Source organism: Rhizobium sp. M10 (assembly GCF_002531955.1).
Classification (GTDB): domain Bacteria; phylum Pseudomonadota; class Alphaproteobacteria; order Rhizobiales; family Rhizobiaceae; genus Rhizobium; species Rhizobium etli_C.
The window spans coordinates 230687-344771 of record NZ_NWTA01000001.1 but is presented as its reverse complement, the minus strand read 5'-3'; the positions used below and the strand labels follow the sequence as shown (position 1 = coordinate 344771).

The 114085-nt window shown below is 62.2% G+C and carries 110 protein-coding genes, 1 tRNA gene, 1 other RNA gene, 1 pseudogene and 1 riboswitch (2 of these 114 cut by a window edge); of the genes and pseudogenes, 60 read left to right on the top strand and 53 right to left on the bottom strand.

Annotated elements, in window-relative coordinates; translation table 11 throughout:
• The 5 genes from CO671_RS01630 to CO671_RS01610 all read right to left on the bottom strand — a co-directional run.
• On the bottom strand, positions 1 to 995 hold the 5' portion of the coding sequence (locus CO671_RS01630) for a tripartite tricarboxylate transporter permease (RefSeq protein WP_097604054.1). Its footprint begins 511 nt before the window's first position; the window shows 995 of its 1506 coding nt (coding positions 1-995); it begins with the start codon at positions 993 to 995; the stop codon falls past the left edge of the window.
• A gap of 9 nt (positions 996 to 1004) precedes the next feature.
• The gene (locus tag CO671_RS01625) at positions 1005 to 1466 is read right to left on the bottom strand and encodes a tripartite tricarboxylate transporter TctB family protein (RefSeq protein ID WP_097604053.1); all 462 of its coding nucleotides are present in this window, start codon (positions 1464 to 1466) and stop codon (positions 1005 to 1007) included.
• A gap of 218 nt (positions 1467 to 1684) precedes the next feature.
• A complete protein-coding gene (locus CO671_RS01620; protein ID WP_097604052.1) occupies positions 1685 to 2668 on the bottom strand; it encodes a tripartite tricarboxylate transporter substrate-binding protein in 984 nt (327 codons plus the stop codon).
• Between the two features lie 205 nt (positions 2669 to 2873).
• A complete protein-coding gene (locus tag CO671_RS01615) occupies positions 2874 to 4208 on the bottom strand; it encodes a sigma-54 dependent transcriptional regulator (RefSeq protein WP_097604051.1) in 1335 nt (444 codons plus the stop codon).
• Entirely contained in the window at positions 4205 to 6079 is a 1875-nt protein-coding gene (locus CO671_RS01610) for a sensor histidine kinase (protein WP_280953293.1), read from the bottom strand. Before CO671_RS01610 ends, CO671_RS01615 begins: the two co-directional genes overlap by 4 nt.
• A gap of 111 nt (positions 6080 to 6190) precedes the next feature.
• Between CO671_RS01610 and CO671_RS01605 the strand changes: the two genes are divergently transcribed.
• Positions 6191 to 6853 carry a sulfite oxidase-like oxidoreductase gene (locus tag CO671_RS01605; RefSeq protein WP_097604050.1) on the top strand — a complete coding sequence of 221 codons (663 nt, stop codon included), beginning with the start codon at positions 6191 to 6193 and terminating at the stop codon, positions 6851 to 6853.
• On the opposite strand, the gene CO671_RS01600 is transcribed toward CO671_RS01605, so the two are convergent.
• Genes CO671_RS01600 through CO671_RS01590 form a run of 3 tightly spaced genes read right to left on the bottom strand, consistent with a single transcriptional unit; the run spans position 6838 to position 8418 of the window.
• Positions 6838 to 7464 (bottom strand): hypothetical protein, encoded by a 627-nt coding sequence (locus CO671_RS01600; protein ID WP_097604049.1) that lies wholly within the window; start codon positions 7462 to 7464, stop codon positions 6838 to 6840. The two genes, CO671_RS01605 and CO671_RS01600, sit on opposite strands and share 16 nt — an antisense overlap.
• Positions 7461 to 8195, bottom strand: a complete 735-nt coding sequence (locus CO671_RS01595) for a CbtA family protein (RefSeq protein WP_097604048.1) — start codon at positions 8193 to 8195, stop codon at positions 7461 to 7463. Before CO671_RS01595 ends, CO671_RS01600 begins: the two co-directional genes overlap by 4 nt.
• Before the next feature lie 13 nt (positions 8196 to 8208).
• Positions 8209 to 8418 carry a CbtB domain-containing protein gene (locus CO671_RS01590; protein WP_097604047.1) on the bottom strand — a complete coding sequence of 70 codons (210 nt, stop codon included), beginning with the start codon at positions 8416 to 8418 and terminating at the stop codon, positions 8209 to 8211.
• A 50-nt stretch (positions 8419 to 8468) separates the two neighbouring features.
• Positions 8469 to 8544: riboswitch (cobalamin riboswitch) on the bottom strand.
• A 131-nt stretch (positions 8545 to 8675) separates the two neighbouring features.
• On the opposite strand from CO671_RS01590, the gene CO671_RS01585 reads away from it, so the two are divergent.
• The 4 genes from CO671_RS01585 (at position 8676) to CO671_RS01570 (ending at position 15169) form a co-directional block, all read left to right on the top strand.
• Positions 8676 to 9230 carry a histidine phosphatase family protein gene (locus CO671_RS01585; RefSeq protein ID WP_097604046.1) on the top strand — a complete coding sequence of 185 codons (555 nt, stop codon included), beginning with the start codon at positions 8676 to 8678 and terminating at the stop codon, positions 9228 to 9230.
• A 484-nt stretch (positions 9231 to 9714) separates the two neighbouring features.
• Positions 9715 to 11286 carry a bifunctional diguanylate cyclase/phosphodiesterase gene (locus CO671_RS01580; RefSeq protein ID WP_097604045.1) on the top strand — a complete coding sequence of 524 codons (1572 nt, stop codon included), beginning with the start codon at positions 9715 to 9717 and terminating at the stop codon, positions 11284 to 11286.
• 245 nt (positions 11287 to 11531) lie between these two features.
• A complete protein-coding gene (locus CO671_RS01575; protein WP_097604044.1) occupies positions 11532 to 12710 on the top strand; it encodes an acetate/propionate family kinase in 1179 nt (392 codons plus the stop codon).
• Positions 12711 to 12781: 71 nt separating this feature from the next.
• A complete protein-coding gene (locus CO671_RS01570) occupies positions 12782 to 15169 on the top strand; it encodes a phosphoketolase family protein (protein ID WP_097604043.1) in 2388 nt (795 codons plus the stop codon).
• A 50-nt stretch (positions 15170 to 15219) separates the two neighbouring features.
• Here the strand turns inward: CO671_RS01570 and CO671_RS01565 are convergent, their stop codons facing one another.
• Positions 15220 to 16110, bottom strand: coding sequence for a helix-turn-helix domain-containing protein (locus CO671_RS01565; RefSeq protein ID WP_097604042.1), 891 nt, complete (start codon positions 16108 to 16110; stop codon positions 15220 to 15222).
• Positions 16111 to 16228: 118 nt separating this feature from the next.
• Here CO671_RS01565 and pobA point away from each other — a divergent pair, with 118 nt between their 5' ends.
• From pobA to CO671_RS01530, 7 genes are all read left to right on the top strand, one after another.
• Complete coding sequence (gene pobA / locus CO671_RS01560) at positions 16229 to 17401, top strand: 4-hydroxybenzoate 3-monooxygenase (RefSeq protein ID WP_097604041.1); 1173 nt, start codon at positions 16229 to 16231, stop codon at positions 17399 to 17401.
• 176 nt (positions 17402 to 17577) lie between these two features.
• Positions 17578 to 18750, top strand: a complete 1173-nt coding sequence (locus CO671_RS01555) for an ABC transporter substrate-binding protein (protein WP_097604085.1) — start codon at positions 17578 to 17580, stop codon at positions 18748 to 18750.
• 66 nt (positions 18751 to 18816) lie between these two features.
• On the top strand, positions 18817 to 19680 hold the full coding sequence (locus CO671_RS01550) for a branched-chain amino acid ABC transporter permease (RefSeq protein ID WP_097604040.1): 864 nt from the start codon (positions 18817 to 18819) through the stop codon (positions 19678 to 19680).
• 1 nt (position 19681) lies between these two features.
• A complete protein-coding gene (locus CO671_RS01545; RefSeq protein ID WP_097604039.1) occupies positions 19682 to 20686 on the top strand; it encodes a branched-chain amino acid ABC transporter permease in 1005 nt (334 codons plus the stop codon).
• Positions 20683 to 21447 carry an ABC transporter ATP-binding protein gene (locus CO671_RS01540; RefSeq protein WP_077990433.1) on the top strand — a complete coding sequence of 255 codons (765 nt, stop codon included), beginning with the start codon at positions 20683 to 20685 and terminating at the stop codon, positions 21445 to 21447. Before CO671_RS01545 ends, CO671_RS01540 begins: the two co-directional genes overlap by 4 nt.
• Entirely contained in the window at positions 21428 to 22144 is a 717-nt protein-coding gene (locus CO671_RS01535) for an ABC transporter ATP-binding protein (protein ID WP_097604038.1), read from the top strand. Before CO671_RS01540 ends, CO671_RS01535 begins: the two co-directional genes overlap by 20 nt.
• Before the next feature lie 333 nt (positions 22145 to 22477).
• The gene (locus CO671_RS01530) at positions 22478 to 23302 is read left to right on the top strand and encodes a VCBS domain-containing protein (RefSeq protein WP_097604037.1); all 825 of its coding nucleotides are present in this window, start codon (positions 22478 to 22480) and stop codon (positions 23300 to 23302) included.
• Between the two features lie 423 nt (positions 23303 to 23725).
• On the opposite strand, the gene CO671_RS01525 is transcribed toward CO671_RS01530, so the two are convergent.
• Together CO671_RS01525 and mnmA are read right to left on the bottom strand one after the other, a co-directional pair.
• Positions 23726 to 23802 (bottom strand) — tRNA-Met (locus tag CO671_RS01525).
• 139 nt (positions 23803 to 23941) lie between these two features.
• Positions 23942 to 25138 (bottom strand): annotated as a pseudogene (gene mnmA, locus CO671_RS01520) (tRNA 2-thiouridine(34) synthase MnmA); the annotation flags it as partial.
• A gap of 497 nt (positions 25139 to 25635) precedes the next feature.
• Here mnmA and CO671_RS01515 point away from each other — a divergent pair.
• Complete coding sequence (locus tag CO671_RS01515; protein WP_010035567.1) at positions 25636 to 25902, top strand: hypothetical protein; 267 nt, start codon at positions 25636 to 25638, stop codon at positions 25900 to 25902.
• Between the two features lie 80 nt (positions 25903 to 25982).
• Here CO671_RS01515 and serA read toward each other — a convergent pair whose 3' ends face one another.
• The 14 genes from serA to ybgC form a co-directional block, all read right to left on the bottom strand.
• On the bottom strand, positions 25983 to 27578 hold the full coding sequence (serA, locus tag CO671_RS01510; RefSeq protein WP_010035565.1) for a phosphoglycerate dehydrogenase: 1596 nt from the start codon (positions 27576 to 27578) through the stop codon (positions 25983 to 25985).
• A 77-nt stretch (positions 27579 to 27655) separates the two neighbouring features.
• Positions 27656 to 28834: a phosphoserine transaminase gene (locus tag CO671_RS01505; RefSeq protein ID WP_097604035.1), complete on the bottom strand. Its 1179-nt coding sequence runs from the start codon at positions 28832 to 28834 to the stop codon at positions 27656 to 27658.
• Positions 28835 to 29020: 186 nt separating this feature from the next.
• Entirely contained in the window at positions 29021 to 29857 is an 837-nt protein-coding gene (locus tag CO671_RS01500) for an outer membrane protein (protein WP_097604034.1), read from the bottom strand.
• Positions 29858 to 30533: 676 nt separating this feature from the next.
• Positions 30534 to 31886, bottom strand: coding sequence for a phosphoglucosamine mutase (glmM, locus tag CO671_RS01490; protein WP_064683357.1), 1353 nt, complete (start codon positions 31884 to 31886; stop codon positions 30534 to 30536).
• A 242-nt stretch (positions 31887 to 32128) separates the two neighbouring features.
• Positions 32129 to 34060 (bottom strand): ATP-dependent zinc metalloprotease FtsH, encoded by a 1932-nt coding sequence (gene ftsH, locus CO671_RS01485; RefSeq protein ID WP_038691074.1) that lies wholly within the window; start codon positions 34058 to 34060, stop codon positions 32129 to 32131.
• A 96-nt stretch (positions 34061 to 34156) separates the two neighbouring features.
• Positions 34157 to 35638 carry a tRNA lysidine(34) synthetase TilS gene (tilS, locus tag CO671_RS01480; protein ID WP_097604032.1) on the bottom strand — a complete coding sequence of 494 codons (1482 nt, stop codon included), beginning with the start codon at positions 35636 to 35638 and terminating at the stop codon, positions 34157 to 34159.
• An 11-nt stretch (positions 35639 to 35649) separates the two neighbouring features.
• Complete coding sequence (gene ybgF, locus CO671_RS01475) at positions 35650 to 36639, bottom strand: tol-pal system protein YbgF (protein WP_097604031.1); 990 nt, start codon at positions 36637 to 36639, stop codon at positions 35650 to 35652.
• A 159-nt stretch (positions 36640 to 36798) separates the two neighbouring features.
• Positions 36799 to 37332, bottom strand: a complete 534-nt coding sequence (gene pal / locus CO671_RS01470; protein WP_097583794.1) for a peptidoglycan-associated lipoprotein Pal — start codon at positions 37330 to 37332, stop codon at positions 36799 to 36801.
• Between the two features lie 152 nt (positions 37333 to 37484).
• Complete coding sequence (tolB, locus tag CO671_RS01465) at positions 37485 to 38792, bottom strand: Tol-Pal system beta propeller repeat protein TolB (protein ID WP_097604030.1); 1308 nt, start codon at positions 38790 to 38792, stop codon at positions 37485 to 37487.
• A gap of 22 nt (positions 38793 to 38814) precedes the next feature.
• A complete protein-coding gene (locus CO671_RS01460; protein WP_097604029.1) occupies positions 38815 to 39261 on the bottom strand; it encodes a cell envelope integrity protein TolA in 447 nt (148 codons plus the stop codon).
• Positions 39262 to 40407 (bottom strand): hypothetical protein, encoded by a 1146-nt coding sequence (locus CO671_RS01455; RefSeq protein WP_097604028.1) that lies wholly within the window; start codon positions 40405 to 40407, stop codon positions 39262 to 39264.
• A gap of 8 nt (positions 40408 to 40415) precedes the next feature.
• On the bottom strand, positions 40416 to 40871 hold the full coding sequence (tolR, locus tag CO671_RS01450) for a protein TolR (RefSeq protein ID WP_003566333.1): 456 nt from the start codon (positions 40869 to 40871) through the stop codon (positions 40416 to 40418).
• An 18-nt stretch (positions 40872 to 40889) separates the two neighbouring features.
• Positions 40890 to 41609, bottom strand: coding sequence for a protein TolQ (gene tolQ, locus CO671_RS01445; RefSeq protein ID WP_004671617.1), 720 nt, complete (start codon positions 41607 to 41609; stop codon positions 40890 to 40892).
• Positions 41610 to 41983: 374 nt separating this feature from the next.
• Positions 41984 to 42439 (bottom strand): tol-pal system-associated acyl-CoA thioesterase, encoded by a 456-nt coding sequence (gene ybgC / locus CO671_RS01440; protein ID WP_097604027.1) that lies wholly within the window; start codon positions 42437 to 42439, stop codon positions 41984 to 41986.
• Between the two features lie 163 nt (positions 42440 to 42602).
• Between ybgC and CO671_RS01435 the strand changes: the two genes are divergently transcribed.
• From CO671_RS01435 to CO671_RS01410, 6 genes are all read left to right on the top strand, one after another.
• Positions 42603 to 43823, top strand: a complete 1221-nt coding sequence (locus tag CO671_RS01435) for an NAD-dependent epimerase/dehydratase family protein (RefSeq protein WP_097604026.1) — start codon at positions 42603 to 42605, stop codon at positions 43821 to 43823.
• 184 nt (positions 43824 to 44007) lie between these two features.
• Complete coding sequence (locus CO671_RS01430) at positions 44008 to 44832, top strand: glycosyltransferase (protein WP_097604025.1); 825 nt, start codon at positions 44008 to 44010, stop codon at positions 44830 to 44832.
• Positions 44829 to 45746: an NAD(P)-dependent oxidoreductase gene (locus CO671_RS01425; protein ID WP_097604024.1), complete on the top strand. Its 918-nt coding sequence runs from the start codon at positions 44829 to 44831 to the stop codon at positions 45744 to 45746. Before CO671_RS01430 ends, CO671_RS01425 begins: the two co-directional genes overlap by 4 nt.
• Positions 45747 to 45853: 107 nt before the next feature.
• Positions 45854 to 46441 carry a 5-formyltetrahydrofolate cyclo-ligase gene (locus CO671_RS01420; protein ID WP_010028170.1) on the top strand — a complete coding sequence of 196 codons (588 nt, stop codon included), beginning with the start codon at positions 45854 to 45856 and terminating at the stop codon, positions 46439 to 46441.
• Positions 46442 to 46444: 3 nt separating this feature from the next.
• The gene (locus CO671_RS01415; protein ID WP_097604023.1) at positions 46445 to 47269 is read left to right on the top strand and encodes a TIGR00282 family metallophosphoesterase; all 825 of its coding nucleotides are present in this window, start codon (positions 46445 to 46447) and stop codon (positions 47267 to 47269) included.
• Positions 47270 to 47370: 101 nt separating this feature from the next.
• Positions 47371 to 48219 carry an MBL fold metallo-hydrolase gene (locus tag CO671_RS01410; protein ID WP_097604022.1) on the top strand — a complete coding sequence of 283 codons (849 nt, stop codon included), beginning with the start codon at positions 47371 to 47373 and terminating at the stop codon, positions 48217 to 48219.
• A 33-nt stretch (positions 48220 to 48252) separates the two neighbouring features.
• Here CO671_RS01410 and CO671_RS01405 read toward each other — a convergent pair whose 3' ends face one another.
• Entirely contained in the window at positions 48253 to 48756 is a 504-nt protein-coding gene (locus tag CO671_RS01405) for a pyridoxamine 5'-phosphate oxidase family protein (protein ID WP_097604021.1), read from the bottom strand.
• A 141-nt stretch (positions 48757 to 48897) separates the two neighbouring features.
• On the opposite strand from CO671_RS01405, the gene CO671_RS01400 reads away from it, so the two are divergent.
• Entirely contained in the window at positions 48898 to 49644 is a 747-nt protein-coding gene (locus tag CO671_RS01400) for a YebC/PmpR family DNA-binding transcriptional regulator (RefSeq protein WP_097604020.1), read from the top strand.
• A gap of 224 nt (positions 49645 to 49868) precedes the next feature.
• On the opposite strand, the gene CO671_RS01390 is transcribed toward CO671_RS01400, so the two are convergent.
• Positions 49869 to 50870 carry an LLM class flavin-dependent oxidoreductase gene (locus CO671_RS01390; protein ID WP_097604019.1) on the bottom strand — a complete coding sequence of 334 codons (1002 nt, stop codon included), beginning with the start codon at positions 50868 to 50870 and terminating at the stop codon, positions 49869 to 49871.
• Between the two features lie 125 nt (positions 50871 to 50995).
• A complete protein-coding gene (locus CO671_RS01385; RefSeq protein ID WP_097604018.1) occupies positions 50996 to 53311 on the bottom strand; it encodes a methyl-accepting chemotaxis protein in 2316 nt (771 codons plus the stop codon).
• 240 nt (positions 53312 to 53551) lie between these two features.
• Here CO671_RS01385 and ruvC point away from each other — a divergent pair, with 240 nt between their 5' ends.
• The 10 genes from ruvC to CO671_RS01335 are packed head-to-tail and all read left to right on the top strand — an operon-like array spanning position 53552 to position 59197.
• The gene (gene ruvC, locus CO671_RS01380) at positions 53552 to 54061 is read left to right on the top strand and encodes a crossover junction endodeoxyribonuclease RuvC (RefSeq protein ID WP_097604017.1); all 510 of its coding nucleotides are present in this window, start codon (positions 53552 to 53554) and stop codon (positions 54059 to 54061) included.
• A 57-nt stretch (positions 54062 to 54118) separates the two neighbouring features.
• Entirely contained in the window at positions 54119 to 54370 is a 252-nt protein-coding gene (locus CO671_RS01375) for an AbrB/MazE/SpoVT family DNA-binding domain-containing protein (RefSeq protein ID WP_097604016.1), read from the top strand.
• Positions 54370 to 54783: a type II toxin-antitoxin system VapC family toxin gene (locus CO671_RS01370; protein ID WP_097604015.1), complete on the top strand. Its 414-nt coding sequence runs from the start codon at positions 54370 to 54372 to the stop codon at positions 54781 to 54783. Before CO671_RS01375 ends, CO671_RS01370 begins: the two co-directional genes overlap by 1 nt.
• Positions 54784 to 54796: 13 nt before the next feature.
• Positions 54797 to 55414: a Holliday junction branch migration protein RuvA gene (ruvA, locus tag CO671_RS01365; protein WP_097604014.1), complete on the top strand. Its 618-nt coding sequence runs from the start codon at positions 54797 to 54799 to the stop codon at positions 55412 to 55414.
• Between the two features lie 54 nt (positions 55415 to 55468).
• The gene (locus CO671_RS01360) at positions 55469 to 55729 is read left to right on the top strand and encodes a type II toxin-antitoxin system PrlF family antitoxin (protein WP_097604013.1); all 261 of its coding nucleotides are present in this window, start codon (positions 55469 to 55471) and stop codon (positions 55727 to 55729) included.
• Positions 55726 to 56124 carry a type II toxin-antitoxin system VapC family toxin gene (locus tag CO671_RS01355; RefSeq protein ID WP_097604012.1) on the top strand — a complete coding sequence of 133 codons (399 nt, stop codon included), beginning with the start codon at positions 55726 to 55728 and terminating at the stop codon, positions 56122 to 56124. Before CO671_RS01360 ends, CO671_RS01355 begins: the two co-directional genes overlap by 4 nt.
• A complete protein-coding gene (gene ruvB, locus CO671_RS01350) occupies positions 56121 to 57161 on the top strand; it encodes a Holliday junction branch migration DNA helicase RuvB (RefSeq protein ID WP_064683337.1) in 1041 nt (346 codons plus the stop codon). Before CO671_RS01355 ends, ruvB begins: the two co-directional genes overlap by 4 nt.
• The gene (locus CO671_RS01345) at positions 57162 to 58064 is read left to right on the top strand and encodes a metallophosphoesterase (protein WP_097604011.1); all 903 of its coding nucleotides are present in this window, start codon (positions 57162 to 57164) and stop codon (positions 58062 to 58064) included.
• A gap of 7 nt (positions 58065 to 58071) precedes the next feature.
• Entirely contained in the window at positions 58072 to 58584 is a 513-nt protein-coding gene (locus CO671_RS01340) for an NUDIX hydrolase (protein ID WP_097604010.1), read from the top strand.
• A gap of 49 nt (positions 58585 to 58633) precedes the next feature.
• A complete protein-coding gene (locus tag CO671_RS01335; protein ID WP_097583753.1) occupies positions 58634 to 59197 on the top strand; it encodes a DinB family protein in 564 nt (187 codons plus the stop codon).
• Here the strand turns inward: CO671_RS01335 and CO671_RS01330 are convergent.
• Together CO671_RS01330 and mprF are read right to left on the bottom strand one after the other, a co-directional pair.
• A complete protein-coding gene (locus CO671_RS01330; RefSeq protein ID WP_097604009.1) occupies positions 59194 to 60576 on the bottom strand; it encodes an AcvB/VirJ family lysyl-phosphatidylglycerol hydrolase in 1383 nt (460 codons plus the stop codon). The genes CO671_RS01335 and CO671_RS01330 overlap by 4 nt on opposite strands.
• Positions 60573 to 63176 carry a bifunctional lysylphosphatidylglycerol flippase/synthetase MprF gene (gene mprF / locus CO671_RS01325; protein WP_097604008.1) on the bottom strand — a complete coding sequence of 868 codons (2604 nt, stop codon included), beginning with the start codon at positions 63174 to 63176 and terminating at the stop codon, positions 60573 to 60575. The genes CO671_RS01330 and mprF overlap by 4 nt, the downstream gene beginning before the upstream one ends.
• Before the next feature lie 238 nt (positions 63177 to 63414).
• Between mprF and CO671_RS01320 the strand changes: the two genes are divergently transcribed.
• The gene (locus CO671_RS01320) at positions 63415 to 63792 is read left to right on the top strand and encodes a DoxX family membrane protein (RefSeq protein WP_097604007.1); all 378 of its coding nucleotides are present in this window, start codon (positions 63415 to 63417) and stop codon (positions 63790 to 63792) included.
• 4 nt (positions 63793 to 63796) lie between these two features.
• Here the strand turns inward: CO671_RS01320 and CO671_RS01315 are convergent, their stop codons facing one another.
• The 3 genes from CO671_RS01315 to CO671_RS01305 form a co-directional block, all read right to left on the bottom strand.
• Positions 63797 to 65905, bottom strand: a complete 2109-nt coding sequence (locus tag CO671_RS01315) for a mechanosensitive ion channel family protein (protein ID WP_097604006.1) — start codon at positions 65903 to 65905, stop codon at positions 63797 to 63799.
• A gap of 206 nt (positions 65906 to 66111) precedes the next feature.
• Positions 66112 to 67143: a phosphogluconate dehydrogenase (NAD(+)-dependent, decarboxylating) gene (gene gnd, locus CO671_RS01310; protein WP_097604005.1), complete on the bottom strand. Its 1032-nt coding sequence runs from the start codon at positions 67141 to 67143 to the stop codon at positions 66112 to 66114.
• Positions 67144 to 67296: 153 nt separating this feature from the next.
• The gene (locus CO671_RS01305) at positions 67297 to 67779 is read right to left on the bottom strand and encodes an SRPBCC domain-containing protein (protein WP_097604004.1); all 483 of its coding nucleotides are present in this window, start codon (positions 67777 to 67779) and stop codon (positions 67297 to 67299) included.
• 55 nt (positions 67780 to 67834) lie between these two features.
• On the opposite strand from CO671_RS01305, the gene CO671_RS01300 reads away from it, so the two are divergent.
• The 3 genes from CO671_RS01300 to CO671_RS01290 all read left to right on the top strand — a co-directional run bounded on the left by CO671_RS01300 (position 67835) and on the right by CO671_RS01290 (position 69857).
• A complete protein-coding gene (locus CO671_RS01300) occupies positions 67835 to 68170 on the top strand; it encodes a metalloregulator ArsR/SmtB family transcription factor (RefSeq protein ID WP_097604003.1) in 336 nt (111 codons plus the stop codon).
• A gap of 69 nt (positions 68171 to 68239) precedes the next feature.
• Complete coding sequence (locus tag CO671_RS01295) at positions 68240 to 68806, top strand: helix-turn-helix transcriptional regulator (protein WP_097604084.1); 567 nt, start codon at positions 68240 to 68242, stop codon at positions 68804 to 68806.
• A gap of 67 nt (positions 68807 to 68873) precedes the next feature.
• Complete coding sequence (locus tag CO671_RS01290; RefSeq protein ID WP_097604002.1) at positions 68874 to 69857, top strand: NAD(P)-dependent oxidoreductase; 984 nt, start codon at positions 68874 to 68876, stop codon at positions 69855 to 69857.
• Between the two features lie 201 nt (positions 69858 to 70058).
• On the opposite strand, the gene ssrS is transcribed toward CO671_RS01290, so the two are convergent.
• The 3 genes from ssrS to CO671_RS01275 form a co-directional block, all read right to left on the bottom strand.
• Positions 70059 to 70217: non-coding RNA, 6S RNA (gene ssrS, locus CO671_RS01285), on the bottom strand.
• A 69-nt stretch (positions 70218 to 70286) separates the two neighbouring features.
• Positions 70287 to 70664, bottom strand: a complete 378-nt coding sequence (locus CO671_RS01280; RefSeq protein ID WP_004673378.1) for a cell division protein ZapA — start codon at positions 70662 to 70664, stop codon at positions 70287 to 70289.
• A 16-nt stretch (positions 70665 to 70680) separates the two neighbouring features.
• Positions 70681 to 70956 (bottom strand): DUF4164 domain-containing protein, encoded by a 276-nt coding sequence (locus tag CO671_RS01275; protein ID WP_009994078.1) that lies wholly within the window; start codon positions 70954 to 70956, stop codon positions 70681 to 70683.
• A 334-nt stretch (positions 70957 to 71290) separates the two neighbouring features.
• On the opposite strand from CO671_RS01275, the gene tkt reads away from it, so the two are divergent.
• From tkt to CO671_RS01235, 8 genes are all read left to right on the top strand, one after another.
• The gene (tkt, locus tag CO671_RS01270; RefSeq protein WP_097604001.1) at positions 71291 to 73264 is read left to right on the top strand and encodes a transketolase; all 1974 of its coding nucleotides are present in this window, start codon (positions 71291 to 71293) and stop codon (positions 73262 to 73264) included.
• 81 nt (positions 73265 to 73345) lie between these two features.
• On the top strand, positions 73346 to 74356 hold the full coding sequence (gene gap / locus CO671_RS01265) for a type I glyceraldehyde-3-phosphate dehydrogenase (RefSeq protein WP_097604000.1): 1011 nt from the start codon (positions 73346 to 73348) through the stop codon (positions 74354 to 74356).
• 142 nt (positions 74357 to 74498) lie between these two features.
• Positions 74499 to 74813 carry a hypothetical protein gene (locus CO671_RS01260; RefSeq protein ID WP_097603999.1) on the top strand — a complete coding sequence of 105 codons (315 nt, stop codon included), beginning with the start codon at positions 74499 to 74501 and terminating at the stop codon, positions 74811 to 74813.
• A gap of 134 nt (positions 74814 to 74947) precedes the next feature.
• Positions 74948 to 75127 carry a hypothetical protein gene (locus CO671_RS01255; protein WP_097603998.1) on the top strand — a complete coding sequence of 60 codons (180 nt, stop codon included), beginning with the start codon at positions 74948 to 74950 and terminating at the stop codon, positions 75125 to 75127.
• A 354-nt stretch (positions 75128 to 75481) separates the two neighbouring features.
• On the top strand, positions 75482 to 77356 hold the full coding sequence (locus CO671_RS01250; RefSeq protein WP_097603997.1) for a potassium/proton antiporter: 1875 nt from the start codon (positions 75482 to 75484) through the stop codon (positions 77354 to 77356).
• 70 nt (positions 77357 to 77426) lie between these two features.
• Positions 77427 to 78629, top strand: coding sequence for a phosphoglycerate kinase (locus CO671_RS01245; protein ID WP_170964908.1), 1203 nt, complete (start codon positions 77427 to 77429; stop codon positions 78627 to 78629).
• Between the two features lie 285 nt (positions 78630 to 78914).
• Complete coding sequence (locus tag CO671_RS01240) at positions 78915 to 79940, top strand: class I fructose-bisphosphate aldolase (RefSeq protein WP_097603995.1); 1026 nt, start codon at positions 78915 to 78917, stop codon at positions 79938 to 79940.
• Positions 79941 to 80320: 380 nt separating this feature from the next.
• Positions 80321 to 81244, top strand: a complete 924-nt coding sequence (locus CO671_RS01235) for a PhzF family phenazine biosynthesis protein (protein WP_097603994.1) — start codon at positions 80321 to 80323, stop codon at positions 81242 to 81244.
• 22 nt (positions 81245 to 81266) lie between these two features.
• Here the strand turns inward: CO671_RS01235 and CO671_RS33625 are convergent, their stop codons facing one another.
• A complete protein-coding gene (locus CO671_RS33625) occupies positions 81267 to 81431 on the bottom strand; it encodes a hypothetical protein (RefSeq protein WP_097603993.1) in 165 nt (54 codons plus the stop codon).
• A gap of 173 nt (positions 81432 to 81604) precedes the next feature.
• Here CO671_RS33625 and CO671_RS01225 point away from each other — a divergent pair, with 173 nt between their 5' ends.
• From CO671_RS01225 to CO671_RS01215, 3 genes are all read left to right on the top strand, one after another.
• Positions 81605 to 82885 carry an MFS transporter gene (locus CO671_RS01225; RefSeq protein ID WP_097580336.1) on the top strand — a complete coding sequence of 427 codons (1281 nt, stop codon included), beginning with the start codon at positions 81605 to 81607 and terminating at the stop codon, positions 82883 to 82885.
• A gap of 155 nt (positions 82886 to 83040) precedes the next feature.
• Positions 83041 to 83232, top strand: a complete 192-nt coding sequence (locus CO671_RS01220) for a DUF1192 domain-containing protein (protein WP_010031580.1) — start codon at positions 83041 to 83043, stop codon at positions 83230 to 83232.
• Between the two features lie 389 nt (positions 83233 to 83621).
• Positions 83622 to 84137 (top strand): DUF1465 family protein, encoded by a 516-nt coding sequence (locus CO671_RS01215; RefSeq protein ID WP_004679442.1) that lies wholly within the window; start codon positions 83622 to 83624, stop codon positions 84135 to 84137.
• A 138-nt stretch (positions 84138 to 84275) separates the two neighbouring features.
• Here CO671_RS01215 and rpmE read toward each other — a convergent pair whose 3' ends face one another.
• Positions 84276 to 84497, bottom strand: coding sequence for a 50S ribosomal protein L31 (gene rpmE / locus CO671_RS01210; protein WP_003566413.1), 222 nt, complete (start codon positions 84495 to 84497; stop codon positions 84276 to 84278).
• A gap of 192 nt (positions 84498 to 84689) precedes the next feature.
• Here rpmE and CO671_RS01205 point away from each other — a divergent pair, with 192 nt between their 5' ends.
• From CO671_RS01205 to CO671_RS01185, 5 genes are all read left to right on the top strand, one after another.
• Positions 84690 to 86492: an ABC transporter transmembrane domain-containing protein gene (locus tag CO671_RS01205; protein WP_097603992.1), complete on the top strand. Its 1803-nt coding sequence runs from the start codon at positions 84690 to 84692 to the stop codon at positions 86490 to 86492.
• 141 nt (positions 86493 to 86633) lie between these two features.
• Complete coding sequence (locus tag CO671_RS01200; protein ID WP_097603991.1) at positions 86634 to 87626, top strand: tripartite tricarboxylate transporter substrate binding protein; 993 nt, start codon at positions 86634 to 86636, stop codon at positions 87624 to 87626.
• A gap of 207 nt (positions 87627 to 87833) precedes the next feature.
• Positions 87834 to 88022 (top strand): YegP family protein, encoded by a 189-nt coding sequence (locus CO671_RS01195; protein ID WP_097603990.1) that lies wholly within the window; start codon positions 87834 to 87836, stop codon positions 88020 to 88022.
• Between the two features lie 250 nt (positions 88023 to 88272).
• Positions 88273 to 88611 carry a YciI family protein gene (locus tag CO671_RS01190; RefSeq protein WP_097603989.1) on the top strand — a complete coding sequence of 113 codons (339 nt, stop codon included), beginning with the start codon at positions 88273 to 88275 and terminating at the stop codon, positions 88609 to 88611.
• A 7-nt stretch (positions 88612 to 88618) separates the two neighbouring features.
• Complete coding sequence (locus tag CO671_RS01185; RefSeq protein ID WP_097603988.1) at positions 88619 to 89869, top strand: DUF6596 domain-containing protein; 1251 nt, start codon at positions 88619 to 88621, stop codon at positions 89867 to 89869.
• Here CO671_RS01185 and CO671_RS01180 read toward each other — a convergent pair whose 3' ends face one another.
• From CO671_RS01180 to CO671_RS01120, 12 genes are all read right to left on the bottom strand, one after another.
• On the bottom strand, positions 89870 to 90901 hold the full coding sequence (locus CO671_RS01180; protein WP_097603987.1) for a peptidoglycan -binding protein: 1032 nt from the start codon (positions 90899 to 90901) through the stop codon (positions 89870 to 89872).
• A 3-nt stretch (positions 90902 to 90904) separates the two neighbouring features.
• On the bottom strand, positions 90905 to 92008 hold the full coding sequence (locus CO671_RS01175) for a MotA/TolQ/ExbB proton channel family protein (RefSeq protein ID WP_097603986.1): 1104 nt from the start codon (positions 92006 to 92008) through the stop codon (positions 90905 to 90907).
• A gap of 112 nt (positions 92009 to 92120) precedes the next feature.
• Positions 92121 to 92921, bottom strand: coding sequence for an inositol monophosphatase family protein (locus CO671_RS01170; protein ID WP_097603985.1), 801 nt, complete (start codon positions 92919 to 92921; stop codon positions 92121 to 92123).
• Positions 92922 to 93122: 201 nt separating this feature from the next.
• Entirely contained in the window at positions 93123 to 94220 is a 1098-nt protein-coding gene (locus CO671_RS01160; RefSeq protein WP_097603984.1) for a chemotaxis response regulator protein-glutamate methylesterase, read from the bottom strand.
• A 116-nt stretch (positions 94221 to 94336) separates the two neighbouring features.
• Positions 94337 to 95194, bottom strand: coding sequence for a CheR family methyltransferase (locus CO671_RS01155; protein ID WP_097603983.1), 858 nt, complete (start codon positions 95192 to 95194; stop codon positions 94337 to 94339).
• Positions 95195 to 95223: 29 nt separating this feature from the next.
• Positions 95224 to 95700, bottom strand: coding sequence for a chemotaxis protein CheW (locus CO671_RS01150; RefSeq protein WP_003590275.1), 477 nt, complete (start codon positions 95698 to 95700; stop codon positions 95224 to 95226).
• Positions 95701 to 95702: 2 nt separating this feature from the next.
• Positions 95703 to 97499, bottom strand: coding sequence for a methyl-accepting chemotaxis protein (locus tag CO671_RS01145; protein ID WP_097603982.1), 1797 nt, complete (start codon positions 97497 to 97499; stop codon positions 95703 to 95705).
• A gap of 422 nt (positions 97500 to 97921) precedes the next feature.
• Positions 97922 to 99631, bottom strand: a complete 1710-nt coding sequence (locus tag CO671_RS01140; protein WP_097603981.1) for a methyl-accepting chemotaxis protein — start codon at positions 99629 to 99631, stop codon at positions 97922 to 97924.
• A 31-nt stretch (positions 99632 to 99662) separates the two neighbouring features.
• Complete coding sequence (locus tag CO671_RS01135) at positions 99663 to 100175, bottom strand: chemotaxis protein CheW (RefSeq protein WP_097603980.1); 513 nt, start codon at positions 100173 to 100175, stop codon at positions 99663 to 99665.
• Positions 100172 to 102220, bottom strand: a complete 2049-nt coding sequence (locus tag CO671_RS01130; RefSeq protein WP_097603979.1) for a chemotaxis protein CheA — start codon at positions 102218 to 102220, stop codon at positions 100172 to 100174. Before CO671_RS01130 ends, CO671_RS01135 begins: the two co-directional genes overlap by 4 nt.
• On the bottom strand, positions 102217 to 102585 hold the full coding sequence (locus tag CO671_RS01125) for a response regulator (RefSeq protein ID WP_097603978.1): 369 nt from the start codon (positions 102583 to 102585) through the stop codon (positions 102217 to 102219). Before CO671_RS01125 ends, CO671_RS01130 begins: the two co-directional genes overlap by 4 nt.
• Positions 102582 to 102911 (bottom strand): STAS domain-containing protein, encoded by a 330-nt coding sequence (locus CO671_RS01120; RefSeq protein ID WP_097603977.1) that lies wholly within the window; start codon positions 102909 to 102911, stop codon positions 102582 to 102584. The genes CO671_RS01125 and CO671_RS01120 overlap by 4 nt, the downstream gene beginning before the upstream one ends.
• Positions 102912 to 103254: 343 nt before the next feature.
• On the opposite strand from CO671_RS01120, the gene CO671_RS01115 reads away from it, so the two are divergent.
• A complete protein-coding gene (locus tag CO671_RS01115; protein WP_170964910.1) occupies positions 103255 to 105003 on the top strand; it encodes a chemotaxis protein in 1749 nt (582 codons plus the stop codon).
• 33 nt (positions 105004 to 105036) lie between these two features.
• Here the strand turns inward: CO671_RS01115 and CO671_RS01110 are convergent, their stop codons facing one another.
• Together CO671_RS01110 and CO671_RS01105 are read right to left on the bottom strand one after the other, a co-directional pair.
• Complete coding sequence (locus CO671_RS01110; protein WP_097603975.1) at positions 105037 to 106119, bottom strand: tetratricopeptide repeat protein; 1083 nt, start codon at positions 106117 to 106119, stop codon at positions 105037 to 105039.
• Positions 106120 to 106129: 10 nt separating this feature from the next.
• On the bottom strand, positions 106130 to 106783 hold the full coding sequence (locus CO671_RS01105; protein WP_097603974.1) for a thiamine phosphate synthase: 654 nt from the start codon (positions 106781 to 106783) through the stop codon (positions 106130 to 106132).
• A gap of 108 nt (positions 106784 to 106891) precedes the next feature.
• Here CO671_RS01105 and CO671_RS01100 point away from each other — a divergent pair, with 108 nt between their 5' ends.
• Entirely contained in the window at positions 106892 to 107656 is a 765-nt protein-coding gene (locus tag CO671_RS01100; RefSeq protein WP_097603973.1) for a sulfite exporter TauE/SafE family protein, read from the top strand.
• A 72-nt stretch (positions 107657 to 107728) separates the two neighbouring features.
• Positions 107729 to 107989 (top strand): metalloregulator ArsR/SmtB family transcription factor, encoded by a 261-nt coding sequence (locus CO671_RS01095; RefSeq protein ID WP_003552646.1) that lies wholly within the window; start codon positions 107729 to 107731, stop codon positions 107987 to 107989.
• Positions 107990 to 108187: 198 nt separating this feature from the next.
• Here the strand turns inward: CO671_RS01095 and CO671_RS01090 are convergent, their stop codons facing one another.
• Positions 108188 to 108361, bottom strand: coding sequence for a DUF465 domain-containing protein (locus CO671_RS01090; protein WP_009996782.1), 174 nt, complete (start codon positions 108359 to 108361; stop codon positions 108188 to 108190).
• 228 nt (positions 108362 to 108589) lie between these two features.
• Between CO671_RS01090 and CO671_RS01085 the strand changes: the two genes are divergently transcribed.
• The 7 genes from CO671_RS01085 to ggt all read left to right on the top strand — a co-directional run.
• Positions 108590 to 108793, top strand: a complete 204-nt coding sequence (locus CO671_RS01085) for a DUF465 domain-containing protein (RefSeq protein ID WP_010028538.1) — start codon at positions 108590 to 108592, stop codon at positions 108791 to 108793.
• A 43-nt stretch (positions 108794 to 108836) separates the two neighbouring features.
• Positions 108837 to 109331 carry a 5-(carboxyamino)imidazole ribonucleotide mutase gene (gene purE, locus CO671_RS01080; protein ID WP_004679370.1) on the top strand — a complete coding sequence of 165 codons (495 nt, stop codon included), beginning with the start codon at positions 108837 to 108839 and terminating at the stop codon, positions 109329 to 109331.
• The gene (locus tag CO671_RS01075; protein WP_097603972.1) at positions 109328 to 110404 is read left to right on the top strand and encodes a 5-(carboxyamino)imidazole ribonucleotide synthase; all 1077 of its coding nucleotides are present in this window, start codon (positions 109328 to 109330) and stop codon (positions 110402 to 110404) included. The genes purE and CO671_RS01075 overlap by 4 nt, the downstream gene beginning before the upstream one ends.
• A 165-nt stretch (positions 110405 to 110569) precedes the next feature.
• Complete coding sequence (gene ykgO, locus CO671_RS01070) at positions 110570 to 110695, top strand: type B 50S ribosomal protein L36 (protein WP_003582204.1); 126 nt, start codon at positions 110570 to 110572, stop codon at positions 110693 to 110695.
• A 108-nt stretch (positions 110696 to 110803) separates the two neighbouring features.
• A complete protein-coding gene (locus CO671_RS01065) occupies positions 110804 to 111418 on the top strand; it encodes a hypothetical protein (protein ID WP_010029493.1) in 615 nt (204 codons plus the stop codon).
• A gap of 120 nt (positions 111419 to 111538) precedes the next feature.
• Positions 111539 to 112624: an alpha/beta hydrolase gene (locus tag CO671_RS01060; protein ID WP_097603971.1), complete on the top strand. Its 1086-nt coding sequence runs from the start codon at positions 111539 to 111541 to the stop codon at positions 112622 to 112624.
• Positions 112625 to 112699: 75 nt separating this feature from the next.
• Positions 112700 to 114085, top strand: the 5' portion of a protein-coding gene (gene ggt / locus CO671_RS01055) for a gamma-glutamyltransferase (RefSeq protein WP_097603970.1). Its footprint extends 351 nt past the window's final position; the window shows 1386 of its 1737 coding nt (coding positions 1-1386); it begins with the start codon at positions 112700 to 112702; its stop codon lies beyond the right edge, outside the window.

Here is a 114085-nt window from a genome sequence, read left to right as displayed (position 1 = left end):
ATCAGCGCCATGACGGGATTGGCCGGAATGCCGAGCGTCAGCAGCGGAATGAACGAAGTCTGCGCCCCGGCATTGTTGGCCGATTCCGGACCCGCCACACCGGCGACCGCGCCCTTGCCGAATTCCTGCGGCGTCTTCGACAGGCGTTTTTCCACCGTATAGGAGGCGAAGGAGGCAAGGATCGCGCCGCCACCCGGCAGGATGCCGAGCGCCGAGCCGATCGCCGTGCCGCGAATGACCGGCGCGATCATTTCCTTGAATTCCTGGCGCGAGGTCAAGAGACCCGAAACCTTGGCCACCAGCACCGTGCGGGTCGACTCGCCTTCGAGATTGCGCAGGATTTCCGCCACGCCGAAGACGCCGACTGCAAGCGCCACGAAGTTCAGCCCGTCGGCATATTCGCGGATGCCGAGCGTGAAGCGCGGCGTGCCAGTATAGATATCGGTTCCGACGAGGCCGAGCAGCAGCCCGAGCGCGACCATCGCCAGCGCCTTGACGACCGAGCCGTGCGCCAGCGCGATCGAGGAGACGAGGCCGACGATCATCAGCGAGAAATATTCCGCCGCACCGAATTGCAGCGCGATGTCGGTCAGCGGCGGTGCGAAGATCGCAACGAGAAAGGTCGAGACCGTGCCGGCGAAGAACGAGCCGAGCGCGGCGATCGCCAACGCCGCCCCCGCTCTGCCCTTGCGGGCCATCTGGTAGCCGTCGATCGCGGTGACGGCGGAAGAGGATTCGCCCGGCATATTGATGAGGATCGCCGTCGTCGAGCCGCCATATTGCGCGCCGTAATAGATGCCGGCGAGCATGATGAGCGAAGAGACCGGCTCGAGCTGAAACGTGATCGGCAGAAGCATGGCGATCGTCGCCGTGGCGCCGATGCCGGGCAGTACGCCGATCAACGTGCCGAGCAGCACGCCGATCAGGCAGAAGAGAAGATTGTCGAGGGTTGCCGCGGTGGCAAAGCCAAGTGCGAGATTGCTGAAGAGATCCACCGTCGCCTCCTAGAACCGGACCCAGGGGCCGAAACGCTCGAACGGCAGCCCGAGCCCATAACTGAAGACGGCGACCGAAAAGATCGTCAGCAGCAGCGACAGAATGATCGCAGACACCACGTTCATCTTGCGCGACGCGAAGCAAGCGATGAAGGCGGTCAAAAACAGCGCCGGCGCAAAACCAAGCCCGCGCACGGTCAGCCCGAAGAAGACGGGAGCCGGCAGGATGAACAGCATGCCGCGCCAGGCGAAGACGTCGACCGGCTCACCTTCGACACGCAGCGCCTGAATGAAGATGATCGCGCCGAGCAGCACGAGCACGGTGGCCAGCACCAGCGGAAAATAACCCGGCCCCATGCGCAATGCCGTGCCGAGGTCGAGCGAAAGCGACTGGAAGGCGAAGAAGGCGCCGGTGGCGACGAAAAGCGCGCCGCAGATCGCATTGGTGGTATCGAAACTGATGGATTTCATGGTGTCTCCTGAAGTTGGAGATGGTTGACGTGATGCCGTCACAAAGGAGCTAGCTCCTCATCCGCCTGCTGACACCTTCTCCCCGTAAACAGGCAGAAGGGAACACACCGCAACCTCTCCGTTCCCGCCACGTCTCGCATGGCATGTCCCCTCTCCCCGCAAGCGGGGAGAGGGTTAGGGTGAGGGGCTCGCGCAGCATGTCTGGACGAGGATAATCCTCAGTCGGCATATTCGCCAGCAGCTTCGATCACCGGCTTCCAGCGGGCTATCTCGCTTTCGAGCTTGGCCTTCAGCGCAGCCGGCGTCGCATCGGCATCGGAAGACGGCGTCGTGCCCAGTTCGGCGAAGCGGGCGCCGACATTCGGATCCTTCAGCGCGACCTGCAGCGACTTCGACAGCCGTTCGTTGATCTCGGCCGGTGTGCCCTTCGGGGTATAGATGCCGTGCCAGATGCCGACTTCGAAGCCCGACAGGCCGGCTTCGACCGCCGTCGGAATGTCCTTCATCACGTCGAGGCGCTTCGGCGAGGTCACGGCATAGGCCTTGATTGTGCCGCCCGTTATTTGCTTCGTCGTGTTGGTCGTCTGGTCGCACATGATATCCACCTGGCCGCCGAGAAGATCGGTCATCGCAGGACCGGTGCCCTTGTAGGGAACGGTCGTCAGCTGGGTCTGGATGGCGCTCATGAACATCATGCCGCAGAGATGCGAAGCGGCGCCGATGCCGGCATTGGCGACCGTCACCTTGTCCTTGTTGGCCTTGACGTAGTCGATCAAGCCCTTGAGGTCGGCCGGCTCGAAGTCCTTGCGGGCGACGATCGTCATCGGCACCTCGGTGACGAGACCGACATAGTCGAAGGCGCCGAGCGTGTCATAGGCGAGCTTGCGGTAGAGCGTGGCGCTGGTCGCCATGCCGATATGGTGCAGGAGGATGGTGTATCCATCGGGATCGGCGTTCGCCACCCGGCCGGCGCCGAGCGTGCCGCCGGCGCCGCCGACGTTCTCCACGACGATCTGCTGGCCGAGATCCTTCGACATGGATTCGGCGACGAGGCGTGCGACAGTATCGGTCGGGCCACCGGCCGCGAAGGGGACGACCATGGTGATGGTGCGCTCGGGATAGGTCTGCGCCGAAGCGGCGCCGGCGAGAAGAGAGACCGCGGCAGCCGCGGTCAGGCCGAGCATGGCCTTCAGGATTTTCATCGTTTCCTCCCTGATGAAACAAGCAAAGCCGCTGGCACATCCTCCGTGCCGGCGATGTCCTATTTGCCGCCCGGAAAAATCGAGCCGCAATCACCGCCACCGCCTCGACAAGATGATTCTATGACAGTGCGGCGCAGCATGGGTCGATTCGGAAACAAACGGCTGTTGCGATGGGTGGAAATCCACCCATCGCCATGCTGCAGGATCAGCCGTCGGTAAACAGCATCCGCTTGTCGAGGCCGTATTTCTGCATCTTTTCGTAGAGGGTCTTGCGGGAAATGCCGAGCGATTCATAGACCGGCCGGAGGCTGCCGCCATGCGCGACCAATGCGCTGGCGATGACGCCCCGCTCGAATTCGGCGACGCGTTCTGCAAGGCCCGTCGCCTCCTCGGCTTGCCGCCCGCCATTGTCGAGACCAAGGATCAGACGGTCGGCGGCGTTTCTCAATTCGCGGACATTGCCGGGCCAGTCGCGCTGGGCAATGTCGGAGATCACCTCCGGCGGCACGGTGAGCTCGTCGCGGCCGTAGCGGGCGGCGGCCTCCCGCACGAGCTGCAGGAAAAGCAGCGGAACGTCCGCCCGCCGCTGCGACAGCGACGGCACGTGCAGCGTCGCGACGTTCAGTCGGTAGAGCAGATCGGCGCGAAAGCGGCCGGCTGCCACCTCCGCCTCCAGATCGACCTTGCTCGTCGCGATGAAGCGGACGTCGAGCGGCACGATCTCGTTCGATCCGAGCCTGGAAATCACCCGTTCCTGCAGCACCCGCAGGAACTTCGCCTGCAGGTCGAAGGGCATGGAGCCGATCTCGTCGAGCAGGATGGTGCCGCCGCGCCCGTGCTCGAATTTTCCGTAACGCGGCCTGACCGCTCCCGGAAAGGCGCCGGGCTCGTGACCGAAAAGCTCGCTCTCAATGAGGTTTGCCGGCAGCGCGGCGCAATTGATCGCAATGAACGGCCGACTTGCCCGGGCGCTGATGTCGTGAAGCGCGCGAGCCACCACTTCCTTGCCGGCCCCGGTCTCGCCGACAATAAGCGTATCGGCATCGCTCGCCCCGATCGCACGGATGCGGTAGCGCAGATCCACCATCACCTGCGTGCGTCCCGGTAGCCGCGCCTCGATATCGTCGCGTTTGCCGGCGACCGCCTTCAGCAGCCGGTTTTCGAGTACGAGGCCGCGCCGCTCCATCGCCCGGCGAATGACGCCGGCAAGCATCTCCGCCGTGAACGGCTTCTCGATGAAATCATAGGCGCCTTCGCGCATCGCCTTCACAGCGAGCTGCACATCGCCATGGCCGGTGACGAGAATGACCGGCACCTCCGGATCGACCTCGCGGATCTTCTGCATCAGCGTCATACCGTCGATACCGGGCATGCGGATATCGCTGACGACGACGCCGGGAAAGCTGTAGCCGATCAGCTCGAGCACATGATCGCCATTCGAAAAGGTCTCGACGCTGAAGCCGGAGAGCTCCAGCGCCTGCGCCGTCGAGCGGCGCAGCTCCTCCTCGTCGTCAACAAGCAGGATCTTCGCTTCGTTCATTCCGCCGCCTCCGGCATCAGCCCTGCCGCCGACTGCAGCTCGATGCGGAACACCGCGCCCCCTTCGGGATGATTGGCGGCGGCCAGGCTGCCGCCGAAATCCTTGACGATGTTGTAGGAGATCGAAAGCCCCAGTCCGAGCCCCTTGCCGACGCCCTTCGTCGTGAAGAACGGATCGAAGATGCGCTCGGCGATCGCCGCCGGCACACCCGGCCCATGGTCGCGCACCGTCAGCACCACCTTGCCGGCCTCCTCGAAAGCCGAAACCTCGATGCGCCTGTCATCCAGCCCTTCCACCGCGTCGGCGGCATTGGAGATCACATTCACCAGCACCTGCTGCAGACGCACCGAACCGGCACGCACGACCGGCGGCCGTGTCCCGAGGTCGAGCCGAAGCTCGGCGTCCGCCGCTTTCAGCCGCCATGCGACGATTTCCAGCGTATCCCGCATCGCTTCGTCGAGAGGGACCGGCCCGAGCTTCTCGTTCGGCTTGCGGGCGAAGTTGCGCAGGTGCCGGCTGATCGAGGCCATGCGGTCGATCAGCCCGCCGATGCGTCTTATATTGTCGCGCGCCTCCTCCATTCGCCCGCGGTCGATCAGCACCGTGGCGCTGTCCGTATAGGTCTTGGCGGCGGCCAGCGGCTGGTTGAACTCATGCGAAAGAGCCGCCGACATTTGCCCCAGCCCGGCAAGCTTGCCGGCTTGAATCAGATCGGCCTGGGTCTGACGTAGCTGCTGTTCGGTCAGCCGCCGCTCCGAGATCTCCTCCTCGATGCGGCTGTTGACGCGGGCAAGATCGGCGGTGCGCTCCTCTACCCGCCGCTCCAGCTCGCCGCGCGCCTCGGCCTGCATCTGCATGCGCTCGGCAAGCCGCGCCCGCCGCTGGCGAAGCACGGCGACAGCAAGCGCGGCGATGCAGAGGATGAGGAAGACGGCGACCAGTGCGGTGCGCGCTTGAGCCCGGATGGAGCTCGTTTCCATCAGCACGTTTACGGTCCAGTCCTCGGCCGGCATGTAATGCGACAGCACCAGATATTCGCTCGCACCCCGGTCGCTTGCCAGCGTCATCAACTCGTGCTGTTCGAAGCGGTGACGCGTCACCGGCAGCGCTGTCAGCCTGGCATTGGCATAACGCCGGGAGGCTTCCGTGCGGGCAATGCGGTCGGCCGTCAGCGGCAGGATCGCCCCGTAGAGCCATTCCGGGCTGCCCGACATGAAGATGATACCCTCCGGATCGGAGACGAAAATCTTGTACTCGCCGCCGCTCCAGGAGGATTCGATCATGTCGATATCGACCTTGAAGACGATGACGCCGCGAATGTCCGCCTCGACCCTGATCGGCGCCGAGAAATAATAGCCGCGTTTCAGCGAGGTCGTGCCGAGCGCATAAAACCGCGCCTGCCGGCCTTCGATCGCCTCCTGGAAATAGGGCCGATAGTTGAAATTCTGCCCGATGAAGCTTCCCGGTCCATCATAATTGCTGGCGGCGATCGTCTCCCCGTCCGGCTTCACCACATAAATGTCGGAGGATTTCAACAGCCCGTTGATCTCCTTGAGGTAGAGGTTGGCAGCATCACGCAGCGCCGTGTCGTCAGGCGCGCTGACCAGTTCCTTGATGTCGTCATGATCGGCAATCAGCGCCGGCAGCGCCTCGTAGCGGTTGAGATGGCCGCTGAGCGCCGAAACCGCGAGACGCAGCGTCGTTCCCGCCTGCGCCGAGGCTTCTTCCATATAGGCGCGAGTCGCAATCGCGCTTCCATAGGTGAAGAAGGCGAAAATGACGATCGGCACCGTGAGCAGCGCCGCTATCGCACGATATCTCGAAGACAGATCCGGCTCCTCCCTTTCTGCCTCCACTCCCCAGCAAGGCACGCCCGACGGGCTCCAAGTCTAATGATACGGACGGGGATTTCCAAGGGTCTGCCGAAACTTGACACCCCGTCGGCCGAATGTCCTATTGCCGCAACGCAAGGAGACCGCTTCATGAGCGACGACCAGACGCCCGCCGACAGCAAGCTGACCAGTTCCAAGCGCCGCTGGGCGGCGGAGGGCAAATTCCTGACCGGTCGCGTCAGCCGTCCGCAAGCCGAGCGCCTGCCGCCCGGCCAGCACCTCGTCAAGAACTGGCCGGTGCTCGATCTCGGCCAGCAGCCGGTCATCTCTACCGACAGCTGGCGGTTCGAGGTCCGCGGCCTGGCCGAAACGCCACTCACCCTCAACTGGGCCGCCTTCCAGGCGATCGAGCAGAGCACCAGGATCAGCGATATCCACTGCGTCACCACCTGGTCGCGTTACGACAACAACTGGAAGGGCGTTTCGACGCGGGATCTGCTCGATCTCGCCATGCCGAAGCCGGAAGCGGCCTACGTCCTGCTGACGAGTTATGACGGCTACACCACCAACCTGCCGCTTGCCGATTTCGCCGCCGAGGACGCGATCCTGGCGACTTCATGGGAGGGTCTGCCGTTGACGCCGGATCATGGCGGCCCGATGCGCCTCGTCGTGCCGCATCTCTATTTCTGGAAAAGCGCCAAATGGCTGCGCCGGGTCGAGCTGATGCCCACCGACGAGGCCGGGTTCTGGGAAAAGAACGGCTACCACATGTATGGCGATCCGTGGCGCGAACAGCGCTATTCCGACGACTGAGCCTTCGGCCGCAAGACGGCTCTAAGCGCAAGGACAGCAAGACCGAACAGGGCAGCCAGTCCCGTCAACGATGCCATGCTGGCAGGATGAAGCGGCACCCTGCTCCAATTTGGCTTGACGATCTGGGCGGTGTTGAAAGCCTCGCCGCTGAACTGGCAGGTGATGAGCGCAAGCCCGCGCCGCGCCATATCTGCGTCGATAGCCGAGATGATTTCACCCGCCGCGGCCGCCTCCCGCGGCATCTCCCGCATCGACAGCAGCACGGCTTTCGTTGCCGCGAGATAGGCATGAGCGCATTCGTTGAAAGGGCTCTCCTCATCCGTGACGCTGCCCGGCATTCGGCCCCAGACGCAATAGGAATACTGGATTTCGGCGTAGTTCAGGACGCGGCGGAACGGTTCGTTCGTATCGACCGCCCGCGACGCCAGCGCGAGAATCCCGCTGCGGTAATCGGCAATGACCGCCATCTCGCCGTGCGAAATGGCCGGGATCTCGAGGCCGGCATGGCTGCCGCCGGCGCTGCGCTCATGGGCAGACGTGTTTCCCGCAAGCAATGGGAACAGGCTTGCGATCAGAGCGAGAGCCGCAAGCCTGCCGATGCGCCGAATCACCGGAAGACGGGCCGCAGCCCGCCCTTGAGGGCAAGCCGTCTTTCCGCCAGCGCTCCGAAGGCAAGGCCGAGCGTTGCCCAGAGAATCGCGTGCATGCCGAGTGAGGTCGTGCGGAACCGCCAGAGCACCATCGCCGAGAAATTCTCCGGTACTTCGTTGATCGGCGGCAGCAGATAAAGCACGACGCCGATAAAGACGAGATAGGCGAGAGCGGCGACGATCGCGCCGTTCCAAAGCCCGAAACGCTCGGAAAGGCGGCGCGACAGCGCCACGGCGGCAATCAGCGCCCCGACCGAAACAACGATCATCAGGAAGAACAGCTCGGTCCTGACGCCGATCGTGTCGGGATTGCCGACCGCCGGCGGGTTGGCCGGATATTTGATGCCGGGGACGAGAACGATGGCCACGAAGGCGGCAATGGCGATGGCGGCCGAGGTGCCACGCGCCGAAAGAGCGCTGAAGCGGCCATGCACGAAAGCAAAAGCGAGGGCAAAAAGCCCGCCGACGGCAACGCTGTAGGCCATAACGCCGGTGAAGAGACCGAGACCGGCCTGCGTGGCGCGGCTGACGACTTCAGGTTCGGCCGCTTGCCCGGCCGCCTGCGCGCTCGCCTCTTCGAAAGCGATCGCCGCATCGACCAGCGGTTCGCCGAAGATATGGGCGAAAGCGAATACGAGAATGCCAGCAATCACGCCCGCGAACATGCCGCGAAGCAAAAGGTTTCCAACCATGTCGGGAACTCCCTTAGTGGCAGGGAAAGCCGAGGAGATGACGGCCGTCATGCACGAATTCATGCACATACATGCCGTTGAACAGCGCCATCGCGCCTTCCTCGGTGCCGACGAAATAGATGGTGATGAGCATCAGCAGGCCGCCGAAGATCGCCCAGGGAAGAATTTCGCCGACGGGGATCGGCGCCGGTGCCGCGACGGGCGTGAAAGTGGTGTCAGACATGTATTCCTCCGGAATGACGCGTTCAGTCGAAAGAGTGCTTGTGCGGCAGGGTCTGACTTCCAGCGCGAAGAGCTTTCGACACGCTGGTCACAGTGGCGCGACCGCGCCGGATTTCCACCGGCTTCCAAACCCGCAACAGCCCGGTTATAGCTGCACGCTGAAGAGACTGTCAACGAAACTTCGCAAGCCGGCAAAGCGTCCTTTGGCGCCGGAACAGACGCGCGGCGCTGCAGTCGTATCGAGAGGTCAGAACGATCGTGAATACGCGCCTCACCTGGATCTGCCACGGCGCGACGGCGGCGAGCCGCAGGGCTCTTTTCCCGCTCGACGAACCGCTTGAGGCCAAGGCGGAAGAGGAAGCCGGCAAGATCGCCGCCCTGCCCCGCGCGGATCGTATCGTCACGAGCCCCGCCTTGCGCGCCCGCCAGACCGCCGAGGCGCTACGCCTCGAAGCCCTGGCGGATCCGGCGCTTCGTGATTGCGACCACGGCCGCTGGGCCGGCAGGCCGATCGCGACGGTCGAGGCGGAAGAACCGGAAAGCCTCATGGCCTGGATGACCGAGCCGGCGGCAGCACCGCACGGCGGCGAGAGCCTTGTTGATCTGCGAAAGCGCGTCGCCGGCTGGATGGACACCCAATCGGCCCTCGGCGGTCACGTCATCGCCGTCAGCCATGCGGCCGTCATCCGGGCGGCGGTCGCGCATGTGCTTCAAGCGCCGCCCTCCTCCTTCTGGCTGAGCGACGTCGAGCCGCTCGCCATCCTTCGCATGACCAGCAACGGCAGCCGCTGGTCTCTGCGCTTCCAGCATTAGAGATTCCTCATTTTATCCAGCCTTACACAAGCAAATTGCGTCATCCCTGTTGAACCCGATTTTGCGGGGACTACTTCCTTGTCCCAAGGAGATGGAAGAATGACATATGATTGGAGTGGAGAACGGACGCGGCGCCTGCGTTTCATGCGCCTCGCAACGTTCACGCTTCTGGCCGGTCTCATCGTCAGCGTTCCGTTGCTGATCGTCACCGCCTGAAGCACGAGAAAGGGCGAGCATGCGACAGCACGCTCGCCTTCGTTCTTCTTCCTGATCGTTGCAGTGCCAACCACCCGCAGCAATTATTCTCCTTCTGGTCGAAATCAGTAAAACAGCCGCGATGCCAATCCTGGTTGCATCGCAAGCGTCATCCAGGCTCCCGACGGCGCAGCAGCGTACTTCCCCCTCTGATAATTCGCCTTCTGGTTTCAACGAACATTTCAGACTTTTGTGATATCTCGACGCGGGTGGAGATGGAGAAGGCATAATGCCGGTGTTTTTCCAGAGCAGAGCCGGAAGGCAATGCATGTCGATCGTCGGTTTGGGGATAACCCTCTGGCTCCTCGGTACGCTGCTCCGGTTCGACGACAGCCTCGCTTCATTCATGACCGATTTCGGCGCATACGGTGCCGACAAGCTCGTTCTCGGGCTCGGCATCGCCGGCGCCATGAGCTTCGTCTATTCGGTGCTGCGCATTGCCGATCTGCGCAAGGAAATGGAATTGCGCGTCGCCGCTCAGGCGAAGGCCGACTGGACGGCAACTCATGATCACCTGACCAAGCTGCCGAACCGTTACGCCTTCGAGCGCAAGGCTCTCGCACGGCCGATCAAGAACGACGAGGCCGAAATCGAGGAATGGGACGACAACGTCACCATCTTTTCCGTCGATCTCGACGGCTTCAAGAAAGTCAACGATCTCGTCGGCCACAAGGGCGGTGACGTGTTGTTGATCGAAGTCGCCAGGCGCATCTGCGCGCTCGGCAATGCCGATTGCGTCTACCGCTTCGGCGGCGACGAATTCATCATCGTCGCCTTTGCCCTGACGGCGCAGCGGGAGGAGCGTTTCGCCAAGCTGCTGATCCAGGCCGTGACCCGGCCGATCCATATCGATGGCTTTGCCGTCGAAGTCGGCGCCAGCGTCGGCTACGATCGCTGGGCTGAAGGAGCCGAACCGCTGGAAGATGCCGCCCACCGTGCAGACCTCGCCATGTACGAGGCCAAGTCACGCGGCCCCAACCATTTTCTCGTCTTCGAAACCTCGATGCAGGACAAGGTAACCGAGCGCGCCGCCTTGGAAACCAGGCTGCGCGCCGCCATCGCCAATAAGGACATCAAGCCCTACTATCAGCCGCTGATCGACCTGAAGACCGGCCAGCTCTGCGGTTTCGAAGCGCTCGCGCGCTGGACGGGCGAGGATGGCATAGGCATTCCGCCGCCGGTCTTTATCGACATTGCCGAGGAAACCGGCATGATCACCGCCTTGTTCGAGGATCTCCTCGCCCAGGCCTGCAGCGACGCGCTCACCTGGCCGGCGCATGTCATGTTGTCCTTCAACGTCTCGCCGGTGCAGATGGAAGACAAGCTCTTGACATCCCGCATCCTCAAGGTGCTGTCGGCAACCCGGCTGCCGCCGCAACGCCTGGAGGTGGAGATAACCGAGAACGCGCTGATTCAGGATCCCGCTATCGCCGCCGTCATTCTCGAAGAACTGCATGCTGCCGGCATCCAGATCGCCCTCGATGATTTCGGCACAGGCTATTCGAGCCTCGCCCAGCTTGCCCGCTACCGCTTCGACAAAATCAAGATCGACAAAAGCTTCATCGCCACCTATCGCGACGACGAACGCCAGGAAAAGATCGTCCGCGCCATGCTTGGCCTCGGCAGAAGCCTCAATATCAAGACGACTGCGGAAGGCGTCGAGGAGCATGGCCAGCTGGCCTTCCTGCTGCAGCTCGGCTGCGACATCGGCCAGGGCTATCTTTTCGGCAAGGCGATGCCCGCCGCCGAGGCGGGCATCTTCATCAGCGATCGCAATGCCAGTCTGGCCTCAACGGCCTGACGCTATGCCTTAAAAGACTTGGGCCGCAGTACCAGGACGAGCCCGAACAGCGGCAAGAACCACCTGCCGGCCGAATTCGAGCTGTGGCGCGGGTGGGAAGATGAAGATGCCGCGTCACAATCGCACTCGAAGAAGATGATAGGCTCACCGGGGCAAAATAACCACGGACGAATGGATGCCTTTCCGCCGGCTGCGCCGGCGCTAAGTTCGACCCATCATCACGACCGCATGGAGTCGGCAAAGACATGCCCTCGAACGACCTGCTTCTGACCTTCAATGCCGGCTCCTCGACGGTCAAGATCGGCATCTTTGCCATGGAAGGCGCCAAGGCGCGGCGCATCGGCAAGGGCGTGATCGATTTCCGCGCCGAACCGCTTTCACTCGGACTGAGCCGGGGGCCGCAGACATTCGACATGCCGTTGAAGGCCGGGGTGACGGAAGACCTGCACGATGTCATCGACGAGACCTTCGCGCGTCTCGCCGATCATTTCGACATGGCCGCCAGCCGCGCCGCCGGCCACCGCGTCGTCCATGGCGGCGACCGCTTTACGAAAGCGATCGCCCTCGACGCCGCGGCAATCGGCGCCATCGATGCGCTGACGCCGCTTGCGCCCCTGCATCAGCCGCAGGCGCTGCGTTTCATCCGCGCGCTGGCGCATCTGAAGCCGCATCTTGTCCAGACGGCCTCCTTCGACACCGCCTTCCATGCCACGCAGGACGATCTCGTCCGCCGTCTCGCCATACCGCGCTCGCTGCATGACGAGGGCATCAAGCGTTACGGCTTCCATGGGCTTTCCTATAAGTTCATCGCCGGTGAACTTACCCGCAAGGCGCCGCAGGCGGCCAAGGCTGTGGTCGCCCATCTCGGCAGCGGCGCCAGCCTCTGTGCGCTGGAAGGCGGCATCAGCCGCGATTGCAGCATGGGCTTTTCGACCCTCGACGGCATCCCGATGGCGACGCGCCCAGGCTGGCTCGATCCCGGCGTCATCCTGTATCTGGCCGGAGAGCGAAAACAATCCCTGGAAGAAATCGAGGATCTGCTCTATCGCCGCTCAGGCCTGCTCGGCGTTTCCGGCATCAGCGCCGACACACGCGATCTGTTGAAAGACGGCCGGCCGGAGGCGCGCCAGGCGATCGACCTCTTGACGCTGCGCATTGCCGGCGAGATCGGCCGCATGGCGGCAACGCTCGGCGGCCTCGATGCCGTCGTCTTCACTGCCGGCATCGGCGAAAATCAGCCGGAGATCCGCGCCGGCGTGGCCAGACACCTCGCCTGGCTCGGCCTTTCGATCGACACAAAGGCCAATACCGCCAATGATTTCACGATCAGCACCGGGCAAAGCCGCATGACCGCCCATGTCATTGCCACGGACGAGGAACAGGTGATCGCCGACGAGGCGCTGTCCCTGCTTGCCGCCCGCTGATCCAGATCAATGGCGGGCCGGCGCCGGCGGCTAGAATTGACGTTGAACGCGTTTTCGAACGGGAGAAGCCCATGGAAAAGCATGTCTCGACCGCCGCCGCCTTGACCGACGCAGAACTCACCCAGATCGACCGCTATTGGCGGGCCGCCAACTATCTCTCGGTCGGCCAGATCTACCTGCTTGCCAATCCGCTGCTGCGCGAGCCGCTGAAACCGGAACACATCAAACCCCGCCTGCTCGGCCACTGGGGCACGACGCCCGGCCTCAACTTCATCTATGCCCATCTCAACCGCCTGATCCGCGCCCGCGATCTCGACATCATCTATATATGCGGCCCCGGCCACGGCGGGCCGGGCATGGTTGCCAATACGTATCTCGAAGGCACCTACAGCGAGATCTATCCCAATATTTCCGAGGATGCCGAAGGCATGCGCAAGCTCTTCCGGCAATTCTCCTTCCCTGGCGGCATCCCGAGCCATGCGGCGCCTGAAACGCCAGGATCGATCCACGAGGGCGGCGAACTCGGTTACGCCCTCGTCCATGCCTATGGCGCCGCCTTCGACAATCCCGACCTGATCGTCGCCTGCGTCGTCGGCGACGGCGAGGCCGAGACCGGGCCGTTGGCGGCGAGCTGGCATTCCAACAAGTTCCTCAATCCCGCCCGCGACGGCGCCGTGCTGCCGATCCTGCATCTCAACGGCTACAAGATCGCCAACCCGACCGTTCTCGGCCGTGCCGGAGACGATGATCTCCGTCGCCTCTTCGAAGGCTACGGTTACGAACCCTTCTTCGTCGACGGCCATGAGCCGCGCGACATGCACCAGCAGATGGCCGCGACGCTGGACCGGATCTTCGACCGCATTCGTGAGATCCAGAGCCAGGCCCGTGACGGCAAGGCTCCGGACGGCTGCCCGCGCTGGCCGATGATCGTGCTGCGCAGCCCCAAGGGCTGGACCGGCCCGAAAGAAGTCGACGGCAAGAAAGTCGAAGGCTTCTGGCGTGCCCATCAGGTGCCGGTTTCCAACTGCCGCGAGAATGACGGCCATCGCAAAATTCTCGAGGACTGGATGCGCAGCTACGGGCCGGAGGACCTGTTCGGCGCCGATGGCCGACTGAAACCCGAGCTGCGGGCGCTGGCGCCTGCCGGCAAACGCCGCATGGGCGCCAATCCGCATGCCAATGGCGGTTTGCTGCGCCGGGAACTCGATACCCCCGATATAAGCGGCTATGCAGTCGAGATCGGCAAGCGCGGCAGCGTCGCGGCCCAGTCGACGGAAATTCTCGGCCATTACTTGCGCGACACGATGAAGCGCAACGCGACGGCGGCGAATTTCCGGATCTTCGGCCCCGACGAGACGGAATCGAACCGCCTCGGCAGCGTCTTCGAGGTCACCGACCGCGTCTGGATGGAGGATATCGAGCCCTATGATATCCATCTCTCCCGCGATGGACGCGTCATGGAGGTGCTCTCCGAACATCTCTGCCAGGGCTGGCTGGAAGGCTACCTGCTGACCGGCCGCCACGGCCTCTTCTCCTGCTACGAGGCCTTCATCCACATCATCGATTCGATGTTCAACCAGCACGCCAAATGGCTGAAAGTGACGCGCGAGCTTGAATGGCGAGAACCGATCTCGTCGCTGAACTACCTGCTGACCTCGCATGTCTGGCGCCAGGACCATAACGGCTTCAGCCACCAGGATCCCGGTTTCGTCGATCTCGTCGCCAACAAGAAGGCCGATATCGTCCGCATCTATCTGCCGCCGGATGCCAATACCCTGCTCTGGGTCGGCGACCATTGCCTGCGCACCTATGACCGCATCAACGTCATCGTCGCCGGCAAACAGCCGGAGCCGCAATGGCTGTCGATGGATGAGGCGACGAAACATTGCGAGGCCGGCATCGGCGTCTGGCACTGGGCAAGCAACGAGAAAGACGCCGTCGCGCCCGACCTCGTCATGGCCTGTGCCGGCGACGTGCCGACGATGGAGACGCTTGCCGCCGTCGACCTGTTGCGCAAGGCCGTCCCGGCGCTGAAGATCCGCACCGTCAACGTCGTCGATCTCTTGGCGCTGCAATCCAGGGACCAGCATCCACACGGCCTGACCGACGAGGCCTTCGACGCCATCTTCACGCCGGACAAGCCGGTGATTTTCGCCTATCACGGCTATCCCTATCTCATTCATCGCCTGACCTATAAGCGCACCAACCACGAGAACATCCACGTCCGCGGCTTCATCGAAGAGGGCACGACGACGACGCCCTTCGACATGACCGTCCTCAATGAGCTCGATCGCTACCACCTCGCGATCGAAGCGATCGAGCGCGTACCGGGCCTGAAGGAAAAGGCGACGGACGCGCTTGCCGCCTTCCGCGACAAGCTTGCCGAGCATCACGATTATGTCAGGGAACACGGCGAGGACTTGCCGGAGGTGCGGAACTGGACATGGCCGGCGGCGTGAGACATCGGTGACGTGCGCCCGCGAATGCGGCGTCGCCGGATGCCAAAACCTTATGCTCGGTCGAGTCGGGCCTTTTCCGTCAGGCGCCAGACCCGCGGCGTTTCGCCGGCATATTTCAGGAAGAAGCGCGAGAAATAGGCGGGGTCGGCAAAGCCGAGGCGGAATCCGATCTCCTGAACGCTGCCGAGCGTAAAGACAAGCTGACGCTTCGCCTCCTCGACGAGTTTGGCGGCGATCAGCTCGTGCGGCGTGCTGCCGGTCATCGACCGGACGATCCGGGTGAGGTGCGTCGGCGAGACCCCGAGTTCCCTGGCGTAGAAGGATGCCGGCTTGTGGGATCGAAAATGCTGCTGAATGAGCTCGCCCAGCATGTCCATCCGTCGCTCGTTTTCGTTTGACGCAAGCTCCCCCGAATTCCCCTCATGAGAGATCCGAGCCGTCAGCCGCAGCGCCAAACCGACGTAGGCTGCCAAGACCTCGTTGCGGCCACTGCGGCGATTTTCGAATTCGTCGCCCAGCCGCCGCAAAGTCTGCATCACATGGGCAGCCTCGGCATTATCAGGATCGAGCGGCGTCAGATGCGGCGTCGCCAGCCATTCGCCGAGATGGCTCCGCTCACCGGGTGGATGGCTGAGATGGGATCGCAATATGGTGATGACAAGACCGTCGATGTCGCGTGAAAAACGAAAGCCGTGATTGAACCCCGGGGGAACCGTAATGACCGCCGGCGGCCGGATGGCATGGCTCCTGTCGCCGAAGATCGCATCGCCCGAACCGGCTTCGATGTACAATATCTGAAAGAAGCTTTCGTGGCGGTGCAGTCGGATTTCCCATTGATGCAGGCTGCTCCGGGAGCGAATTGTTTCGCAATGCAACCAAAATTCCGGCGATCGTCCGACGTTTTCGCCGTAGAGCTCGTAGGTCGGTATATGTCTGCTCATCGGCTCCCTCCCATGCCAATGTTCGATTAGTGCAATTTTTAGGGTGGAATGTCCATTGTGGCGATCCGGTCGGCGCGGCAGAATCTGACAAAACGCAAAAATGGGAGGGAGGAAGCATTTGCGAACTCAGGTCGCCATCATCGGTTCGGGACCATCCGGCTTGCTGCTCGGTCAGCTTCTGACCGAAGCCGGCATCGACAATGTCATTCTCGATCGCGTCAACAAGGACTACATCCTCGGCCGGGTGCGCGCCGGCGTTTTGGAGGATGGCACCGTCGGTCTGCTGGACCAGGCCAAAGCCGGCGCCAGGCTGCACGCCGAAGGCCTGCCGCATGACGGCTTCTCGCTCGCCTTCGACGGACGCGACCACCGCATCGATCTGCATGAACTCACCGGCGGCAGGCGCGTCACCGTCTACGGCCAGACCGAGGTGACGCGCGACCTGATGGAGCGGCGCGAAGCAAGCGGCGCCCTGTCGATCTACGATGCCGCCGATGTCGCACCGCATGATTTCGACGGCCGCTCTCCTTTCGTTACCTATACAAAGGACGGCGCTGCCAGGCGCATCGATTGCGATTTTATCGCCGGTTGCGACGGCTTTCATGGCGCAAGCCGCAAGGCCGTCCCCGAAGGGGCGATCAAAAGTTTCGAGAAGGTCTATCCGTTCGGCTGGCTGGGCCTGCTTGCCGAGGTGGCGCCGGTCAGCCACGAACTGATCTACGCCAACCATCCGAGGGGCTTTGCACTCTGTTCGATGCGTTCGGCGACGCGCAGCCGCTATTACCTCCAATGTCCGCTCGACGAGAAGGTCGAGGACTGGAGCGACGATCGCTTCTGGGACGAGCTGAGGCGGCGTCTGCCGGCGCACCACGCCGAGGCGTTGAAAACCGCGCCGTCCTTCGAGAAATCGATCGCACCTTTACGCTCCTTCGTCGCCGAGCCGATGCGTTTCGGCCGGCTTTTCCTTGTCGGCGACGCCGCCCATATCGTGCCGCCGACCGGCGCCAAGGGGCTGAATCTTGCGGCCAGCGACGTCCATTACCTATTCTCCGGGCTGATCGAGCATTACCGCGAAGGCTCGGATCATGGCATCGACGCCTATTCGCAGGTTGCACTTGCCCGTGTGTGGAAATCCGTGCGGTTTTCCTGGTGGATGACGACGATGATGCATCGTTTCCCCGATACCGGTGATTTCGATCAGAGGATTCAGGAGGCCGAACTCGACTATCTCACGCATTCCCGCGCCGCCTCGACGGTCCTTGCCGAAAATTATGTGGGGTTGCCGTTCTGAAGGATTGCGGATGAAGGCTGCGCGCAGCGGTGAACACCGGGCGTTCGGGACGCAGAACACATAACCAACAGATCATGTGTTTGGGGTTTTATTTCATTTTACATCACCATTTCGCATGAGAAGCTAACATGAAGTTCAATACGGCGCCGGAGTACGCCGAAAAGGGAGAGAGAAGAATGAGGAAGCTGTTTCTGGCCGCCGCTGCGGCCATCGTCATGGGCACGAGCGCCTATGCCGACACGATCAAGGTCGGCGTCATCGGCCCGTTCTCCGGTCCGTTCGCGCTTCAGGGCAAGAACTTCAAGGCCGGCATCGACGCCTATATGGCGGCCAATGGCAGCAAGGTCGGCAACGACACCGTCGAGATCGTCTATCGCGACGTGCCGCAGGCCGATCCTGCCCAATCCAAGGCGCTTGCCCAGGAACTGATCGTCAAGGAAAAGGTCCAGTATCTTGCCGGCTTCTATTTCACCCCAGATGCCATGGCGGTGACGCCGATCCTGAAGCAGGGCAATGTGCCGATGGTCGTTATGAACGCCGCGACCTCGACGATCGTCACCAAGAGCCCGCTCGTTGTGCGCACCTCGTTCACGACTTGGCAGACCTCGACGCCGATCGCAAAAGTCGCCTTCGACGCCGGCGTCAAGAAGGTAATCTCGGTCGTCAGCGATTACGGCCCGGGCGTCGATGCCGAGAATGCCTTCAAGACCGGCTTCGAAAAGGCCGGCGGCCAGGTGGTCGAGGCGATCCGCATGCCGCTAGCGACCAACGATTTCAGCCCGATCATGCAGCGCATCAAGGATTCCGGCGCTGAGGGCGTCTTCGCCTTCCTGCCATCGGGACCGACGACGCTCGGCTTCGTCAAGGCTTACAACGAAAACGGTCTGAAGGCCGCCGGCATCAAGTTCTTCGCACCGGGCGACCTGACGCAGGAATCCGACCTGCCGGCGCTGGGTGACGCCGCGCTCGGCATCCAGACGACCTTCCACTATGCCGTGTCGCACGATTCTCCCGAGAACAAGGCTTTCGTCGAGGCGGCCACCAAGGCGATCGGCAACAAGGCCGAACTCTCCTTCCCGGCAGTCAGCGCCTATGACGGCATGTATGTCATCTACAAGATGATCGAGGCGACGGGCGGCAAGCAGGATGCTGAAAAGGCTGTCGATGCGGTGAAGGGCCTTGCCTGGGTGAGCCCGCGCGGCCCGGTTTCGATCGATCCGGAAAGCCGCCACATCACGCAGAACATCTATCTGCGCGAAGTCGCCAAGGCCGACGACGGGACCTACATCAACAAGGAGGTCCAGACCTTCGAGAAGCAGGGCGATCCGGGCCTGGCAGCGACCAAGTAACATCGGGCGTCAGAACATGCGGCGGACTTGGAATCCCAGGTCCGTCGCATTCAAGCAGGTAGTTCCATGCAGACAGTCTTCAGCATAGCCGTCGACGCGCTAGCCTATGGCATGGTGCTCTTCGTGATCTCGATCGGCCTTTCCGTCACCATGGGGCTGATGCGCGTCGTCAACCTCGCGCACGGCGCCTTCGCCATGATCGGCGGCTACATCGCCTCCTATGCCGCACGTGACCTCGGCCTCGGTTATGCCATGGCGATCATCGCTGCCGTGGTCGCCACGATCATCATTGCAATCCCTCTCGAGCGCTTCCTCTATCGCCGGATCTACGGCGCGCCGGAACTGACCCAGGTGCTGATGACGATCGGCATCACTTTCTGCATCATCGGCATCGCCAATTACCTGATGGGACCAACGCTGAAGACCATACCGCTTGCCGCGGCGCTGCAGGGTTCGGCCGATCTCGGCTTTCGCACCATCCCCGTTCACCGGCTTTTCGCCATCCTGTGCGGCCTCGCCGTGGCGCTGGCGCTCTGGTTCGCGATCGAAAGGACCAGCTTCGGCGTCAAGCTGCGCGCCTCCGTGGATGACGCGGCGATGGCCGCAGCACTCGGCGTGCGCACCGAGATCATCTATGCGGTGAGCTTTGCCATCGCCGTCGGGCTTGCCGCCTTCGGCGGCGTGGTCGGCGCCGAACTCTTGCCGGTCGAGCCCTATTATGCGCTGCGCTACATGGTGACCTTCCTGGTCGTCGTCTCCGTCGGCGGCGCCGGCTCCATTCCCGGCGCGCTGATCGCCTGCCTGCTGCTCGGCGCGATCGATACGACGGGCCGCTATCTGATGCCGGAGTTCGGGGAATTCTTCTTCTATCTTGCCGTGATCGCGATCATCTGCGTCTTCCCGCGCGGCCTTGCCGGGAGGGCGAAGTGAGATGGCGCTTGTGTTGAACAACGAAAACGGACGTCTCCAGCAACGGCGCGGTTATGTCAGCCGCGATCTCGCCGGCATCATGGTGATCATCGCCGTTGCCGCCATCGGCTATTTCGCCTTCCCTGATAATCTCGCGCTTCTGACGCGGATGATCACCATCGCGCTGCTCGTGCTCTCGCTTGATCTCGTGACCGGTTATTGCGGCGTTGCGACGCTCGGCCATGCCGCCCTGTTCGGCTCCGGCGCCTATGCCGCCGGCATCCTGTCGGCGCATTACGGCATCAATGATCCGCTGCTGATGCTGCTTGCCGGCATTGCCGGCGGCGTAGCTTCCGGGCTGCTCAGCGGCGCGATCATTCTGCGCGCGCATGGCCTACCGCAGCTCGTGCTGTCGATTGCCCTCATCCATCTCTTCCACGAATTCGCCAACAAGGCCTCCTCATGGACAGGAGGCAGTGATGGACTTTCCGGCATCGCGCCCGACCCGGTCCTCGGCCTTTTTGAATTCGATCTTTATGGCCGCACCGCCTTCTTTTTCGGAATGACGCTGCTGCTTGTTGTCTTCGTGCTGCTGAGACTGCTGGTGCGTTCACCCTTCGGCATGCTCTGCCGCGCCATCAAGCAGGACCCGTTGCGTATCCGCGCCATGGGTGGTTCGCCGAAGGGCGCGCTCATCAGGATGTACGCGATCTCGGGCGCGGTTGCCGGGGTCGGCGGCGCCTTGAACGCGATCTCGACGCAGGTCGTCGGTCTGGACAGCCTGTCTTTCACGCAGTCGGCGGAGGCGCTCGTCATGCTCGTGCTCGGCGGCACCGGCTCTCTCTTCGGGGCGCTCTCCGGCACGATCATCTTCATGCTCTTCGAGGACTATGTCTCGGCCGCCAATCCCTTCCACTGGCTGACCATGGTCGGTGCGCTCTTGATCGCCGTCGTGCTCTTCGCGCCGAAAGGGCTTTACGGAACGGCCGCAAATTTCATTGATCGCCGCAGGGAGCAGCGCTCATGAGCCATGTCTTCGAAGTCGCCAATCTCCGGAAAGCCTTCGGCGGCCTTGCCGTCACCAACGATGTTTCGCTGGCGATGGCACCCGGCGACCGCGTCGCGCTGATCGGCCCGAACGGCGCCGGCAAGACCACCTTCGTCAACCTCGTCACCGGCAACCTCCCCCCCGATTCCGGCGAGGTCCGCCTTGGCGGCGAAACGGTGACGGCGGTCAATGCGATCGGCAGGGTCAAACGCGGCCTCGTCCGCTCCTTTCAGGTGACACGGCTTTTCCAGGACATGACGCCCGCCGAACATGTCGGGCTCGCTGTCCTGCAGCGGGACGGAAAGACCTGGAACATGTTCGGTAATTTCCTCTCGATGCCCGACGTCATGGCCGAGATCGACGACCTCCTGGGAAAGCTCGGACTGACGCCGCTGATGCATCGCAAGGTCAGCGAGATTGCCTATGGACAGCAGCGGCTTCTCGAACTTGCCGTCGCGCTGGCGCTGAAGCCGAAGGTGCTGCTGCTCGACGAGCCGGCCGCCGGAGTGCCGCAAAGCGATACCGGCCGCATCGAGCAAGCGCTTGCTGATCTGCCCGCCGATCTCGCCGTGCTGATGATCGAGCACGACATGGATCTTGTTTTTCGTTTTGCCAAACGTGTCATCGTGCTGGCCGCCGGCGCGATCATTTTCGACGGCCGGCCTGAAGATGTCACGAGGGATGCGCGTGTGCGCGAGGCCTATCTCGGGAGTTATGCCAATGCCAGCCCTGTCGCTTGAGGTCGAAAATCTGTCGGCCGGATACGGGCCGACGCGGGTGTTGGAAGGCATTTCCTTCGCAGTGCCGGCAGGCGCAAGGCTTGCCGTGCTCGGCCGCAACGGCATGGGCAAGACGACGCTGCTGGCAACGCTCGCAGGCCAGACCAGACGCTACGAGGGCCGCATCACCCTTGGCGATGCGGACGTCACAACAGCACCAAGCGCAACACGCGCGCACAAGGGTCTCGGTTATGTGCCGCAGACACGTTGCGTCTTCCCGACGCTGACCGTCGAAGAGAACCTTTTCGTCGGTTTGAAGGCGCGGCCGAAGACGGCGCTGGAGGAAGCCTATGCGCTGTTCCCGCGCCTGAAGGAGCGCCGCCGCAACCTCGGCAACCAACTCTCCGGCGGCGAACAGCAGATGCTTTCGACGGCCCGCACCATTCTCGGCCGCCCGTCGGTGCTGCTGCTCGACGAACCGCTCGAGGGTCTCGCCCCCGTTATCTGCGAGGAACTGATGGCAGCCTTCGCCGGACTCGCCAAGTCAGGCGACATGACCATCCTTCTTGTCGAGCAGCGGATCCAGAGCGCGCTCGATTTCGCCGATCAGGTCGTCATTCTCGAACGAGGGCGGCTGGCCTGGGCGGGAACGCCGGCAGACCTATCCAAGGACCACGAAGCCGTCGAAAGCTTGCTCGGAGTGGGCGGCCTGCATTGAAGCAATCAATGCCGTATATCGTCATGATGACGTCATCATGAGCTTGGCATTATTACGCTGCCGGAAATATTTCTGCTGGCCTAAATTGATCGAAAGCTGGAACAGGCAGAAAATACCGCATTCTCCAAAGCCGCATCAGCGTAAGACAGCGCATAAATCTTCATTTCCAAGGGAATAGACGCCGGCGTCAGTCCCTTTACTGGATCTTGAGCTGCAGACAAATTGCGCCTGTTGGATTTGACAGGCTGAATTGATCTGATGCTGGTCAAAATCTCGTTGCCAAGCACCCGATAGGGTTGCATGTTTAAACAGAACTTCAGACGGGAGGTAGAAATGGCAAACCACAAGCCGGTCGCAGCGGACGTATACCAGCCCATTTTCGACATCGACAAGCCGGTTGACGGCAACATCCTGGACGGTTCCAGGGATGCCGACGGAGATCTTCTGCGTCTCAACTTCGTGAACGGGCAGCGAATTCCGCAACCGGCCAATTCGGATGGACGGACCACGACGACGATCGAGGGAAAATACGGCACGCTGACCGTCTATTCCGACGGCTACTACACCTATGAACTCGATCACTCCAATCCCGTGGTATTGGCGCTCGGCCCGGGAGATCAACTCCTCGATCAGTTCAATTTCAAGATCTCGGACGGCAAAGGCGCCACCGACTTCGGCTTGCTCAATATCACTGTCGATCTGCCGGAGCGTGGCGACATCTTCGTCAATTTCGAGGATGTCGGCAAATATGATTTCCCCACAGGCTACAAGGGCTTCGATTGGGGCGCTTGGCACGATGGTGACGATGCAGTGATACAAAAGGAAGCCGACGGCAACCATTATCTGTCAGGCGGCGTCTTCTGGACACCCATCCAGGCCGCCGACGGCGGCACCTTCCAGATCGAGCAATTCAGCGTGGCAAATGGCACATCCGATTATGACAACGTTCTGACGATCGAAGGTAGGCTGAACGGCGATACCGTGTACTTGGTTACGGTCAACGTGACCGCCGACAGCATTCATGACCCGCAAGTGATTGATCTCAGCGCCTATGGCCAGATCGACTATCTCGTGCTCGACACCGAGCCCGTCATCACCGAAACGAGCGGCCCCGACTATTATGGTGCGCAATACGACAACTTCCACTTTGTCGTTTGAGAGAGAGAAAACGGGCGCCGCATCGCTAAACATTGCATCTTTCCGAGCGCGCGCTGCAGCGACGATCCAGTAGCGATTTCTTGCGATAGCTGATCGACCTGCGCCCTGCTAGCAATAGATCGTCCGAGGAGGGACGATTATCTGGGATGGAGGAACTGATGCAGTCAATGGGAATCAGGTTAGCCGCGGTCATGTTCTCGCTGGCCTTATGGGCAATTATTATCGCTGCTGCATCCCATCTCTGGGCGATGAAAATGCCAATCTTGCATTTTATGCTCTACAGATAGTGCTGGCCTCGGCGTCAGCGAAATCCCGAGGTTATTGTCCTGTCGCCGCGCCTTTTGGCGGAGGGACACCCTACCGCGGCCGTCGGAACCAGCTCAAAATCGAGCTGCCAGAATCGCAAATTCTGCAATGAAGAGATGGTAGCGGAGGAGGGATTTGAACCCCCGACACAAGGATTATGATTCCTCTGCTCTGACCTACTGAGCTACTCCGCCACTGGTCAAACGATACCTGCTCGCGAAGCGCTGCGGGCTCGTGGGATGAGCGGCTTATAAGGTGCGCTTCGGCTTTGTGTCAAGCGCATGATGGAGAAAAACGCCCGCCTTTGTTGGCGGTCGTTTCCTGAGGGTTTAAAGCGGCGACGGGGCTGGCGAGCAGCGCCTTGAGCGAAGCCTCGGCCGAGGGTTCGCGCTCGGAGCGCTCGATGAAGCCGCCGCCGAAGACGCGGGCGTCGTCGCCGGGCGCGGAATAGAGCGCGCAGGCCTGGCCGGGTGCGATACCAGCCTCGCCGACCGTCAGATCGACATAGGTGCCGGTGGAATCGACATGCAGCACGGCGGGTGCCGGCGCCCTGGTCGAGCGGACCTTGGCGTAACAGGCAAAGCCTTCGCCGGACGCTGCTTCCGCAAGCGTCTCGTCGCCCAGCCAGTTGACGTCGCGCAGATAGACGCGGTGGGTTTCCAGCGCCTCCTTCGGCCCGACGATGACGCGGCGCGAGCGGGCATCGAGATAGACGACGTAAAGCGGTTCGCCGGTGGCGATGCCGATGCCGCGGCGCTGGCCGATGGTGAAATGCAGGATGCCTTCATGGCTTCCCAATACGCGGCCGTCGAGATGGACGATCTCGCCGGCGAGCGCCGCATTCGGCTTCAGCTTGGTGATGATATCGGAATATTTGCCCTGCGGCACGAAGCAGATGTCCTGGCTGTCGGCCTTCTTGGCGACGACGAGGCCCATCTCTTCGGCCAGCCGGCGGGTCTCGGCCTTCGGCAGGCCGCCGAGCGGAAAGCGCAGATAGTCGATCTGCTCCTGCGTCGTGGCGAACAGGAAATAGCTCTGGTCGCGGTCGGCGTCGGCCGGACGGAACAGCGCGCGGCGGCCGGGATGTTCGAGCGAAGGGTTCGGCCGCGAACGGATATAGTGGCCGGTCGCCAGCGCATCGGCGCCGAGTTCCTTGGCGGTCGCCAGCAGATCGGCGAACTTGACGGTCTGGTTGCAGGAGACGCAGGGGATCGGCGTTTCGCCGGCCACATAGCTTTCGGCGAAGGGATTGATCACCGTCTCGCGAAAGCGCTTTTCGTAATCGAGCACATAATGCGGAATGCCGAGCGTCTCGCAGACGCGGCGGGCATCGTCGATATCCTGGCCGGCGCAGCAGGACCCGGCGCGATGAACGGCGGCGCCATGATCGTAAAGCTGCAGTGTAATGCCGAGCACGTCGTAACCCTGCTGTTTGAGAAGGCCGGCCACGACGGAGGAATCGACGCCGCCCGACATGGCGACGACGACGCGGGTCTCTTCCGGCTTCTTATCAAAATCCAGTGTGTTCAACGGTGGTGCCAAATTCTGTGCGCTCATCATCCGCCCTTGCGCTGCAATTGCGGCGGATTGCTGTATCAGGCGGGATCGGCCGCCTTTCGATAAGCGATCGATATAGAAAGGATTGTATCGGGACGCAAGGGGCGGCGTTCGGACGGCCGATCGTTTCGCCAGTGAGAAAGGAAGGCGCGGCCGAAGCCACGCCTTGAAAGCGGGGGTGCGGCTCAGGTGCCGATCAGCTTGTTGCAGGCGAATGCGATGCCTGGATTGGCGATCACGGCGGTCATGAGCGCCAGTCCGATTATCGAGAATGAATAGCGTTTCATATGCATCCTCCTTCCAGCCGATGCGAATTATGCCGCTCCGGCCGCCGTTCTCAAAATAACGAATGCTTGAGCAGCCGGCTCAACCGGAAATCGTTGAGCAAATAATTATCGCCCTATGGAACTATTCTTTCGATCATGCGTTCCGGGTGATCAATGTCGCAATCGAATGCTGCGGAGGGTATAATGGCCAGGTTCGGCACGACGGCGGATTACAACAGGATCAGACACTGGATCGAAGAGCGAGGCGGCCATCCCGCCCGCATCAAGGACGCGAGCGACAGCGAAACCGTCCGCGTCGATTTTTCCTCGGAAACGCAGGAGGAGATTTCCTGGGACGAATTCTTCCAGGGTCTCGACGGCAGCAGGCGCGCCTTCCTTCATCGCACCAAGGCTGAGGACGATAGAGCCCGTTTTGGCAAGATCGTCCGCCGCAAGCGCTTGCCTCACTGAAATATACCCATTGCGGGACGCAGAAAACCCGGCGCCGTTTCCGGCGCCGGGTTTTCCCTGTTTCCTTGGGAGGAGGAAACTCAGTCTATGTTGAATGTCAGCAGCTTTGCCTGGCGGATTGCCTGGTGCGCCGTCAGCCGTTCGAGCACGCCGTCCTCCACCTCGCCGTCGACATAGAGCAGCGCGATGGCGTCGCCGCCCTGCTTGTCGCGGCCGAGCTGGAAGTTGGCGATGTTGACGCCGGCAGTACCGAGCGTCGTGCCGATGAAGCCGATCATGCCAGGGACGTCGGTATTGGTGATGTAGATCATGTGCGAGCCGACATCGGCATCGAGATTGATGCCCTTGATCTGGATGAAACGCGGCTTGCCATCCGAAAACACCGTGCCGGCGATCGAACGCGTCATGCTCTCGGTCGTCACCGTCAGCTTGATATAGCCGTCGAAGACGCCCGTCTTGTCGCGCTTGACCTCGGAAAGCACGATGCCCTTTTCCTTGATCATGATCGGCGCCGAAACCATGTTGACGTCGGCGACCTGCGGGCGGATGAGACCGGCGAGAACCGCGCTCGTCAGCGCCCGCGTGTTCATGTTGGCGGTGACGCCGTCATAAAGGATCTCGATTTCCTTGATCGGCTCCTCGGTGACCTGGCCGACGAAGGCGCCGAGAACGTCGGCAAGTCGGATGAAAGGCTTGAGGATCGGCGCTTCTTCCGCGGTGATCGACGGCATGTTGATGGCGTTGGAGACCGCACCCTTGACGAGATAGTCCGACATCTGTTCGGCCACCTGCAGAGCGACGTTTTCCTGCGCCTCGGTCGTCGAAGCGCCGAGATGCGGCGTGCAGACGACATTCGGCAGGCCGAAGAGCGGGCTTTCCTTGGCGGGTTCGACCTCGAACACGTCGAAGGCAGCACCGGCGACATGGCCGGACTTGATGGCTTCGGCCAAGGCTGCCTCATCGACCAGGCCGCCGCGGGCGCAGTTGATGATGCGCACGCCGGGCTTGGTCTTCGCCAGCGCTTCCTTGTTGAGGATGCCGCGCGTCCTGTCGGTCATCGGCACGTGCAGCGTGATGAAATCAGCCCGGGCGAAAAGCTCGTCCAGCTCGACCTTGGTGACGCCCATTTCCTCGGCGCGCTCCTTGGAGAGGAACGGGTCATAGGCGACGACATGCATCTTGAGGCCGATGGCGCGGGCGCAGACGATCGAGCCGATATTGCCGGCGCCGATGACGCCGAGCGTCTTGCCGGTGATCTCGACACCCATGAATTTCGACTTTTCCCACTTGCCGGCCTGCGTCGAGGTATCGGCTGCCGGAAGCTGGCGGGCGACGGCGAACATCAGCGCGATCGCGTGTTCGGCGGTGGTGATCGAGTTGCCGAACGGCGTGTTCATGACGATGATGCCGCGGCGCGAGGCGGCCGGAATATCGACATTGTCGACGCCGATGCCGGCGCGGCCGACGACCTTGAGGTTCTTCGCCCCTTCGATGATCTTTTCGGTCACCTTGGTGGCGGAACGGATGGCCAGGCCATCATATTTGCCGATGACTTCGAGCAGACGGTCCTTGTCCTTGCCGAGCTGCGGTTCGAAATCGACTTCGACGCCGCGATCGCGGAAGATCTGGACGGCGGTTTCCGACAATTCGTCGGATACGAGAACGCGAGGTGCCATGAGGGACTCCTTCAAAAATGTTCAGCGATGGATGAAATCAAGGGCTCCGCCCTGTGGCGGAGCCGGATGCGATCACATCAGGCAGCAGCCTGAGAGAGCTGCGCCTTCTGCGTTTCGAAGGCCCAGGAAAGCCAGGGCATCAGCTTCTGCATGTCGGATGCCTCGATCGTAGCACCCGCCCAGATGCGCAGACCCGACGGTGCGTCGCGGTAATGGCCGATGTCATAGGCGACACCTTCCTTTTCCAGCAGGCCGACCAGACCCTTGGCGAAATTCGCCTGGCCATCGTCGTCGAGCGCCGCGATGTCCTTGTCGATGATCTTCAGGCAGACGGAGGTGTTGGAGGCCGTTTCCGCCTTGACGGCGAGATTGGCGATCCAGTCGTTCGCCGCGACGAAATCGTGGATGACCTTGGCATTGGCATCGGCGCGCGCGATCAGCGCCTTGAGACCGCCGAGATCTTTGGCCCAGAGCAGTGCATCGATATAGTCCTCGACGCAGAGCATCGACGGCGTATTGATCGTCTCGCCCTGGAAGATGCCTTCCGTCAGCTTGCCGCCCGAGGTCATGCGGAAGATCTTCGGCAGCGGCCAAGCCGGCGTGTAGGTGGTGAGGCGCTCGACGGCACGCGGCGAAAGAATGATGACGCCGTGTGCGCCCTCGCCGCCCAGAACCTTCTGCCAGGAGAAGGTGACGACATCGAGCTTGGCGAAATCGAGTTGCTGGGCGAAAGCGGCCGAGGTGGCGTCGCAGATCGTCAGGCCCTTGCGGTCGGCGGGGATGAAATCACCGTTCGGCACGCGCACGCCCGAGGTCGTGCCGTTCCAGGTGAAGACGACGTCGCGATCGAAATCGACGGCCGAGAGATCGGGAAGCTCGCCGTAACCGGCTTCGAGCCTGCGCACATCCTTGAGCTTCAGCTGCTTGACGACATCGGTGACCCAGCCGGCGCCGAAGCTTTCCCAGGCGAGCATGTCGACGCCGCGCTCGCCGAGCAGCGACCAGAGCGCCATTTCGACGGCGCCGGTGTCGGAGGCCGGAACGATGCCGATGCGGTAATCCGCCGGCACTTCGAGAATTTCACGGGTAAGGTCGATGGCCTGCTTGAGCTTGGCCTTGCCGACCTTCGCGCGGTGCGAACGGCCAAGGGCCGCGTCGGAAAGGGCTTCGAGCGACCAACCGGGGCGCTTCGAGCAGGGGCCAGAAGAAAAATGGGTATTGTGCGGACGGATGTCCGGCTTTGCGGTCTTCGCCATGATGCTATCCTCTCAGATAGAAAGCCCTTCGTTGGGGAAGGGTGTCCCGCCGCCGTGTCTATGGATCGGCGGCGTCATAGTCAAGACCGAAGCGTCGCAGAGGGAAGATATTTTGACGCAGGCGGAGTGGCGGAACTGAAAAAAGCCGCCCTGCTGGGGCGGCTTTCTGATGCAAGCGGATTGAATTTACTTGTAGACCGGCTGCTGCAACGGGATTTCCGGCGGCGGTTCGTAGCTCGCCTGGGCGCATCCGCCGAAGAGGTAGCGGCCACCGACGCGGACTTCATGGGCGCTCAGGCCCTTGTCGCGGCCCGGACCGCCGTTTTCGGCATAGCCGAACATATTGCCGCCATCGATATGCAGGTAGCGGTAGCCGACATCGGCCTTGAAGTTGCAGGTCACGTCGACCGAGGCGCCGGCCATGAGGGCATAGGTGAAGCGCCAGTTGCCCTTGCCGCCATGGGTGACCTCGTCGTCGCAGAAGCTGCCGTCATCGGCGCAGGCGACGTTGCGCAGGTTTTTCCACTTGACGTAGGATCCGCCGATACCGGCGCCGACATAAGGCGTGACGTAGCCGTAGGTGCCGAGATCGACATAGGCGTTGGCGAGCAGCGTGTAGGCGGTGAGCGAAGAGCGGTCGGTCGAGGTGCAATCCACCAGCGGGAAGCCGCACTGCCCGACCGTCGAGCCGCGGAAGTCGGCCTGGGTGAGATAATCGAAGGTCAGATCGGTGCGCAGGTAGCTGTTGATCTGGTAACCGACACCGCCGCCGATCGTCCATGCGTCGTCGAGGTCAGCGTCGTCGAAATCGACTTCAGTGGCATTGCTGCCCTGGAAATAGCGGGCGCCGCGCAGATCGGTAAAGGCGTAACCGACATCGCCGCGCAGGTACCAGCCCGTCGCTTCACTGACCGTCACTTCGGGCGGCTGCTCCGGGATGGGCTCGGCCGGAGCGAAGTCCGCGGAATAGGCATTTGTCGCGATCAACAATGCCGCGAAGATGCCGGACAAGCTTCTTTTCATGGATCCCACTCCAAAATCCGTTGCATCGGCAGGCTCAAGTCGCCGCCAATCTGATACGCTTCGTATGGATAATGAACCGGAAACGTTAAAAGCTGCTTAACCACGATTATTTACTGTAGATCTTGAAGCTTCCGGCAAAGGAAACATGGATTGCTGCGGTAGAAGTCTTGGAAACGACGACCTGACGAGACCATTTGGCTGGATAGCGCACCGGCTCTTCCCGTAATCTTCGCCCAGCCATGGCACTGCATATGAGCCCCGGCGAGTGATAAATTGGCGAGGACGTTTCCCCACCCGCCCTCATTCCTGTGCTCGTCACAGGAATGAGGGCGGGTGGGTTGATGCTTGCGCTAGATTTTCCACCCTAGATGTTTAGTCCCGGCATTTGCTGGAGCGTAGCGTCGAATAAATCTTCACGAGCAAGCACGCCCATCAGCCGCACGGCACGTCGGTTAGCCCTCATCCTGAGGTACCCCGAAGGGGCCTCGAAGGACGGGGGCGGGTGGCTGCGCACGTACAGCCATCCGAATTGTTGGATCGCGCCCCGGTGGCCGGCCTCGTCCTTCGAGGCCCCTGCGGGGCGCCTCAGGATGAGGGCGGAGAGAGGGCCTCGTTCATTCTCCAAGCATCGGCCCAAACGGCCAACCATGCCGCCGAGCCTGATCTGCCCTAAAATTCAGGCAGCGGTCCGGACGTTTGAAATCGTGCCGATCAGCTCGTTGACGATGCGCTCGATCTGGGCGCGATCGTCGCCCTCGGCCATGACGCGGATCAGCGGCTCGGTGCCGGAGGGGCGGATGACCAGCCGGCCGGTCTTGGCAAGCTCGGCTTCGGCATCGGCGATCGCCTTCTGCACCTGAATATCCTCCAGCGGCTTGCCGCCGCTGATGCGGACATTGCGCAGCAGCTGCGGCACCGGCTCGAAGCGGCGGCAGACCTCGCTGACGGTCCTGCCGGTGCGTTTGACGGCGGCAAGGATCTGCAGTGCGGCAACCAGGCCGTCGCCCGTCGTGCCGTAATCCGACAGCACGATATGGCCCGACTGCTCGCCGCCGACATTGTAGTTGTGCTGGCGCATATGCTCGACGACATAACGGTCGCCGACCTTGGTGCGGGCGAGCGCCATGCCGCGCTCGTCGAGAAAGCGCTCGAGGCCGAGGTTGGACATGACAGTGGCGACGATGCCATTGCCACGCAGCTGCTGGCTCTCGGCCCAGCTCTCAGCAATGACGGCCATCAGCTGGTCGCCGTCGACGATCGATCCATTCTCATCGATGATAATGACGCGGTCTGCATCGCCATCGAGCGCGATGCCGATATCGGCCCGCACCTCGTCGACCTTCTTCTGCAGCGCGACCGGGCTGGTGGAGCCGCAATTGAGATTGATATTGGTGCCGTTCGGCTCGTTGCCGATGGTGACGACGTCGGCGCCGAGCTCCCAGAGCACGGCAGGCGCCACCTTATAGGCGGCGCCGTTGGCGCAGTCGATGGCGATCCGCAGGCCCTGCAGGGTCACGTCGCGCGGCAGCGTGCGCTTGGCGTGTTCGATGTAACGATCATGCACGCCGTCGACGCGCTTGGCGCGGCCGATGTCATCGGACTTGGCGAGCTGCGTGCTCAGATCCTTTTCGAGCAAATCCTCGATCTCGGCCTCGATGTCGTCGGACAGCTTATAGCCGTCGGGGCCGAACAGCTTGATGCCGTTATCCTCATAGGGATTGTGCGAAGCCGAGATCATCACGCCGATATCGCAGCGCAGCGAACGGGTCAGCATGGCGACGGCAGGCGTCGGGATCGGGCCGAGAATGAAGGCATCGAGACCGGCGGCGGTGAAGCCTGCGACCATGGCGTTTTCGAGCATATAGCCGGAAAGGCGCGTATCCTTGCCGATGACGACGCGATGGCGATGGTTGCCGCGGCGGAAGATCGTGCCGGCGGCGATGCCGACCCGCATGGCGAGATCCGGTGTCATCGGGAAGACATTGGATTGGCCGCGAATGCCGTCGGTCCCGAAATAGCGTCTTTTCATCTACACTCCTGCACTTTCCGCGCGCCATCCAAGGCAGCGCACCGTTCCAAGCGAATCTGGCTTCAATGGAATGTCGTCAATCCAGGAGCGTGATTCATGCTTGCCTCAATTCAGCGGAATGCCACAAAATGCGGCGATCGGCACGTAAATTAGCAAGAAAAATGATTATATCCCGTTACCAATAGAAAAGGCCGGATCTCCCGCTTGGGAAATCCGGCCTTGTTGAAGATGGCGCTGGCGGCTCAATGCGGCTGCGGTTCGAGGCCGGCTTCGGGCTCGTCGCCCTTGGTCGCAGGCCGCGCGCCGGCCTTCGGCACCGCCGAACCACGGCTCGGCGGTGAGTCGTCGCCGAGATCGCGAGACGGCTTCTCGCCGCGAATCAGCGCCTTGATCTCTTCGCCGGTCAGCGTCTCGTATTCCAGCAGGCCTTCGGCGAGAGCGACGAATTCATCGTGCTTTTCCGTCAGGATCGTACGGGCCTGGGTATAGGCTTCGTCGATCAGACGGCGGACTTCATTGTCGATCTTCTGCGCGGTCGCTTCCGAAACATTCTTCGACTGCGAAACCGAGTGGCCGAGGAAGACCTCCTGCTGGTTCTCGCCATAGGCGACCTGACCGAGCTGATCGGAGAAGCCCCACTGGGTGACCATGGCGCGGGCAAGCTTGGTCGCCTGCTCGATGTCGGAGGAGGCACCCGAGGTGATGTTCTCCTTGCCGAAGGTGAGTTCTTCGGCGACACGGCCGCCCATCATGATGCAGAGGCGCGACACCATCCACTTGTAGCTCATCGAGTAGCGGTCGCCCTCGGGAAGCTGCATGACCATGCCGAGCGCACGGCCGCGCGGAATGATCGTCGCCTTGTGCAGCGGATCGGCGACGGCGACATTGAGCGCGGTGATGGCGTGGCCGGCTTCGTGATAGGCGGTGAGCTTCTTCTCCGCCTCGGTCATCGCCGAGGAGCGGCGCTCGGCGCCCATCATGATCTTGTCCTTGGCGTCCTCGAATTCCTGCATGGTGACGACACGCTTGTTGCGGCGGGCGGCCATCAGGGCGGCTTCGTTGACGAGGTTCATCAGGTCGGCGCCGGAGAAACCGGGCGTGCCGCGGGCGAGAACCTTGAGATCGACATTCGGCGCCAGCGGCACATTGCGGGCATGCACCTTGAGAATGCGCTCGCGCCCGACGATGTCCGGGTTTGGCACGACGACCTGACGGTCGAAACGGCCGGGACGCAGCAGCGCCGGGTCGAGAACGTCGGGACGGTTGGTGGCGGCGATCAGGATCACGCCTTCATTCGCCTCGAAGCCATCCATTTCGACCAGCAGCTGGTTCAGCGTCTGCTCGCGCTCGTCGTTGCCGCCGCCGAGACCGGCGCCACGATGGCGGCCGACCGCATCGATTTCGTCGATGAAGATGATGCAGGGCGCATTCTTCTTCGCCTGTTCGAACATGTCGCGGACGCGGCTTGCGCCGACGCCGACGAACATTTCGACGAAGTCGGAACCGGAAATCGTGAAGAACGGCACATTGGCCTCACCGGCGACCGAGCGGGCGAGCAGCGTCTTACCGGTGCCCGGAGGGCCGACGAGCAGCACGCCGCGCGGGATCTTGCCGCCGAGACGCTGGAATTTCTGCGGATCACGCAGGAATTCAACAATTTCTTCGAGATCCTGCTTGGCCTCGTCAACGCCGGCGACATCATCGAAGGTCACGCGGCCATGCGCTTCGGTCAGAAGCTTGGCCTTGGACTTGCCGAAGCCCATCGCGCCGCGCGAGCCACCCTGCATCTGCCGCATGAAGAACAGCCAGACGCCGAGAATGAGAAGCATCGGCAGGAGCGTGCCGAGATAGCTCAAAAACCCCGAGGAACCGTCCGTTTCCGGACGGGCGGAAACCAGGACATTCTTCTGCTGCAGGCGATCGAGCAGGCTGTCGTCGATTACAGGGGAGTAGGTCTGAAAGGTGGTGCCGTTTTCAACATAGCTTCCGGAAACACGGTTGCCCGTGACCACGACATCCTTCACCCGGCCCGCATCGACCTCACGCAGAAACTGCGAATAAGGGATTTCGCGGGAGCCCGTCTGCGCCGGCGCCGTCTGAAACATACTGAACAGGGCGATCAGCAGAAGCGCGATGATCGCCCACAAGGCAAAATTACGTAAGTTAGGGTTCATTGAACTCCCCAGCACTGGAACAGCCGCCTCATGGCGACCGTCTTATTCATTCTAACATAGGGTTGCGCCGTGCTGTTGCCAAGGCAATCCCCCAGGTCAGATGGTTTTTCCGTCAATACTTCTTAAAGGCGGTCCCGCATAGGGCGCCATCGCGAAAACCGCCGAAAGCCTATCGGCAAAGATGAAATCAAATCGTGTCAAAAAGCGGTCGAAGGGTGCGAAATAGGGCGCCAGACGGATCGAGCCGACAGATTCCAGAGATAGAGGGTGTCCATCGACGGAAAAAGCCGGCGCTGAGGCGACGGCACGCTTCCATGCCGCCTTGGGCAGGCCCCTGCTCCACTCCCCCTCATTCCTGTGCTCGTCACAGGAATCTTCCGCGCCTAAGTCGTTGGGCGCGGAAGACTCGTCCTGTTTTGTAGAGTCATTCACCGCGCCGACGCGCGGTGGCTGGATTCCTGTGACATCCCTCAGGCGAAGCCCTGAGGACACAGGAATGAGGGAGGAGCAGGCGGCCTGCGCTTCTATCCTTACGGTCGCTCCGGAGCCGTTTGCGGCTTCAAACCTCCCGTCCCAAACCCCCGCCTTCCCAGGGCGCAGCGTCAAAGGCAATATCCCCCGGCTCTCGCGCGAGAGATAAAGCCCATCACGCCTCAGATCGAACACCACTCGACCGACAGTCATCCGCCCCGGTTCCCCGCCGGTGACAAATGAGAGAAGGCGCTCCATATGCGCCCTCCCCGGCACGAATGGCTGTCCGCCGAAGACGGCTGTCAGACGGCCGAGCGCATAATCCAGAACTGCGCGATCCTGCCGCAAGGCATCAACAGATACCTGCCCAAGCAGGCCGCCGTGAAGCCTGAAGTGGCGGTCAAGCCATTCGGCTGCTGCGGACGACACAGCCAGCCGCGCTTCCCAGGCCGCGTGAATATCCATCTCCGTCGCTCGATCGGCGGATAGCTGCCGGCGCACCCGCACGCGCTCGTATTTCACATCCTCATTGCTGGGGTCGTCGATCCACGCCGCGTCCCGCTCTCTCAGAAAAGCCCGGATATCGGCCCGGCTGGAAAAGAGAAGCGGCCGCAAGATCCAGAACCGCCGGTCGAAGAGCACCGCATCGGCGATTCCCGATGAAAGCTGCTCCGTCCGCATGCCGCGCATCAGCAATGTTTCGCGCTGATCGTCGAGCGTATGGGCGGTGACGATGAGATTGGCGCCGAGCCTCTCTGCCGATTCCGCCAAGAGGTCGTAGCGAGCCTCGCGGGCCGCGGCCATGATGCCGGTTTTCGGCTTTTCGCCCCGCCAGGCAGCGATGATATGGGGAATGCCGAGCGATGCGCAGAGCGCTGCAACCTGTTGCGCTTCGTCCTCGGAGCCGGCGCGCAGCCCGTGATCGACGGTGGCAGCACAGAGGGAAATCTTGAGATGAGGCGCGGCCTTCATGGCTTCGTCGAGGAGGAGAAGCAGGCCGGTGGAATCGCTGCCGCCCGATATCGCGACGAGAATGCGCGCAGGACTTTGGAGCGATTCGAGAAACTGGAGGATCGCCGTATGAGGCGATGCGGCTTCCGGAGACATTCCGGAAGACCTCAGCAGGCGAGGCGTTTCTGTTCGCTCGCAACCTTGCCTATGACGGCGCGTGAAGCTTTCGGATAGCGCTTCGAGACCTCGCGCAGCGTCGCGCAGGCCGTTTCCTTATTATCAAGGGCAGCAAGCGACATGCCGAGTTTTAGCAGCATTTCCGGCGCCTTTTCCGAGCTGCCGTATTTCTGATGCGCGTTGAGGAAGGTCTTGGCCGCCTCGTTATATTTACCCTGCGAGTAGAGCGCTTCGCCGAGCCAGAAATTGGCGTCGGCGGCCCGCGCGCTGCTCGGGTAACGGGCGATGTATTGGTTGAATTCCTGCTCTGCCGTGCCGTAATCGCCTGAAAGCACGTGGCCGTACGCTGCCTTGTACTGATCCGCCTCACTGCCGAGTGAGGCCGTCTGCTGCGGCGTGCGGCCATTGGCATCGGGAATCGGGCCGGAGCCGATGCTGGCATTTTCGTCGACGGTTCCGCCAACCGGGTTGCCGTTCTGATCGAACTCGATCGAGCCAAGCTGCTTCGGCGGCTGGCCGAGGCCGGTATTATCGGGCACATCGGTGGAGGGAGCCGTTTCGGCTCCCTGCGGTGCTTGGATCACCCTGGCGACATCGTCGCCACCGGACGCTGCCGGAGCGGCATCAGTCTCGCTCTTCTTGACGGGAGCCTTGGCGCCACCGCCGCCGGCACCGGTCTTTTCGAGCTGCTGGAAGCGGAATTCATTGTCTTCCTGCTGCTTGCGGATCGTCTCCTGCATCTGCAGCAGCTGGAAGCTCATCTCCTCGATTCGGCCGTTCAGCTGCCGCAGCTGCTCTTCGAGCTGCTGCACGCGAACCTCGGCGTCGCCGCTCTGCACCTTGACAACGGGCGCTGACGCCTGGTTCTCCGCGGATCGGCCGCCGAGATGCAGCCCGAGGAACGAGGCCGAATAGGCCGCCCGTTCGCTCCCGGTCACAGCCGCGAGGCACAGCATGCCTGCCACGACAAGTTTCTTCATATGTATCGTCCTGTCCCAGTGATTCTTCGCGCCTTGAGGCACGAACAGGAGATTTTTCCAATTGCTGTCAAAAAGCAACGGAGTCTGGCCAAAGTGTGGTCAAAAAGAAAAGGCGGCCCCTGATGGGACCGCCTTTAGAAAACGAATTATATCGGCATATTACATGCCGGCGCCACCGAGCACGGTCACCGCGCGGCGGTTCTGCGACCAGCAGGAAATATCGTCGCAGACGGCGACCGGACGTTCCTTGCCGTAGGAGATCGTCTTCATGCGCTGCGCCGGAACGCCGCGCGAAGCGAGGTAATCCTTGGCAGCAGCGGCACGGCGGGCGCCGAGCGCGAGGTTGTACTCGCGCGTGCCGCGTTCGTCGGCATGACCTTCGACAGTGATCTGGTAGTTCGGGTAACGGCCGAGCCACTGCGCCTGACGGTCGAGCGTCTGCGAGGCATCGGCGCGGATCGACGAGGAGTCGGTATCGAAGAAGATGCGGTCGCCGACATTGACCGTGAAGTCCTGGGCCGAACCCGGCGTTGCGGCACCACCCGCGCCGGCGCCGAGGCCGAGCTCACCGGCGCTGTTCGGCGGCTTCTTGGCGCAGCTTGCAAGCGCGAGACCGGCCAGAAGCGCGATCATGACGGGGTTGCGGGCGAAATTCTGCATGCGGCTCATTGCCGGGGTGTGAATTCGGCTCATGGCCGGGTCTCCTTGCGATTTCAGGGTTTCCGGACAGTAACCGCACTCGGTTAACCGCCCCTCAAAGATTATGGTTAACAATTTACTGATTTGTCCCGTAGTCGCCCGGTTTCCATGATTCTTGGGGCGACATGAAGGCATTGCCGCGCCTCTTACTCCAGAAGCGGCGACCAAGCCGGGTCGGAACCGTAGGTTGGTGTCTTGACGAGTTGTTCGTTGTAGCCGGTCAGATCGATCGAATAGAGCTGCGGACCGCCGGAGCCCGCCGCCTGGCGGAAGAACATCAGCACGCGGCCGTTCGGTGCCCAGGTCGGGCCCTCATTGTGGAAGCCCGTCGTCAGGATGCGTTCGCCCGAACCGTCCGGCTTCATTACGCCGATCGAGAACTTGCCGCCGGCCTGCTTGGTGAAGGCGATGAGATCGCCGCGCGGCGACCAGACCGGCGTCGAATAGGAACCGTCGCCGAAGGAAATACGGGTCTGGCCGGAACCGTCGGCATTCATCACATAGATCTGCGGCTTGCCGCCGCGGTCGCTTTCGAAGCTGACGCGGGCACCATCGGGCGAATAGGAGGGCGAAGTGTCGATCGCCGCCGTCGAGGTCAGCCGCGTCGTCGTGCGCGAGCGCAGATCCATCGTATAGATGTTGGAATTGCCTTCCTGCTGCAGGCTCATGATCACCTTCTGCCCATCCGGCGAAAAGCGCGGCGAGAAGGTCATGCCGGGGAAATTGCCGACGACTTCACGCTGCCCGGTTTCGAGCTGTAGCAGATAGACCCGCGGCTGCTGGTTGGCAAAGGACATGTAGGTGACTTCTTGCCGGCTCGGCGAGAAGCGCGGCGTCAGCACGAGATCGCTGCCATCCGTCAGCATGCGCACGTTGAAGCCGTCCTGATCCATGATCGCCAGCTGGCGCTTGCGCTGCTGCTTGGTGCCGGATTCGGAGACGAAGACGACGCGGGTGTCGAAATAACCCTCTTCACCGGTGATCTGCTTGTAGATCGCATCGGCGATGATGTGCGCCACACGGCGCCAGTTTTCCGGCTGCGTATAGAACTGCTGACCGGTCATCTGCTGTCCGGCGAACGGGTCCCAGAGTCGGAATTCGGCGCGAAGTCGGCCATCCGCTTCCTTGGTAACCCGGCCGGTGACCAGCGCCTGTGCATTGATGACCTTCCAGTCCTCGAAACGCGGCGATGCATCCGGATTGGAGATCTTTTCGATAAAGGCTGACTTGTTGATCGGTGCGAAGAGACCGGACCGCTGCAAGTCGGCGGCGATGACTTGCGAGACCTGCGCGCCCATGTCGCCCTGGAAGTCGGTCACCGCAATCGGCATCGGCTGGACATTGCCTTTTCGAAGATCGAGGGTGACCAACGCGTTCGCCGGCGTCGTAAAGGCTGCGACCCCAATCAGGCCTGCAATGACCATCAGAGCGCGGATGAGGGAACACTTGACCATATCAAACAAGCCTTTCAGCATCTTATTGGGTAAGAGCGCTGGTGTCGAAATTGAAAACAACTTCCTTCCAAGCATCGTATTTATCTTTCGGAAGCATCGTAAAAGGAGCTGCGCGACGAACGGCGCGAAGGCCGGAATCGGTAAGACTTTTCTGCGCACGCTCACCGCCACCGGTAACCTGCACATCAGGGTTGCCTACGATCTGCCCGTCTCTGGCTAGCTTTATGTGGATCGTCAAACGCACGCTGCCGATGTCTTTCAACCGACTGTCGACGATGAATTGACGTTCGATCGCGTTTCGCAACGCCTGAGCTTCAGCCACGCTGATACGCGGCGAATTTGCATTGCTGTTTCGGCGATCAGCCGTCTCCGCATTTGCATCGAAGGGAAATGCGAGGCCAAGGATTAACCCTGCGAGCATCGCGCATATGCCGAAAGATTTCGCGAAATGGATCGAATCCCTCGGCATTTAAATCCCCATATCGCTGGGATGAAAGTTAAGAACGACCTCGTTCCACACGTCATACTTGTCCATCGGAAGATTCGTGCGGAACGACGGAGCAGATTTCATCACGGCACGGTAAGCGCCACTTTCCAGCGCACGACGCGTTGAATCGGTGCTGCTCCCACCGGAAGACTCGATTTCAGGCTGGCCGATAATGTTTCCATCTTTGTCGAGTTTGAAATGCACGGTGATGACCATGCCGGAAAGGCCTTCCATTCCCGGAGTGATAAGCCAGTTACCCTCGATCAAACCCTTTAGCGCATCTTCTTCGCTTTGGCTGAGCTTGGAGCCGCCATTGCTCTTCTTCGCCCCCAGCGACGCCTCCTGCGTCGAGCGCTTGGCGCCGCCGGCCGAAGGATCCGTCTTGTTCAGCAAAGCGTTAATCTCGTCAGCATTGAAGTCGCTCTTCATTGACGAGGCGGATTTCGCCACTTCCTGTTTCTTATCGGCCTTCTTTTTGTCTGTCGGCTTTTCCGCAGCCTTCGGCTGGTCTGGAGTCTTTTCCGGCGGCTTTTCGGCGGGCTTCTGCGGCTCCGGCGGCTTTACCTGCGGCTTGACGACCGGCGTCGGCACCTTGTCCGGCAATGCTTCCGCATCCGGCTTCGGCGGCTCCTCAGGCTTGGCCTGTTCTTCAGGCGGCTTTTCCTCGGGCTTCGGCGGCGTCGCTTCAACCGGCTTCGGCGGCGGAATGGAAGCAACTTCCTTCGGCTGCTCGACCTCGGTCTCTTCCTTGTTGACTTCCTTGACGTCGTTCGGCTTGGGATCGACCTGCGGCTGCGGCTTTTCGCTGGAATTGGCGGCAGCCGCCTCGCTGTTGCTCGGCTTGGCGTTCGGCACCGGCGGCGTCTTCAGGTCGACATTGTTGTCGCCGGCGTTCTCGGCCGGCTGCGCGATCGGCGGACGTGTCGTCGGCACCGGCGCTGAAGTCTCCTTCTTCGGAGCCTTCTTGTCGCCCTGCTGCATCTGGGTGATGGATTCCACCGGTACGAGATCGACCGGCATGGCCTCGAAATCCTCCACCTTGAAGGATTCCGGCGCGCCGAGCGATACCATCGCCCAGGTCAGCACCAGGCAGTGCAGAACAGCAGATGTGACGACGCTGGTCTTCATCTTGAACGCTACTGGTCCTTCTTCTGCTGCGTCACCAGGCCGATATTCTTGAAGCCGGCGCCCTGGATGCGCGCCATGACGTCGGCGATGACGCCGTAGGGCGCTGTTGCATCACCGCGCACGAAGATACGTTCGTTATAGCCGGTGGTGGCGATCGCCTCGAGCTTGGCGGCGATCTCGGCCGCCGGGATCGGCGTTTCCTGCAGGAACACCTCGCCGTCGTTCTTGACGGAGATGGTGATCGGCTGCGTCTCGGAATTCAGCGCCTTGGCCTGCGTTTCCGGCAGGTCGATCGGCACGCCGACCGTCATCATCGGTGCGGCGACCATGAAGATGATCAGAAGCACGAGCATGACGTCGACGAGCGGCGTCACGTTGATTTCGGAGATGACGGCCTTGTTCCGACCGCCGCGACGGCGGCGTCCGCCGCCCCCGCCGCCATTGCCTCCAACAGCCATACCCATGTCAGTATTCTCCGTTGGTTACTGAGCGGCAGCGCGCGGCTGCAGCTTCTCGTCGATCTGGCGCGAAAGTATGGCGGAGAATTCATCCGCGAAACCTTCCATGCGCGCCGAGAGCTTGCCGGCGTCGGCGGAGAACTTGTTGTAGGCGATAACCGCCGGAATAGCGGCGACAAGGCCGATCGCGGTGGCGAGCAGCGCTTCGGCGATACCGGGGGCGACGACCGCGAGATTGGTCGACTTCGAGCCGGCGATCGCCTGGAACGAGGTCATGATGCCGACGACGGTGCCGAACAGGCCGATGAACGGGCCGGCCGAACCGATGGTCGCAAGCGACCCGAGACGGGCGCCGAGATATTCGGTTTCACGGGCGAGCGTCACGTCCATCGCACGGTCGATACGCATCTGCAGGCCGATCGGCGAGCGGGCGCCGCGTTCGAAGGATTTCTTCCACTCGCGCATGGCCGCGACGAAGATCGACGCCAGGCCGGTATTGTTGCGCTCCGACAGGGAGCGATAGAGTTCTTCCAGCGACTGGCCCGACCAGAACACCTGTTCGAACTTATCGAACTGGCGCCGTGCGCGGCCATAGGCCAGGTATTTGTCGATGACGATCGCCCAGGTCCACACAGAGGCTGCGATGAGCCCGAGCATGACGAGCTTGACGACGATGCCGGCCTGCATGAAAAGCGACCAGAGGCTGACGTCCGTCGTGGCTGCTGCCAATCCTACTTGTTCCATTGATCCAAAATCCCCGAATCCAAACGCCCGGTGCTGGACCGGGCGGCACAAAGTGATCTCGCAAGAAGTGTCCGGCGGCCGCCGCCCAAAGCCCTGGTCAAGCTTCCAAGCTCATCTTCCGCCTTCTTGCCGTCAAATTTGGTCAAAGGAAGGCGTGCACCGCACAAACTCCGACTTTCCCAGTAAGACACTATTATGGTTAATAGATCGTTAGTGCCGGACTGTGACAGCAAGCCTGTATTCGCAAGATTTTATTCCTGGATTACTTGACCGGAGCAAGCTCCGGCTGCCGAAAGAGCGCTCATCCTGCGGCGCGGAAATTCCTTCACATAAAGCTCAAGTTTTTACAAGGCCGAATTTCGAGCGATTCGGCGCTATAGCGGCGTGCTGCCTTCCAGGAATTTCGCCGCCAGCGTTTCCGGCAGCCGTCGCGGCCGCCCCTTGGCGTTGATGACGGCGATGATCACCTTGGCTGAAATCAGCAGCGTCTCGCCGCAGCGGATCTGCTGGTTGAGCACCATCTTGGCGCCACCGGCCTTCTCCGTATGCGTCAGGATCGTCAGCACGTCGTCCATGCGTGCCGGGCTCTTGAAATCGATCTCCATGCGGTGGACGACGAAGACAAGCCCCTCCTCGTCGGCGCTGACGAGTTCGCGCTGCTCGACCCCGAGGCAGCGCAGATAATCGGTGCGGCCGCGCTCCAGAAAATGCAGGTAGCGGGCGTGATAGACCAGCCCGGAGAAATCCGTGTCCTCATAATAAACCCGCTGGACGAGGCGATGTCCGGCCTCCGTCAGCTCTCCCGAAATGGAAAAAGGGCGTTCCGTCATAATTTTCTCCAAACTGAGGTGCCCTCTTTGGCGCAACGCCTCTCGACAGGCAAGCATTGAATGCCCGGCAGGCAGGTGTTGAACGCGCCGCCGCCAGGCATTGAATGATTGTCACAATTCCTAACTATTCCCGATAATGAGCGACCGATCAGGAGACGATACGATGAAGATTGCGGTTATGGGCGGAGACGGTTTCATTGGTTGGCCAACGTCGCTGCATCTCTCCGACGCCGGTCACGACGTCCATATCCTCGACAATCTCTCGCGCCGCTGGATCGACACCGAACTTGGCGTTCAATCGCTGACGCCGATGGATTCGATCCAGGAGCGCACCCGCATCTGGCATGCAGAAACGGGACGCCGCATCCACTTCAATCTGATCGATCTCGCCAGGGACTACGAACTGCTGAAGAAATGGCTTTCCGAGAATCGCCCCGATGCCATCATCCATTTCGCGGAACAGCGCGCGGCGCCCTATTCGATGAAGAGCGACCGCCATAAGAACTACACGGTCAACAACAATGTCAGCGCCACGCACAACCTTTTGAACGCCCTGACCGAGCTCAACCTCGACGCCCATCTCATTCATCTCGGCACCATGGGCGTCTACGGCTATTCGACGGTCGGCGCGGCGATCCCGGAAGGCTATCTGCCGGTCGGCATTGAAACGGCTGGCGGCGAGACGGTCAGCCAGGAAATCCTCTATCCTTCCAATCCCGGCTCGATCTACCACATGACCAAGTGCCTGGATCAGCTTCTCTTCCAGTTCTACGCCAAGAACGACGGCTTGCGGATCACCGACCTGCACCAGGGCATCGTCTGGGGCACGCATACCGAACAGACGCGCCGCCACGCGCAGCTCATCAACCGTTTCGACTATGACGGCGATTACGGCACGGTGCTGAACCGCTTCCTCATCCAGGCGGCGATCGGTTATCCGCTGACCGTTCACGGCACCGGCGGCCAGACCCGCGCCTTCATCCATATCCAGGATTCGGTGCGTTGCATCGAGCTGGCGCTGCAGAATCCTCCCGCCCGCGGCGCCCGCGTCGAAATCTTCAACCAGATGACGGAAACCCACCGGGTGCGCGACCTTGCCGAGATGATCGCCAGGATCAGCGGCGCCACGATTGCCTGGCTGCCCAATCCACGCAAGGAAGCCGCCGAAAACGAGCTGATCGTCCGCAACGAAAAGTTCCTCGATCTCGGCCTCGAACCGATCACGCTGGAAACAGGGCTGCTCGGCGAGATCGTCGACGTCGCGAAGAAATTCGCCTACCGCGTCGACCGTGCCCGCGTGCCGGCCGTCTCCGCCTGGACCAGGGATATTGCCGCGACGATCAACCACGATCCGGAAGGCAAGCGGCTGAAATCGGTGTCATGAGCAATGGTTTGTTATTAGAACGCCGTCAGTCCGACGAACTCCCCCTCATTCCTGTGCTTGTCACAGGAATCCAGCGCGCCCAAGTCTTTGGGCGCAGAAGAGTCATTCACGGCGCGGACGCGCCGTGGCTGGATTCCTGTGACAGGCACAGGAATGAGGGCACGCGTGGAGGCGGCAGAGACCGATGACGTCTACCTCGAGCCTCGCCTACGTCACCCTCGTCACCAACACCGACTACGCCATGGGCGCGACCGCGCTTGCCCGCTCCCTCCGCCGAACCGGCACCAGCGCCGAAATCGTCGTCCTCCATACCGGCGGCGTCGATGCAGCCGCCCTCGCCCCGCTCGCGACCCTCGGCTGCCGCCTGATCGAAGTCGAGCACCTGCCGCTCTCCGACGCCTTCAACGAACGCCACGCCCGCGGCCAACTCCATTCTGCAGCGCCTTTCACCAAGGGCCGCAAGCCGGCGTTCCATTCGCCGCTCGACAATTTCTGCAAGCTCAGGCTCTGGCAGCTCGTCGAATACGAGCGCTGCGTCTTCATCGACGCCGATGCCCTGGTGCTGAAAAACGTCGACAGGCTCTTCCTTTATCCGGAATTTTCCGCCGCCCCCAATGTCTACGAAAGCCTCGCCGACTTCCGCCGCATGAATTCCGGTGTCTTCGTCGCCACGCCGTCGCATGACACGTTCCGGCACATGCTCGAAAGGCTCGACACGCCGGAAGTCTTCTGGCGCCGCACCGATCAGACCTTTCTTGAGACCTTCTTCCCGGATTGGCACGGCCTGCCGGTCTATTTCAACATGCTGCAATATGTATGGTTCACCATGCCGGCGCTTTGGGACTGGAAGAGCGTCTCGATCCTGCACTACCAGTATGAAAAACCGTGGGAAAAAGATCATCCCAAGGCAGCGCAGCTACAACCTTTGATCGATTTATGGCATTGTTTCCACGATGGCGGCGATGTGCCCGAGATCGCGGCGCTGGACAATCCGGAAGGGGCAGCATGAAGGTATTGGTATCCGGCGGAACGGGTCTCGTCGGCCGCTATGTCGTCGAGGAGCTTCTGACCACCGGCTATCAGGTGATCGTCGGCGGCCGCCGGGCGCCGCATCCCCGCCTCTTCTCCCGCCCGGTCGAGTTCGCAGCGCTCTCCCTCGATCCCGACCAGGATCAGATCGACGTTTTCGACGACGCCTATTTCTTCGTCCACGCCGCCTTCAGCCATGTTCCCGGCAAATATCGCGGCGGCGAAGGCGACGATCCGAAGACCTTCCACAGGTTGAACCTCGACGGCACCGTCCGGCTTTTCGAAGCGGCCAAACGCGCCGGCACGCGCCGCTGCGTTTTCCTGTCCAGCCGCGCTGCCTACGGCGAACATCCGCCCGGAACCGAGCTCACAGAAACGATGCTGCCGAAGCCGGAGACGCTCTACGGCCAGATCAAACTCGACGCCGAAGGCGCGCTGAGCCACCTCTCGACGCCGGGTTTTGCCGGCGTCAGTCTGAGGGCGACCGGCATCTATGGCGATCTTTCGTCGAACAAATGGGACGGCCTCATCGCCGATTATCGCGCCGGCCGGCCGGTCGCTCCCCGCGCGGCAACGGAGGTTCACGGCCGTGACCTCGGGCGCGCGGTGCGGCTGATGTTGGAGACGGAAAGCCCCCGCATCTCCGGCGAGATCTTCAACGTGTCGGACATCGTCGTCGACACCCGCGACATCCTTGCCCCCATCCGCCGTGAGACGGAATGTCGTCATGCGCTGCCGGCTCCGGCCGACAGCACAGCGCTCAATCCGATGAGCACGGCAAAAATCCGCGCGCTCGGCTGGATGCCGGGCGGAACCCCTCTGTTCGAGGAAACAATGCGGCGGCTGGCCGTCGCGCTGCCGGCGTCGCCACACGAATCGACGCAGCAGCGATAGGCATGCTCCACACGGCGTGAAACCGCTGCGCTCCTGTCGCACCCTGCATTTGCATCGGACCTCCAGCCGTCTATGCTCGGCCGAACCTCTCACATCTGGCAGATCGAATGACCGCACGAGAACTGAAAGCGCAGTTGCGCAATGAACGGCTGGCCGCCCGCGACGCCATCGCTCCTGAGGAGCGTATCTCCAAAAGCCTTGCAATGGCAGAACATGCCGGCGAGGCGGTCGCCTTTGCGCCCGGCACGATCGTCTCCGGTTTCCTGCCGATCCGGTCCGAGGCCGATCTGCGGCCGCTGATGGCCCGGTTTGCAGCGCGCGGCGCACGGCTGTGCGTGCCGGCGATCCTCGACAAGCAGACCATCGCCTTTCGGGAACTGACGCAAGACGTGCCTCTCATCGAGACCGGCTTCGGCACGGTGGCCCCCGGCACGGAGGCCGACATTCTCGATCCCGAAATCATGCTGGTGCCGCTTTCGGCCTTCGATATCCGCGGCCATCGCATCGGCTACGGCGCCGGCTATTACGACCGCGCCATCAGCCGGCTAAGAGAGAAACGCCTGCATCCGAAGCTGATCGGCATTGCATTCGACTGCCAGGAAGTGGCACATGTGCCCGACGAGCCGCATGACATAAGCCTGGATGCCATCCTGACAGAAAGCGGCCTGCGCTTTTTTGCCTCTTGGATTGGATAGGGAATGCGGCTGCTTTTTTTGGGTGACATGGTCGGCAAGACGGGACGCACGGCGGTCTGGGACCGCCTCCCCGGCCTGATCTCCGACCTCCGGCTCGATTTCGTCATCGTCAACGGCGAGAACGCCGCCGGCGGCTTCGGCATCACCGAGGACATTTTTCTGGAAACGATCAATGCCGGCGCAGATGTCGTAACGACCGGCAATCACGTCTGGGACCAGAAGGAAGCGGTCGCCTTTGCCGGGCGCCACGATCAGTTTCTGCGGCCGGCCAACTATCCCCAAGGCACGCCCGGCCGCGGCTCCGGCCTTTTCTATGCCAGGAACGGCGCGCGTGTGCTCGTCGCCAATGTCATGGGCCGGGTCTTCATGCATCCGGAACTCGACGATCCCTTCAAATCGGCGGAGGTGATCCTCGACGCCTGCCCGCTGAAGGAGCAGGCCGATGCGATCATCTTCGATTTCCATGCGGAAGCGACCAGCGAGAAACAGTGTTTCGGCCATTTCGTCGACGGCCGCGCCAGCTTCGTCGTCGGCACCCATACGCATGTGCCGACCGCCGACGCGCAGATCCTGAACGGCGGCACGGCCTATATGTCGGATGCCGGCATGTGCGGCGATTACGATTCCTCGCTCGGCATGGACAAGGAGGAGCCGCTCAACCGCTTCATCTCCAAGATGCCGAAGGGCCGCATGGAAGCGGCGAGCGGCCCGGCGACGATCTGCGGCGTCGGCGTCGAAATTTCCGACGCGACAGGACTGGCCGAAAAGATCGCGCCGCTCCGGCTCGGGCCGCGCCTGGCCGAGACCGTGCCGGAGTTCTGGCGGTAACCCACCGCGACCAACACGCAAATGTGAGCAGCCCCGGTCTGGACCCCTGCGACCTCTTGCCGCATTCTCCGGCCTTCACGTGAAAGCGCCGGAGGGGTGGCATGAGGCCGCAACATCTTGTCCTCGCGATCGCATGCCTTGCCGCCTTCATCGTGTCGGGTCGCGCAGCAACGGCGCAGGAACAGCGCGCGCCCGTCAGCCAGTGCCAGGCGATCGCGCAGACCCTCCCCAAGGCGACCTTCGCCAGCTTTTCCGGCGCCCAGCCGGTCACACCTGCCGTCTCCGAGGGCGAGGACGTCAAATTCACCTTCCTCGGCCACTCCACTTTCGAGATCGATACGCCCGCCGGCATCATCATCGCGACCGACTATAACGGCTGGTACCGGCCGGCGGCGCTGCCAGACGTCGTAACGATGAACAAGGCTCATACGACCCACTTCACCTTGACGCCTGAGCCGGGGATCAAGCATGTGCTGCATGGCTGGAGCGATGTTCCCGGCGAGGCAGCGAAGATCGATCTTGTGGTCGGCGACGCCCATATCCGCAACATCGCCACGGATATCCGCTTCAGCTATGGCCTCGGCGGCTCGCAGCAGAATGGAAACTCGATTTTCGTCTTCGAAATTGCCGGCCTTTGCATCGGCCATCTCGGCCATCTGCATTACGAGCTGACGGATACCCATTATACCGAGATCGGCCGCCTCGACGTCGTCATGGTGCCGGTCGACGGCGGCCTGACCATGGGCGCCGACAGCATGAGCCGTGTCATCAAGCGGCTGCGCTCGTCGCTGATCCTGCCGATGCACCGCCGCGGCCCGCCGGTCAATGCCTTCGTCGCCATGTTCGGCAAGGACTTCGATGTCGCTTATGCGCCCGATGACAGCATCACCGTCTCCATGCGCACGCTGCCGAAGAAGCCGCTGATCTACGTCATGAAAGGCGTGCAGTAAGAAGGTCCGGCGGGTTCCTTCAAGTCTTGCGTATCAGGCAAACTGCAGGTGGCGTTTCACGCCGACGTCGGGCATCTTGTCGTCGTCGAGATTGGCCTTGGCGATCTCCCACCCGAATTTCAGGGTGTTGCCGGTGGAAACCCAGATCTCGGCATCATCGACATGCAGGGAAAGCATGGTGAGTTTCGGGTCTTTCTTGCCGCCGTCATACCAGGCCGCCACGATCGAACTCCAATATTCCTCGATCTTGGAAGGGTCGGGGTGTACCTCGATCACGCCGGAAAGGCAGGCGTGATAATCGTGATCCTTGCCGATGACGCAAAAATGCGCGCGGCTGCCCGGCTTGATGGCGCGGACGATATCGGCGTCGGTCTTGGTGAAGAACCAGATGGTGTTGGTGGTGGGATCGGCATGCGGCGCCATCGGCTGCATGTGCATATCAAGCCCGGAAATTCCAAGCATGCCGGCATGAACGCCGTTGACCTGATCCCAAAGCTGACGTGCCGGTTGCTCCCGCGCCTCGCTGAGACTTGCCATGACCGTTCCTTTCCGTTGGATGGAGTTCGATTGAAACGTCATCCTTTCGCCTTTGTTCCGAACTGCTTTTCCCTTGAACAGGTGCGGTTTCGCTCTTATAAGGCGCCCCATTCCGAACAATGAGACGTGAACAGGGGTGCCATGGCTGGCCATTCACAGTTTAAAAACATCATGCACCGCAAAGGCCGTCAGGATGCCGTGCGGTCGAAAATGTTCTCCAAGCTTGCGCGCGAAATCACCGTTGCCGCCAAGGCCGGCCTGCCCGACCCGACGATGAATGCCCGTCTTCGCCTGGCGATCCAGAACGCCAAGGCCCAATCCATGCCGAAGGACAACATCGACCGCGCCATCAAGAAGGCAGCCGGCGCCGACGGCGAAAACTACGACGAAGTCCGCTACGAGGGCTACGGCCCGGGCGGCACGGCGATCATCGTCGAGGCCCTGACCGACAATCGCAACCGCACGGCCTCCAACGTCCGCTCGATCTTCACCAAGGCCGGCGGCGCCCTCGGCGAAACCGGCTCCGTGTCCTTCTCCTTCGACCATGTCGGCGAAATCATCTACAAGCTTTCCGTCGGCGACGCCGACAAGGTGATGGAAGCGGCGATCGAAGCCGGCGCCGACGACGTCGAGACCGATGAAGAGGGCCACTACATCACCTGCGCCTTCGAAGCCCTCGGCGAAGTATCGAAAGCGCTGGAATCCGGCCTCGGCGAAGCCGAAACCGTCAAGGCCGTCTGGCGCGCCCAGAACAATGTGCCGGTGGATGAGGAAAAGGCCCAGTCGCTGATGAAGCTCATCGACAGCCTGGAAGACGATGACGACGTGCAGAACGTCTATTCCAACTTCGAGGTCTCGGAAGAAGTGCTGGCCAAGCTCTCGGCCTGAGTTTTTCGGACGCCCCGATAGAAAACCCGGCTGCAGCGCCGGGTTTAGTTTGTTGACAAACCTTGCTCTTTACTCGTCGTCATCCTCGGCCTTGTGCCGAGGATCTGCTGCAGCCACGGCAGATGCTCGGGACAAGCCCGAGCATGACGAAAGAGTGGTTGGCCGCCTTTGAACCCGGCTGCGACGCCGGGCTTCTTCTGACGGGTAGTCCTCGCCTCGAACCCCTACGCGGCCACCCGCATGAAGTTTCCCAGGCCCGCGAATAGTTCCACCGATCTCAGCCGCGCCTCGACATCATGGATCGGCATGGAGATGATCACCTCGTCGGCCTGTGTTTCCTTGAGAAACGCTGTCAGTTTCGCCTCCGCCGTCTCCGGCGAGCCGACCACGGCATAACGCAGCGTGTGTTCGACGTTCATCTTCTCCATCGGCGACCAGAACGCCTCCATATCCGCCACCGGACGCGGGAACGGACCGCGGACATTGCGGCGCAGGTTGACGAACTGCTGCTCGGCGGAGGTGAAATGATAGCGCGCCTCCTCGTCCGTCGCCGCCACTGCGCCCATGACGCCGACCATCACATAGGGCTTGTCGAGCGTTGCCGAGGGCTGGAAGCGGTCGCGGTAGATCGCGATCGCATCGAGCAGCATGTCGGGCGCAAAATGCGAGGCGAAGGCATAGGGAAGCCCGAGCATGGCGGCGAGCTGGGCGCTGTAGAGGCTGGAGCCGAGCAGCCAGATCGGAATATGCGAACCGTTGCCGGGGACGGCGAGGATTGCCTGGTTCTCGACCGGCGTGCCGAGCAGCTGCTGCAGTTCGACCACGTCGTTCGGAAAGCTGTTGGCGCCGGCCTCGAGATTGCGCCGCAGCGCCTGCGCCGTGCGCATGTCCGTCCCCGGCGCGCGCCCGAGACCGAGATCGACGCGGCCGGGAAAGAGCGCTTCCAGCGTGCCGAACTGCTCGGCGATGACGAGCGGCGAATGGTTGGGCAGCATGATGCCGCCGGAACCGATGCGGATGCGCTTGGTCGCCGCCCCGACATGACCGATGACGACGGCGGTGGCCGCGCTGGCGATCCCCGGCATGCCGTGATGTTCGGCGAGCCAGAAGCGCTTGTAACCGAATTCCTCGGCCTTGCGGGCCATCCGCGCCGAACTCTCGAGCGACTGGCTGACGGTGCTGCCTTCGGCAACGGGAGAAAGGTCGAGGATGGAGAAGGGAACCATGAAAAACCTGCCGGCCAGTTGAAGGATGCAGCCTATGTAGGTTCGCCCCCGCACCATTCCAAACCATGCAGGCAAACAAAAGGGCCGCGCGGACGCGACCCCTTATTCGGGTTGAAAGCGACGGCTTAGCGGTGACGGCGCAGCACATGCACCTCGGCGCTCGGCCTGTGATCGCCGTGCGGCAGCGTGAAATTGCCGAGCTGGCGATCCATTTCCAGGGCTTCCGTCGCCAGCCGGTGGATCGCTTCCGTCGTCTCCTCGACCATCGAGGCATTCTGCTGCGTCATTGCGTCGAGCTCGGCGACGGCGCTGTTGATCTCCCGTAGCGTATTGGCCTCCTCGCGGGTCGCACCCATGATCTCGTTGATCTGCCCGTTGATCGCCTCGACATGCGCGCCGATGCCGGTCAGCGCGACCCCTGCCCTTTCCACAAGCGACACGCCGCTTTCGACCTCATGCGTCGATTTCTGCAGCAGGCTGGAGATCTCCTTGGCCGCGCTCGACGAACGCTGGGCGAGCTCGCGCACTTCCATGGCGACGACCGCAAAACCCTTGCCGGATTCGCCGGCGCGCGCCGCCTCGACACCGGCATTGAGCGCCAGAAGATTGGTCTGGAAGGCGATGTCATCGATGACGGAGATGATCGTGTTGATCTGACGTGAGGAGGTCTGGATCGCCTCCATCGCTGCGATCGTCTCGCGCATGATCTGGCCGGAGCCGGTCGTCTCCTTCTTGGCGTCGCGGGCGATGCGCTCGGCCTGTTCGGCCCGCTCGATCTGCCGGCGGACGGACTGGGTGATGGCGCTGATCGCATTCGCCGTCTCGGTGATCGAGCCGGCCTGGCGCTCGGTGCGCCCGGCAAGCTCGTCGGCGCCGGCGCGCATCTCCTCGGAGCCGGCGCGCACCGCCATCGAGTTTCCGCCGATGGCCGTCATGGTCTCGCTCAGCGTCGCGAGCGCCTCGTTGAAATTGATGCGCAGGCTTTCGAGCTCGTTCGGGAAGCGTGTGTCGATCTGATAGGCGAGATCCCCGCTCGCCAGATGATGCAGGCCCTCATCGATCGCCTCGACCACCTGCTGCAGCGACTTCGCCTCGGCCTCGCGCTCGGCAAGGTTCTGCTGGCGGTCTTGCTCGGCCTGAAGGCGCGTCTCTTCGCTGGCGGCTTCCAGTTCGCGGCTTTCGATCAGCGACTGCCGGAAGCGGGCGAGCGCATTCGCCATCGTACCGATCTCATCCTTGCGGTTCAGGCTGCCGATCTCGCTGTCGAGCTTGCCATCGGCGACATCGCGGGTGACGCCGGCAAGCCGCGCGAGCGGCGAGAACAGAAGATTGGTGACGAGCCCGGTGGCGATCGCCATGACGACGAGCACGCCGATGCCGATCATCGTCAGCAAAGTGGCGATCTCGATCGAGCCGGCATTGAGCTCGCTGAGCAGCACGCTTTCGACCACGAGGAAGCGGTCGCCGCGATAGTCGATGCCGCGGACATAGGCGCGCGCGGAGCCGTCCGTCCGGTCGAAATCGGCCACCGTCATCGCCGAACTGGCAAGCGCGTCCTTGATGAAGGTGAAGGGGGTGGCATCGAGCGTCGCAAGCTTGCCGCCGGCATCGAGACCGATCGCGGAACCATCGGCGGAGACGATCGCCGCCCGCGCGGTGCTGCCCTGAACAATGCCCTTTGCAAGGATGCTGGTGACGATGTCGTCACGCACCTTGAACAGGATGATGCCCTTGGCGGCGCCGAGCTTGACGATCGGCACGGCATAGAAGATCGCCGACCTGCCGCTGGCGGCATCGACGCGGAGCCCGGAAAAGCCTGTCGGCGCGGCATCTTCGGTCGCCTTGGCGGTATTCTCGAGCGCCTTGGCGAAAGCGATGCCGGCGCCGGTCGTCTTCCAGGCGTCCGTCTTCAGATTCTCGGCGAAGTCGTCCAGCTTCTTGTAGGAATAGAGGACGGAACCGTCGAGATCGGCGATCAGCAGATCGCTGAAAGCGGTATCCGCGAGGTCGCGGGCGACCTCGCTCTGCGTCTTCTCATGATTCGAATAATAAAAACCGCTCGGCCCTTCCGGCTTCATCAGCTTCTCGCGCTGATCGGCCGGGTTGGGATTGGCCGTGATAAAAACTTTTTTCAGCTCGGCGCGGGCATCGCCGGAGGTTTTCTCGATGGTCTTCCAGCCGCTCTTCAGACTGGTGATCGACATCTGCAGCGCCTCGATGCGGGCGATGGAATTGGCCTGGTTCTCGAGCTGCGCCAGTTGGTCCTGCAGCATGTCGCCGCGGAAGATCAGCACGCTCTCCTTGGCCTTCAGCGCCTGCTCGTCGGAGATGCGGCTGCTGGCGAAATAGGCGAGCACGTCGATCACCGCGATCGACAGCACGGTCATCAGAATGAATGTGGCAATGACCTTGAAGGACAGGGATTGAAATCTCCGAGCCATGTACGACGAACCCCTTCTGAACGCGCCTGCCGGCGCGGGCAGGCAACGCATGCCTGATCGACCGGTCTTCAAACAGAACATCGGGGGCTTATCTCTTTGCGACACGAGACCCCTTCGTATTCGACACTAGAATTCAAGCATCTGTTTTAATTCGCGGTAAATGGAGCGGCTTATTCGAGAAGGTTTTTGTTTTGTTCACATATCGATGGCAGTTATTTTGCAGTCGCTATAGGTTAAACCATGCAAAATACGATTCGCATCGTCGGCATCGATCCCGGACTTCGCCGCACCGGCTGGGGAATCATCGACACATTGGGCAATTCCCTGCGGTTTGTGGCCTCGGGAACCGTGACCTCCGATGGAGACATGGACCTCGCCTCCCGCCTCTGCCAGCTGCATGACGGCCTGGCGGAGGTTGTGCACGCTTACAAGCCGGATGAGGCGGCCGTCGAACAGACCTTCGTCAACAAGGATGCGGTTGCAACCCTGAAGCTCGGCCAGGCCCGCGGCATCGCCATGCTGGTGCCGGCGCGCGCCGGGCTGCAAGTCTCCGAATATGCCCCGAACGCGGTAAAGAAGGCCGTCATCGGCGTCGGCCACGGCGAAAAACATCAGATTCACATGATGTTGAAGATCCTGATGCCGAAAGTCGAATTCAAAGGCGACGATGCCGCCGACGCCCTGGCGATCGCCATCTGCCATGCGCACAATCGCGGCAGCAACCGGATGCGGCAAGCATTAGTTGGCTGATTTGTTCTTGACTTGTTCCGATGGTAAGGATAATTCTTACTTTGAAGGAGCAATAAGATGCGCGTCACGTCCAAAGGCCAGGTCACCATCCCTCGCGACCTCCGGGAGCTTGCCGGCATCGAGACCAACAGCGAGGTCATCTTCTCGATCGAGGGCGGCAAGCTCGTTCTCTCGCCGAAGAATGGCAAGCAGGAGATCGAGGATCGAGGTCGGCTCGACCGTTTCCTGCAGGCGATCCGTCGTCTCGAAGGAACCGGTGATCAGGACATCGATGCCGAAGACCTCATGTCGCTGACCCGTGATCGCTGATGGCGACGCTTGTCGATACAAACATCCTTGTCGACCTGGCCGTGGTCAGCTCGGACTGGCATGGCTGGTCGCGTCAGAAGATGCTCGATGTCTTCAAAGCGGGGCCAGTGCTCATAAACCCGATCATCTATTCCGAATTTTCCGTCCGCTACGGCGATGTGGATGAAGTCGAGCACCTGCTTCCCCAGGATGAATTCCGCCGCGAGAATCTGCCTTGGCCGGCGGCTTTTGCCGCGGCTCAAGCCTTTCGGCTGTACCGTCGCGACGGTGGCGGACGCGAACGGCTACCGCCCGATTTCCTCATCGGCGCCCATGCGGCGATCCGGGGCTATAGAATTTTGACCCGGGATCCCAGCGGATACAGGTCTTATTTCCCCTCCGTGGAACTTATCACGCCCGAAACGCATCCTTGAGAGACCACGACCCATGATCGGCAAGCTGAAAGGCACCATAGACGAGATCGGCGAAGATTATGTGCTCGTCGATGTGCACGGCGTCTGCTACGTCGCTTACTGCTCCGCCCGCACCCTGTCCAAGCTCGGCTCGGCCGGCGAGGCCTGCGTGCTGTTCATCGAGACCTATGTGCGTGAGGACCAGTTGAAGCTCTTCGGCTTCATGACCGCATTGGAGCGGGAATGGTTCAACCTGCTCCAAAGCGTCCAGGGGGTCGGCGCCAAGGTGGCGCTTGCCGTGCTCTCGACCTTGACGCCGGGCGAACTCGCCAATGCGATTGCCCTGCAGGACCGCGCCGCCGTTTCCCGCGCACCGGGCGTCGGCCCGAAAGTGGCGATGCGCCTCGTCACCGAGCTCAAGAACCGGGCTCCCGCCTTTGCCGGGGAAGCGATCAATATCGCCCTCAAGCAGGAACTCGGCGAAGGCGTCGCCGCCGCACCCGTGGCCGACGCGGTTTCCGCGCTGACCAACCTCGGCTACAGCAGAGACCAGGCGGCAAATGCCGTTGCTGCGGCGATGAAGACGGCCGGCGAAGGCGCAGACAGCGCTAAGCTGATCAGGTTGGGATTGAAGGAACTGGGGACGCGGTGACCTCCTTGAATATATCGCAACTCCTTACTAAGCTTGAATGGTAAGGAGATCCGGATGAATATCTACTACGGTACAATGACATCGAAGGGCCAGACAACAATTCCGGCGGAAGTTCGTGAATTGCTGAATCTGAAGTCCGGTGACAGGATCCGCTACATCAATCGCGATGGCGAAATCATCATGAAGGCCAAGAACAAGCGCGCCATTGACCTTGCAGGCAAGTTTCACGATCCAAATCGGCGGACGATCACTTTAAAGGAAATGGACGAGGCTATCGGAGAAGCCATCGCCGCTCATGTGAATATAGCAGGATGATCGGCCTCGACACCAATATCCTGCTGCGCTTCCTCCTGAAGGATGATGCCGCCCAGACAGAGAAAGTCATAGCGCTGTTCGAGAACCTCTCCGATACGGCACCTGGCTATATTAGCTGCATCACGCTGATGGAATGCACGTGGTTCCTGCGGCAACGGATCAAGCTGAAGAGAGAACAGATCGTGGAGGCGATTTCGGATTTGTTGGACTCAGCGGATCTGATCCTTGAAGATGAAAGAGTGGTCGAGGAGGCGCTCGGAATCATGGTGCGGACGAATGCCGAATTTGCCGATGTCTTCATCGCTCTTCGCAACCGTGACGCCGGTTGCGTGACAACCAAGACATTTGACGCCCAAGCTGCAAAAACCATACCTGGAACGGAACTTCTTTCATGAGCGAACCCGCCCGCCTGATATCGCCGGAAAAGCGGGGCGAAGACCTTGACGTCACGCTGCGCCCGCAATCGCTGGACGAGTTCACCGGCCAGGCGGAGGCGCGCGCTAATCTCAAGATCTTCATCGAAGCGGCGAAGAACCGCGGCGAGGCGCTGGACCACGTGCTCTTCGTCGGCCCGCCCGGCCTCGGCAAGACGACGCTGGCGCAGATCATGGCGAAGGAGCTCGGCGTCAATTTCCGCTCGACGTCGGGGCCTGTCATTGCCAAGGCCGGCGACCTCGCCGCCCTCCTCACCAACCTCGAAGAACGCGACGTGCTCTTTATCGACGAAATCCATCGTCTCAATCCGGCCGTCGAAGAAATCCTTTATCCGGCCATGGAGGATTTCCAGCTCGACCTCATCATCGGCGAAGGCCCTGCCGCCCGCTCGGTGAAGATCGACTTGTCGAAATTCACGCTGGTGGCGGCGACCACCCGCCTCGGCCTGTTGACGACGCCGCTGCGCGATCGCTTCGGCATCCCGGTGCGCCTGAGCTTCTATACCGTCGAGGAGCTGGAACTGATCGTGCGCCGCGGCGCGCGGCTGATGAACCTGCCGATCACCGAAGAAGGCGCCCGCGAGATCGCCAGACGCGCCCGCGGCACGCCACGCATCGCCGGCCGGCTGCTGCGGCGCGTGCGCGACTTCGCCGAGGTGGCAAGGGCGGAAGCCGTCACCCGCGAGATTGCCGACGAGGCGCTGACCCGCCTGCTCGTCGACAATGTCGGCTTCGATCAGCTCGACAAACGTTACCTCAACATGATCGCCGTCAATTTTGGCGGCGGCCCGGTCGGCATCGAAACCATTGCCGCCGGCCTTTCCGAGCCGCGCGATGCAATCGAGGATATCATTGAGCCTTACATGATCCAGCAAGGTTTCATTCAGCGCACGCCGCGCGGCCGTGTTCTGACCGCAATCGCGTGGAAACATCTCGGAATGCAACCGCCCAAGGACATGGAGGCTGCGCAGTTCCGGCTGTTCCAGGAGGATAACTGAGTGATCTCCCGCCGCGGATTTTTCAAGGTTCTCGGCGGTGGTATCGCGGGCATCATGTCGCTTGGTGGTTACGCCTTCGCCTATGAACCGCTGGTGCGGCTCGGCATCGCCCGTCACCGGCTGACGCCACCGGGATGGACACCGGGGCTGAAGCTCCGCGTCGTCGCGCTCGCCGATATCCACGCCTGCGAGCCCTGGATGTCGGAAAGCCGCATTACCGCGATCTGCCACAGGGCCAACGAGCTCGAAGGCGATGTGACCGTGCTGCTCGGCGATTATGCCTCGGGCATGAACATGGTGACGCAGTACGTGCATTCGAGCCGATGGTCGAAGGCGCTGGCCACCCTGCGGGCCCCTCTCGGCGTCCATGCGATCATGGGCAATCATGACTGGTGGGAGGACAGAACCGCCCAGAAGAACGGCGGGATGGAAACATTCGGGCACCGAGCGCTTGCCGACGTCGGCATCCCGGTCTACGGCAACCGCGCCGTTCGGCTCGAAAAGGATGGCCGCGGCTTCTGGCTCGCGGGCCTCGAAGACCAGCTGGCACTGCTGCCCGGCAGGAAATGGGGCCGCACGCGCATGCTCGGCCTCGACGACCTCGATGGAACGATGGCGCAGGTGACCGACGATGCGCCCGTCATCCTGCTCGCCCATGAGCCCGATATCTTTCCGCGGGTGCCCGAGCGCGTCTCGCTGACGCTGTCCGGTCACACCCATGGCGGGCAGATCCGTTTCCTCGGCCGTTCGCCGATCGTCCCCTCGCGTTACGGCAATCGCTACGCCTATGGCCACATCGTCGAGGACGGGCGCAATATCATCGTGTCCGGCGGCCTCGGCTGCTCCATCGCGCCGGTCCGCTTCGGCGTACCGCCGGAAATCGTCGTCATCGATCTCGGATAAGAATGTCATGAGCAAGCGTACCCTCATCCGCCTGACCGCGGGGGCCGAGCGTTTCAACTATCGCATCGCCGGCCTTGGTTTTCGCGATGGCCATGTGCTCGTCCATCGCGCCGTGCACGAGCCCTTCTGGACTTTTCCCGGCGGCAGGGCGGAAATCGGCGAGACGTCGGAGGAGACGCTGAAACGGGAGATGGTGGAGGAACTCGGCGTCGAGGTCACCGTCGACCGCCTGCTCTGGGTCGTCGAGAATTTTTTCCACTATGAGCAGCGCGACTGGCATGAACTCGGCCTCTATTATCTGATGGAGATCCCGCCCGAATTCCCCTTTCAGCCGCACGAAATCATCCATCGGGTCGAGGACGGCGACAACCATCTCGAGTTCAAATGGGTGCGGGCGACGCGCGAGGCCCTGACCGCGCTCGACATCCCGCCCTATTTCATCGCTGATGACATCGAGAACCTGCCGGCAGCACCCCGTCACCTCGTCTGGCGCGACGGCAATCTCGACGAAAAGAACTGACGTCGTAACGTCATGCGTATGGCCGCAACGCAGAAGAGGAGATGTCTCGATGCCGACCTTCGATCCCGTTCGGGCGTTTCGCAAACTTGCCTATAACAACGCCCTTGCCAACCGCCGCCTGCTTCACGCCTGCGCGGCCTTGAAGCCCGGCGAATTCGAAGCGCCGCGCACGAGCTTCTTCCCGTCGATCAAGGAAACCTTGAACCACATCATCACCGTCGACTGGTTCTATGTCGATGGCTTGGAAGGTGGCACGCTTGGCTACCAAGCCTTCGAGGTCGAAGAGCCCTTCGATGACATAGCATCGCTCGGCGCTGCGCAAGCGGCGGTCGATCAGCGCCTGACGGCGCTCTGCGAGGCTCTGACCCCGGAGAAACTCGTCTCCATCGTCAAACTCCATCGCGGCGACCGCATCCAGGAGGAGCGCATGGAGGACGTGCTGGCTCACCTCTTCCAGCACCAGACCCACCATCGCGGCCAGGTGCATGCCATGCTTGCCGGCACCAGCGTCGCCCCGCCGCAGCTCGACGAATTCATCGTCGCCGATGATGCACGGTTTCGCGGCAAGGAACTCGGCGAACTCGGCTGGAGCGAGGAAAAACTGATACGTTAGTTCCGCAGCCGCCTCTTCAGCCCGTCGATGATCGTCTTGGTGAGAAGGTCGTAATTCTCATCGAAGTGATGATCGCCGGGCAACTCGATGACCTCGGCGCCGCTGTCCTTTAGCGCCGGACAGGCGACGTCGTCGTCATCGTCCTTGCCGTAGACGCATTGCACGAGTTTGGGATCGACGTTCTTCAAATCGGCGACCGGATCGCCTCCCGCCCCTTCCGTCTTCTGGCCGAGCCAGCCGAGAACGGAGATGACGTAGTCGACTTCGTGCGAGAGCGACAGCAGCGACAATTGCGCCACCGCAGACTTCTCGGCCGGCTTCAACAACTGGTAGGTCGCAGGCACGACGTCGGCGCCGAAGGAATAACCGACGAGCAGCACATGCTTCACCTTCCACTGTTTGCGGTAGAAATCGATAATCTTCGAAAGGTCGCTGGCGGTCTCCTCCGGCTTGCGCTCCGACCAGAAATAATGAAGCGAATCGACGCCGACAACGGGAATGCCTTCCTTCTGCAGGGTGCCGCCCACCTCCTTGTCGATGTCTCGCCAGCCGCCGTCGCCGGAATAGATCACCGCCATCGTATCGAGGGTGGGGGTGGCCTCGAGGATCGCCAGCGGCAGGCCGAGCGGATTGCCGAAGGCGCCGGAGGCGGTGACGAGATCATCGAGCGTATCGGCAAAGACCGTCTGCGCGTCGTCGGTGGAATCGCGGATCTCGATCGCGGAATGGACTTTCTTCAGCGCTTCGGCATGCGCCCGGCCGTCCTTGTCGGCGTCGGGCGTAAACACTGTTATAACGGGATCCGGCAGAGCGCCGTCGCTCAGCCCGTAGACCATGCGTTCGCCGACGGCCTGCTTGGACGCCGGCGTGCAAAGCTCCTTGGTCAGCGGAATGCCGGCTTTCGGGTCGACGGCGAGCGTCTGACCGATCGTCGCGTCCGGCGTCTGCGCCGCGATCGCCAGCGCCAGGGCCCCGCCCTCGCCGATGCCGGCGACGATCGGCAGATGATAGGCGTTGTTGCCGGTCGCGCGCTGCACCTGCTGGCTCAGCGATTCGATATCCGAGACCATGTAGAGGCAGCCGTCATTGAGGCTGACATCGTAGCGGCTGAGCGCCTGGACATAGGAAGGAAAGTCGACGCCGATGACGACGGCGCCTTCGGCGACCAGCCTGTCGGCCTCGCCCTTCTCGTAATCGCCCCAGCCGGCAGCATCCGAGATCAGCATCACCGTGCCCTTCACCTCCCCTTCCGGCAGGAAGATGTGTGGCGAGGGGATCAGCCCGCTTTCGAAGCTCTGCGTGGTTTCCTCGGCGGCATTAGCCGGTGCGGCCGCGAGCATGCAGGCGCATGCCGTGGCAAGAAGGATTGTCCTGATCATTTTCTCACTACCCCTTTCAACCCGCCCCCGATCAGAAACGTCGCGTCCATCAACGCGATCATCGGATTGCCCCCTCCGGAGACCGCAAGATAGCGCGGTTGCCAGTGCGGATGAAACTTGGATTTGAATGCCCGAAGGCCTTTGAAGTTATAGAAGCGCTCACCGTGCTCGAAGACGGTGCTGCCGATGCGGTCCCAGACGGGTGCCGCCTCGCGTTTCGACATGCCGGAGAGAGGCGCCATGCCGAGATTGAAGTGGGTGAAACCCTGACCGCGCAGATATTCCATGATCTGCACGAAGAGAAAGTCCATCGAGCCCTTCGGCGCATCCGGCGAGAAACGCATGAGATCGATTGTGCCCTCCTCCCGGGATTCGGTGACGAGGATATTGGCAAAGGCAACGATCTTGCCGTCCTTCTTCAGAATGCCGACCGGTTGAGAGGAGACATAATCGGGATCGAAGGCGCCGAGCGAGAAGCCCTTTTCCTTGGCGTTGTGGTGCTCGAGCCAGGCCGAGGAAACCGCGGCGAGATCATCGATGACCACGGGCACATCCTGCGGTTCGATAACGGCAAACTCCAGCCCGTCGCGCTGCGCCCGGCTCGCAGTCTGCCGGAGATTTGCCCATTTACCGCCCTTCATCTCGAAGGTCCTGAGATCGGCCACCGCCAGTTCGCCGAGCTTGAAGGCACGCAGGCCGGCATCGGCGCAATGGGAAAGCAAGGCCGGCGAGATCTGGTAAAAAACGGCGCGGCAGCCCGCCGCCCGCGCCGCCTCGACGAAGCGCCAGACGAGTTCCTGCACGGCACGATGATCGCCAACCGGATCGAAGAGCGCGATCCATGAGCGGCCCTGCCGGCCGTACATGATGAAGGCGTCGCTTTTCTCCGAAAACATGATGCTCTTGTCGCCCATCCGCACCAGATTGGCGTCGGCATTGCCCTGCTTCCTGACGATGTCGACGGCACGCGCCAGCGCCTCCTCCGTCGCCGGCTCCGGCCGGAAGGCCGCCGGCCGCAGCAGGCTGAAAATGGCAATGGCCGACGAGATGATGGTGATGCCAAGCAGGGCGCGCAGTCCCCGCGGCGCCTCGGCGGTGAATTCGAACTGCCACCAGAGCTGGTTGCTGTATTCGACATCGCGATAGACGAAGAGCAGGATGACCACGGCGCCGACGACGATGACGGCGATCGCCATCAGCCAGGATGCCGTCATTGCCTGGTTGAGCAGCGACGCATGGCGGGTAAAGAGCCGGCGGCTGACGAAGAGCCCGAAGATGAGGAAGGCGAGAAAAGCGGCTTCGACCAGCGCAATCGCCTTCAAGAGCGACAAGGTCAATGCCGCAACGGCCGAGAACACCGCCACCCACCAGGCGCCGTCGAGCCTCTGACCAAGGCCGCGCGCGGCGACCACCAGCGCCAGCCCGAGAAGGCTGGAGAGGAAGTGCGCGCCTTCGACCATCGGCAGCGGCAGATAGTTGGACAGAAATTCCAGATTCTGATCCGGCGTCGGTGTGACGCTCGAAAACACCAGCATGACACCGAGCAGCAGAGCCAAGGTCGACAGCAGCTGCGGCATCAGCCGTCCGCCGATGCGCCGGACGCTGGAGGCGGCCGGGTGATCGACAAAACGGCGCAGCTCCGTCGCGGAGACCGCGAGCACGGCAATCAACAGCGGCAATACATGATAGATCAGCCGATAGAGCACCAGCGATCCCAGCACCGCGTCGATATTCACCGCGCTGCCGAGCGAGGCGATGATCACGGTCTCGAACACGCCGAGCCCGGCCGGAACGTGGCTGAGCACGCCGAGACCGACGGCGATCGCATAGACGGCCAGGAAGGCCGGCCAGCCGATCGCCGTCTGCGGCAAGAGCACATAGAGCACCGACGCCGAGGCGGCGATATCGAAGGCCGTCACCAGGAATTGGCGCGACCAGGTGCGTGAATCCGGCAAGCGGATCGCCACCGCACCGAGGTCGAGCACGCGGCCTTCGCGGCCGATGATCATGACAGCCCCGAGAATGGCGATGATCGAGCCGGCAATCAGCCGGAGAAGGAACGCGCTGACACCGATCAGCGGCCCGATCTCGCTGGCGATGATAATGAGGGCGATCGACGCGACAGCCGCGAGCCCGAGACCGAAGGAAAGCGTGACGAAGGCGATGATGCGGCCGATATCTTCCGGCGAGAGGCCGAGGCGCGTATAGGCGCGATAGCGGATCGCACCGCCCGAAAGCGCCCCGAAACCGGCTGTATTACCGACTGCATAGGCGCTGAAAGCCGTCAGCGCCACATGCGGAAAGGGCAGCCTCTTGCCGATATATTCGATGGCATTGAGGTCATAGAAGACCAGCGAGAGGAAACTGAGGGCCGTGAAGAGCAGCGCGAGCAGGATCGCGCTCGGCCTGGTCGCCGCCAGCGCACCGACGACATCATCATAGCGAACCTCGTTGGTCAGCTGCATGATCGCATAACCGACGAGGCAGAAGACAACGAGTGTCGCGGCTGCCGTCAGTGGCGTCCTGTACCGTCTGAAAAGCGCGCGAAAAGAAAACCCGTCCGTCGCTTCCATCTCTTCCAAATTGCCGTGACCCGACATCTCGTACCTGCGCAATTTTCAAATTCGGCGGGAATCATTTTTCGAAGACGTAACATGACAGGCATGGAAGCTCTATGAAGCCATGCCGCCGCTGCCCCAGCCCCGCCGCCTGCGCCTCAATCATCCTCAAATGGGGCGAAAGTGGGCAGGCAAACTGTATTGCTACATTGCTTTTTCGTAAGCTTGCGAAGAGCTTGCGGTCATGACGAAGATTTGAGACGCGAGAGAAGGATTAGACATGCAGGATGACCTGGCCTTCATGATCCTTGTCCTCGGCAGATTGCTGCTCGGCGGCGTTTTCGTTGCCGGTGGCATCCATCATTTTTTTGTCATCGTGCCGATAACCGACGCCATCGAAGCCCGCGGCATACCTTTTGCGAAATGGGTGCTGCTGTCCGGCAGCGCCTTTCAAATTGCTGCCGGCCTCCTGCTGATGCTGGGTCTCTTCGTCGCCGCGGCAGCGTTCGGCCTCATCATCTTCACGCTTGCCGCCTCCGTGATGCTGCTGAATTTCTGGGACATGGAAGGGACAGCCCGCGACAGCGCCGTCAGCAGTTGGAAAAGCAACATGGCCATTATCGGCGGTCTGCTCACCGCAGCCGCTGCGGCGATGTGAGACGTCAGGTGGCCGGCTCACCGCCGGCCCGCGCATGCGCAGCATAGCGCGCCGCGGCGGCATCCACGTCCACTGCACGATCGCTGGCCACCTGCACCGTCGGCACGGCGAATTCGATGCCGTTTTCCTTGAAGGCATTGCGGATCATCGCCAGTGCATTGCGGCGGATAACGAACTGTTCGCCAGGCTTCGTCATCATCGACAGGCGGATCTCGATCGCGAATTCGCCGAACTGCTCGACGCCCTTCATCTTCAGCGTCTCGATGATGTGCGGGCCGAATTCGGGGTTTTCGAGCAACGTCTGACCGATCTGCTTGATCACCTTCTTCGCTTTGACGAGATCGGTGTCGTATGTGACGTTGAGGCTGATCTTGTCGATCGTCCAATCGCGATTGAGGTTCTTCACCGCGCCAAGTTCGCCGAACGGCACGGTCGTCAGCGGACCGCGATGATGCCGGAGTTTCACCGAGCGCAGGCTGAAGGCCTCGACGACGCCCTTGTGACTGCCGCTTTCGATATATTCGCCGACGCGGAAGGCATCGTCCCAGAGATAGAACATGCCGCTGATGACGTCCTTGACGATCGTCTGGGCGCCGAAACCGACAGCAACGCCGACGACGCCGGCGCCGGCAATCAATGGCCCGATCTCGATGCCGAGGCCCGAGAGCACCATGAGAACCGCAATGACGGCGATGACCACGGCAAGGATATTGCGGAAAATCGGCAGCAGCGTCTGAAACCGTGCATGTTTGGCCTTCTCCTCGTCCGTCGCGCCGCCGTCCAAGGGCGAGCCGAGCAGCTTGCCGTCGATATAGGCTTTGACGACGTGCCAGAGCAGATCGGCAGCAAGCAGGATAACGATTCCCCCGATGACGCCGCGGGCGATCTTATCGACAATTTTGTCGCCGGCCGCCATCGTGTCGGCGCCGACGCCGAGCAGTTGGCCGAGCCAGATGGCCGCGAATCCGATAATCAGCGCCCGCACGCCGCGATCGAGCAATACGGCGGCAATGCGGCGCGTGGCAAGGAAGCTTGCCTCGGTCTGCTGCAACGATTTCACCGCAATCGTCGAGACGGCGAGCACCCGCGGCAGCATCAGCACATAGATGCCGAGCCAGAGCAGCCAGTTGAACCCGGTGACCCACAGCCCCCAGAGCAACAGGAAATAAACGCTGAGCGCCCAGGACATCCCATGACCGCGCTTCTCGTCCTTCTGCGGCCGCGACCAGACAGCTTCGATCGCGATCAGCAGCAGCCCGATGCCGAGGATATAGCCGACGAAGAGCCGGGCGCTCGGGGAAAAGCCGAGCGGCTCCATCGACTGGATGGCCGCCCAGCCAAGCATGAAATAGATGACGAAGATCGCAGAGCGGCGATACCAGAAGAGCGCGACGGCGCGCGACGGCATGGTCGGCACGGTCACGCCTTGCCGCTCTTCCTCGGCCCGCGCCAGCCCGATGAGATCGACCAAGACGCCGCCCAGGCAAATCGTGAAACGCTGGACGATGAGCGCGACGGCGCAGAGGATCGCCACGCTCTGGCTGAGCGGCGGCCAACTGAGACTGAAAAGCGCGAGCATGGTTGCCGCGGCGAAAATGAGAGCCGGCACGACGCGCGGCGTCAGATGCATGCCCGCCATCTGAGCCAGACGCCGGCGGCGACGGCGAAAGGCATAGCGGGCCATGCTTTCGACGATGGCCCCGAGCAGGAAGATCGCCAGGAATTGCGCGATCATTCGACTCCAGCCGGTGGCGGCGACTTCGCCGAAAAACAGCGAGGACGCATTGCCGATCTGCGAGGGCAAGATCATCGCCGCGTCGGACACCATCGAGACATGCCGGCGGGCATGCTGCAGCAGGCCTGAGAGGACCGACATCTGGTTCTGGGTCGCCGAATCGGCCGCAGAGGGTGCCGCCATCTGCGTCGCCATCCACTGCTTGACCTCCGGCGCCTGCATGAGCTGCATCATCTCACGCACCTGCGCCGGCGGGGTATTTGCAGCCGGCGCTTGCGCAGGCGTTTGGGAAAAGCCGGGCGACGCAGAGAAAAGCGCAACGCATGCCAAGATGCCGAATATGGCGGCTTTCAAGCCCGCCGCCGTGACACGTCCCATGACCGCCCTCCAATGGAGTGTCGGCCGCTTGGATGGAAGCAGCCCCGACATTTCCCTTTCCGCAATGGATACTCGTGACCGTAGCCGCCAGCAAGCGGCAGGAAAACCATACCAATGGCTAGGCATGACGCCGAAAAATGTGAGCGGTTTTCGAACGACGTCATGCTCTAACAGTTAATTTAGAACAGGATTCAGCCTCGGCCCCTTCAAGATTTCGGCGCCGGCTTTTCCACGTGGCCGCCGAAGCCGGCGCGCATCGCCGACAGAACCTTGTTGGCGAATTCGTCATTGTCGCGCGAGGAGAAGCGGCCGTAGAGAGCCGCACTCAGCACCGGCGTCGGCACGCTTTCGTCGATTGCCGCCATGATTGTCCAGCGGCCCTCGCCGCTATCCGAGACACGACCGGCAAACTTCGAAAGTGCCGGATCGGCATGCAGCGCATCGGCGGTGAGATCGAGCAGCCACGAGGTGATGACGCTGCCGCGGCGCCAGACTTCGGCGACATCCTGCAGATTGAAATCGTATTGGAAATGTTCGGGATGGGCGAGCGGCGCGGTTTCCGCATCGGCCTCATGCGAGGCAGCGCCGATATTGGCGTGTTTCAGGATGTTGATGCCCTCGGCATAGGCGGCCATCAGGCCGTATTCGATGCCGTTATGGACCATCTTGACGAAATGACCGGCGCCATGCGGGCCGCAATGCAGGTAGCCCTGTTCCGCGGTGCTCACTGCAGCCGCTTCGGCGGTGCGGTTCGGCGATGCTTCCGTCGTGCCGGCGCCGGGGGCGAGTGTTGCAAAGATCGGCGAAAGATGGGCGACGGTGCCCTTTTCGCCGCCGATCATCAGGCAATAGCCGCGCTCCAGGCCGAAGACGCCGCCGCTCGTGCCGACATCGACATAATGGATGCCTTTGGTGATGAGCTCGGCGCCGCGGCGGATGTCGTCGTGGTAATAGGAATTGCCGCCGTCGATGACGATATCGCCGTTCTGAAGCAGCGGCACCAGGCTCGAAAGCACCTTGTCGACGATCGCCGCCGGCAGCATCAGCCAGATCGCCCGGGGATGCTGCAGCTTCGAGACGAATTCATCGAGCGACGCGCTTCCGATCGCGCCGAGGCCTGCGAGCTCGGCAACGCTTTCCGGCCTCGCGTCATAGACGACGCATTCGTGACCGCCCCGCATCAGGCGCTGGACCATGTAGTTGCCCATGCGGCCCAAACCAATCATGCCAAGCTGCATATGAATCTCCTGGAAACCAAAATGAAGTATCGACTCCGGAAACTAGCACCCGCAGTGTGACAGGCAAGCGAAGTCTCGGCCGTATCCGCGCCTGCGACGATCGCGCCGCGGCGAGATGGCGTCGGACCGAAGAGCCCGACGCCGGCTCATTCCTCACTCATCGGGCGCGCTGGCCGGTTCACCCTTCATCTCACTGAGGAACATGCCCTCGCGCAGGTTGATGCCGTACTCGACGAAGGCCTTCATGCAGCAAAGCATCTGCGTCCAGCCTTCACAATTGAGATAGGTGCCGCGCCGGCCGGCTTCGTCCTCGCGCCAGCCGTTCTCGGCAATCGTCACCAGCGTGCCGCCATCCTCCAGCGGTTTGAAATTCATCTCCACCAGCGTCTTGTACGTCGTCTTGTCCTCGCCGGTACCACCGTCCCAGCGAAGCACGATGCGGCTTTCCGGCACGAGTTCGACGACCTCGACCGGCGCATCCTTCCACCAGGTCACGGTCGTGCCTTGAACGAGCGGAGCGCTCGCCCCGCCGATCGTGGTGAAATAGCTGCTGAGCTTCTTCGGATTGACGACGGCGTCGAACACCTCTGCGACGGGACGGCCGATGCGGCCGGAAATGCGGATTCCGAGAGACATGGCATTGCTCCTCTTCTCCATTGTGCCTGAGCTCATTATGTTATAAAAACATAACATGTCAAGCGAATCAACCGACGATCCTGTTTTCAAGGCGCTGGCGCATCACCGCCGCCGCGAGATTCTCGATCGGCTCAAGGATGGCGCCCGCACCACAGGGACGCTTTGCGAGATGTTTCCTGACATGGACCGCTGCACGGTGATGCAGCATCTGAAAGTGCTGGAGGAAGCCGATCTGGTCATCGCCAGGAAGGAGGGACGCGAACGCTGGAACCACCTGAACAGCCTGCCGATCAAGCAGATTTACGATCGCTGGATCAGCGCCTATGCCGGTCATGCCCTGTCGATCCTCGATCGGCTGAGAAGCGATCTCGAAGGCCAGCCGGAACAATGACCGGGGCACCCACCTTGCCTCCCGGCCGGCCGCAATCCTATGCTGACCAAAAGACAAGAGACGGGACAGATGACGATATCGGGGGCCGGCATACGCCGCATGCGGCTGCTGCGCGGCATGAAGCAGCAACACCTCGCCGAACTCCTCGGCGTCAACCAGGCGACCGTCTCGCGCTGGGAGCGAGATCAACTTGCCCTCTCATCGGAGCAGACCGTCAAGCTGGAGCGGATTTTCGCCTCGCCGCACTATGCCGCGGCCGATGCGGCTTTGAAACGGCTGGTCGAGGACTGCCTCCGGCCTGTGCATCTGATCTGCGACAGCACCCACCGGCTGCTATCCGCCTCCCGTCCGCGGCAGGCGGAATGGCGTGCACCGATCGGCGCTTTTCTCGGCCGCTCCCTTTTCCCCTACGCTTCCGCCGAGATCGCCGCCGCCGAACAATCGCTGGAGGCATGCAGCTGGCGTGAGGGCAGGCTCATGTCGTTGACATTCGATACCGGCGCCAACGGCAATGCGCGCCTGCCGATTGCCGCCGGCCGCGTCACCTGGGAACGGATCATGCTTTCCGACGGCAGCGCCGGCCGCCTCGTCACCACCGTCACCGAGCCTGCAGCTTTCCTGCACCCCCATGCATAATTTATGCGTTGTCCGAAAATGCCGGTCTTAATAGCCTCCGCCGCGGAAACGGTCTGGAGAAAATGCAATGACGATACTGGTGACGGGAAGCGCCGGCCACCTCGGCGAGGCGCTGATGCGCGTCCTGAAGGCGCAAGGCCGATCGGTGCGCGGCGTCGACATCAAGTCCTCGGATTTCACCGACGCGGTCGGCTCCATCGGCGACCGCGCCTTCGTCCGACAGGCGATGTCGGGCATCAGCCACGTCATCCATGCCGCCACGCTGCACAAGCCGCATGTCGCCACTCACGGCAATCAGGATTTCGTCGACACCAATATCGGCGGCACGCTGAACCTGCTTGAAGAGGCGGCCGCCGCACGCGTTGCAAGTTTCGTCTTCACCAGCACCACCAGCACCTTCGGCGCGGCATTGACGCCGGCCGCCGGCCAACCGGCCGCATGGATCACCGAGGACGTGCTTCCGGTCGCGAGGAACATTTACGGCGTGACGAAGCTCGCTGCCGAAGGTCTGTGCGAACTCTTCGCCCGCAAATTCGCATTGCCGGTCGTTATTGTGAGGACGTCGCGTTTCTTTCCCGAAAGTGACGACGATCCCGACATTCGCAACGCCTATTCGCCGGCAAATGCCCAGGCCAACGAGTTGCTCCATCGCCGCGTCGATATCGCCGATGTGGTCGGCGCCCATCTGCTCGCCCTCGAAAGGGCGCGTCCACTTGGCTTCGGTCGCTACATCATCTCGGCCACCACGCCGTTTTCACCAGACGATCTCGCCGAGATCAGGCGCGACGCCCCTGCGGTCGTCGAGCGGCTCTTTCCGGGAGCCCGCGGCCTCTATGCCGAACACGGCTGGAAGATGTTCCCGGCGCTCGACCGCGTCTACGTCAACGAGCGCGCACGGCGCGAACTCGGCTGGCAGCCGCGCTATGATTTCCGCTTCGTGCTCGATTGCCTGCGCGAGAATCGCGAATGGCGCAGCCCATTGTCGCTCGACGTCGGCTCCAAAGGCTATCACGACGAGATTTTCGCCGAAGGCCCCTATCCGGTCGATTAATGACAACGACTTCCTGACGCAGGATGGTTTCCAGGTGGGCGCAGCCTACAAGGCGGAAGGCGGCGCCGACGTCGACACCATGTTCAAGGTCTTCCAGGTCACCCTTCCCGGCTAGAAGAAGTAGTCGCACCTGTTAAAAAAAGGCGGACGCGCGCCGCGTTCGCCTATCGATCTGCTGCCATTGCCGGTGATGGAGAGAAAGTGCGATCCACGACCACCGATGGATGTTTACGATCCTGGGCGCCTACAAACGTAGGTGGGCACCGTGTGTCCAGGCCCACGGGCCTGGCCAGGGACAGCTCCCTTTGGATCGAGTATGGCCCCAGGGATTGTGGTTCCTGTCGAGAGGCGCAGACCGCATCGCGATATATAAGGGCGTTTGCATCGACGCGCCAGTGGCGACGGCAGCCCGCGCCGATTTAATTGAGGTCAATTGAGCTCGGGGGCGGAGCGGCCATTCAGCTTGTCGGTGATGCCGCGGATGCGGCTCGACACCTCGCCGAGCGCTGCCGCCAGCGTTTCCTCGGTGCGGGCGGTCGCCGCAAGCACCGTGTCGCGGTTGCCGCGCAGCGACTCCAGCTCGGATTCCAGCCCGGCGATGCGGCGCGTCAGCTCGGCAATCTCGTCCATGATCATGATGCCGGCCATGACGGTGATCCTGAGATCGCCGATCTCACCGAACTGACCCTTGAGATGGCCGACATAGCGATCGAAACGGGTGGCAAGATCCGTCAGATGATCCTCCTGCCCTTCCTCGCAGGCCATGCGATAGGCCTTGCCGTCGATCGTTACCGTCACCTGCGCCATGTCATATTCTTTCTCATCAGCGATCCAGAACCGCGCGGATCGTTTCCATGGCCGTCACCAGCCGCCGCGATACTTCGCGATTGACCTCTTCCAGCCGATTGGCGCGGAATTCGGCCTGGTCGAGCTCCTGCGCCAGCCGGGAGCGGTCGGCATGCACGCGCCGCACCTCGCCCTCGATCTCCCCTTGCTCGCGCTGCCGCTCGATGCGCATGTCGACGGCGTTTTCGAGGCTCGAAATCGCCTGCCTCAGCTCGTTCAGCGCTGCTTCCATGGTTTTGCCTGTGGGCATCATGCCTTTCCGATTCCCGCGCAGGATCCGCGAATCGGCACTCTGCACCGATCCTGTGATTTCAAAAAGGATATGCAGCTCGCCAACGGCCCGTCAATAAATCCCCCCACCCGTCCGCCGGCCTATCTTGTGGATGAGCGTTTTATCGGTGCCGGCCGCATAAAATTTGTCATTTGTACAATCGCGCGAGCAAATGTCAAAAATCGCCGCAACCCCGCCGGATTCGGCCCGCCATTTATTGACTCGCCCGTCTTAACTGCTATGTCTCTGCCGCTTTCATTCGATGGTCTTGGAGGCTCGAGGCCATCCCCCGACACTCGGAGCTTGCGGAAAAGCCATGACCTCTCCCGAACAAAACGACCGGATGGCGAATGCGATCCGTTTCCTCGCCATGGACGCCGTTGAAAAGGCGAATTCCGGCCACCCCGGCATGCCGATGGGCATGGCCGACGTGGCAACGGTCCTGTTCACCAAATATCTGCGCTTCGATCCGAAGAAGCCGCACTGGCCGAACCGTGACCGCTTCGTGCTCTCTGCCGGCCACGGCTCGATGCTGCTCTACTCGCTGCTCTATTTGACCGGTTATCCCGACATGACGGTCGAGGACCTGAAGCAGTTCCGCCAGGTCGGCTCCAAGACCGCCGGCCACCCGGAATACGGCCATGCGACCGGCATCGAAACCACGACCGGCCCGCTTGGCCAGGGCATCGCCAACGCCGTCGGCATGGCGATCGCCGAACGCAAGCTGCGCGATGAATTCGGTGCGGACCTGCAGGACCACTATACCTACGTCATCAATGGCGATGGTTGCCTGATGGAAGGCATCAGCCATGAGGCGATCGCGCTTGCCGGCCACCTGAAGCTGAACAAGCTGATCCTCTTCTGGGACAACAACTCGATCACCATCGACGGCGCCGTTTCGCTGTCGGATTCGACCGACCAGATCGCCCGCTTCAAAGCCGTTCACTGGAACACCATCGAGATCGACGGCCACGATCAGGCCGCCATCGCCGATGCGATCGAGGCCGCCCACCAGTCCGACCGCCCGACCTTCATCGCCTGCAAGACGGTCATCGGCTTCGGCGCTCCGAACAAGGCCGGCAGCCACAAGGTGCACGGCAGCCCGCTCGGCGCCGATGAAATCGCCGCCACCCGCAGGGCTCTGAACTGGGATTACGAGCCCTTCGTCGTCCCTTCCGACATTCTCGAGGCATGGCGTTCGGCCGGCACCCGCTCCGACAATATCGTCAAGGCATGGGAAGAAACTCTGTCCAGATCGCCGGCCAGAGCGGAATTCTCCCGCCGTATGGCAGGCGACCTGCCGGAAGGTTTCGATGCCGCGATCAGCGCATATAAGAAGAAGCTCGCCGAGACCAGGCCGACGGTTGCAACCCGCAAGGCATCCGAGGACGCACTCGAAATCATCAACGGCTTCGTGCCGGAAACCCTCGGCGGCTCCGCCGACCTGACGCCGTCGAACAACACCAAGACCAGCCAGATGCACTCGATCACGCCGACGGATTTCGCCGGCCGTTACGTGCATTGGGGCATCCGCGAGCACGGCATGGCGTCCGCCATGAACGGCATTGCGCTGCATGGCGGCCTCATTCCCTATAGCGGCGGCTTCCTGATCTTCTCGGATTATTGCCGCCCGCCGATCCGCCTCGCAGCACTGATGGGCATCCGCGTCATCCACGTCCTGACGCACGACTCGATCGGCGTCGGCGAAGACGGCCCGACGCACCAGCCGGTCGAGCAGCTCGCCGGCCTGCGCGCCATCCCGAACCTGCTGGTCTTCCGGCCGGCCGACGCCACGGAAACGGCGGAATGCTGGCAGATCGCCATTAAGACGCACAACCGTCCGTCGGGCCTTGCCCTGACGCGTCAGAACCTCAGCCCGGCCCGCACCGAATACAGCGAAAAGAACCTTTGCGAACAGGGCGCTTATACGCTCGCCGGCAATGCCGATGCCAAGGTGACGATCTTCGCCTCCGGCTCGGAAGTCGAAATCGCCGTCGCCGCTCGCGCCACTCTTGAAGCCAAGGGTGTTTCGGTGCGTGTCGTCTCGGTGCCCTGCACCGAACTGTTCTTCGAGCAGCCGGACGCCTATCGCAAGGATGTTCTCGGCAACTCGCCGGTCAAGATCGCCGTCGAAGCCGCCGTCCGCGAGGGCTGGGACGCCTTCATCGGACCGGAAGGCACTTTCATCGGCATGAAGAGCTTCGGCGCGTCCGGCCCGGTCAAGGACGTTTACAAGCATTTCGGCATCACCGCCGACGCCGTCGTTGCGGCCGCGGAAGCAAAGCTTTAAAGAGGGCGCCTTGAGGCGCTCTCCATCTCCTCAATTCCAGGCCCTCTCTATCGGGCTCTATTCTATCGGGAGTGAATGCACATGACAGTCAAGGTTGCCATCAATGGTTTCGGCCGCATCGGCCGTAACGTCCTTCGCGCTATCGTCGAATCCGGCCGCACCGACATCGAAGTCGTCGCCATCAACGACCTCGGCCCGGTCGAGACCAACGCCCACCTGCTGCGCTACGACTCGATCCACGGCAAGTTCCCGGCAAACGTGAAGGTCGAAGGTGACACGATCACCGTCGGCAACGGCAAGCCGATCAAGGTCACCGCGATCAAGGATCCGGCAACGCTTCCGCATCGCGAACTCGGCGTCGACATCGCCATGGAATGCACCGGCATCTTCACCGCCCGCGACAAGGCCGCCGCTCACCTGACGGCCGGCGCCAAGCGCGTCATCGTTTCGGCGCCTGCAGACGGCGCCGACCTGACCGTCGTCTTCGGCGTCAACCATGACCAGCTCACCAAGGAGCACTTGGTCATCTCCAACGCCTCCTGCACCACCAACTGCCTGGTGCCGGTCGTCAAGGTCCTCGACGACGCCGTCGGCATCGACCACGGCTTCATGACGACCATCCACTCCTACACCGGCGACCAGCCAACGCTCGACACGATGCACAAGGACCTGTATCGCGCCCGCGCAGCCGCCCTCTCGATGATCCCGACCTCGACGGGCGCAGCCAAGGCCGTCGGCCTCGTCCTGCCGCATCTCAAGGGCAAGCTCGACGGCACCTCGATCCGCGTTCCCACCCCGAACGTTTCGGTCGTCGACTTCAAGTTCGTCTCCAAGAAGGCGACCACGGTCGGCGAAATCAACGAAGCCATCAAGGCCGCCTCCAACGGCGCGCTGAAGGGCATCCTCGGCTACACCGACGAGCCGCTGGTCTCCCGCGACTTCAACCACGACAGCCACTCCTCGATCTTCGCGACCGATCAGACCAAGGTCATGGAAGGCAACTTCGTGCGCGTCCTGTCCTGGTATGACAACGAGTGGGGCTTCTCCAGCCGCATGTCCGACACGGCCGTCGCCTTCGCCAAGCTCATCTGAGAGCCTGACGATCGAATCTTCGGAAACGGCCCGGGAAACCGGGCCGTTTTGTTATAGGTACCGCGCCGGATCGATTGCGAAACCTGATATGGTGCACCAAGCCCTGAACCGCTTCGCCGGCCGGGGAGATAGGGAGAGATGCATGGATTACTTTACCGTTGAGATCGCCGGCCGCGCCATTGCCAGCTTTCGTTCGAAAAACCATGAGGAAGCGACGCACTTCTTCGAGGCGGAAGATTTTCGCGACGACCTGACCATCCTGGAATCCGAAGGCAAGCCCCTGTGGGACCGTAAGGCCGCGCTCAGCCTGCGCAAGGCGACCGCCGAGGAAGCCAGCGAAGTCGAGCACGCCTATGAATTCGACGACGATCCGCAAAGGACCATCGACGACGAATTCGTCGTTTTCCTGGTTCCGGTCGAGGATCTGACCGACGGGGGCGACGACACTGCAGACTGACAGCCGATCTGCCTCATCTTCTGTTTTGAAAGCCGCTTCGAAGCGACGGGTTCGGTGGCCGCAAGGATGAAATCACGGTTGGCAATCCACTGGCCAACCGTGGTAGATTGAGGAAATGCAAGTGGAGGCGATAAATGGCAGAGGCGCAAAAACGCTTGTCCCATACCACCCTCAAGCGGCGGCAGCGGTTTCATCGCAAGCGGGACGTCAGACCTGCCGTGCTGGCAACGGCCAATCGTCTGGTCGTTCGGGCTGCCGTGTTCATCGGTCTTTCGTTTCTCGCCGTCATCACACTTCAGGCGGTGTTGGGATAGCACTCGCCCAAACCGCGGCTGCGATCCCTTCCTCTCGCCAGTGGACAAGACGAACGGGGGCGGCTCGCAGATACCGGCAGGAAAAATCGATCTTCGTGCCTTTCGCCCTGCTCTTGCCTGATTTGCTTATACATTCTTTGTAGAGAGTTTCTCCCGTAGCATTTCCGTGTCGGTGGCCGTCCGGCAGCCGTTCAGCAGCATGATGCAGCACGAGACGAGGTTAAGCCGCAAGGCCTACCCTTCTCTGCCGTTTTGCCGTTTACTGATGCATCGACGCGCGTGGTGGAGGGGTTGAGACAAGGCGGATCGGCCGGGGGTGGCCGCATCGGCAAGCATTCGATGGAAGGGGTGGGCATGGAAGCGTTCTATATCGTAGTGCTGGTCGCGACGGCGCTCGTGCTTCTTGCCGCTTTTTCGAGCCTGCTCGCCTTCCGCTTCGGCGCCCCGCTGCTTCTGCTGTTTTTGATGATCGGCCTTGCCGCCGGCGTCGACGGTCTCGGCATCGAATTCAGCAACAACTATCTGGCCTATATTCTCGGCTCCATCGCGCTTGCCGTCATCCTGTTCGATTCCGGCTTTGGCACGCCGATGCAGGCCTTCCGGCTGGCAGCCGTGCCCTCTCTCACGCTCGCCTCCGTCGGCGTGCTGATCACCGCCTCGCTCTTTGCCTTCGCCGCCATGTGGCTTTTGAACTTCACCTGGCTGGAAGGACTGCTGCTCGGTTCGATCGTCGCCTCGACGGATGCCGCCGCCGTCTTCTTCCTGCTGCGCATCGGCGGCATCAACATCCGTGACAAGGTGCGTTCGACTCTCGAAGTCGAATCCGGCACCAACGATCCGATGGCGATCTTCCTCACCATCGCCCTTGTCGAGGTGCTGGCGAGCGGCGAGCGTTACGACGGCATCAATATCGGCATGCTCGCCATGTTCGTGCAGCAGATGGGGCTCGGCGTCATCCTCGGCCTGCTCGGCGGCATGATGATCGTGCTGATCGTCAGCAAGCTCGATACCGACCGCGGCCTGACGCCGATCTTCGTGCTGGCGCTCGCCCTGCTCGTCTTCTCCTTCGCCGGCACGGTCGGCGGCAGCGGCTTCCTGGCCGTCTATGTTGCCGGCATCTACGCCGGAAATCGCAAGATGCAGGCGATCGGCACCATCAAGCGCTTCCAGGACGGCATGACCTGGCTGGCGCAGATCATCATGTTCCTGGTGCTCGGCCTGCTCGCCACGCCGTCGCAATTTCCCGTCATCATCGTGCCGGCCATCCTGCTCGCCTTCTTCCTGATCTTCGTCGCCCGGCCGCTGGCGATCTGGCTGTCGCTGCTTCCCTTCGATTACACGCAGCAGGAAATCGGCTTCGTCGCCTGGGTCGGCCTGCGCGGCGCCGTCTCCATCCTGCTTGCCATCATGCCGATCCTCGGCGGGCTGGAGAACGGCCAGATCTATTTCAACACCGCCTTCATCATCGTGCTGGTCTCCCTGCTCGTCCAAGGCTGGACGATCAAGCCCGTCGCCAAGAAGCTCGGCCTCATCATTCCGCCGCGCATCGGCGCCGTCGACAAGGTCGAGGTCGACCTGCCGGGCGCCGCCAACCACGAACTGCTCTCCTATCGCGTCATCAAGGATAGTCCGGTGCTGCGCGGCGAGCGCATCCCGCGCTGGGCGACACCCTCGCTCGTCATCCGCGATGGCAAGTCGATGCGTTATCAATATGCCGGACGCCTGCGCGAGAACGACCTCGTCTACCTCTTCATCGTGCCGAGCTATTCGCGCCTGCTCGACCGGCTCTTCGCCAGCCGTGCGCCGGTCGATGAGGACGATGCCGAATTCTTCGGTGCCTTCGCGCTGTCGCCTGCCCGCCCCGCCGCCGATCTTGACGCCGCCTACGGTCCCGGCCTGCTCAACGAATCCGAAAAAGGCCTGACGATCGCCGAATTGATGCGGCAGCGCCTCGGCGGCAAGGCCGATTATGCCGACCGCGTCCGCCTCGGCTCGATCATTCTCATCGTCCGCGATCTCGACGAGCACGACCACGTCACCTCCGTCGGCATGTCGCTCGAAGCGGTCGAACCGGCAATCACCCTGCCGATCTTCATCAATCTCAAGGACATCATCCAGCGCATCCGCGAGCGACTGAAGGGACGCCGGAATCGCGAAGCGGCGGCCTCCGAAGGCGCGCCGAAAGCATCGGCAGGAGGCGACGAAGCCAGGCGCGAAAACGGCCGTTGAACGCCTTGCGTCTCGAATGATCCTTGCTATGGTCGGCGCAACTTCCGCCAACCAAGACTGGATCCTCCCCATGCCTGCTTTCAAGACCCTCGACGATCTCACCGACATCAGCGGCAAGCGCGTTCTCATCCGCGTCGACCTCAACGTTCCGGTCAAGGACGGCAAGGTCACCGATACGACGCGCATCGAGCGTGTGGCGCCGACGATCCTCGAACTGTCCGACAAGGGCGCCAAGGTGATCCTGCTTGCCCATTTCGGCCGGCCGAAGGACGGCCCTTCGCCGGATCTGTCGCTGTCGCTGATCGCCCCTTCCGTCGAGGAAGTGCTCGACCACGCCGTGACGACGGCTTCCGACTGCATCGGCGAAGCCGCCGCTTCCGCCGTCGCCGCGATGAATGACGGTGATATCCTGCTTCTGGAAAACACCCGCTTCCACAAGGGCGAGGAAAAGAACGACCCCGACTTCACCAAGGCGCTTGCCGCCAATGGCGATATTTATGTCAACGACGCCTTCTCCGCCGCCCACCGCGCCCATGCCTCGACCGAGGGCCTTGCCCATCACCTGCCGGCCTATGCCGGCCGCACTATGCAGGCCGAGCTGGAAGCGCTGGAAAAGGGCCTCGGCGCCCCGGCCCGCCCGGTGGTCGCGATTGTCGGCGGCGCCAAGGTCTCGACCAAGATCGACCTCCTGATGAACCTCGTGAAGAAGGTCGACGCGCTCGTCATCGGCGGCGGCATGGCCAACACCTTTATCGCCGCCCGCGGCACCCATGTCGGCAAGTCGCTCTGCGAGCATGACCTCGCTGAAACCGCCAAGCAGATCATGATCGAGGCCGCGACATCAGGCTGCGCCATCATCCTGCCGGAGGACGGCGTCGTTGCCCGCGAATTCAAGGCCGGTGCCGCCAACGAGACGGTCGATATCAACGCCATTCCCGCCGATGCCATGGTGCTCGACGTCGGCCCGAAATCGGTCGAGGCCATCAACGCCTGGATCGAGCGCGCCGCAACGCTCGTCTGGAACGGTCCGCTCGGCGCCTTCGAAATCGAGCCCTTCGATACAGCAACCGTCGCTGCCGCGAAATACGCCGCCGAGCGCACGGCAGCCGGCAAGCTCACCTCGGTTGCCGGCGGCGGCGACACCGTCTCGGCGCTCAACCATGCCGGCGTTGCCGACGATTTCACCTATGTCTCGACCGCCGGCGGCGCCTTCCTCGAATGGATGGAAGGCAAGGAACTTCCCGGCGTCGCCGTCCTCAACGCCGCCAGATAAGACCGAGCGCCTCGGCGCGAAAAAACGCATTCGGCGTCGCACCTTGCAATAAGCGGTGCGGCGCCGCAAACGCAATTTGGCAGATTTTACATGTGGATAGACCGCGGTGGCGAGAAGCCTTCCGCGGTCTTTTGCTCAAGGCTTGAAAAAAATCCCATTTTTTCAAACGATTGAATTGATTTCAATCGTTTCAATGACTTAGCCTTCCATTTTCCTCACTATAAACTTCTGTTATCGCCGTCCTATATTCTTAAACCGCCGATGTTAACGCTGTGGAGAGATCGAATGAGCGAACGACTGGAAGACATTGCAGTGCAGATGGTTGCAGGTGGCCGGGGGCTGCTTGCGGCTGACGAATCGACCTCCACCATCAAGAAGCGTTTCGACACGATCAATCTTGAATCGACCGAAACCAGCCGTCGCGACTACCGCGAGATGCTCTTCCGCTCCGACGAGGCGATGAAGAAATATATTTCCGGCGTCATTCTTTTCGAAGAGACGCTCTACCAGAAGGCCGCCGACGGCACGCCTTTCGTCGACATCATCCGCGCTGCCGGTTCGATTCCCGGCATCAAGGTCGATACCGGCGCCAAGCCAATGGCCAAATTTCCCGGCGAAACCATCACCGAAGGCCTCGACGGCCTCGGCGAGCGCCTTGCCCGCTATTATGAAGCCGGCGCCCGTTTCGCCAAGTGGCGCGGCGTCATCGCCATCTCGTCCTCGCTGCCGACCCGCGGCTCGGTCCGTGCCAACGCTCAGGCGCTCGCCCGCTATGCGGCTCTCTGCCAGGAAGCCAAGATCGTGCCGATCGTCGAGCCGGAATGCCTGATGGACGGCAAGCCGGGCGACCATAACATCGACCGTTGCGCCGAAGTCACCGAAGCCACGCTGCGCATCGTCTTCGAGGAACTGGCCGAAGCCCGCGTCAGCCTCGAATGCATGATCCTGAAGCCGAACATGGTGATCGACGGCAGGAACGCCCGCAAGGCGTCGGTCGAAGAAGTTGCCGAGCGCACCGTCAAGGTTCTGAAAGCGACCGTTCCCTCCGCCGTTCCCGGCATCGCCTTCCTCTCCGGCGGCCAGACGACCGAAGAGGCGACCGCGCATCTTTCCGCCATCAATGCCACCGGCGACCTGCCCTGGCTTGTCACCTTCTCCTACGGCCGCGCCCTGCAGGACAGCGCCCTCAAGGCCTGGAACGGCAAGCCGGAAAATGTCGCCGCCGGCCAGCGCGAATTCACCCACCGCGCCGAGATGAACAGCCTCGCCGCCAAGGGCAGCTGGAAGAAGGACCTGGAAAAGGCCGCTTGACTTTTGGACTCGGGATTTGGGTGGGGGCGGCAACCACAACGTTGCCGCTCCCGCCAATCCCTTCGGCTCCCTCATTCCTGTGCTCGTCACAGGAATCCAGTGCGCCCAAGTCCTTGGGCGCACTAGTCCTTCCCCTCATGCATTGATTCATTCACGGCGCAGACGCGCCATAGTTGGATTCCTGTGACATCCCTTGGGCGAAGTCCTGAGGCGCACAGGCATGAGGGAGTTCGCGGGAGACGTTCTCCTCCACCAACGAGCCGGCGGATAAATAAGGCGCGCAGGCAAAGCCCGCACTCATTTGTCACGGCGACAAGAAACCGCTTCATTCCCTGAAAAACCATGCTTACTCATGACGGCCTGCCACAACAGGAGCCGCCATGAACACCATCTCCTACGTCACCGTCGACGTCTTCACCTCCATCCGCTTCGAGGGCAATCCGCTTGCCGTCATTTCCGATGCCCGGGGCTTGAGCGATGTGGCGATGCAGAAGATCGCCACCGAGTTCAACTATTCCGAAGTCACCTTCGTTCTGCCGCCCGAAGACGATCGGAATTCCGCTCGTGTGCGCATCTTCACTCCGACGATGGAGATCCCTTTCGCCGGCCATCCGAATGTCGGCACCGCCTACGTGCTCGGCCGGCAGGCCGAGATCTTCGGCAAGCCGGTCGGCGACAGGCTGCGCTTCGAGGAAAAGGCCGGCATCGTCGAAGTCGACCTGAAACGCAACGGCGGACAAATCGAGGCCACCGCCATCCGCGCGCCGCAGCCGCTGACGATCGGCGACACCATTGCCGAGGAAACCGTCGCCCGTTGCATCTCGCTCGATCCGGGCGTCATCGTCTCCACCACCCACGCGCCGGTCTTTGCCTCCGTCGGCCTGAACTTCGCCGTCGCCGAATTGAAGGGGCTCGAAACCCTGGCCGCCGCCCGTCCGAACCTTGCCGGCTTCCAGGCGGCCGCGGGCCGGCAGACGACGAGCGGCCACGACTTCTCGCTCTTCGTCTATGCCAGGACATCCGACGATCCGTGGCATATTCGCGCCCGCATGTTCGCGCCCCTCGATAACGTGCCCGAGGATCCGGCAACCGGCAGCGCTTCGGCAGCACTCGGCGCCTATCTTGTCTCGCTTGCGCCGGACGCCGATATGGACGTCCGCATCACCATCGAACAAGGCGTCGAAATGGGCCGCCGCAGTATCATTGCCCTCGATGTCGTGAAATCCGGCGGGATCGTCACCGATGTCGTCATCTCGGGACGCTGCGTTTCCGTCATGCGCGGAGAAATCATCCTGCAGGACTGACGATCCGGGAGGGAGTGCGGGCTTACATCAGGAAGTCGCGCGACAAGAGCGCCACGGCCCAGACGCCGAAGGCGATGAGCGCGATCTTCCAGAAATCCATGCGCCGCCGGAGGCCGGGGAGCCCGAGCGGCTTGATCACCTGTATCACCATGGCAAGCATGAGCAGCAAGGCTATCAGCTTTGTCATGCTTTATTTTTTCCATTTTTCGGAATGTCACAGGACGGACATTTTTCCGCGCGAACAAGAGCATCTCGACACGCCGTAAAGATATTCCGGGGCACAATCAATCATCTTGAGGCTGGCCAGGCGCAGGTCTTGCCTTATGTCCGTTTACAATCGCTGAGACCGAGTCTGGGGAAATGAAGAGAAATCTGCTGTCCGTCGCCGCGTTGCTCTTTGGCACGCTCTTCCTTTTCATGGGCAACGGCCTGCAGGGCATCCTGCTTCCCGTGCGCGGCAATCTCGAAGGCTACGCCACCACGACGCTCGGCCTGCTCGGCACCTCATGGGCCGGAGGCTTCGTCATCGGCTGCCTGGTGGCGCCGAAACTGGTGCGCCGCGTCGGCCATGTCAGAGCCTTCTCCGGCTTCATCTCGATCATCGCCATCATCGCGCTGGTCAGCGGCATCATCATCGATCCTATCTGGTGGGTGGTCTTGCGCGCCGTCACCGGCTTCTCCACCGCCGGCACCTCGATGATCATCGAAAGCTGGCTGAACGAGCGCGCCAGCAACGAAAGCCGCGGCGCGATCTTCTCGCTCTATATCGGCATCACACTGCTTGGCGTCGTCGGCGGCCAGATGATGATCCCGCTCGAGGATGTGCGCACGCCGGTGCTGTTCATGATCTGCGGCATCTTCTATTGCATCGCCATGCTGCCGACGACACTGTCGACCGCCGCCTCGCCGCAGCCGCTGAAGGCCGTGCGTCTCGACCTGCCGGCGCTCTACCGCAATTCGCCCGTCTCCTGCCTCGGCATCCTGCTCGTCGGCATCGCCAACGGCGCCTATGGCACGCTGGGCGCCGTCTTCGGCGCCGGCGCCGGCCTTTCCGACACCAGCATCGCCGTGATGATGAGCGCCACCATCTTCGCCGGCGCCATGATGCAGTTGCCGGCCGGCCGACTTTCCGATCGTATCGACCGGCGCTACGTGCTCGCCGCCATGTCGGCGATCGCCGCTCTCGCCGGCCTGCTGATCTTCATGCTCCACCCGACATCGCCCGCCTTGCTGATCGGGCTGGTTGTCCTTTACGGCGCGGTGGCCAACACGCTCTACCCGATCGCGGTCGCTCACGCGAACGACTTCGCGGCATCGGAGGATTTCGTCAAGGTCTCCGGCGGTCTGCTGCTCCTCTACGGCATCGGCACGGTCATCGGCCCGACGCTCGGCGGCCCCGTCATGTCGGCGATCACACCGCATGCGCTTTTCCTGGTCACGGCCATCGCCCATGTGCTGATCACCGTTTATGCGATTATCAGAAGCCGCATCCGCGCCGCCGTCCCGGCCAGCGACCGCGACGCCTATACGACGATCCCAACCGGCACTTCGCCGATGCTGACGCCGGAAAGCATGTCGCTTGCCGATCGCGGCACCGGCAAGTCTCCCGAAAGCAGCGATCCTGCTGTAAAGTTCGGATAGAGCGTCCCGCAGGACTGCGCTGCGGTTTTTTTCCGTGACTCATGAACGGGAAGCTCAGGACAAGGGTGCGTTTAGGCCGGATCGGCCTAAATTTCCCTTCCGTATCACCCGTATTTTTCACCATCATGCTGCCTGCAGCAAAAGGAGGAGAACCGATGAGCTTTATCGATGACGACCGGCCGCAGAAGAAAACCGCCCATGAGATCGGCGCCGATCTCTCCCTGCTTTCGGTGGACGAGCTGAAGGCGCGCGTGGAGTTGCTGAAGACCGAGATCACCCGCCTGGAAGCCGAGGCCGCCCGCAAGGCCTCCGGACGACAGGCGGCGGAAAGCTTCTTCCGATCATGATCCGTAAAAACCTCAAAAAACAACAGCATGGCTGACCAAACGAGCCAGCCTCAAGTCTTCATTCGGCACAATGTTAATAAAATATTAAGCTTTATAAGGTATTACTATATTCATCCAGATTTCCTCTGGGTCTCAGACAGTTTTCCATGCGGTGAATTGGTCTGATTTTTCTCCCTGTTTTACCTTGAGAGCCGCTTTTGCGGCTCTTCTTTTTGCTGCGGCCGGCGCATTTCCATGAAACTGTGGAGATTAACCCTTTCTTAAGAAACGGCTTGCGCATTTGCGCTAATGATACCATCTTAAAGTAATAAAGACCGGCTCGGGAAACTTTTCCGTCGGCGCCGGCGTTACCTGACCATAAGTAGCTGCGTGCAACAGGGACTATTGCGATGTCGGAAGTTGGATTGAACACGATCAGTTTTGCGGGCCGCGCGGCTGCATCCTCACAGTTCAAGGCGCTTTATGCCGAAGGCATGTCGCTGGTCGAGGAGACCGCCGCCTATCTCGACGGCCAGGGCCGCGCAGCCTCCAAGGTTCTGCCGCGCATGGCGTCCGTCCTCTATGCCGCGGAATCGATGCGGCTGACCACCCGCCTGATGCAGATGGCTTCCTGGCTGCTGCTGCAGCGCGCCGTCAACAACGGCGAAATGTCCCGCGATCAGGTGCTGGCCGAGAAGAACAAGGTTCGCCTCGACGGCTTCAACGTCGACCGCGCCGCACCGGGCTGGGGCGATCTGCCGGAATCCTTCCGCGATCTCGTCGAGCGCTCGCTGCGCCTGCAGAACCGCATCGCCCTGCTTGATCGCGAAATCTATCGCCCGGCCGAAGCCGTGATCGTTCACGACAATCAGAACAGCGTGCAGGCCCAGCTTTCCCTGCTGCAGACGGCCTTCGGCAACAACTGACCGATCTGACAAATTCCATTTGAACCGGCTGCGCCTTGCGCGGCCGGTTTTTCATTTGCTGCGCTACCGCGCCAGCCTGCAAACGCAAAAAAGCCCGGCAGAACCGGGCCTTTTTCAAATTCCGTCGAGCAGAAGCGATTAGAGGCCGAGGCCGCCGAAACGCTTGTTGAACTTTGAAACGCGGCCACCGCGGTCCATCAGCTGCTGATTGCCGCCGGTCCAGGCCGGATGCGACTTGGAATCGATTTCGAGGTTCATGACAGCACCTTCCGAACCCCAGGTCGAGCGGGTTTCGTATTCGGTGCCATCGGTCATGACTACCTTGATCATGTGATAGTCGGGATGGATGCCTGCCTTCATAACAATCTTCCTGCGATACCGGAGTTCAATTTGCCGCATGCAGTTGCGGCCACCGAACCGATTGAATAAATGAAGCCGCAGTCGTGATGGCTACGGCTTCCCATTAGGATGGCGTGCCTATACATGAAGGACGCCGGGATAACAAGAGCCAACAGGCCGCATTAGCGGGTCCTCGCGGCGATCGGAGATGATTTGGCAGAACAGGGACGGGCTGGGGAAAACAAAGGGCGGTCGTTGCGGCCGCTTGGCAGACTGACGCCTTATCTCATGCGCTATCGCGGCCTGGTGGCGGGTGCGCTGATTTCGCTGACGCTTGCCGCCGTCACCTCGCTGGCGCTGCCGCTCGCCGTGCGCCGCATGATCGACCACGGCTTCACCCAGTCGGACGGCCGCTTCATCAACAGCTACTTTGCCATGCTGATGGTCATGGCCGTCGTGCTCGCTGTTGCAAGCGCCATGCGCTATTATTTCGTCATCACCATCGGCGAACGCATCGTTGCCGACCTTCGCCGCGATGTCTTTGCCCATGTGACGCGGCTGTCGCCCTCCTTCTTCGACGTCAACCAGTCCGGCGAAATCATCTCGCGTCTGACGGCCGATACGACGCAGATCAAGTCCGCCGTCGGCGCCACTGCTTCCGTGGCGCTCAGGAACCTCATCCTCTGTCTCGGCGCCATGGGCATGATGGTCGTCACCTCGCCGAAGCTTTCCAGCCTCGTCATCGGGGCGATCCCGCTGATCGTCTTCCCGCTCGTTGCCTTCGGCCGCTCGGTGCGCAGGCGCTCCCGCGCCGCCCAGGATACGCTTGCCGAAGCGTCCGCCTTTGCCAACGAGACGATCGCCGCAACCCGCACGGTCCAGGCCTTCAACGGCGAAGATGCCGCAGCGACGCGCTACGGCGGCGCCGTTGAATCCGCCTATGAGGCCGCCCGCGCCGCCATCCGCTCGCGCGCCTTGCTGACCGGCATCGCCATCACGCTGATCTTCGGCAGCGTCGTCGCCGTGCTCTGGGTCGGCGCCCACAGCGTGCTTGCCGGCACGCTTTCGGCCGGCACGCTCGGTCAGTTCCTGCTCTATGCCGTCATTTCGGCCGGATCGCTTGGCGCACTGTCGGAGGTCTGGGGCGAACTCTCGCAGGCGGCCGGCGCGGCCGACCGTCTGACCGAGCTTCTCGACGAGGTCTCGCCGATCGCCGCCCCTGCCAGCCCCGAAGCCCTGCCCTCGCCCAGCCGCGGCCGCGTCGAATTTTCCGACGTGCATTTCGCCTATCCCTCGCGTCCCGGCAAATCGGCGCTGCATGGCTTGAACTTCGCCATCGCGCCGGGCGAAACCGTCGCCATCGTCGGCCCCTCCGGCGCCGGCAAGAGCACCGTCTTTTCGCTGCTGCTACGCTTCTACGATCCGCAGCAGGGCAGCGTGACGATCGACGGTGTCGACGCCCGGCTGACGACACCGGACGAGTTGCGCCAGCGCATTGCCATCGTGCCGCAGGACGTCACGATCTTTGCCGCTTCGATCCATGACAACATCGCCTTCGGCCGCCCCGGCGCCTCGCGTGAGGAGGTCCGCGCCGCAGCCCTTGCCGCCCAGGCCGACGAATTCATCGCCCGGCTGGAGAGCGGCTATGAGACCGAGGTCGGCGAACGCGGCGTCACCCTCTCGGGCGGCCAGCGGCAGCGCATCGCCATTGCCCGCGCCATCCTGAAGAACGCGCCCGTACTGCTGCTCGACGAGGCGACGTCTGCCCTTGACGCCGAAAGCGAGACCCTGGTGCAGAAGGCGCTCGACGGCTTGGTCGACGGCCGCACGACGCTCGTCATCGCCCATCGCCTCGCCACCGTGCTGAAGGCCGACCGCATCCTCGTCATGGACCAGGGCCGCGTCGTCGAGGAGGGCACGCATCAAAGCCTGATCCGCCACGGCGGCATCTATGCGCGCCTCGCCCGGCTGCAGTTCGACGCCGCCAACAAGGATGTACTCGCTCCCGCGAAATGACCGGCATCCACTTTTCCCAGGACAGCAACTAAAGTCTGACCTCTCTTGCACTCTATCGCGGTTGTCTTTCCCGCCTCCTGCCCTACCCTCTTCATGCCCCCGGGTAGGGGGTTGCTGTTGAAATCGTGGGAGGAGATAGGAATGGCGCTTTCCAACATGACGCGACGCACGGGCCTTGCGCTCGTTTTCGGCCTGGCTGCAACGCTCGGTCTCGGCACGGCTTCCGTTGCCGCGGATTTTCCGGATCGTGCGATCACCATGGTCGTGCCCTTCGCGGCCGGCGGCTCGACCGATGTCGTCGCCCGCATCGTCGCGCAGAAGATGTCGGAAGATCTCGGCCAGCAGGTGATCGTCCAGAACGTCGCCGGCGCCGGCGGCAATCTCGGCGCCGGCAACGTCGCCCGCGCCGACCCCGACGGCTACACCATCCTGATGGGCACGGTCGCGACCCACGCCCTCAATCCGCTGGTCCTCAAATCGACCCCCTATGACCCCGAGAAGGATTTCGCGCCGATCTCGCTGCTCGTCGTCGTGCCGAACGTGCTGGTCGTCAATCCGGAATTGCCGGTAAAGACAGTGCCGGAATTGATCGCGCTCTTGAAGGCGGAGCCCGACAAATACAGTTACGCCTCGTCGGGCAACGGCACGCCGCTGCATCTTTCCGGCGAACTCTTCAAATCCATGGCCGGCGTCAGCATGCAGCACATCCCCTATAAGGGCGCCGGCCCGGCTTTGAACGATGTCATCGGCAACCAGGTGCCGATCATGTTCGACAACCTGCCCTCCTCATCCAGCCACATCAAGGCGGGCACGCTGAGGGCGCTGGCGGTGACGACGGCGGAGCGCGCCCCCTCCTTCCCCGACGTGCCGACGGTCGCCGAATCCGGCATTCCAGGCTATGAGACCTATACTTGGAACGCACTCTTCGCGCCGGCAAAGACGCCGAACGAGGTGGTAATGCGCCTCAATGCCGCAGCCAAGAAGGCGCTCGCCGATCCCGCCGTTGCCGAACGGATGAAGGAGTTCAGCGCCACCATTGTCGGCTCGACCCCGGAGGAACTCGCAGCCCATGTGAAAGCCGAGCTCGCCAAATGGGGGCCGGTCGTCAAGGGCGCGAATATCCAGATGGAATGACGCGGCGGCATCCCACCGGATATCCCGTCCGCTTGCGCCCAACGAAATGGTGACGATGGGACGCGGCAAGCCGCGTCCACAGGATGACTCAATCAAACCAGGAGAGGCTCCAGGCACCCCAATTCTCATTAAGGTAGTGGAAAAGCTCGCCATTTTGATCTAGCCTCTCGACGCTGATGGTACAATTCAGCGTTTCGGGAGACATCCATGTACAAATTCGAAGTTTACAAGGATAAATCAGGCGAATTCCGCTTCCGCTTCAAGGCATCGAACGGGGAAACCATGTTCCTGTCCGAAGGCTACAAGGCGAAGGCCTCGGCCATGAGTGCCATCGAATCCATCAAGAAGAACTCGCCCGGCGCCGACGTCGTCGATCAGACGAAGGCCGAAGCCTGAGCAGGACGGCACGGGCGGCGTGAGCGCCGCCCTGCCTTTTTTGCGCCCTTGAGCGGCGCTGGTGCCTTTGAGCCCGGCTCACCCGCGTTCGGATTTCCGGCGCCGTTTTCTTTTTCAAGTATTTTTCAAAGCCATGTCGAAACGACCGCCGCTCGCGCCTCATTGTCTCGGAACGGCTGAACCGCTCCACCAGGCATAACGGCTTTCGACGGCCTGCCTGGAAGGCCAACAACGAGATCAGGAGTTTTCCATGCAATATGCTCTCATCATTCGCGAAGCCCCCGAAGATTTCGCCCGCCGCAGCGATCCTGCCTATCGCGACGGTTGGGTCGCCTACAGCGAGGCGCTCGCGCAGGCAGGAATCATGACCGGTGGCGCCGGCCTGACAGCCCCCGAGACCGGCACGATCCTGCGCCGCAAAGGCGAGGGTCACGATGTCCAGGACGGTCCCTATCCGGAAGGCAAGGAACAGCTCGGCGGCTTCTATCTGATCGAGGTCCCCGATATCGACACCGCGCTGGAATGGGCGACCCGCGTTCCGATCTCCGACAAGGGTTCGGTCGAGGTGCGCCCGCGCCTGCAGATGTGAGGCGGCAATGTCCGCCGATGCCGGACGCGCCGCCGAACAGGTAGCACGTCAGTCTTACGGCAAGCTGATCGCCTTTCTCGCCGCCCGCTCGCGTGACGTGCCGGCGGCGGAAGACGCATTGTCGGAAGCGCTGGCTTCGGCCTTGCGCGTCTGGCCGGAGCGCGGCATTCCTGGCAATCCGGAAGCCTGGCTGCTGGTCGCCGCTCGCCGCAACCTCATGCAGGCGGCCCGCCACCGCACCGTCGAGGCCAACGTACGAACGACGATATCGCTCGCCCTCGAGGAAGCGGAGGAGCGCATGAACGAGGCCGGCAATTCCGTTTTTCCCGATGAGCGGCTGAAGCTGCTCTTCGCCTGTACCCACCCTGCCATCGACAGCTCCGTGCATACGGCGCTGATGCTGCAGACGGTTCTCGGCATCGAGGCGAGAACCATCGCACGGGCCTTCGTCGTTTCGCCGCAAGCGATAAGCCAGCGGCTGGTGCGGGCCAAGGTGAAGATCCGTGATGCCGGTATTCCCTTCGCCGTTCCGCCTTTACCCACCCTGCCGGGGCGACTCGCCGCCGTGCTCTCGGCGATCTACGTTGCCTATGGCCTCGGATGGGATGGGCTTGACGGCGAGGAGGCGCACCAGTCGCTTGCCGCCGAAGCGATCTGGCTCGGCCGGGCGCTTCTGATGGTGCTACCCGACGAGCCGGAAGCGATCGGCCTCCTGTCGCTGATGCTTCACTGCGAAGCCCGCTGTGATGCCCGACGCGACGGTGGGGGCCGATATGTGCCGCTGGACGAACAGGACACGGCGGTCTGGAACGCGATCATGATCGCCGAGGCAGACGCATTGCTGCGCAAGGCCGGGAGCTTCGAGCGTTTCGGCCCTTTTCAGTGTCAGGCGGCAATTCAATCCGTGCATGCTGCGCGCCGGCTTTCCGGGACGACCGACTGGCAGGCGCTGACGACGCTCTATGCCGCGCTGCTGGAGATGAAGCCGACGCTCGGCGCCCGCGTCGCCGAGGCGGCGGTGATCGGCAGGGCCTCAAGCGCTGCCGAAGGCATCAGCCGGCTCGACAGGATCGATCCGCGCGCCATCGCGGCCTATCAGCCCTACTGGGCCGTGCGTGCCTTTCTTCTGGCACGGGCCGGCGACAATACCGCCGCGGCTGAGGCTTACGTGACGGCGATCGGCCTCAGCGACAGTACAGCCGTTCGCGCCTTTCTCGCCGACAGGCTCGCGGAGTGGCGGCAGGCAATATCAAGCTGATTATTTCTCGGTCAGCTTCAGCTCGATGCGGCGGTTGGTGGCACGCGCATCCGGCGCATCGCCGGGTGCGATCGGCTGGAACTCGCCGAAGCCGGCGGCAACAAGCCGGTCGGCCGGCACGCCTTGGCCGATCAGGAACTTGACGACCGACGTCGCGCGCGCCGAGGAAAGCTCCCAGTTGTCGCGATAGCGGCCCGTTCCGGCAAGCGGCACATTGTCGGTATGGCCGTCGACACGCAGCACCCAGTTGATCTCAGGCGGAATTTCCTTGGCGAGGTCGAGCAGGGCGGTTGCAAGCTTCGCCATCTCCGTCTGCCCCTCCGGGTTGAGATCGGCGCCGCCCGAGGGAAACAGCACCTCCGACTGGAAAACGAACCGGTCGCCGACGATGCGAATATTCTCGCGGTCCGAAAGGATCTCGCGCAAGCGGCCGAAGAAGTCGGAACGGTAACGGTTCAGCTCCTGCACGCGGGCGGCGAGCGCAACGTTGAGACGGCTGCCGAGATCGGCGATCTTGGTCTGCGAGACCCGATCCTTCTCCTCCGAGGCCTGAAGGGCTGCTTCGACGGCGGCAATCTGGCTGCGAAGCGCTGCGATCTGCTGGTTCAGCAGCTCGACCTGGCTGAGGGCCCGTTGGCTCACCTGCTTCTGCTCGTCGAGCTCCTGCGTCATCGCGCCGATCCGCTTCTGCGCCGCGTCCTGGCCACCCGAACCGGCACTCAGCAGCGCCTGCAGCCGCGAGCGCTCGCCTTCGACGTTGGCAAGCGAAGCCTGCAGATTGGCGACCGAGTCCTGGAGATCCTGATTGCTGCCCTTTTCGAGCGCCAGAAGCTGCGTTAGCTCGTTGATCTGGCTGTTGAGGCGATTGAGCACCTCGTCACGTCCTGTGATCTCGCGGCTGAGAATGAACTGCCCGACGACGAAGACCGTCAGCACGAACATGATCGAGATGAGCAGCGTCGAAAGCGCATCGACGAAACCCGGCCAATAGTCGACCGTGCGTTCGCGGCGGCGGTTGCGGGCAAGAGCCATGGCTTATTTGCCCTCGCTCTTCTCTGTGTGGCTTGTGCGTTCGCGGTGGCGTTCGGGTTTCTCACCGGCCCGCTCCTGCAGGCCGATGCGTTCGGCCAGCCGGTCGAGCGTGCGGCGCATTGCTTTCGCCTCGTCCTGCTGTGCCTCGATCCAGTCGCGCAGCATCTGCTGCTCGTTGCGCATATTCTTGACGAGCCCCTGGATGCCTTCGGCAAGGCTCGCCATGGCGGCGACCGAGCGCTGGCTGCCGACACCCCCCTCTTCGGAGGCCTTGCGCAGATATTCGGAGAGCGCACGCATGTCCTCAGAGGACGAACCGGACACGGCGTCGAGCGCCGGCGCAAGATCCGAACCGACATCGGTAACGGAGGAGAGCCAGTTTTCCAGCTCCATGTAGAAGCGGTTCTGCGCGCGGCCGGCCTGCAGGTCGAGGAAGCCGAGAATGAGCGAACCGGAAAGGCCGAGCAGCGAGGACGAGAAGGCCTGGCCCATACCCGAAAGCGGCGTGGACAACCCGTCCTTCAGTGCCGAAAGCACGTCACCGGTGCCGTTCGAGCCGGCATCAAGCGATTGGATCACACCACTGATCGAACCGATCGTGCCGATGAGGCCCCAGAACGTGCCGAGCAGGCCGAGGAACACCAGGAGGCCGATCAGGTAGCGCGAGACGTCGCGCGATTCATCGAGGCGCGTCGCGATCGAATCGAGGATCGAACGCAGCGCCGTCGTCGATAGCGCCAACGAGGTCTTGCGATTGCCGATCAGTGCCCGCATCGGCGCCAAAAGCCGCGGATTGCGATTGACCTTGTCGGCGCTGCCGGCGGCACGGAAGGAGTTGAACCAGCGCACTTCGGGACGAAGCGCCAGCACGTGACTGAAAACAAGGATGATGCCGACCGCGAGAACGCCGACGATCAGGCCGTTGAGGCCCGGATTGTGCATGAAGGCAGTCTGCGTCTGCCGGAAGAGGATGGCGGCAATGAACCCGACGATGACGAGGAAAAGCAGCATCGTCCAGAGGAAGGGCATGGGGCTCGAAAGCCTGTAGACATAACCGCCGGGCGTCTTTTCGGTGGAGCCGATCTCCGCCACATTCACATTTTCCATAGGTTCAGCAGCCTCCGAACTCATTGCTGGCGGAGACTAGAGCAACATTGTGCCGAATTGAAGTATCTGGAGGCGAAAACCGTGACTTTACAACAGCCGCGTTTTCTCTCGCCTACTTGGCGGGAATCGGTCGCTTGATGACCTCGATGAGCGCCTTGTGGATGTGTTCGTTGCCGGCGACGATCGCGCCACCCTCCAGAATGGCCGCTCCGCCTTCCCAATCGCTGGCAAAGCCGCCGGCTTCGCGGATGAGCAGGATCCCGGCCGCCATGTCCCAGGGTGCAAGCTCCGCCTCCCAGAAACCATCGAAACGTCCGGCGGCGACATAGGCGAGATCAAGCGTCGGCGAGCCCAGGCGGCGAATGCCCGCCACCTCGCCCATCACGTGGCGAAGCTCGACCAGGAATTTGCCGTGATTGCGCTTGCCGAGCGCCGGCACGCCGCAGCCGATGACGCAATCCGACAACACGCGGCGTGCGGCAACGCGCAGGCGCCGGTCGTTGAGGAAGGCGCCGCCGCCGCGCTCGGCAGTATAGAGCTCGTCGGTCGCCGGATTGAAGACGACGGCCGCAACGATCTCGCCGTTGCGTTCGAGTGCGATCGAGACGGCGAAGGCCGGGATGCCGTGCAGGAAGTTCGTGGTGCCGTCGAGCGGATCGACGATCCAGCGATGCGCGCCGTCGGTGCCCTTGATCTCCTCGCTCTCCTCGCCGAGGAAACCGTAGGTGGGGCGCGCCTTGAGCAGTTCTTCCCGGACGATCTTTTCGGCCTTGCGGTCGGCGGCGGAGACGAAATCGCCCGGTCCCTTCACCGATACCTGCAGGTTCTGCACTTCGCCGAAATCACGCCCCAGCGATTTTCCTGCCTTGAGGGCAGCCTGAACCATGACATTGAGAAGAGCTGAACGGGCCATCGGCGCATTTCCTTGGGACTGATACGGGACGCGCTGCCAGGGGCGGGAAATGTCCCTGAACATGCATGACAGGCAGCGCTGCAAAGATTGGCGGCCTCAAGACCACAAAACCAGGGAAATTTCAAGAGGAGGCGCGCACGGCTGCCTTTCCTCGTCGGGAACCCGCGGTTTTATTCGAAACGGATCGGTTCAAAACCGGTCTCAGAATTTCCGATGCGTGTTCATCACTTCGCGAGCGATCTGATCGAGCGGCAAGACGCGGTCGACGCCGCCCTTGGCGATCGCCTCCTTCGGCATGCCGAAAACGACCGAACTCGCCTCGTCCTGCGCCACCGTATAGGCGCCGGCCTGATGCATTTCCAGCATGCCGCGCGCGCCGTCATCGCCCATGCCGGTCATGATGATCCCCATGGCATTCGAGCCGGCGGAACGCGCCGCCGAGCGGAAGAGCACGTCGACGGAAGGCCGGTGGCGCGACACCAGCGGCCCGGTCTTCACGCTCACATAATAGCGCGCGCCCTGGCGTTCGAGCAGCGTGTGCTTGTCGCCGGGTGCAATCAGCACATGCCCGCGCAGCACCGGGTCGCCATCGACGGCCTCCTTGACCTCGACCTCGCAGAGCCCGTTCAGCCGCTTGGCAAAGGCGTCGGTGAATTTTTCCGGCATATGCTGGACGATCACCATGCCGGGCGCATTGGCCGGCAATTCCTCGAGAAATTCACGCAGCGCCTCCGTGCCGCCGGTGGAGGCGCCGACGCAGACGACCATCTCGGTCGTCTTCGCCATGGCCTGTCCGGTTGGCGGCGGCAGCATCGCGTCCGCCGTCAGCTTCTTGGTCGGCCCGTCGGCCGAAGCCGAGCGGATGGTTCCGGCGGCGCGGCGGAGGGTGGTAAGCCGTGCATGCGAAGCACTCTTGACGATTTCGCGAATGCGTATCGCATCATCGGAAAGACTGTCGGCGGCTCCGATCTTCGACTTCAGAATGACGTCGACGGCGCCGGCCTCCAGCGCCTGGATCAGCGTTTGCGAACCCGCTTCCGTCAGCGACGAGCACATCACGACAGGGATCGGCCGCTGCGCCATCAGCTTGCGCAGGAAGGTGATGCCGTCCATCCGCGGCATCTCGACATCGAGCGTGATGACGTCGGGGACTTCCTCCAGCAGCTTGCGCGCCGCCACGAAGGGATCGGATGCCACCGCCATGATCTCGATATCGGGATCCTGCTTCAGCACATGCGCCAGTGTCTGACGGATGCTGGCGGAATCGTCGATGATGAGAACGCGGATTTTCTTAGCCATGAATGCCCCTAGAGCAATTCCAGGAAAAGTGTGAAGCGGTTTTCCCAGGCAAAGCGCTTTTCCCGGGCAAACCGCGAAGCGGTTTTGCCGGGAATAGCTCGGAAAACCGACATGCACTAGATACGCTGAAATACCGTATTGGAGACCTGCTTCAACGGCAGGTCGAAACCGGTGATCGATTCGGAATGGCCGATGAACATGTACCCGCCTTTCGCCAGACAATCGCACAAGCGGTTGAGCACGCCCGCCTGCGTCTGCTTGTCGAAGTAAATCAGCACATTGCGGCAGAAGATGACGTGCATCGCATCGCCGATCGGGTATTTCTCGTCCATCAGGTTCATCCGGGCAAAACCGATCCTGCTGCGCAGTTTCGGCGTGATGCGCACCTCTCGCCGATCCGGCTGCTTGGCCGTCAGCACATATTTTCGCTGCAGGTCGCGCGGCACCGGTGCGATGAGATCTTCCGGATAGACGCCCCGGCGCGCCGTCTGCAGCACGTCGGTCGAAAGATCGGTCGCCAGCACGCTGTAGGAGACGTCGTTGCGGCCTTCGGTGAATTCCGCCAGCACCATCGCCATCGTATAGGGTTCGGCTCCCGTCGAGCAGGCCGAACTCCAGGTGCGAATGGTGCGGACGCCGCTGCCGACGATCGCCGGCAATGCCACGCTCTGCATATAGTCGAAATGCTTGGCTTCGCGGAAGAAGTCGGTTTTGTTCGTCGTCACCACGTCGATCAGGTAGACGGTTTCCTGGGCAAGACCATCTTGATTGAACAGGAAGTCGCAATAATCGTCGAAGGTCGCATGATTGGTTGCCCGAAGGCGGCGCCTCAGCCGCCCCTCGAGCATCGTCAGCTTGGTCGGCGGCATCTTGATGCCGCTATAGTCGTAGATAAACCGGGCAAGCCTGTCGAAATTGCGCTTGCTGATCCGGTCGCCCGGCAATTGGGTTTCCACCGCTGCTGCCATACTCATAAAATGCAGTACTCCGGGTTGACGCGCGGTCAGGCCGCCGATTGCAGGGCAGAGGCGTCCTCGCGCGACAGCAGCCGCGCGAGATCGATGATGACGACAAAGCCGTTTTCACGGCGAACGACGCCGGCAATATAGTCCGAACGCCAGCGCACGCCGATATCGGGCGCCGCCTCGATCTGGTCACGCCGAAACGGCGTGACCTCGAAGACGCGGTCGGCAACGAGGCCGAGAGTGAGAAGCCGGCTTTCCATCGGCACGTCGAGGACGAGCACCCGCGTATGCGGTGTCGGCTCGGTCTTCGTCATGCCGAGCTTCAATCGAAGATCGATCGTCGGCACGCCCTGCCCGCGCACATCGCGCAGGCCGAGCAGATAGTCGGGACCATTCGGAATTTTGAAAGCTTCCGCATAGTCGAGGATTTCCCGGACGACCTCGACCGGCACGGCGAAAATCTCCTCGCCGAGGCTGAAGGTCACGAATTGCGCTTCCAGAGATGTTGGAGCCATGATCAGGCGCTTTCCTTGAATTCGACGTCCCCATCATCGGGGCCGCCCATGGAGAGATCGAGAGCGAAGCCCTTTGCCCGCGCCTGCTGACCGGCGACGCTGTTGGCAGCGAGCTTCCTGCGGCCGGCGGCGGGCGCCGGGCTGCGGACCGTCACCCTGGCGGCCGGCATGCGGGATTGGCGATCGCCAGCCGTATCGACCTTGAAGAAGGCGATCGACGTCTGCAGTTCTTCCGCCTGGGAGGCGAGCTCTTCCGAGGTCGCAGACATTTGTTCGGAGGCGCCGGCATTCTGCTGCGTCACCCGATCGAGCTGCTGGATCGCTTCGTTGATCTGGCCGGCACCGATATCCTGTTCACGGCAGGCGGCGCTGATTTCCGAAACCAGCTCGGCCGTTTTACGGATATCGGGTACCAGCCGGCCGAGCATGTCGCCGGCATCCTGGGCGGCCTTGACCGTATCGCTCGACATCGAGCTGATTTCGGCGGCGGCCGACTGGCTGCGTTCGGCAAGCTTGCGTACTTCCGAAGCAACGACCGCAAACCCCTTGCCGTGTTCGCCGGCCCGCGCCGCTTCGACAGCGGCGTTGAGCGCCAGCAGATCGGTCTGACGGGCGATTTCCTGAACGATGCCGATCTTCTCGGCGATGGTCCGCATCGCCTGCACGGCGCGCGACACCGCCTCGCCGCTCATCTCGGCGTCCTTGGCCGACTGGCGGGCGATCTTTTCCGTCTGGGCGGCATTGTCGGCGTTCTGCTTGATGTTGGCAGCCATCTCTTCCATCGAGGCGGAGGCCTCTTCGGCCGAAGCCGCCTGTTCGCTGGCCCCCTGCGATACCTGTTCCGAGCTTGCCGAAAGTTCCTGGCTGCCGGCGGAGACGTTCTCGGCGGCAGAGATCGCATCGGCGACGACGCCACGCAGACGCTCGACCATCTGCTCGAGCGCGATGCCGAGCGTATCCTTCTCCGAAAGCGGCTTCGGGGACACCGTCAGGTCGCCGTCAGCGATCTGCCTGGCGATGCCGGCGGTGACGCGAAGGTTATCCGTCATGACATTGATCGTGTTGACCAGATCCTTGATCTCGTCGTTGGTTCTGATCTCGACCTTCTGGTTCAGGTCTCCGATCGCGACAGCGCTGGCAACGTTCATGATCTTACGCAGGCCGCTGTTGACGCCGAGGGCGATCCAGAGCGCGGCGGCGATCGCAACGAGGGAAGCCCCGATCGCGATGCCCACCAGCATGTTCCTCGTCGAACTATAAAGAGCGTCGGTGTCCCCATCGGCTTTCGACATGGCCTTCTGCTGCAGCGTGACGAGCGTCTCGAAAACCTCTTCTATTTCCGCAACCAGCGCGACAACCTCTCTCAACGAAAATGCAGTGGCGGCTGCCCTGTCGCCGCTCTCCTGAATGGAGGCAACCTTCGCCGACTCTTCACCGAAACGTTTGCCCAGTTCAATCAGCCGGTCCCAGGTGGGTTTTGCCTCGGCGGTGGCGAGCTGTTGGCCGTTTGTCGCCAAGGCGAGCATCTCATCCACGCTTCTCGCCGAATTCAGATAGTACTTCTTGACCGTTTCTGGATCCATTTCCAGAAGCGCGTTCTTCTGCCAGCGGACGGCATCGAGCTCGGCAGTTTTCGCTTCCAGAGCCAGTTCCAGCCTTTTTGCAGGACCGGAAATGAGGTTGCTGACGGCGTCGTTCAGCGAGCTGAGGCTGATGATTCCGTAAACCGCGCTGCCCACCAGCAACAATATGACAAAGCCGAATGCAGCCGCGAGTTTGAGTTTGATCGTAATACGCATCTCAATATTCCTCTCAGAGAGCGAAGCAATAAATATGGTCCAGGTGTCGCGGCATCATGCAGCAAAGAAATTCCATCCGGCGAAAGCCGATGGCAGACATGAATAGGCTTCCATATCGCTTCCCCAAGCGCCGAAAGCCTGAGTCGTGGGCCGTGCCAGCCGGTCCACAACGGTTGCGGAAGGGAGCGCCTAAACCTCCTCGTCCACGGAACGTCGAATTTCAAAGTGATGTGTCTGAAAGGGGGAAAGCGACTACATTCACTTCCCGGCAGCCGGACATCTATCGGTCGCAGCGCCAACGCCTACACGCGTTGGGGATATTCCGCCTCGGGCCACCGGCGCAGCCCGAGGGATCAGATGAGGGTGAAGGCGCCTGGGCGGCTTCCCCGGAGAGCGCTTACGCGCTTTCCCCAGGGGAGTGCTCAGGCACTCTCCCTGAAATCGTCGTCACCGGCGTCCGGGCCGCCCATCGACATGTCGAGAGCAAAACCCTTGAGACGCTGCTGCTGAGCCGAGACCGTCTGGCCGCGGCCCTGGCTGCGGGCCTGTGGGGCGGGCTTGCGGGCAGCCGCCGAGACCTTGATCCCCCTCGCCGAAGCGTTCGGCTGCGGCTTGTGGGCGTCGGGCCGGGCGCTGCCTGCCGTATCGACCTTGAAGAAGGCGATCGACGTCTGCAGCTCTTCCGCCTGGGAGGCGAGTTCCTCGGAGGTTGCCGACATCTGCTCGGAGGCGCCGGCATTCTGCTGCGTCACCTTGTCGAGCTGCTGGATCGCTTCGTTGATCTGCGAGGCGCCGATATCCTGTTCGCGGCAGGCGGCGCTGATCTCGGAAACCAGTTCGGCCGTCTTGCGGATATCGGGCACCAGCCGGCCGAGCATGTCGCCGGCATCGGCTGCAGCCTTGACCGTATCGCTCGACATCGAGCTGATTTCGGCCGCAGCCGACTGGCTGCGTTCGGCAAGCTTGCGCACTTCGGAGGCGACGACCGCAAACCCCTTGCCGTGTTCGCCGGCACGCGCCGCTTCCACCGCGGCGTTGAGCGCCAGCAGGTCGGTCTGGCGGGCGATTTCCTGAACGATGCCAATCTTCTGGGCGATCGTGCGCATGGCGTCGACAGCACGCGTCACCGCCTCACCGCTCATCTCGGCGTCCTTGGCCGACTGGCGGGCGATCTTTTCCGTCTGAGCGGCATTGTCGGCGTTCTGCTTGATGTTGGCGGCCATCTGCTCCATGGAGGCGGAGGCCTCTTCGGCGGAAGCCGCCTGTTCGCTGGCGCCCTGCGATACCTGTTCCGAGCTTGCCGACAGCTGCTGGCTGCCGGAAGAGACGTTGTCGGCGGCCGACAAGGCGTCGGCGACGACACCGCGCAGGCGTTCGATCATCGTGTTGACGTTGCCCAGAAGCTCGCCGATTTCATCGTGGCTGGTAATATCGGCCATCTTCGTCAGATCGCCTTCCGACACTTCGCGCACCACGCTGTTGGCGCGGTTGAGGCCCTTGCTGATCGAGCTGGCGATCCAGAAGGCGGTGACGGCGGCAACTAGCAGGGCGCCGGCGGCCACCGCAATCATCGTCGTGCGTGTCGTCATATACTGCGCTTCGGCACCCTCGTCGGCAGCCTTCATGCGCTGCTTTTCAAGTGTCAGAATTTCGCTCAGCGTTGCGTCGATGTCGTTGGCAGCAACCCGCGCCGTGGTGACGGAGATGGCATTCGCGCCTTCGGCATTGCCGGCTTTCACATAGTCGCGGATCTGATCGTCGGCAGCATTGAAGGTCTTGGAAAGCTCGGCGATGCGCGCCCAGCGCACCTTGCCTTCTTCCGTTGCCAGCGCCAGCACCTGGCTGAACGCGTCGGCGAAGTCCTTGCGGGCCTGATTGCCCTTGGCGATCGAAGCGGCCGTCTCGTCCGCGTTGCGGGCGGCGAGCAGGTTCTTCTGCTGGCGGATGGCCTCGAGCTGGGCAATGTTGATCTGCTGCGCGAGATCGAGGCGGGCTGCCGGACCGGAGAGAAGCTTATCGATCGTATCGTTCAGCGATCCGAGGCTGAGGACACCGTAGGCGGCGGTGCCGACCAGCATCAGAATGATGAAGGTGAACGCGGTCACCAGTTTCGTCTTTATTGTCAATCGCATTGTCAAACCCCCAAGTTGAATTCATCCGGCGTCAGCCGGCGACCCCCGCCGCCTTGTGCTTAGATGAAAAAATTGCCTGCAGATTCGGGAGAATGATGAATTCTCCACCCCTCTTCACCAGGCAGTTGATGTAGTCGGCTCGCCAGCGCATGCCGACGCTCGGCGGTGCCTCGCTCGCGGATTTCGCCAGCGTCGTCACCTCGTTCACCTTGTCGGTTCTGAGCCCGACGAGCGTCTGCTCGCCCTGCAGATCGATTTCGATGACGATGATGCGGCTGTCGATCGTGGCCTCCGCCGCCTCCATCCCGAAGGCGAGGCGCAGGTCGGCCAGCGGAATGACCTTGCCGCGAAAATTGATGACGCTCGCGACGAAGGGCTGGCTGCCCGGCACTGCGGTTTCCGGAAGCAGGTCCAGGATTTCCTGGACGATGACCGCTTCCAGCGCGAAGGTCTCGCCGTTGAGATCGAAGGTCAGCACCTCGACTTCCTCGGCATAGCTCCAATGATTGTCGAACCGTTCGGCTGTTGCTGCTGTTGCACTCATCCTGCTACCCGCAATTGCGCCTCCTGCTGCTGACCCGCGGCAACCAGGTGCCCGACGTCGAGAATGAGGGCGACGCTGCCGTCGCCGAGAATGGTCGCGCCCGAAAAGGTCGCGACGTCGTTATGCAGTTTCGACATCGACTTGATGACGGTCTGGTGGTCGCCGATGATCTGATCGACGACGAGGCCGACGCGTTCCGTGCCGGTCGAGATGACGACCACCTTCTGGTGCACGTCGGGCTTCGTGCCGGTGCGGAAGAGGTCGCGCAGGCGCAGGAACGGCACCAGGCTGTCGCGCAGCGAGATGAAGCTGCGGCCGCGCGAGCGGAGATCTTCCTCCAGCGACAGTTCGAGGCATTCCTCGACTGCCGAGAGCGGGATGACGTAGCGGCCGGAACCGACACGCACCAGCAGGCCGTCGATGATGGCAAGCGTCAGCGGGATGCGCAGCGACACTTCCGAACCCTGTCCCGGCACGCTGACGATGTCGATCGCGCCGCGAAGCGCTTCGACCGTCTTCTTGACCACGTCCATGCCGACGCCGCGACCCGATAGATTGGTGATCGTCGCAGCCGTCGAGAAGCCGGGAGCAAAAATCAGCTGCAGCAGCTCGGAATCGGAGAGTGGCTGGCCGGGATGGATAAGGCCGGAGGATTCCGCCTTGGCGCGAACCCGTTCGCGGTTGATGCCGCGGCCGTCGTCCTTGATCGAGATAATCACCTCGCCGCCGGCCTGGCGGGCCGAAAGGATCACCGTGCCGGCTTCGGTCTTGCCGGCGGCAAGGCGGTCGGCAGGCATCTCGAGACCATGATCGATCGAATTGCGCACCAGATGCACCAGCGGATCCGCCAGCCGTTCGATGACCGTTTTGTCGACTTCGGTCGTTTCACCCTCCATCACCAGCTCGATCACCTTGCCGGTCTCGCGGGCGAGATCGTGGACGAGGCGGCGGAAACGGGAGAAGAGGGTTGCGACCGGCACCATGCGCAGCACCATCATGGTGTCGCGCAATTCACCGGACAGGCGTTCGATTTCTTCCGAGACGGAGCGCAGCGCAATATCGGCGCTGGCGCTGGCGAGCTGGCTGAGGCGCGATTGCGCGATGACGAGCTCGCCGACCCGGTCCATCAGCTCGTCGAGACGCTCGGCCGGAACGCGGACATTCTCGGCCGTCTTCGCCTGGCTGGCGGCCACGGGCGCCTCGCGCCGAACCGGAACCGCCTCGACCGGGCGAAACTCCGGAACGGCAGCCGGCGGAACGGCCACCGAGACAGCGGCGACAGGTGCAGCCGCGGCCTTTTCCTCGATCGGAGCAGCAGTTGCCGGCCCGTCGATCTCCTCGACGCTGAGTTCCATATCGTCGAGCACGAAGATGAAGACGTCGTCGATTGCCGAGCGATCCTGCTCGCTGGTCAGCATCACGTCCCACGAAATATGGAGCTCTGTCGGTGTGAGCTCGTCGAGCGGCGGAATGGCCGAGGTGTTGGCCCGCACCGTGCATTCGCCGAGATCACGCAGCTCATCCAGCAGGCCGAGCGGGTTGGTGCCGTTGGCCATCGAATTGGCGGGCAGACTGAAGCGGATCCGCCATCTGTTCTTCTTCTTCGCCGATACCTCACGCACGACCACGGGTGCGGCAACAGCAGCCGGTACAGCTGCAGGCACCGCCGGCTTGCCGCCGACGGCCGCCTGCAGCTGCGCCAGAAGCTTGCTGCCGGTATCGCCGTGATCGGCGTCCGGCTGGTCGACGAGGGCGCGCATATGGTCCTGGGTGGCAAGGACGGCGGCGACGAGTTCGCTAGTCGCCGCGACCTCGCCCTTGCGGACGCGGTCGAAGGCGGTTTCGCAATGATGGGTGAAGGCGGCGAGCGCCTCGAAACCGAACATCGCGCCGGAGCCCTTGAGCGTGTGCAGCCCGCGGAACACGGCGTCGACGAGATCCTTGTTGTCGAGCTGGTGGGTCAGGTCGAGAAGACCGGCCTCGATCGCTTCAAGGCATTCGGCGGCCTCCATGCGGAACACGGCAACGGGATCGAGCGTGCTCATCGTCCGAGTACCTTCTTCACGATCTTCACGAGATTTTCCGGATCGAAGGGCTTGGTCAGCCAACCCGTAGCACCGGCGGCCTTGGCGCGCGCCTTGAGATCGGCATCCGATTCCGTCGTCAGGAAGATGATCGGAACGCCGGCCTGCCCAGGCAGCTTCCTGAGTTCCTCGATCATCGTCAGCCCGTCCATAACCGGCATGTTGAGATCGGTCACGATCAGATCGAAGCTGCGGCTCTTGGCCGTCGCGAGGCCTTCGGCCCCATCTGCGGCCTCGGTGACGTTGTAACCGGCATTGCTCAGCGTGACCTTGGTGGTCAGGCGGATGCTGGCGGAATCGTCAACTGTCAGGATGTCTGCACTCATAACGTTACCTCTTTATGCAACCAAAACTTGGAATCTTCTCGATCGAAGGATTCTATAAAACCTGCACGCTCAAGTACCTTCAGGACCGAGCCGCGGGCAGGTGCAGAAAGTTTGAATGTCTTCCCGTCAGCCTTTGCCTGCCGGCGCGATGACTCTATGAGTTGAATGAAACTCAGATCCGCCTCCGCACTTTCGGGAATGCTGATAACGATTGTATCGCGAGCCTGAAATTCATCGGTAAACTTTGAATATAATTCGGACACAGAGCGAATACTCAGCGCCTCCGGCAAATTTATAGATTCGCAATATTGTTTAGGAGTGTCCAACGCAGCCTCCCCGGCCCGAGAAATACTTGACGACCCCAAAAGGACTCTCACGGCAGCGTTAATGCAGGGTAAACAGAGGTTGTATGAAACTGTCGTATAACGAGTCCCGGGACTCCCAATTTCTCATCCGGGATAACTTGTATTTTCTTCTCCAAATTTAGAAACAAATAAAATAAAAGCAACATGTTAAGCAATATTAACCAACCACCAGGTTCGGGCCGCGCCCGCTCCACATCTTTCGTTAATCACAACGTTGACGAGTCCGGCGCGTTTACCGGACGTTTCCATCCTTCGCGTAGAAATAGTGTCAGATAAGCCTGTGTTTTAAGAAAAGGTATAAATGTTGGCACACGCTCTGGTATCGCCGACCGCTGCAGCCTACACCTCCGGGCGGGACATTGGCCGGACCCTGGAATCCGCCCGCAGCCGGGTCGAGGAACGTTTTCTCGAAGGCGGCACGGTGCTGCTGTCGGTGATGGATGTTCTCAACCGTTTGTTGAATTCTCTCGAGAGCGTCACGGCGGCGCTCGACAATGGGGAGCAGAGCGATACCGGCGCCGATCTCCGTGCCACGGTGGAGAGCCTGACGGCGCTGCCGGTCACCGAAGAAAATCGTCAGCAGGCACTCGTCTCACTGGCGCAGACCGGCAGGGAGCTGCGCAAATACGTCTCCGATATGCAGGAGACGATGCGTTATCTCAGAACTTTCGCCGTGACCGTGAAGATCACCGGCGCCGGCCTTGCCGAATTCGCCGGCTTCGCACAGGAAATCCTGGAGCGAATCTATTCCGGCACCGATGAAGTCAACCGTTTCGCCGCGCATCTCGACAGCCTCGACAAGGAGGTCAAACTCGCCGCCTCCTTCGGCGCCAGTGTCTCCAAGGGCTACGCCGATACCGTTCCGGCCGTTGCCGCCGCCCTGCGCGGCGACGCCGCCAAGATCGCCGAACACCGCAAGCATCTCGGCGTCGTCGCCCGCGAGGTCGGCGCGATTGCACGCGGCGTTCAGAGCAAGGTCGCCTCGACGCTCTCTGCCCTGCAGATCGGCGACATCACCCGCCAGCGCATCGAGCATGTACAGGCCACCCTTTCGCTGCTTGAGGAGTTCTTTGCCGGCGAGGAGGGCGCCAAGCTCGATGCCGGTGCGCGCAAGCGCCTTCAGAACGTCATTCACCATCTGACCGCGGCGCAGATGAACGACATGTGCGTAAATTTCCAGCGGGAATCGGAAAACGTCGTCACGACGATCGCCAGTTTCGACCACGACATGCGGGAGATCCTCAAGCTGCGCGACCAGATGAGCGGCGCGAGCGGCGAATCCGCCGGCAACTTCATGCGCGCGCTGGAATCGAGCGTTTCGGCCGCCCACGAAATCGTCCGGCAGGTCGATACGGCAAGCCGGCAGGCCGACCAGGTGAGCCAGTCGACGATCGACACGGCCGCCAAGCTCTCCCAAGCGATCGCCAATATCCGCGCCGTCAAGACCGACATCCATTATATGGCCTTGAACACCAATCTGCGCTGCAGCCGTCTCGGCGAGGAAGGTCGGTCGATCAACGTCGTCACGGCCGAATTGCGCATCTTCGCCGGCAAGCTTGACGAATCCGCCGATGCCATCGTCACCGGCCTGCCGGCGCTCGAAGCCGCGGCCGGACGCATCGCCCCCGCCACCGATGCCGGGGCGGGCGGCCTGGGAGAGGGCCTGACGTCGGCCGTCGGCAACATCCGCGCCGCAGCCGACGTCATGGAAAACGAGCTGAAAGTGCTTGCCGAAAACGGTCGCGAGGTCGCCACCAAGATCGGCCTGCTGATCGGCAAGCTCGATTTCCAGCGTGACCTCGGCGAGGTCTTTGCCCGCTGCGCCGATGTGCTGGATGAGGCCGCCGGCACCGAGGTCGCCGATATCTCCGATCTCGCTGAGGCGATCGCCCCGCTCGACCGCAAGATCTTCAAGAACTATACGATGGTTCAGGAGCGCAACATTCATCGCGACATCATCCCGGCCTGCGAGGAAAGCGCTGCTGCCCCTGCTCCCCCCGAGCCTGCCAAGATCGAAAACGACGAGGATCTTTTCGCCGACGCGCTGTTTTAAAGTCGCCCCAATTGGGACGCGAGGCGCTATTTTCTAGCGTCGGCGGAACTTGTTGGCGGCGTCGATCGCCGCCTTCTGCTGCTCGTCCTCGATGCCCAGGTAAAAATCCTCGAGCGCCGGATCGGCAAGCCCGGCGCGGCGCGACAGCACGTACCACTTCGCCGCCTCGACCGGATTGGGCGGCGTGCCGATGGCATTGACGTAGAGGTGGGCGAGCTTGTTTTGCGCCGCGACATTGCCGCCATTGGCGGCAAGTTTCAGCCATTCGAAACCTTTGACATAATCCTTCGGGCCGCCGACGCCGTTGACGAGCCAGATGCCGAGATCGAGCTGGGCCGTGTCGAAGCCGGCACGCGCCGCGCGCGCCATCCACTCGCGGGCGAGTCGCTTCTTGTCCTCCGGCAGGTCTTTCAGCGTCGCGTAAAGCTGCGCCACCGCATATTGCGAATCGGCAATGCCCTGCTCGGCCGATTTCTCATAGAATGGCAGCGCCAGCTTCAGCCCCTTCTCGCCGGGATTGTCGGCCACGAGGATCTGCGCCCAGTTGAATTCGGCCGAAGGGTTGCCGGCCTCGGCCGCCTTGCGCATGTAGTCGTCGGCCTTGACCTTGTCGCGCGGCACGCCTTCGCCTTCCATCAGCATCAGCGCATATTTGAACATTGCCGCCGGATCGCCGCCTTCGGCCGCCTTGCCATACCAGAAGGCCGCGTTCTTCACGTCTTTCTTGACGCCTAGACCCTGTGAGAGGATTTCGCCGATCAGCGTCTGCGCTGCCGGATCGCCGAGTTGGGCGCGCGGCAGCGCCTTATCCATCGCTGTCAGGTAATAACCGCGCTGGTAAGCGCCGTAAGCCTCGTCGATCGGTCCCTTGTAGTCCTTCTCCGGCGGCAGGTCCGGCAGTTTCGCGCCCATCCGGTCGAACACCCCGACGCCATCGGAGGGTCGCACGCCGGGACCGGCGGGCCGGTCGGTGCGAAAGGTCGAAGCCGGCGCCGTGCCCGGCTGGCTGATGACGCTGTCGGCTGCCTGCGCCAGGGCGACATCCGGCCCGGCTGCAAGGAGAACGGCGATGCTGGCGAGCAGATACTTCAAGTGGCGGGCGGGCGGGATCGGCATGAGCGCGATTTCAATCCTCAAACCGTGGCGCTTTTTCGTCAAGCAGCGCGTTGATTTCGGCAATGACGGATGGCGCCCGGGCGGGCTCGCCGAAGACCGCCAGCCGCAGCGCCACGAACTCCGCTCCGGTTTCGGCGACGGCGAGCGCCGAGGCCGGATCGGTGCCACCCATGACGATGCAGGGGATTTCGATCATCGAAGCCCACCATTCGCCAAGCGCAAGGTTCTTTGGATGGGCCTCCGGCTTGATGTCGCCATCGAGCTTGCCGAAGAAGATGTAGTCCGGCCTCACTTCGCCGATCTCCAACGCCGTGTGCCGGTCGGCCGCATTGCCGCCGCCGACGATCAGCTTCGGCGCGTGCTTGTCGATCGCCTCCGACAGCACCTCGGCATTGCCGGAAAGATGCAGGCCATCGGCCTTTGCCCGTCCCGCCACGCGGCTGTCGCCTGCAATCAGCGCCGCCGCCCCGGCATCCTGGATCAGCGGCACCAGCTTTTCGGCATGTTTTTGAAAGGCGCCGTCGTCGAGCCCGTATTGCGGCACGATCACCGAGGCGACATCGCCGCCTTTCAGCGCGTCGGCGACGATCTTTGCCTGTTCATCGGCATCGGCGATATCGGGGGCGATGAGCACAAGGCGGCAGCGGTTTTCCGGTTCGGTCATGAGGTCTTTCCGTTTCCAGCGAATTCCCCTTTCGAAAGGACGGATCCGCACTCGTTTTGTGTGAGTAGTTCCGTTAGAGGAGGCTTGCAAGAGGAGGACGCCGAAAGCATGCCGCAGGATTTGTCATTCTACTACGCCGCCGTGCCCGCCGTCCTCCTGGTCGGCCTCGCGAAAGGCGGCATGGGCGACGCTTTGTCGCTGATCGGCCTGCCCTTTCTCGCTCTGGTCGTCTCGCCGGTCGAAGCGGCGGCGATCCTGCTGCCGATTCTGATCTTCATGGATATGATTTCGCTCGTCATCTGGCGCAGGCATGGCGATTGGACGACGCTGAAAATCGTGCTGCCGGGCGCAATCTTCGGCATCGGCCTCGGCTGGGCGACGTCGGCGCTGGTTCCGGGCAACATGCTGCGCATCGTCATCGGGGCGGTTACCATCCTTTTCTGCCTGCGTTATTTCTGGAACAATTTCGGCCCCGGCATCGCCAAGGTGATCCCGCCGCGCGGCCAGCGGCCGGTCGCCGCCAGCCTCTGGGGGACGTTTTCCGGTTATGGCAGCTTCGTCGCCCATGCCGGCGGCGCGCCCTTCCAGGTCTATGCCCTACCGCTCAAGCTGCAGCCGCGCGAATATACCGGCACGAGCGTGCGCTTCTTCGCGATCCTCAATGCCGTCAAGCTGATCCCCTATTTCGCGCTCGGCCAGCTCGACACGCAGAACCTTGCGACCTCGGCGACGCTGCTGCCCTTCGCCCCGCTCGCCACGCTTGCCGGCGCCTGGTGCGTGCGCCGCATGCAGCCGGCGATCTTCTACCCCTTCATGTATGCGATGGCCTTGATCGCCGCCTTGCTGATCGTGCGCGAGGGCCTTGGCGGGTAAGGGCGGCGCTGCTCCACGCTGCAACGCACAATTTTCTTGCCGCCGCGGCCGGTTTGCCGTAGCGTTCCCGCCATGTCGAACACGGACCCCTTCTCTGCGATTGCCGATCCGAACCGGCGGTTTCTGCTGGAAGAATTGCGGCGCGCGCCGCGGACAGTCAACGAGCTCGCCGAGGGCCTGCCGATCAGCCGGCCGGCCGTGTCGCAACACCTGAAGGCGCTGCTCGACAGCAACCTCGTCTCGGTGACGTCGGAAGGCACGAAACGCATCTACGCGGTCAATAACCGCGGCTTCGACAAGCTCAATCTGTGGCTGGATCAGTTCTGGGCCTGATCGCCCTCCGACAAGACCCCAAACCTAATCCGATGAAGACGATCGGGGGCGGGAGATGCAAAAGCGCCAGCCGCGATGCCGCGAGCATCGGGCTGGCGCAATTCTGGTGTCAAATCACCGGGTCTTGCAAATTTTAGGCGGAATGGATGGATTTACCTCTTCATACGCAAGATGATCGGCCGGCGACCCTTGGGAAGATCAGTGGACGGATGACTTGAGACGCTGAATCTCGTCCTTGATGCGCAGCTTGCGGCGCTTGCATTCGGCAATTTCCGTATCGGAGATAGAGGGAGCTGTTCTGAGCGCGTGCAGCTCCTCCTCGAGAGCAACATGCTTTTTCTGGAGTGATTCAAGATGAGCTTGAACTGTCATTTGACCCTTCCTTCCTCTTACCCTCCCCGGCCATCATCGTCGGGGATCAAGGTGTCAACGCGCCGGACTGTGACATATTTTTGAAGGCTTGTCGAAGGCGAAAAGATGAAGATGAGATGGCAAATTCATGATCAAGACTAACTAGCCGTTACCCGTATTTGGTGATAGGAGCTTGCGGAAATCATCGGCAGATCGGACAAGATCCGAAGACGACAACGGGGAATGCATATGGCCGATCAGGAACAGGCGGAAATCAGGCTCATGGTGGCGCGGTTGCGTCAGGAGCACGAGGATTTCGACGCCGCGATCAACGCCATGATCGAGACCGGATGCGACGCTCTGCGAATCCAGCGCATGAAAAAGAAGAAGCTCGTCATCAAGGACAAGCTCTCCAAGCTGGAAGATCAGATCGTTCCTGATATCATCGCCTGATCGCATCGCCCGATCGCATTGCTTGAGAGGAATAGCGGCAACGATGACAGACAGACCACCCGTCGCCATTATCATGGGCAGCCAATCCGATTGGGAAACCATGAAGAACGCGGCCGATACGCTGGAAGCCCTGGAAATCCCTTATGATGCGCGCATCATCTCGGCGCACCGCACGCCCGACCGCATGGCGAATTTCGCCAAGGGCGCGCGCGCCGAGGGCTTCAAGGTCATCATCGCCGGCGCCGGCGGCGCTGCCCATCTGCCGGGCATGACCGCATCGATGACGCCGCTGCCGGTCTTCGGCGTCCCGGTCCAGTCGAAAACCATGTCCGGCCAGGATAGCCTCCTGTCGATCGTGCAGATGCCGGCCGGAATTCCTGTCGGAACGCTTGCCATCGGCAAGGCGGGCGCGGTCAACGCCGCCCTTCTCGCCGCCGCCGTGCTTGCCCTTTCCGACGAAGAAATCGCCGAGCGGCTCGACGAATGGCGCGAACGTCAGAGTGCCAGCATCGCCGAATACCCGATGGACGACCAATGACTGTAAGCACGATCGGCATTGTCGGCGGCGGCCAGCTCGGCCGCATGCTGGCCATCGCCGCCGCCAGACTGAATTTCCGCACGATCATTCTCGAGCCGCAGGCGGATTGCCCGGCCGCTCAGCTCGCCAACCGGCAGATCGTTGCCGCCTATGATGATCCGGCGGCGCTGGCCGAACTTGCCGCTGCCTGCGATGTCGTCACCTACGAATTCGAGAACGTGCCCGTTGCCGCCGCAGAGACGCTTTCGGCAAGCATTGCCGTCTATCCGCCGCCGAAGGCGCTGGAAGCCGCCCAGGACCGCCTGGTCGAAAAGCGCTTCCTCAACGATTGCGGCATCACCACCGCCCGCTTTCACGCGATCGACAGCCAGGCCGATCTCGAGGCGGCCCTGAAGGATTTCGGCGGTCAGGGCGTGTTGAAGACCCGCCGTCTCGGTTATGACGGCAAGGGACAGAAGGTTTTCCGTTCGGTGGCCGACGGCCCTGACGGCGCCTATGCTGCGCTCGGCGCCGTGCCGCTGATCCTCGAAAGCTTCGTCGCCTTCGAGCGTGAGGTTTCGATCATCGCCGCGCGCACCGCCGACGGCGCGGTCGTCTGCTTCGATCCTGCCGAAAATATACACCGCAACGGCATCCTCCATACCTCGACGGTTCCCGCCGCGATCTCCGCAGCGACGGGCGAAGCCGCACGTTGGTCGGCGGAAAAAATCCTCGCGGCATTGAACTATGTCGGCGTCATCGGTATCGAATTCTTCGTGCTTGCCGACGGCAGCCTGATCGCCAACGAGATGGCCCCGCGCGTACACAATTCCGGACACTGGACGGAGGCGGCCTGTACCGTCAGCCAGTTCGAGCAGCATATCCGCGCCGTCGCCGGCCTGCCGCTCGGCGATGGCGCGCGCCATTCCGACTGCGTCATGCAGAACCTGATCGGCGACGATATCCTTGCCGTTCCCGACTGGCTGCGACGCCCCGATACGCTGGTCCATCTCTACGGCAAGACAGAGTGGCGCCCCGGCCGCAAGATGGGCCATGTCACGACCTTGGCGCCGAAATCCCCGCTTTCCCGGTGAGAAAACACCCTCTCGCCCGGGGAAAAACACCGTCACGTGGTTGACACGGAAAAGGTGACGGGGTATCTGCTCCCCCACCTAAAGAGCGCGCCCCGACGGCGCGCTTTTGATTGTTAAAGATACGGGCGAATGTGAATTCCCCCACAGAGATCGCGGATCAGAAAAATGAAGATCAAGAATTCGCTCAAGTCGCTCAAGGCTCGCCACCGTGACAACCGTCTGGTTCGCCGCAAGGGCCGCATCTACATCATCAACAAGCTGAACCCGCGCTACAAGGCTCGTCAGGGCTGATTGCGCGCATCCGGATCGCCGCGCCGCGCAGTTGCGCCGTCGGACATCTGGTAGGTCGCTGCGGTGATCACGTCAAATTTGTTTGATCTTCGGCGTTGGCGGGCTAATATGTCCGCCATGCGCTTTTTTGCTTTGATGCCAGCGGCCTTGCCGCTCTTCCTCGTCCTCTCCAGCTCTCCGCTTCCGGCCATCGCGGCGGAAAAGGATGTCATCGTCGAGCAGAGCAATGCCGCCAGTTCGCCGAAGCAGCGCCTCGATCAGCTCTTCAGCCAGCTGAAGCGCGAGCGCGATCCCGACAAGGCCAGCGGCATCGCCAACGAAATTCGCCTGGAATGGAATGATTCCGGCAGCGCGACCGTCAACCTGCTGATGCAATGGGCCGACAAGGCGATTGAGGAAAAGCGCAATCCCGCCGCGCTGGATTTCCTCGATGAGGCGATAGCGCTGAAGCCCGATTACGCCGAAAGCTGGAATCGGCGCGCCACGCTGAATTTCGTCATGGGCAATTACCGCAAGTCGATGTCCGACATCGAACATGTGCTGGATCTCGAGCCGCGCCATTTCGGCGCGCTCTCCGGCATGGCCGCGATCCTCAGCAATTCCGGCAACGATCAGCTGACGTTGAAAGCCTGGGAGCGGTTCCTCGACATCTATCCCGCCGAGCGCACTGCGCAGGAACAGGTCAATACGCTGTCGGAAAAACTTGCCGGCAACCGCACGTGATGTCGGCTCGCCCGATCTTGAAGCCCGGCCGGACCGCACAATTTTAGCATTGTCGAGGGAGCCACGCGGCGCTTCGCCCACCGCTCTCGAGAACCGCCGCAACCATCGCCCGTAAAGATCATGCTCGCAGAAGTTTCCGCTCTTCTCGCTCCCCTCGCCGCCGCCATCGGTTACTCCTCCTACAAGGCGCGGCGCTTCGAACAGACCTATCCCAATATCGGTGAGCTGACGGATGTCGGCGGCTACCGCATGAATGCCGTCCATATCAAGCGTCCGGAACATGCCGATCTGCCGGCGCTCGTCTTCATTCACGGCGCCAGCGGCAATCTGCTCGACCAGGTCGTCGCCTTCCGCGCAGCCCTCGAAGGCCGGGCGGAAATGCTCTTCGTCGACCGTCCCGGTCACGGCTATTCCGAACGCGGCGGCCCTGAAAACGCGGTCCCTTCCGGCCAGGCGGATGCGATCGCCCGGCTGATGGAAGCCCGCGGCATCGAGAGGGCGATCATCGTCGGTCATTCTTTCGGCGGCGCGATCACCGCTACCTTCGGCCTGCGCTATCCCGAAAAGACAGCCGGCCTGCTCTTTCTGGCACCCGCGACCCATCCCTGGCCGGGCGGTATCGACTGGTATTATCACGTCGCGACGGCGCCGGTCGTCGGCTGGCTGTTCAACCACGCCATCGTCGTGCCGCTGGGGCTCAGTCGGCTGGAGCGCGGCACGCTGAATGTCTTCCGTCCCAATCCGCGCCCGCTCGATTACATCGAAAAGACCGGTCCATCGCTGGTGCTGCGACCCCGCACCTTCCGCAACAACGCCGTCGATTTCAAAAGGCTGCTTGCCTATCTGAAGGAGCAATCGCCGCTCTACGCGCAGATCACCGCGCCGACCGTCATCATAACAGGCGACAGCGACGAGATCGTCTGGGAACACCTGCATTCACGCGGTCTTGCCCGCGACATAGCCGGCTCCGAGCTCATCACCGTCCGCGGCGTCGGCCACAAGCCGGATTATCTCGCGACCGATGTCGCCATCGCTGCCATGGAAAAGATCGCCGGCAAGCCGCGTGACCTGCAGACAATCGCCCGCCGGGCCGAGGAGCGGCTCGCCGCGGCGTCGCGCGATCGGACATCGCTGCCGTCGCTGGAGCCGGACGCTCCGCGCGGGCATGATCCTTCAGCAGGAAACTCGATCGAACGCGTCGCATAAAGCCGATCGCGCGCATTGCCTCGAGCCGGCGCAGCCCCATATGTTTTTCCGTTGTTGTTCATAGGAGGGGAAATCATGGGCCGCCTGCATATCGGGACGATCTCGGTCATATCGGCATTCTCGCTCTGCCTGACCTCGGCTTTCGCGGCCTCGCCCGCACCTGTTGAAGCCGAACACGGCATGGTCGTCACCGCTCAGCATCTGGCGACCGATGTCGGCGTCGAGGTGCTGAAGAGCGGCGGCAACGCCGTCGATGCGGCCGTCGCCGTCGGTTATGCGCTGGCGGTGGTCTATCCCTCTGCCGGCAATCTCGGCGGCGGCGGCTTCATGACCATCCGCCTGAAAGACGGCACCAAAACCTTCCTCGATTTCCGCGAACGCGCGCCGCTCGCCGCGACGAAGACCATGTATCTCGATGCCAAGGGCGAGATCGTGCCGCGCGCCAGCCTCGACGGTTATCTCGCCGTCGGCGTTCCCGGCTCGGTCATGGGTTTTGAAACCGCGCGCGAGAAATACGGCACCCGCTCACGCCAGGATCTGATCGCGCCGGCGCTTCGCTTCGCCAAGGAAGGCTTCACTCTGGAACAGGGCGACGCGGCCATCCTCGCCGGCGGCGCCAAACGCCTCGCCAAGGATGAGACGGCGGCAAAAATCTTTCTGAAACCGGATGGCAAGCCCTATGCATCGGGCGAAAAACTTGCGCAGCCGGATCTCGCCGCGGTCCTCGCAGCCATCTCCGAAAAGGGCCCCGACGCCTTCTACAAGGCCGCACCCGCCGAGGCGATCGTCACGGCAAGCCAGGCCAAGGGCGGCATCCTCGCCAAGCAGGATTTCGAGCAATATGCCGTGCGCGAATTGAAGCCGATCGAGTGCAATTACCGCGGCTACGACATCATCTCCTCGCCGCCGCCCTCCTCCGGCGGCGTCATCATCTGCGAAATCCTCAACGTCCTCGAAGGTTATCCGCTCTCCTATCTCGGCTACGCCTCGGCCGAAACCGTGCACGTGATGGTCGAGGCGATGCGCTACGCCTATGTCGACCGTAACGCGGCGCTCGGCGATCCTGATTTCGTCGAGAACCCGGTCGATAAATTGCTCGACAAGGGTTACGCCAAGGAGACCGCAGCAAAGATCGATCCCTACAAGGCCGGCACGTCGGCGAATTTGAAACCGCTCGGCGGCAAGGAAAGCAACGAGACGACGCATTATTCGATCATCGACGACGAGGGCAACGCCGTCGCCGTCACCTACACGCTGAACGGCTCCTTCGGCGCCGCCGTCGTAGCACCCGGTACCGGCGTTCTGCTCAACAACGAGATGGACGATTTCACCTCCAAGCCCGGCGTGCCGAACCTCTACGGTCTGGTGCAGGGCGAGGCGAACGCCATCGCCCCGAAGAAGACGCCGCTCTCCTCGATGAGCCCGACGATTGTCACCCGCGACGGCAAGCCCTTCATGGTG

Coding starts and splice junctions, on each gene's coding strand:
- CO671_RS01625 (WP_097604053.1), bottom strand. CDS start 1,466: ATGAAATCCATCAGTTTCGATACCACCAATGCGATCTGCGGCGCGCTT.
- CO671_RS01620 (WP_097604052.1), bottom strand. CDS start 2,668: ATGAAAATCCTGAAGGCCATGCTCGGCCTGACCGCGGCTGCCGCGGTC.
- CO671_RS01615 (WP_097604051.1), bottom strand. CDS start 4,208: ATGAACGAAGCGAAGATCCTGCTTGTTGACGACGAGGAGGAGCTGCGC.
- CO671_RS01605 (WP_097604050.1), top strand. CDS start 6,191: ATGAGCGACGACCAGACGCCCGCCGACAGCAAGCTGACCAGTTCCAAG.
- CO671_RS01595 (WP_097604048.1), bottom strand. CDS start 8,195: ATGGTTGGAAACCTTTTGCTTCGCGGCATGTTCGCGGGCGTGATTGCT.
- CO671_RS01590 (WP_097604047.1), bottom strand. CDS start 8,418: ATGTCTGACACCACTTTCACGCCCGTCGCGGCACCGGCGCCGATCCCC.
- CO671_RS01580 (WP_097604045.1), top strand. CDS start 9,715: ATGCCGGTGTTTTTCCAGAGCAGAGCCGGAAGGCAATGCATGTCGATC.
- CO671_RS01575 (WP_097604044.1), top strand. CDS start 11,532: ATGCCCTCGAACGACCTGCTTCTGACCTTCAATGCCGGCTCCTCGACG.
- CO671_RS01570 (WP_097604043.1), top strand. CDS start 12,782: ATGGAAAAGCATGTCTCGACCGCCGCCGCCTTGACCGACGCAGAACTC.
- CO671_RS01565 (WP_097604042.1), bottom strand. CDS start 16,110: ATGAGCAGACATATACCGACCTACGAGCTCTACGGCGAAAACGTCGGA.
- CO671_RS01555 (WP_097604085.1), top strand. CDS start 17,578: ATGAGGAAGCTGTTTCTGGCCGCCGCTGCGGCCATCGTCATGGGCACG.
- CO671_RS01550 (WP_097604040.1), top strand. CDS start 18,817: ATGCAGACAGTCTTCAGCATAGCCGTCGACGCGCTAGCCTATGGCATG.
- CO671_RS01545 (WP_097604039.1), top strand. CDS start 19,682: ATGGCGCTTGTGTTGAACAACGAAAACGGACGTCTCCAGCAACGGCGC.
- CO671_RS01540 (WP_077990433.1), top strand. CDS start 20,683: ATGAGCCATGTCTTCGAAGTCGCCAATCTCCGGAAAGCCTTCGGCGGC.
- CO671_RS01535 (WP_097604038.1), top strand. CDS start 21,428: ATGCCAGCCCTGTCGCTTGAGGTCGAAAATCTGTCGGCCGGATACGGG.
- CO671_RS01530 (WP_097604037.1), top strand. CDS start 22,478: ATGGCAAACCACAAGCCGGTCGCAGCGGACGTATACCAGCCCATTTTC.
- CO671_RS01515 (WP_010035567.1), top strand. CDS start 25,636: ATGGCCAGGTTCGGCACGACGGCGGATTACAACAGGATCAGACACTGG.
- serA (WP_010035565.1), bottom strand. CDS start 27,578: ATGGCACCTCGCGTTCTCGTATCCGACGAATTGTCGGAAACCGCCGTC.
- CO671_RS01505 (WP_097604035.1), bottom strand. CDS start 28,834: ATGGCGAAGACCGCAAAGCCGGACATCCGTCCGCACAATACCCATTTT.
- CO671_RS01500 (WP_097604034.1), bottom strand. CDS start 29,857: ATGAAAAGAAGCTTGTCCGGCATCTTCGCGGCATTGTTGATCGCGACA.
- glmM (WP_064683357.1), bottom strand. CDS start 31,886: ATGAAAAGACGCTATTTCGGGACCGACGGCATTCGCGGCCAATCCAAT.
- ftsH (WP_038691074.1), bottom strand. CDS start 34,060: ATGAACCCTAACTTACGTAATTTTGCCTTGTGGGCGATCATCGCGCTT.
- tilS (WP_097604032.1), bottom strand. CDS start 35,638: ATGTCTCCGGAAGCCGCATCGCCTCATACGGCGATCCTCCAGTTTCTC.
- ybgF (WP_097604031.1), bottom strand. CDS start 36,639: ATGAAGAAACTTGTCGTGGCAGGCATGCTGTGCCTCGCGGCTGTGACC.
- pal (WP_097583794.1), bottom strand. CDS start 37,332: ATGAGCCGAATTCACACCCCGGCAATGAGCCGCATGCAGAATTTCGCC.
- tolB (WP_097604030.1), bottom strand. CDS start 38,792: ATGGTCAAGTGTTCCCTCATCCGCGCTCTGATGGTCATTGCAGGCCTG.
- CO671_RS01460 (WP_097604029.1), bottom strand. CDS start 39,261: ATGCCGAGGGATTCGATCCATTTCGCGAAATCTTTCGGCATATGCGCG.
- CO671_RS01455 (WP_097604028.1), bottom strand. CDS start 40,407: ATGAAGACCAGCGTCGTCACATCTGCTGTTCTGCACTGCCTGGTGCTG.
- tolR (WP_003566333.1), bottom strand. CDS start 40,871: ATGGGTATGGCTGTTGGAGGCAATGGCGGCGGGGGCGGCGGACGCCGC.
- tolQ (WP_004671617.1), bottom strand. CDS start 41,609: ATGGAACAAGTAGGATTGGCAGCAGCCACGACGGACGTCAGCCTCTGG.
- ybgC (WP_097604027.1), bottom strand. CDS start 42,439: ATGACGGAACGCCCTTTTTCCATTTCGGGAGAGCTGACGGAGGCCGGA.
- CO671_RS01435 (WP_097604026.1), top strand. CDS start 42,603: ATGAAGATTGCGGTTATGGGCGGAGACGGTTTCATTGGTTGGCCAACG.
- CO671_RS01430 (WP_097604025.1), top strand. CDS start 44,008: ATGACGTCTACCTCGAGCCTCGCCTACGTCACCCTCGTCACCAACACC.
- CO671_RS01425 (WP_097604024.1), top strand. CDS start 44,829: ATGAAGGTATTGGTATCCGGCGGAACGGGTCTCGTCGGCCGCTATGTC.
- CO671_RS01420 (WP_010028170.1), top strand. CDS start 45,854: ATGACCGCACGAGAACTGAAAGCGCAGTTGCGCAATGAACGGCTGGCC.
- CO671_RS01415 (WP_097604023.1), top strand. CDS start 46,445: ATGCGGCTGCTTTTTTTGGGTGACATGGTCGGCAAGACGGGACGCACG.
- CO671_RS01410 (WP_097604022.1), top strand. CDS start 47,371: ATGAGGCCGCAACATCTTGTCCTCGCGATCGCATGCCTTGCCGCCTTC.
- CO671_RS01405 (WP_097604021.1), bottom strand. CDS start 48,756: ATGGCAAGTCTCAGCGAGGCGCGGGAGCAACCGGCACGTCAGCTTTGG.
- CO671_RS01400 (WP_097604020.1), top strand. CDS start 48,898: ATGGCTGGCCATTCACAGTTTAAAAACATCATGCACCGCAAAGGCCGT.
- CO671_RS01390 (WP_097604019.1), bottom strand. CDS start 50,870: ATGGTTCCCTTCTCCATCCTCGACCTTTCTCCCGTTGCCGAAGGCAGC.
- CO671_RS01385 (WP_097604018.1), bottom strand. CDS start 53,311: ATGGCTCGGAGATTTCAATCCCTGTCCTTCAAGGTCATTGCCACATTC.
- ruvC (WP_097604017.1), top strand. CDS start 53,552: ATGCAAAATACGATTCGCATCGTCGGCATCGATCCCGGACTTCGCCGC.
- CO671_RS01375 (WP_097604016.1), top strand. CDS start 54,119: ATGCGCGTCACGTCCAAAGGCCAGGTCACCATCCCTCGCGACCTCCGG.
- CO671_RS01370 (WP_097604015.1), top strand. CDS start 54,370: ATGGCGACGCTTGTCGATACAAACATCCTTGTCGACCTGGCCGTGGTC.
- ruvA (WP_097604014.1), top strand. CDS start 54,797: ATGATCGGCAAGCTGAAAGGCACCATAGACGAGATCGGCGAAGATTAT.
- CO671_RS01360 (WP_097604013.1), top strand. CDS start 55,469: ATGAATATCTACTACGGTACAATGACATCGAAGGGCCAGACAACAATT.
- CO671_RS01355 (WP_097604012.1), top strand. CDS start 55,726: ATGATCGGCCTCGACACCAATATCCTGCTGCGCTTCCTCCTGAAGGAT.
- ruvB (WP_064683337.1), top strand. CDS start 56,121: ATGAGCGAACCCGCCCGCCTGATATCGCCGGAAAAGCGGGGCGAAGAC.
- CO671_RS01340 (WP_097604010.1), top strand. CDS start 58,072: ATGAGCAAGCGTACCCTCATCCGCCTGACCGCGGGGGCCGAGCGTTTC.
- CO671_RS01335 (WP_097583753.1), top strand. CDS start 58,634: ATGCCGACCTTCGATCCCGTTCGGGCGTTTCGCAAACTTGCCTATAAC.
- CO671_RS01330 (WP_097604009.1), bottom strand. CDS start 60,576: ATGATCAGGACAATCCTTCTTGCCACGGCATGCGCCTGCATGCTCGCG.
- mprF (WP_097604008.1), bottom strand. CDS start 63,176: ATGTCGGGTCACGGCAATTTGGAAGAGATGGAAGCGACGGACGGGTTT.
- CO671_RS01320 (WP_097604007.1), top strand. CDS start 63,415: ATGCAGGATGACCTGGCCTTCATGATCCTTGTCCTCGGCAGATTGCTG.
- CO671_RS01315 (WP_097604006.1), bottom strand. CDS start 65,905: ATGGGACGTGTCACGGCGGCGGGCTTGAAAGCCGCCATATTCGGCATC.
- gnd (WP_097604005.1), bottom strand. CDS start 67,143: ATGCAGCTTGGCATGATTGGTTTGGGCCGCATGGGCAACTACATGGTC.
- CO671_RS01305 (WP_097604004.1), bottom strand. CDS start 67,779: ATGTCTCTCGGAATCCGCATTTCCGGCCGCATCGGCCGTCCCGTCGCA.
- CO671_RS01300 (WP_097604003.1), top strand. CDS start 67,835: ATGTCAAGCGAATCAACCGACGATCCTGTTTTCAAGGCGCTGGCGCAT.
- CO671_RS01295 (WP_097604084.1), top strand. CDS start 68,240: ATGACGATATCGGGGGCCGGCATACGCCGCATGCGGCTGCTGCGCGGC.
- CO671_RS01290 (WP_097604002.1), top strand. CDS start 68,874: ATGACGATACTGGTGACGGGAAGCGCCGGCCACCTCGGCGAGGCGCTG.
- CO671_RS01280 (WP_004673378.1), bottom strand. CDS start 70,664: ATGGCGCAGGTGACGGTAACGATCGACGGCAAGGCCTATCGCATGGCC.
- CO671_RS01275 (WP_009994078.1), bottom strand. CDS start 70,956: ATGATGCCCACAGGCAAAACCATGGAAGCAGCGCTGAACGAGCTGAGG.
- tkt (WP_097604001.1), top strand. CDS start 71,291: ATGACCTCTCCCGAACAAAACGACCGGATGGCGAATGCGATCCGTTTC.
- gap (WP_097604000.1), top strand. CDS start 73,346: ATGACAGTCAAGGTTGCCATCAATGGTTTCGGCCGCATCGGCCGTAAC.
- CO671_RS01260 (WP_097603999.1), top strand. CDS start 74,499: ATGGATTACTTTACCGTTGAGATCGCCGGCCGCGCCATTGCCAGCTTT.
- CO671_RS01255 (WP_097603998.1), top strand. CDS start 74,948: ATGGCAGAGGCGCAAAAACGCTTGTCCCATACCACCCTCAAGCGGCGG.
- CO671_RS01250 (WP_097603997.1), top strand. CDS start 75,482: ATGGAAGCGTTCTATATCGTAGTGCTGGTCGCGACGGCGCTCGTGCTT.
- CO671_RS01245 (WP_170964908.1), top strand. CDS start 77,427: ATGCCTGCTTTCAAGACCCTCGACGATCTCACCGACATCAGCGGCAAG.
- CO671_RS01240 (WP_097603995.1), top strand. CDS start 78,915: ATGAGCGAACGACTGGAAGACATTGCAGTGCAGATGGTTGCAGGTGGC.
- CO671_RS01235 (WP_097603994.1), top strand. CDS start 80,321: ATGAACACCATCTCCTACGTCACCGTCGACGTCTTCACCTCCATCCGC.
- CO671_RS33625 (WP_097603993.1), bottom strand. CDS start 81,431: ATGACAAAGCTGATAGCCTTGCTGCTCATGCTTGCCATGGTGATACAG.
- CO671_RS01225 (WP_097580336.1), top strand. CDS start 81,605: ATGAAGAGAAATCTGCTGTCCGTCGCCGCGTTGCTCTTTGGCACGCTC.
- CO671_RS01220 (WP_010031580.1), top strand. CDS start 83,041: ATGAGCTTTATCGATGACGACCGGCCGCAGAAGAAAACCGCCCATGAG.
- CO671_RS01215 (WP_004679442.1), top strand. CDS start 83,622: ATGTCGGAAGTTGGATTGAACACGATCAGTTTTGCGGGCCGCGCGGCT.
- rpmE (WP_003566413.1), bottom strand. CDS start 84,497: ATGAAGGCAGGCATCCATCCCGACTATCACATGATCAAGGTAGTCATG.
- CO671_RS01200 (WP_097603991.1), top strand. CDS start 86,634: ATGGCGCTTTCCAACATGACGCGACGCACGGGCCTTGCGCTCGTTTTC.
- CO671_RS01195 (WP_097603990.1), top strand. CDS start 87,834: ATGTACAAATTCGAAGTTTACAAGGATAAATCAGGCGAATTCCGCTTC.
- CO671_RS01190 (WP_097603989.1), top strand. CDS start 88,273: ATGCAATATGCTCTCATCATTCGCGAAGCCCCCGAAGATTTCGCCCGC.
- CO671_RS01185 (WP_097603988.1), top strand. CDS start 88,619: ATGTCCGCCGATGCCGGACGCGCCGCCGAACAGGTAGCACGTCAGTCT.
- CO671_RS01180 (WP_097603987.1), bottom strand. CDS start 90,901: ATGGCTCTTGCCCGCAACCGCCGCCGCGAACGCACGGTCGACTATTGG.
- CO671_RS01175 (WP_097603986.1), bottom strand. CDS start 92,008: ATGGAAAATGTGAATGTGGCGGAGATCGGCTCCACCGAAAAGACGCCC.
- CO671_RS01170 (WP_097603985.1), bottom strand. CDS start 92,921: ATGGCCCGTTCAGCTCTTCTCAATGTCATGGTTCAGGCTGCCCTCAAG.
- CO671_RS01160 (WP_097603984.1), bottom strand. CDS start 94,220: ATGGCTAAGAAAATCCGCGTTCTCATCATCGACGATTCCGCCAGCATC.
- CO671_RS01155 (WP_097603983.1), bottom strand. CDS start 95,194: ATGAGTATGGCAGCAGCGGTGGAAACCCAATTGCCGGGCGACCGGATC.
- CO671_RS01150 (WP_003590275.1), bottom strand. CDS start 95,700: ATGGCTCCAACATCTCTGGAAGCGCAATTCGTGACCTTCAGCCTCGGC.
- CO671_RS01145 (WP_097603982.1), bottom strand. CDS start 97,499: ATGCGTATTACGATCAAACTCAAACTCGCGGCTGCATTCGGCTTTGTC.
- CO671_RS01140 (WP_097603981.1), bottom strand. CDS start 99,631: ATGCGATTGACAATAAAGACGAAACTGGTGACCGCGTTCACCTTCATC.
- CO671_RS01135 (WP_097603980.1), bottom strand. CDS start 100,175: ATGAGTGCAACAGCAGCAACAGCCGAACGGTTCGACAATCATTGGAGC.
- CO671_RS01130 (WP_097603979.1), bottom strand. CDS start 102,220: ATGAGCACGCTCGATCCCGTTGCCGTGTTCCGCATGGAGGCCGCCGAA.
- CO671_RS01125 (WP_097603978.1), bottom strand. CDS start 102,585: ATGAGTGCAGACATCCTGACAGTTGACGATTCCGCCAGCATCCGCCTG.
- CO671_RS01110 (WP_097603975.1), bottom strand. CDS start 106,119: ATGCCGATCCCGCCCGCCCGCCACTTGAAGTATCTGCTCGCCAGCATC.
- CO671_RS01105 (WP_097603974.1), bottom strand. CDS start 106,783: ATGACCGAACCGGAAAACCGCTGCCGCCTTGTGCTCATCGCCCCCGAT.
- CO671_RS01100 (WP_097603973.1), top strand. CDS start 106,892: ATGCCGCAGGATTTGTCATTCTACTACGCCGCCGTGCCCGCCGTCCTC.
- CO671_RS01095 (WP_003552646.1), top strand. CDS start 107,729: ATGTCGAACACGGACCCCTTCTCTGCGATTGCCGATCCGAACCGGCGG.
- CO671_RS01090 (WP_009996782.1), bottom strand. CDS start 108,361: ATGACAGTTCAAGCTCATCTTGAATCACTCCAGAAAAAGCATGTTGCT.
- CO671_RS01085 (WP_010028538.1), top strand. CDS start 108,590: ATGGCCGATCAGGAACAGGCGGAAATCAGGCTCATGGTGGCGCGGTTG.
- purE (WP_004679370.1), top strand. CDS start 108,837: ATGACAGACAGACCACCCGTCGCCATTATCATGGGCAGCCAATCCGAT.
- CO671_RS01075 (WP_097603972.1), top strand. CDS start 109,328: ATGACTGTAAGCACGATCGGCATTGTCGGCGGCGGCCAGCTCGGCCGC.
- ykgO (WP_003582204.1), top strand. CDS start 110,570: ATGAAGATCAAGAATTCGCTCAAGTCGCTCAAGGCTCGCCACCGTGAC.
- CO671_RS01065 (WP_010029493.1), top strand. CDS start 110,804: ATGTCCGCCATGCGCTTTTTTGCTTTGATGCCAGCGGCCTTGCCGCTC.
- CO671_RS01060 (WP_097603971.1), top strand. CDS start 111,539: ATGCTCGCAGAAGTTTCCGCTCTTCTCGCTCCCCTCGCCGCCGCCATC.